The following is a 107,781-nucleotide window of genomic DNA, read 5'->3' as shown; positions in this document are numbered from 1 at the left end:
GGGTGAGGGCACCCACGGCTGCGGGTGAGGGGGCCCGCGGCGTCCGTACAGCGAGACGGTGTCGTCCGCACCGTAGATCAGACCCGCGAGCCGGGCGGCCGGAAGCCGTGCGGCGGTAGTCCTGACGGCTTCTCGATCCCACATTCCGGACGATCGCGTCTCAGAATACGACACGCCGGTGACACGCCCGCCTGTCGCTCCCTACGATCGAGGCCATGAAGCGACAGGCGGATCTCACGAAGCGGCGGGCAGTAGACCTCTGCCGCGTTGCCGCCATGCTCTGTCGCCCCTTCTGAGCGGAAGCTCCGACTTCCGCGTTTCCCCCCGCCCTGACCAGGGCACAGGTGCGCCGTCTCGGCATGAGCCCGCGCACCCCCTCGCACTCGCACGCCCCGCCGCAACTGCCCCGGAGGAGAAAGAGCATGAGCCGCAGCGACGTCCTCGTCGACGCCGACTGGGTCCAGGAGAACCTGGACAACCCCGCGATCGCGATCGTGGAGGTGGACGAAGACACGTCCGCCTACGAGAAGAACCACATCAAGAACGCGATCCGCATCGACTGGACCAAGGACCTGCAGGACCCGGTCCGCCGCGACTTCATCGACCAGGAGGGCTTCGAGAAGCTCCTGTCGGCGAAGGGCATCGCCAACGACACGCTGGTGATCCTCTACGGCGGCAACAACAACTGGTTCGCGTCCTACGCCTACTGGTACTTCAAGCTCTACGGCCACGAGAACGTCAAGCTTCTCGACGGCGGCCGCAAGAAGTGGGAGCTGGACGCCCGCGAGCTGGTCGAGGAGGTCCCGGAGCGCGCCGAGACCGTCTACAAGGCCAAGCCGCAGAACACCGCCATCCGCGCCTTCCGCGACGACGTCGTGGCGGCCATCGGTTCGCAGAACCTCGTCGACGTCCGCTCGCCCGACGAGTTCTCCGGCAAGCTGCTCGCCCCGGCCCACCTGCCGCAGGAGCAGTCGCAGCGCCCGGGCCACGTCCCGAGCGCCCGCAACATCCCGTGGTCCAAGAACGCCAACGACGACGGCACCTTCAAGTCGGACGACGAGCTCAAGGAGCTCTACGCCGAGGAGCAGGTCGACCTGGCGAAGGACACCATCGCCTACTGCCGTATCGGTGAGCGCTCCGCGCTGACCTGGTTCGTGCTGCACGAGCTGCTCGGCGTGGAGAACGTCAAGAACTACGACGGCTCCTGGACCGAGTACGGCTCCCTGGTCGGCGTGCCGATCGAGCTCGGCGCCAACAAGTAACCCACCCCCTCGCAAGCCAACCCGACCGGCCTTCCTTCCGGTCAGACCCCCATCTGGAGAAAGACATGTGTGGAGCGAAGGCCGGCGGCCCCGACGCCTCGACGATCAAGCCCGGTGAGACCACCATCCAGGGTCAGGTGACCAAGGACGGCGAGCCCGTCGTCGGCTACGTCCGACTGCTGGACTCGACCGGCGAGTTCACCGCGGAGGTCCCCACCTCCGCCACGGGCCAGTTCCGCTTCTACGCGGCGGAGGGCACCTGGACCGTCCGCGCCCTGGTCCCCGGTGCCACCGCCGACCGCACGGTCGTCGCGCAGCACGGTGGCCTCGCGGAGGTCGCGATCGCGGTCTGACGCGACTCGGTTCCTGAAGGGCCGCATCCCGTGGGTTGGACGCCGGGGATGCGGCCCTTCGGCATGCCCGCGCCCTGCCGTTTCCGGGCCTACCCTGGACGTATGTACGCACGGCGGCGTCATCTCTACTTCGCCATGATGGGGACGTGCATCGCGCTCTTCGTCCTGGCGTGGGGTGTCGTACGCCTGTGGTCGATTCCGGTGGCCGTGGGCATGTGCGTGGTCGCCATGGTCATCCCGCCGCTCGCCGCGATGGTCGCCAACCGGCGGGGGCCGGAGGACCGCTGGTGGGACGACCCCTCCGGCGACCCGAAGTCCGACGAGTGGTGGGACGAACTCGACGGCAAGAAGCGCCCCCACACGTAGGCCCTCACACGTAGGCCCCCACCCGTGGCGGCCGTCTCGGCAGACCAGTCCGTCTCAGTAGACGAGAGCCTGCGTCTCGTCCGCCAGCGCCTCCTGCACGAAGACCTGGGCGCCCGCGATGCGTACGCCCTCGATGACGTCCTTCTCCGTGATGTCCCGGCGGGCCGCGCACTGGGTGCACAGGGTGAGCCGGCCGGCCGCGAGGACGGAGTCGATGAGGTCGGGCAGCGGGGCCGCGTGCGGCAGTTCGAACTCGGCGGCCCGGCCCGGGAGGGCGAACCAGGCGGACTCGCCGGTCAGCCACACGGAGACGTCCACGCCACTGGCCACGGCCACCGCCGCGACCGTGAACGCCTGTGAGCACCGTTCGGGGGCGTCGGCCCCCGCCGTCACCTTGATCACCAGCTTCTTGGCCATGGCCGAATCGTAATCAACCCCCTTACAACCTGGTGCATGGGCCATGGGTCTCCTGTGCGCGCATATGGAATGCGCACTTCACGTTCCGTGGGGGGACGTTTTGGATGAATCTCAAGAAATAGGCGAGGCCATGCCCCGGCCCCGCCGGCGCGGGCGTACGGCGCTGCTGCTCGCCGCGGCCGCCGTGCTGGGGCTCGTCGGCGGGACCTGTGGCGGCTACCTCGTGCAGGCCGACCGTGCGCCCACGAAGCTGCCGCCGCTGTCCCAGCCCGTGGTCAAGCAGGCCGAGGGCGAGGCCGAACCGCTGTCGGCCGCGGTGGACCGGCGGCTGAGGACCGACGGCGACCTGCGCAAGCTGCTGCTCCCGCGGCCCAAGGGAACGCGGGACGCCGTGTTCGAGGTCGGCTCGGACGGCTGGATGGACCTCGCCGATCTCGCGGGCACCTACGAGGATCCGAACGAGGTCTTCGGGAACCTCATCAGCGACGAGTTCCGGCGCGGCGCCGTCGCCAACTGGCGCACGGGCAGCACGTACAGCGTCGCGATCCATCTCGTGCAGTTCCGCCAGGAGCAGACCCTGGCCGCCTCCGCCCACGCCGACTCCGGCCACTACTGGGCCGAGAACGAGCCCGACACCCGCAGCTGGGCCATCCCCGGCACGGGCGACGGCATGGCGTACGTGCACGGCAGCCCCGAGCGGGAGGCCGGCTTTCTCCCCGTGTACACGGCCGAGGCCCATGCCTGGCGCGGTGACATCGCCATGGATATCTGGGTCTTCGACACCAAGCCGATCTCCAAGGAGAAGATCATGGATCTCGCCGAGCGGCAGGTGGGACGGCTGTGAACGGGAACGAGAACGAGACCGGGACCGAGACCGGGACCGGGATCGAGAACGAGACCGGGACATCTGAGAGCCCCGAGGTCGTCCCGGTCCCCGCCCGCAGGCGTCCGCGCGCCGGGCGTATCGCCGCGGTCGCCGGGACCGTCCTGCTGCTCGGTGCCGTCGTCGCCGGAGCCGGCTACACCGTGGTGACCGTCCAGGACGCCGAACGGGATCCCGGCCTGCCGACGTGGAAGTTCCCCGAGCCGGCCGCGGCCGGCAAGAAGGCGGACGGCAAGGCCGACGGGGCGGCCTCCGGGCTGCGCGGGCTGCTGCTGCCGTACGACGAGAAGGGCTACACACGCGGCCCCGACCTCGGAGAGTTCGGTTCCGACGCCGAGCTCAGCGGCCGTCAGGCCTCCGAGCTGCGCAAGGAGTCCCTCAAGGGCCTGCCCCGCAGCGAGCGCCGGCAGCTGGAGAAGGAGCTCGACAAGAAGCCCATCGAGGGCATGGTGATGCGCAGCTACTACAACGCGGACAGCTACTCGATCTACCACGAGCAGGCCTTCTTCGTCAGCGTCGTACTGGCCCGCATGGAGAGCCGGGACGCCGCCAAGGACGTCGCGACGTCCCAGAACGAGTTCGTCTCCGCCCTCGGCCTCTTCCGCAAGGGCCCGAAGCTGGGCGACCACAAGAACGCCAAGTGCTTCCTGACCCCCAAGGAAGTCGACGAGGACTTCGACCGTGTGTACTGCACGGCCTACTCCGGAGACGTGCTGATCAGCGTGACGGCGTCCGGTGTCAGGCCGGTCGACAAGAACAGCATCGGGATGTTCGTCACCGCCCAGCTCGACCGCATCGACGACCCGGGGAAGGCCGTATGACCGAGCAACCGCCCATCGCGACGGCCCCCGCGGCCGAGGTGCCGCCGATGCCCGAGGCACCCCCCGCCCTGCCACCCGCGGCGGACGCCGTACCCCCGGTGCAGAAGGACCGGCGCGTCCTGCGTGCCGTCCTGCGCTGGACCTCGGCCGCTGTCGTCCTCGCCGCCGTCGGCGCCTCCACGGCGTACGGCATCACACGGATGGAGCGCACCGACGTCCCCGGTCTCGCGACCGAGACGGACGGCCGCTGGGCGTACCCGGAGATCACCAAGCCGCCGCTGCCCTCCGGCCGCCCCGCCCCGTTCGCCGCGGACAACGCGGCCTCCGCGCACTACGCCGACCTCCGCGCACTGCTGCTGCCGGCGCCCGAGGGGGCCAAGGCCGACAAGGCGCTCGCCGGACGTGACGGCTGGCTCGCGACGAAGGACTTCCTGTCGGTGTACGGGTCCAAGGAGGACCGCGACGACCTCCGCCAGGTGCTCACGGACCACGGGCTGCGGCACATCGCCGCACGCGGCTGGACCACCCCGGACGGTACCCACACCCGGATCTACCTGCTCCGTTTCGGCTCCGGCCAGGTCGCCGACGTGCTCCAGCAGGACCACCTGACCAGCTACGCCTCGCCCAACCACGCCCTGCGCGACGCCGCCGAGGTGAACACGGACGAGGAGTTCCCCGCCAAGGCGCTGGTCATGAACGTGCGGCACTACGCCTACACCGAGACCAAGCCGTACGGCGCCGAGCAGGTCCGGCAGGCCTACCTGGTGGCGGGCGACGTGGTGGGCCTGGTGGTGCAGTCCCGCAAGGGCACTGCCGCGGCCGTACCGTTCCAGCAGACGGTGATCCTGCAGAGCCAGCTGCTGGACTGACCTCGCGAGGGCGTACCTCACAAGGAGGGCCGGTCCCCGGCCGCGTAAGCTGGGGCCCGGCCCTGTACGTACCGCACAACCTCCGCTCAATCGAGGAGCACCCCGTGGAGATCTTCTTCGAAGCCCTGCTGGTCCTGGTCTGCGTCGGCGTTCTCGCCTTCGCCGGACTGACCGTGAAGAAGCTGTACCAGGGCCAGCGCTGACCCACGTCTAGGAAACGCCGCTCATGATCGAGATTCCGTCCGACCTCCACAAGGACCTCGTCCCGCTCGCCTTCCTGCTCGGCAACTGGGCCGGCGCGGGCGTGCACGACTTCCCGGGCTCCGAGAAGTGCAACTTCGGGCAGGAGGTCGGCTTCACGCACGACGGCCGTGACTTCCTTGAGTACCAGTCCCACACCTGGGTCCTGGACAACGACGGGAACAAGGTCCGTCCCCTGGAGTCCGAGCACGGCTTCTGGCGCATCGACGCCGACCGCAAGGTCGAGGTGACGATGGTCCGCGACGACGGCGTCGTCGAGATCTGGTACGGCGAGATGGCCGACAAGAAGCCCCAGATCGACCTGGTCACGGACGCCGTGGCCCGCACCGCCGCCTCCGGCCCCTACTCCGGCGGCAAGCGGCTGTACGGCTACGTCAAGAGCGACCTGATGTGGGTCGGCGAGAAGCAGACCCCCGAGGTCGAGCTGCGCCCCTACATGTCGGCCCACCTGAAGAAGGTCGTCACCCCGGAGGACGTCGAGCGCTGGGCCAAGGCCCTCCCCGACGACATGCCGGACGACGGCATCGCCTTCTTCAAGTAGTTCTAGACTCGTCGGTGTGGTGAGCACCGACTGGAAGAGCGACCTCAGGCAGCGCGGCTACCGGCTGACGCCTCAGCGTCAGCTTGTCCTGGAAGCCGTGGACACCCTTGAGCATGCGACCCCCGACGACATCCTCGTGGAAGTGAGGAAGACGGCGTCGGGGGTCAACATTTCCACCGTGTACCGGACCCTGGAGCTCCTGGAGGAGCTCGGTCTGGTCAGCCACGCCCACCTCGGGCACGGCGCGCCGACGTACCACCTGGCGGACCGCCACCATCACATCCACCTGGTCTGCCGCGACTGCACCAACGTGATCGAGGCCGATGTGTCGGTGGCCGCCGAGTTCACGGCGAAGCTGCGTCGCGAGTTCGGTTTCGACACCGACATGAAGCACTTCGCGATCTTCGGCCGGTGCAAGGACTGCGCGCACAAGGGCGCGAACGGCAAGAGTTCAACTACCGAGTCGTAGGGTTGTCCCCATGAAGAGCCCCCTGCTGACCCTGCCCGGCGCCGTCCCCGCCGAGGGCGTGGACGAAGGCGTCGCCGCCCACTACGGCGATCTGTTCCGCGAGCAGCGCGCGCTCGCCGACGGCACCGGCTTCGTCGACCTCTCGCACCGCGGAGTCGTCGCCGTCACCGGCGACGACCGGCTGAGCTGGCTGCATCTGCTGCTCACCCAGCACGTCAGCGAGCTGCCCACGGGCGAGGCCACCGAGGCGCTGATCCTCTCCGCGCACGGCCACATCGAGCACGCGCTGTATCTGGTCGACGACGGCACGACCGTCTGGGCCCATGTCGAGCCCGGCACCCAGGAGGCGCTGATCGCCTACCTGGAGTCGATGAAGTTCTTCTACCGGGTCGAAGTCGCGGACCGTACGGACGACTTCGCGGTGGTGCATCTGCCCGCCGGGTCCATCGCCGAGGTGCCCGAGGGAGTCGTCGTACGCGAGACGGCGTACGGCCGTGATCTGTTCCTGCCCCGTGCCGACCTGGAGTCCTACGCCGAGAAGGCCGGCCCGGCGGCCGGGATCCTCGCCTACGAGGCCCTGCGCGTCGAGCAGCACCGCCCGCGGCTCGGCTTCGAGACCGACCACCGGACGATCCCGCACGAGCTGGGCTGGATCGGCACGGCGGTGCATCTGCAGAAGGGCTGCTACCGCGGTCAGGAGACGGTCGCCCGGGTCCAGAACCTCGGCAAGCCCCCGCGCCGCCTGGTCTTCCTGCACCTGGACGGCAGCGAGGTCCATCTGCCGGTCCCGGGCACCGAGATCCACCTCGCGGACGAGGGCCCCGACGGCCGCAAGATCGGCTTCATCACCACATCCGTACGGCACCACGAGCTCGGTCCGGTCGCGCTGGCGCTGGTGAAGCGGAACGTCGCGCCGGACGCCCGGCTGGTGGCGGGAGAGACGGCGGCGGCGCAGGAGCTCGTCGTCGAGCCGTAGCCGGCGCTCGGACTCCGGGGTCCTCAGATCTCCAGCAGCACCGTGAACGGACCGTCGTTCGTCAGGGAAACACGCATCTTGGCGCCGAACCGGCCCGTCGCCACCGTCGCGCCCTGGGCGCGCAGTTGGGCGACGACCTCGTCGACGAGCGGCTCGGCGACCTCGCCGGGGGCGGCGGCGTTCCAGGTGGGCCGGCGGCCCTTGCGGGCGTCACCGTAGAGGGTGAACTGGCTGATGACGAGGAGCGGGGCGTCGATGTCGCTGCACGACTTCTCGTCGCCGAGCATGCGGATCGACCAGAGTTTGCGGGCGAGTTGGGCCGCCTTCTCCTTGGTGTCCTCGTGGGTGACGCCGACGAGCACGCACAGCCCCTCGCCGGTGATCTCCCCGACCGTCTCCCCGTCCACGACGACACTCGCGCCGTCCACCCTCTGCACCACAGCTCGCATGGCGCCATCATGCCGCGTGCACGGACGTGCCTCATAAGGGGCTTCTTTTTTGCTCCTTAACCCCCCATCTGGGGCTGTTCGTGGGCACTCGGTCACATTGTGGCCACCAGTGATGGCACCATGCTCCTCACACGCCGGTCGAGGGGACGGTAGAGGCACATGAGCACACCGAGTACCGAGCAACCACCCGGGGCTGTCGTACTGACCCACGCGGCCCAGCTGGACGGTCTGCGGCCGCCCACACAACGCACCGCCGACGATCCGGGCCCCGGCCCGCACGCACGGCTGGCCGTGGAGCCGACCGAGCACGACCTGACCGCGCTCAGTCTGCCCGAACTGCGCACCCTGCGGCGCTACGCCCAGCGTGACGAGGCGGACCTGAGTTATGTACGGCGGCTGCTGCAGGGGCGGATCGACATCCTGCGGGCCGAGCTCGCGCGGCGCTCCCCGGCGGGCGCGGCGTCCGTCGTGGACCGCCTCCCGGAGATCCTCACCGACGCCCCGGCCCGCCAGCGCTCCTCCGCGCGCCATGTGACGCTGGGGACCCCGCAGAGCGAGGAGTTCCGGCGGCTGGCGGCCGAGATGCTGGCCGAGGTGGAGCTGTCCGACCTCCAGGCCCGCACGGACGCCGAGCTCAGCACCGCGATGGGGCGCTTGGTGGGCTACGAGCAGCAGGTGTCGGGCCGCCGCCAGCTCCTGCAGCGGACGGCGGACGAATGCAGCACGGAGATCACCCGCCGCTACCGCGACGGCGAGGCCCAGGTGGACGACCTGCTGACATAACCCACCACAGGTCGTCCGCTCCGGGGTAAGTCAGCCCCTCCGGCGTTTGAGGAGCGGGGTCCGGGGCGGAGCCCCAGAAGGATGGGACGGGCAGGGGCGGCGGGGGCGAGAAAAACTCGGCGACACCCCGCGCCCGCCGACCTACCGTGGCCCCATGAGCCGTCCCGCACCCCACATCGACGTCCGCTCGATCACCGAAGCCGACCTCCCCGACTGGAGCCGGGCACTGCACACCGGCTTTCTGCGTACACCCGACGTCACGGAGACGGAGGTCACGGACCGGGCGTCGTACATCGTGCCCGCCCGCACTCTCGGCGCCTTCGACTCCGGCCGCTGCGTCGCCACCTTCCGTTCCTTCGAGCAGGAGATCACCGCCGTCGGCGGCGCCACCGTCCCCGCCGACGCCATCTCGAACGTCGCCGTCACCGCCACCCACCGCCGCCGCGGCCTGCTCAGCCGGATGATGGACCACGACCTGACGGCCGCGAAGGACCGTGGGGACGTCGTGGCGACCCTGATCGCCGCCGAGTACCCGATCTACGGCCGCTACGGCTTCGGCCCCGCCACCTGGGCCGCCCAGTGGAACATCGACGTCCCCCGGGCCGGCCTCGACCCCCGTTGGGCCGGCCCCGAGAACGGCGGCCGTATCGACATCGTGGACGGCGCGGACGTACGCAAGCTCGGCCCGGAGCTGCACGAGCGGGTACGCAGGGCGCAGCCGGGCGCCGTCGACCGGGACGAGCGGTGGTGGCAGGTCGCCACCGGGGCGGTGCGCCTGGAGCAGGCCCCGTGGACGGAGCCGTTCTTCGGTGTGTACCGCTCGTCGGGCGGCGAGGTCGAGGGTCTGGTGTCGTACCTGGCGGACGACCACTGGGGCGACGGCAAGCAGCCGCTGAACACCGCGTCCGTGAAATGGCTGATCGCGGCGACGCCGGAGGCCGAGCGCAATCTGTGGCGCTATCTGTGCTCGATCGACTGGATCACCACGGTCAAGAGCGGCTGGCGGGCCCCCGACGACCTGCTGCCGTTCTTCCTCCCCGACCCGCGCGCGGCCAGGATCGAGACGCTGGCGGACTGGCTGTGGGTGCGGGTCCTGGATGTCGTACGGGCGCTGGAGGCGCGTACGTACGACGGGCAGGGCACGCTGGTGCTCGAGGTCGTGGACGGGGCCGGGTTCGCGGGCGGGCGCTTCCGGCTGGAGGCGGCGGCGGACGGCGCGTCCTGCACGCCGACCACGGCCGCGGCGGACCTCACCCTGGATGTCGCCGAGTTGGGCGCCCTGTGGCTGGGCGACGAGTCCGCCGTACGGCTCGCCGCGCTGGGGCGGGTCCGGGAAGAACGAGCGGGCGCCGCCAAGGTGGCCGACGCCCTGCTGCGTACGTCCAGGCGGCCTTGGTGCCCGGACATGTTCTGAGACTCCTCTCCATCGACGACAGGTCTGCTCATCCGTAGCGAGCTGTTCGGTTGTGGTTGTTGATCAGTGGTGCCTGTTCAGCTGTGCTTGTTCAGTTGTGGCTGTGCGAGGCGATGTTCAGTTGTCGGTGTTCAGTTGTGACTGTGCTGACCGTCCGGGCTCCCGGCTCCCCTCCGGAAGGGAGCCCGGCCGGCCGAACCCGGTCCCCGGGCCTTCTCGCGAAGGCCTAGTGGGCGAGCAGCATGACGAGGATCACCGCGCCGATGCCGCCGATCATGGTGTTCCTGGCCTTGATACCGATGGACAGGGCGAGAAAGGCAATGATGCCCATCGGCCCGTACTTCCACTGGATGAGTTGCTCGAATCCAATGACGAGCGCGGCGACGGCGAGGTAGACGAGCGGCATGCAGGTCTCCCTTCGAGGACGATGGTCGACAGAACCGACGCTTGTGGCCAACACACTTGAAGCTTGACCATGTTGCTTAAGTTGGCGACCAACTTCACTGTACTTATCACCGCTTGGAAGCGTCTTATAACCACCTTCCCAGGAACTGCCCAAAGATGGCGGGAAGTTGTAGTGTTTGGTCGTGGAGCCGAAACACGTCTCCGTCAATGGACGGAAGAGGTCACAGCGGCAACAGGGGCCACAGACATCGCATCGTGAGGTGGCCGACGCGCTGCGCGCCCGGATCACCTCGGGCGAGTTGCGGCCCGGCCAGCGCATGCCCACGCAGGCCAGGCTGGCCGACGAGTTCGGCGTCGAGCGCGGAGCGGTACGGCAGGCGCTGCGCATCCTGCAGTCGGAGCATCTGCTCACGAACGTCTCCAAAGGTGCCCCGGCCACCGTCGCCCCCGATCTGGGCAAGGCGCTGACCGGCCCCGGAGCTCCGCCGGCGTCCACCATGGTGGCCCTCGCCCCGCGCATCGCCTCCGCCTTCGCGGCCCCGCACGTGGAGATCGACGCCCTGTGCCTGACCGCGGTCTCCCTCACGCTCGCCATCGGCGAACCGCTGCGCCAGATCCACGCCGGACGGCTGAAACCGGCCAAGGTCGACTTCCGGGTGCTGCTGCCGAGCCGGGACATCCCGCTCGCCTTCCCGACGCCCGTGGACGACTCGGCCGACGACGTCGACGTACAACTGCGCCGCCGCTGGCTCGCCCAGCGCAACGCCCAGGGCCAGGTGCTCCGGCACAATCTGCTGGCGCTGCGCTCCACGCACGGCATCGACGTACAGGTCACCTTCCGGGCGCTGCCGTTCACGCCGCCGGTGAAGCTGTACCTGCTCAACGGCACGGAGGCGCTGTTCGCCTACTACACGCTGAGCCGCCGCGAGGTGGAGATCGGGCAGCAGCATCTGGAGATGTACGACGCTCCGGGCATCCAGTCGACGCTGTTCGCCTTCGAGCAGGACGCCGGGCTGCGGGACATGACGTTCGTGGAGCAGTCGCACGTGTGGTTCAACGCGCTGTGGGAGACGATCAGTTCGGAGCTGGTGCTCACGAGCTGATCGTCCCCTGTCGACGCGTCCGGATCATAGGGCGGGTCCCGAGACCAGGATCGCGAGGACGACGGCCCCTATGGAACTGACGGCCGGGTTCTTGGCCTTGATGCCTATGGTGAGCAACAGCAGGCCGATGATGCCGGTGGCGCCGTACTTCCACTGGAGGGTCTGCTCGACGCCTACGACGAAGACGGCGGAGAGGAGTGCGAGGACGGGCATCGGTGTTTCCCCCTTCGGGCTCCTGGGAATGGAAGGATTACTTCCGCCAACTCAACCAACTTGACGCCAACTCTGACTAAGTTGTCCCCACTTGGCCCCTACTTTGAAACAAGCTACAAACAACTCCCACTAGATAGGTGCGAGTTGTAGCGTTTTGGTCGTGACCCAGGAGAACGTGGCAGTGAACGGCAGCAGGAGACTCTCGCCCCAGGAGATCGCCGACGTCCTGCGGGAGCGGATCCGCGTCGGAGAGCTCAAGGCCGGTGACCGCCTGCCCACGCAGGCCGAGCTGGCCGAGGAGTTCGGCGTGGAACGGGGCACCGTACGCCAGGCCCTGCGCGCGCTCCAGGAGGACGGCCTGCTCACCAACGTCAGCAAGGGCAGCCCGCCCCGGATCGCCTTGCCCACCCCCACGCGGGGCGCGCCCCAGCCGACGATGGTCAGCCTGGCGCCCCGCCTGACGGAGGCGTTCGGCGTGCCGCACGTGCGCGTGGACGTCGTCTGCCACACCTCAGAGACCCTGATGCTGGCCCTCGGCGAACCGCTGCGCCTCATCCACGAGGGCTCGATCCGCCCCGAGTCCATCGACGTCCGCATCCTGCTGCCGTCACGGGACATCAACCTCGCCTTCCCGGTACTGGTGGAGGGCGGGGAGGGCGACGACCCGGTCCACAAGCGGTGGCTGGAGATGCGGAACGCTCAGGCGCAGGTGTTGCGGCACAACCTCCAGGCCATCCGCTCCACGCACGGCATCGATGTCCACGTCGCCTTCCGCGCGTTGCCCTTCACCCCGCCGGTCAAGCTGTACCTGCTGAACGGGACAGAGGCGCTGATCGGGTACTACGTCCTGACCGAGCGGCAGGAGGAGTACGAGAGCCGGACCCTGGACATGTACGACGCCCTCGGCTCCAAGTCACTGCTCTTCTCCTTCGTCGAGCAGGCCGGTCAGCGCGACGCCGCGTTCGTAGCGGAATCCCAGAAGTGGTTCGACGCCCTCTGGGAAACCATCACGACTGACCTGACACTCTCCTAGTGACTTCTGATACGGCGCAGACTGAATCCGTGACCGCAGAGACCGAGAACGACACCGCACAGCTCCGGGAACTGATCACACGCGCTCGCGTCGTGCTCTGGGACTTCGACGGACCGATCTGCCGGCTGTTCGCCGGGCACAAGGCCGAGCGGGTGGCCATCGAACTGGTGGAGTGGCTGGAGGGGCGCGGGCTGCACGGGCTGCTGACGGAGGACGAACGGCAGTCGCTGGATCCGCACGTCGTGCTGCGCGCCGTCGACCGCCGGCATCCCGGCAGCGACCTGGTCGCGGAACTGGAGGAACGTCTCACCAAGGAGGAACTGCGGGCGACCTCCTCCGCGATGCCCACCGCGTACGCCGACCCGCTGATCCGCACCTGGACCGCGGTCGGGTCCCGATTGGCCATAGCCACCAACAACTCCCCCCGAGTGGTCCGCACCTACCTGGACAGCCGCGGGCTGCTGTCCTGCTTCAGCCCCCACATCTACGGCCGCACCCAGGACCTGCACCAACTCAAGCCGGACCCGCACTGCCTCAACCGCGGCCTGCGGGCCATGGGCGCGGCCCCCTCGTCCGCCCTGATGATCGGCGACACCCCCTCCGACCTCATCGCCGCCAACAGCGCCGGCGTCCCCTTCCTGGGCTACGCGCGTAACGCCCGCAAGGAAAAGCTGCTGCGCGAGGCCGGGGCGACGTCCGTCGTGGATTCACTGTGGGCGGTGCTGCGGTTGGTACGGGCCGCTCAGGCCTGAATCATCAGCAGCGCGAACATCACGGCGGCGCCGACCGCCAGGCCGACCCGCCGCGCCCGGACGCCCACCCCCACCGCGAGCAGGAGCACCACACCCACCGCACCAAGCCGAGTCTGTGCCTGTATGCCCAGGAGCAGTTCGAAGAGCGCCTTGGAGACTTGAAGCAGGAGCATCCCGCCACCTCCCTTCCGGTTGCCTGCAACACCTCAACTAGCCGTCCAATTGGACTGCTTGGTCTGTGAGTGGTCTGCCCGGCCGAAGAGATCTCTTAACCAACGGGCCTATGTGGTGGGCTGGTTGACTGAATTTCTGGTTTGTGAGTGGACTGAAAGCGGTACGGTCAACATGTGGATGCGCAGCAGGGTGGCGGCAGTGGCGGCAAGGAGTTCCAGCGGGTCGCCGACGAGTTGCGTGCCCGGATGGCCGACGGGGAGTACCCGTTGCACTCCCACCTGCCCTCTCAGCGATACCTGACCAAGGAGTTCGGAGTTTCCCGGGACACCGTGCAGCGGGCGCTGCGGGCACTGGTCGCCGAGGGCTGGATCGAATCGAAGCAGGGCAGCGGTTCCCGGGTGATCAAGACGCAGCGAATACAGTCGTCGACGCCCAAGGCCACCAGGTCGCGCCGGGGCATCACGCTCGAGTCGCTCATCGGCGAGGCCTTCGAGCAGCCCGAAGTCACCCTGGACGTCTACACATTGACATCCGAATCCCTGTACTGGCGCATCCAGCAACAGGCCGCCCGGATCCAAGGCCGCTCCATCAGCCCCCGGCGCATCACCTTGCGCATGCTGCTTCCCGCCGAGGACCAGCCGTTGCCCTATCCCCGCGTCAAGGACGACAAGGACGACACACGTCTGAGCGCCCGCCTGCACGAGATCACGGAGCGGCACACGAAGTCGCTGCGGGAGTCGCTCGCGGCCCTCAAGGCAGAGGGGTGGGTGCCGTCGGTCGACGTGGAGATCCGGCGGGCTCCGTTGACGCCGGCCTTCAAGCTCTACCTCTTCAACGGCGCCGAAGCGCTGCACGGTCCCTACGAGGTGATCGAACGGAAGATCGAGCTGGAACCCGGCGAGGAGATCACCGCGCTCGATGTGCTCGGAATCGGCGCCACCCTCACGCACCACGTCAAGGACGACGACCCGAACTCGTCGGGGACCGTCTTCGTGGAGAGCATGCAGAACTGGTTCGACTCGGTCTGGGATCTGCTGTCCGAGTAGCCGGGGCAGCCCCCGTGGTGCGCGTGTGGCGTACGGGTTATTGCGGGGACCTGGAGGCAGCTGTTGCCGGGGTGCTGTAGCATGCCCGCACCGATTGAGCAACCGTTCCCGTTCGTGCGTAAGTGATGGCGAACAAGCCAAACTTCGAACGGCCTCGCGAAGACTTCGTGCAAGAGAGTGACAGGCCACCCGTAGTGGTCACTCAGGTCTCACCATGTCGGTCGTGCGGGGCAGAACACCACGTGTTTACCGTTTGGCATACCGTCCTCATCTCACCCGGAGCGGCCAGTGGGCGCACCTCCCCTTTCCCGTCCCGTGCACGGGGGGCGCTCCACGCACGAGGCCGCCATTCGGGAGTTCGTGGGGCAGGCCGCAGAGCTGGGCCTGGCGAGCAGCGGCCATCACAACCGGAACTACGTCTTGCCGGTCACCGGGTCCGTGGCCTGGATGACGGGCCTCGACGTCGGTACGTCCGTCACCGTGCGGATGCGGCGCCACGACGTGCTGCCCGTGGTGATCAGGACCTGGAGCGACGAAGCGCAGATCCTCGAGGCCATCAGGGGAGTGCTGCCGCACGCGCCGCGTTGCCTGGTCAAAGGGAACGGCTTCGCCATCCACAGCTATGTGGAAGGCATGCCGCTGTCCAGCGTCTGCGGGGACGGCAAACCCGTCGACACCTTGCTGGTGAAAGCACTGGCCGGCCTGCTCGCCCAGATGGCGCAGGTACGAAGGGGCGCGCTCCCTCCGTTGCCGGCCGTCTGGCCGCGCAACGACGACACAGACAGCCAGGGTTTTCTGCAGACGCTGGCCCGGCTCGCCGACCGCCAGATCCGGCAGCCCAATTGGCAGGTGTTCGGTGGGCTGTTCGCGGCTCTCGGCATCCCCGAGGACGCCTTGATCCGGTTCGCCGAGCGGGTGCCCGCCATGGCGCGGCGGCCGTACAGCCTGCTCCATGCCGACCTGCACCGGGACAACCTCATCGTCACATACAGCGGTGCCCCGCCCCTCATCTGCGTCGACTGGGAACTGGCCACCTACGGCGATCCTCTGCACGACCTGGCGACCCACCTGGTGCGCATGCAGTACCCGGCCCATCAATGGACCGAGGTCGTCGACGCGTGGGTGGAGGCCATGCAGGACGTGCGCCCCGCGGCGGTCAACGGCGTGGCCAAGGACCTGCGCCACTATCTCGCCTTCGAACGGGCCCAGTCGGTGTACCCGGACGTGATGCGGGCCGCGCGATCGCTGGACGAGTCGTTCACCCAGAAGAGGCTCGACGAAGCGACCGCCGCGGTGCTCCGGGCGTTGGAGGCGGCTCAGGAGCCGCTGCGGCTCGGCCGCGTACCGAGTGAGAGGGAGATCGAGCGGGCCCTGTTCCGCTGGCTGGCATCGCGCAGCGACGGTGACATCAGCGGCCGGGACTTGATCGGGAAGGCCTTCGACTGGAGTCCGGACCGCCGGTTCCCGGAGCGATGCGACTTCCCCGACTCCGCCGTGCGGGAGGCCCTGCTCGCGGAGGGTGCCGCTCCGGCGGAACGTGTCTTCAAGGGAACCGCGCACCTCAACTCGGTCGTTTCCGTGCCCGGGGTCGAATTGCCCGTGGTCGTGCGACGCGCGCTGCCGGGCGTCTGCCGCCGGGAGCCCAGCTTCCTCAGCGAGCACGCTGTGCTCCGTGCGATCGAGGAGGCGCCCGTAAAGGTGGCGGCGCCGAGGATCCTCGCGCTGGGCGAGAGCTACCCGAGCGATCACTTCGCCATTCACACCTACGTCGGGTCGGGGGACAGGCCGCCGAGCCACCCCGTGCACGGCCTGCTGCCACACGAGGCGGACGGGCTGGTCGACCAGCTGTGCGCGTTGACGAGGGTGGACTTCAAGCAGGTCGATCCTGCGGCTGGCGAAGGAAGGTTCTTCCAGTGGCTCAAGGAGCAACTCGTCTCATTGGTGGGAGAGCTGCCGAGAGAGTCGCAGCAACTGGCCCGATACCTCGGGCTCCCAGGCGCCGAACGGCTGCGGGAGATACTGCTCCGCTTCGAGGTGAGCGACCGCGCGCCGGCTCTGCTGCACGGCGACCTGAATCCCTGGAATCTCGTACGCCGTGACGACCGTCTGGCGCTGACCATCATCGACTGGGAGATGGCGCTGGTCGGCGATCCCCTCTACGACCTGGTCCGGCACATGCACCTCACCCCGACCCGGACGGAGATCCGGAAGCGGATGTTCCATCGCTGGGAGCGCACATTGCCGATCGAGCGCACCCGTGACTGGGAACGTGACTGGCGGGTCTACCGGGGCATCGAGACCGTACGCTCCGCCTACGTGGACCTGGACCGCCTGGTCACCGGCGAGAGCCTGGATGCGCCCAACGTGCGCCGGGCGGTGGACTCGTACCCGATGACCCTGGCCGCGGCCACCGCGTTCCTGGGCCTGCCCGTCCGCCCGACGGCCAACCCGTATCTTGCCCGAGCCCTGGCTTAGGGGCACCATGACTGGACCCAAAAGCGGTTCGTTCACGGGCATATGACGACCCGTCGGGCGACATGGCCAGAGGGCGGGTCGACGATGTCCAACGGGGGGAACGGTTCGGCCGAGGACGGGATGGACCGACGGCTGAGGGCATCCCGCGCGACAAGATATGCATCTTCAACCGGGTCCAGGTGCTGCACGGCCTGTATGACGTCTCGGCCCGGATGCGGCTGCACGAGATGGGCCCGGAGTTCTACGACCCCAAGGGCTACAGAACCGATCTCAACGTGTGGTCGCGGGAGGGCACCGCTGCCGCAGAGGCGGCCGTCACCACCTGGATCAAGCACTTCGACGACCTCTGGTCGCCGGCGAAGAGGCCGGACCGGCCGCCGCGGGCGGCTGCCTGAGGCCATGGGGCGAGGTGCGGCCACGCGTAGGCTCGCGGCCATGAGCGACAACGGCACCACCGAGCCCGGGCTGCGGGAGCGCAAGAAGCGGCGGATGTACGAGACCGTGTCCGAGACGGCCATCCGGCTCTTCGTCGAGAAGGGCTTCGACGCCGTCTCCGTCGCCGAGGTGGCCGCCGCCGCCGAGATCTCCAAGCCGACGTTGTTCCGGTACTTCCCGGCGAAGGAGGACCTCGTCCTGTACCGGATCGCCGATCACGAGGACGAGGCCGCGCGGGTCGTACGGGAGGGGCCCACGCCCGTGGCGGCGCTGCGCCGGCACTTTCTCGACGGGATCGAGCGGTGCGATCCGATCACCGGGCTCAATGATCACCCGGCGGTGCTCGCCTTCCACTCGCTGGTGTATGGGACTCCGGCCCTCGTCGCCCGTATGTACGCCTACCTGGAGCGTTCGGAGGCCGCGCTGGCCGAGGCCCTCGGCGGGGGGCTCGACGCGCGGCTGGCGGCCGGGCAGATCGTGGCCGTGCAGCGGATCCTCGCGGAGGAGAACTGGCGGCGGATCTCGGCCGGGGAGCCGGTGGCCGAGGTCAAGCGGGACGCGGTGACGGCTGCGGAGCGGGCTTTCGCGCTGCTGGAGGCGGGCTTTCCCGCCTCGGTCGGCCCGGCGAGCCAGAGTGAGTCGGAGTAAATAATTTAACTCGGTTGCTTTATTTCGGTACGCTTCCTGGAATGACGCCAACCGACCCTGCCCTCCGGCACACCCTCATCCGCGAACGCGCCCACCACGACCGCTGCCGCACCGCCCTCGCCGGCATGGTCGAGGGCGCCGACGAACAGGTTGTCATCGGGGAGAACGCCTCCGCGTCCGGCGCCGACGCCGAGGTCCTCGGCTACCGGCTGCGCAGCCAGGCCAAGGCGCTGCACGAGCTGCCCGAAGGGCCGCTGTTCTTCGGCCGGCTGGACTTCACCGGGGGCGAGGAGCAGGCGCTGCACATCGGGCGGCTGCGGATCAGCGAGCACCCCGCCGAGCCGCCCCTCGTCGTCGACTGGCGCGCCCCCGTCTCCCGCGCCTTCTACCAGGCCTCGGCCCGCGACCCGCAGGGCGTCGCCGTGCGGCGACGGTTCGGCTGGGCGCCCGGGAGCCGCGGGGAGTCCGCCGACCTGACCGGTCTGGAGGACGAGCACCTCGACCGGGGCGAGTCCCGGGCGAGCGAGATCGTCGCCCGGGAGATCGAACGCCCCCGCGTCGGGCCCATGCGCGACATCGCCGCCACCATCCAGCCCGACCAGGACGATCTCGTACGGGGCGACCTCGCCGTCTCCCTGTGTGTGCAGGGCGCCCCGGGCACCGGCAAGACCGCCGTCGGCCTGCACCGTGCCGCCTATCTGCTCTACACCCACCCGCAGCGCATCCGGCGCGGCGGACTGCTGATCCTCGGACCCAACCGGACCTTCCTGTCGTACATCTCCGAGGTGCTGCCCGCGCTCGGCGAGACCGGCGTGCGCCAGTCCACGTTGCGGGAGGAGATCTCCCGGCATCCGGTCAAGGGCACCGACAGCAGGGACGCGGCCGTCGTGAAGCACGACGGGCGGATGGCGGAGGTGCTGCGGCGGGCCCTGTACGCCAGGGTGGGCGCGGGGCACGCCGGTGCCGTGGAGGTTCCCGACGGGTCGTACCGGTGGCGGGTCTCGGAGGGCCGGCTGGCGCGGATCCTGGCCGGGGTGCGGGACGAGGAGCCGCCGTACGCCGTGGGGCGGGAGCGGGTCCGGACGCGGATCGTGCGGGTCATCCAGGAGCAGGCCGAGCGGCGCGGCGGGCCGCCGGGGGCCGCGTGGGTGCAGAGGATCTCGCGGGCGCGGGCGGTCGGGGCGTACGTCGACGCCGTATGGCCACGGGTGCGGCCCGAGGAGATCGTGGCTCAACTCTTCATGGAACCGGCGGTGTTGGAGGCGGCCGCCGACGGGGTGCTCGACGGGGACGAGCAGAAGGCGCTGCTGTGGGCCGGGCCGCCGCGGTCGTGGAAGTCGGCCCGCTGGTCGGCCGCGGACCTGGTGCTCCTCGACGAGGTGGCCGGGCTCATCGAACATCCGCAGGGGTACGGCCATGTCGTCGTCGACGAGGCGCAGGATCTGTCGCCGATGGAGTGCCGGGCGATCGCACGGCGGGCCGCGTTCGGGTCGGTGACCGTACTGGGAGATCTGGCGCAGGGGACCACTCCGTGGGCCGCCCGGTCGTGGCGGACGGTGCTCGGGCATCTGGGCAAGCCGGACGCGGCGGTCGTACCGCTCACGACCGGGTTCCGGGTGCCCGGGGTGGTGCTGGAGCTGGCCAATCGGCTGCTGGAGCGGGTGGACGTGGAGGTGCCGGCGGCCCGTTCGCTGCGCGCGGACGGGGAGCTGCGGTTCCGGGAGGCCGACGGCGATCTGCCGGGCGCGGTCGTGGCGGCCGTACGGGACGCGCTGGGCCGGGAGGGGTCCGTCGGGGTCGTCGCCGCCGACGCGGATGTGGCCCGGGTGCGGGAGGCGCTGGCGGCTGCCGGGATCGAGGCCGGGGGAGCGCAGGAGGTGGGGGCGCGGGTGGCCGTCGTACCGGCGAGTGTGGTGAAGGGGCTGGAGTACGACCATGTCGTCGCCGTGGAGCCGGCGGCGATCGTGGAGGCGGAGGAACGGGGGCTGCATCGGCTGTATGTGGTGGTCACGCGGGCGGTCGCGGGGTTGGAGGTGGTGCACGGGAGGCCGTTGCCGTTCTGAGCGGGCCTCCCGTGCACCGTCGTCGCTATGCGGCAGCGGCGTCCAGCACCGGGATCAACTGCTCCTCCTCGTAGGTGAGATGCGCCTCGAGGTCCGTCGTGAGGCGCTCCACCTCACGGCGGGCCGTCGCGGGATCGGCGTTCTCGTCGCCCACGACCCGGCGCAGGTCCTCGACCAGCTCGGCGATCCGGTCGTGCTCGTCCCGCAGCCGGGCCAGCGTGGGCGCGAGCCCGGGGTGGCGGTCCTCCAGGAACGGGAACATGGCGAGGCCCTCGCCGGTGTGGTGGTTGTGGAGGCCGGCACAGAAGGTGAGGCAGTTGACGCGGAGTTGGGCACCGAGGGTGCCCTTGGCGCTCCCCGTGCCTCCCGAGTCGTTCATCTCCGCCCGGATCAGCGCGAGTTCCCGGCGGAACGCGTCGTGGACGACCTTGAGCGCCTCGCCCATGGAGGACGCGTTGATCTGCCCGGGGCCGCCCTCGGCCAGGCTGTGCAGGGCGATCACCGGGATCACCCGGTCCGTCTTCTCCTGGTACGCCGCCCAGCCCGGGTCCGCCTCAACGGCCCGTGCGAAGGCCCGGTCCCGCTCCTCGCCGTCGAGGACGACCGCCCGCGCCTCGTAGGTGAACGCGCCGCTCTCGACGGTCACCCGCGGCTCGGCGACGAGGTTGTGGAACCACGCCGGATGCCGGGGCGCGCCCGCGGCCGAGGCGATGATCAGGACACGGTCGTCGCTGTCGGGGAGGTAGCCGACGGGGGTGGTGTGGGGGCGGCCGGTGCGGGCGCCGGTGGTGGTGAGCAACAGGAGCCGGGCGCCTTCGAAGTAGCCGCCGACGCGGCCCTTGTTGGCGCGGAATTCCTCGATGACCTGCTGATTGAAGTCGTTGGGCATGCTCAGGTTTCTCAGTCTCTTTCTCTTCGGTGGGTCCCGTTCGATGGATTCCGTTCGGTGGGTTCCGTACGGAAGGGGGAGGTGAAGAGAAAAGAGAGGCGGACTCCTGGCCCGCCGCCACGACCTCACTCAGAGGCCGGGCAACACCCAACTCGCTCACGGCACAAGGCCGACCCGGCAGTCATACCGGTGACAGTAGCGCAGTCGCCCCGCATGGGGTGATCCTGTTTTTCGATGCTCCTCTTCCTTGACGTCGACGGGACGCTCATCCCCTTCGGGGCCGAGCGGCCGTATCCGCTGTACGAGCCGCCCCGCACCCTGCCCGGCCCGCCCGCGCACCCCCTGCTCACCCGAGTCGACCCCGCCCTCGGCGCCCGTCTGGAACGGCTCGCCGCGCTCGGCTGCGAGCTCGTGTGGGCCACGACCTGGCTGGACGACGCGAACGCCGCCCTCGCGCCCTGGCTCGGGCTGTCCCCGCTGAGGCTGGTGGACTGGCCGGACGAGGACGCGGAACCGTGGCTCGGGCCCCGCGCCCCGCACTGGAAGACCCGGCCGCTGGTGGCCTGGGCGGCGGGCAGCCCCTTCGTCTGGGTCGATGACGAGATCACCGACGTCGACCGGGACTATGTGGCCGCCCACCACCCCTCGCCCGCCCTGCTCCACCACGTCGACCACCGCTACGGACTCACCGACCACGACTTCGCGGCGCTGGAGGAGTGGATCACCGCCTGAGAGATCACCCCCGAGGGATCACCCCGAGGGATCACCGCCGAGGGATCACCGCCGGAGGGATCACCGCCGGGAACGGCCCAGCAGCTCGGTGACCCGCATGAAGCCGTCCGTCCCGTGACCGAGCCCGATGACCCGGCGGGCCTGCCCCTCGGCGGCGCGGATCACGGTCGCCTCGATGCCGTGCGACTCGGAGGCCCCCGCGATATGGGCCATGGAGGAGACGGCCGAGGTGATCGGGTTGAGCTCGCCGGAGTACCTGCCGTCGTCGACGTCCGCCGCGAACTCCTCGAACAGCGGCGGCAGGATCGCACCGATGCCCTGCGCGAAGGGGGCCAGTTCACGGGCGGTGATGCCCTCGGCCCGGGCCACGGCCAGGGCGTGCGCGTAGCCGGACATCGCCGTCCAGAAGATGTCGAGCAGAGCGATGTCGTAGGCGGCGGCCCGGCCGATGTCCGTACCGAGGTGGCTGTGCGTGCCGCCGACCGCGTCCAGAACGGGACGGTGTTCGCCGTACAGTTCCTCGGGGCCGCTGAGCAGGAACACCGCCTCGGGCGTGCCGATGGTGGTGGCCGGGGTCATGATCGCGCCGTCCAGGTAGCGGATGCCGTGCGCGGCGGCCCACTCGGCCGTGTTCCGGGCACGGGCCGGGGTGTCGGCGGTCAGGTTCACGACGGTGCGGCCCTTCAGCGCGGCGGTGACGGCGTCCTGGCGCAGGATCGTGTCGGAGGCGTCGTAGTTCACCACGCACACGACGGTCAGGGCACTGGCGGCGACCGCCTCCGCCGGGGACGCGGCCGCCGTCGCACCACGGGCGACGAGCTCCCCGTCCCGTCCCGGGGTGCGGTTCCAGACGGTCACCCGCAGCCCCGCGTTCAGAAACACACCGGCGAGCGCCCGGCCCATCGGCCCCAGCCCGAGAACGGTGACAGTGTCGGTGGATCCGGATCCGGTGTCGGTGTCGGTGTCGGTTGCATCGTGGTCGTAGGTGGGCATGGCTCAACTCCCGGTAAGGTGAAGATAGTTGGCGAATTGATGACAAAAGGGGTGGAGTATGACGCGTCGACGCCAGGATCCGAACGTCTGCGGGGTGACCGCCGCGATCGCGGTGATCGACGGCAAGTGGAAGACGCTGCTGCTGTGGCTGCTGGAGTCCGGCCCGCACCGCCCTGCGGAACTGCGCCGCCGGGCACCCGGCCTCAGCGAGAAGGTGCTGACCCAGGCGCTGCGCGAGATGGAGACGGACGGGCTGGTGCACCGTGAGGTGTACGACGTACTGCCGCTGAAGACGGTCTACTCCCTGACCGACTTCGGCCGCGACCTGGCCGAGGCGCTCGGCCCGCTCGCCGACTGGGGCCACCGCCGCCTGGAGCGGCTGACCGAGGCCCAGCCGGCCTCCTGACCTGCACGCCACCTCCGTCCGCCACCGCGCCGACCACCCACATCAAGGGTCGGACGGCGGTGGCGCGCTGCCAAGTAGGCACAAATAAGTGGGTACGGCGGTCGTCGCTGTCGTCCGGCGCCATGGGCACGACGGCGCCCGCGCCACGGCTACGACCGAGCCAGCTCCTCCCGGAACCCCTGGCGCCAGGACGGATAGCGCGGCTCCCAGCCGAGTTCGCGCCTGGCCTTGGCGTTGGAGAAGCCGCGGCCCTCGGTCATCATCGTCACCGCCACGTCCCCGGCGAGCAGCCGGGCGAGCCACTTGGGCACCCGCAGCGGAGGCTTCGCGCCCGCGCACTCGGCGAGATACGGCAGCCACTCACTCGCCGGGGCCGGCTCGTCGTCGACGATGTTGAACACGCCCCGCGCACGCTGCTCCACCGCGAGGAGCGTGGCGCCAGCCGCGTCGTCCAGATGCACCCAGGAGCAGTAGCCGGTACCGCCCCCGACCAGCGGGAACTGTCGCTTGCGGATGAGTTCGACCTGGTCGTCGGTGGCGCCGGGACCGTAGAAGCCGCCGTAGCGCAGGACCGTCCCGTCGGCCTTCAGGACGACTTCCTGGATGTGCCGGACCGCCTCGCCCAGCTCGCGCAGCTTCCCGGTCTCCACCGGCAGCGGGTCCTCCTCGGTCTTCACCCAGCCGCCCTCGCGGACGCCGTTCCAGATGGCGGCGCTCTGCGCGACGACGTGCGGGACGCCGGTCGCCTCCGCCGCGGCCAGCAGATGGTCGGTGCCCTCGGTGCGCAGCCGGTTGGTGGTGGCGAACCAGCGGTCGAAGTGCCGGATGTCCGGCTTGCCGGAGTGCGGCGCGGAGATCGCCGTCATCTGGTGCACGATCACGTCCGGCCGCGCCGCGGCCACCGCCTCGGCGACCGACGCCGCGTCGAGCCCGTCCATCACCACGCCCCGCGCGCCCATCCCCTCCACCAGGCCGAGCTTGGCCGCGCTCGTCGTCGTGGCCGTCACCTGATGCCCCCGCTCCACGAGCCGCGGCACCAGCCGCCGCCCGATGACGCCGGTACCGCCCGCCACGAACACCCGCATGACTCTCACCGTCCCGATCGCGGTACATCTCTACGAAACCTTGGACGAACGGGCCCGCCCGTTCTGTGACACGCCGATGAGTTCCGCGCCCCGAGCCGGTCTCCCCGCATGAGGCTCCTCGCGAAGAAATCCGGAAGGATCTGATGACCATGCCGACCAGCTCCGCATACGCCAAGGTCAACGGCGTGGAGATGTACTACGAGATCCACGGCGCCGCGCGTGACAGCGGTAGGGCCGGCGCCGCCGCGGATGCCTCCGCCCGGCGTCCGCTGGTGCTGCTGCACGGGGGCGTCAGCACCATCGGCATGTCCTTCGGGGGCGTGCTCCCCGCCCTCGCGGCCGACCGGCACATCGTGGCGCCCGAGCTCCAGGGACACGGACACACCGCCGACATCGACCGAGCCCTGACGGTGCCGGACCTTGCCTCCGACGTGGTGGCACTGCTCGACGAGCTCGGCATCGAGCAGGCCGACTTCCTCGGATACAGCCTCGGCGGGCTGACCGCGCTGGAGATCGGCATCCGGCACCCCGGCCGGGTGGGACGACTCGCGCTCGCCGCGACCCAGTACCACCAGGACGGCGTCCACGAAGAGGTCCACGCCGGCGACTTCGACTCGCCCCGGCTGCCCAGCCAGGCCGACTTCCAGGAGATGGCCGAGGCGTACGCCGCGTGCGCGCCGCACCCCGAGCACTTCCAGGACTTCCTCGGCAAGATCTCGGTCGGCGCGAACGCACCGCTGCCGTGGACCGCCGACGACCTGCGCACGGTGGAGGCGCCCACGCTGCTGGTCATCGGCGACTACGACTTCGTACGTATCGAGCACGCGGCGGAGATGCAGCGCCTGATTCCCCGGGCCCGGCTGGCCGTGCTCCCCGCGACGACACACATGACCCTGATGCGGCGGACGAACGTGCTGCTGCCGCTGCTGGACGAGTTCCTCGACTGAGCGGCGTCCGGCCGAAGACACCGCCTACAGCACGCGGAGGTTGGCGAGCGGGATGTTCCACTCGTTCCGCTCGATGTTCCCGGTGCCGTCCCAGTCCGCGGCGGGCACCGCGAACAGCGCCGGCCCGGCGACGACAGCGGCCATTACGGCGACGACAGTGGCCATTACGGCGACGACACGACGCTTCACGATGCCTCCTCGACGACGGCGGTACGGCCCACCCTGCGCCGCCCCGACGACCCCACCCACCCGGACACGCCGCCCGGCCACCGGGTTCAGCCGCTCGGTCCCGACACCACCACCACGCTGGACGCCGACCGGGTCCACGACGACCTCAGGGCGGCCGCGAGTGGCGTGGCGCACTTTTGCAAGCGGGTGCTTGCAATAGTTAGCGGGGGTGCGGCAAGGTGGAGGCATGGCATCGCTCAACGTCGGCAATCTCGGTGAGTACCTGCGCGAGCAGCGGCGCAACGCGCAGCTGTCGTTGCGGCAACTCGCCGACGCCGCCGGGGTGTCCAATCCGTATCTGAGCCAGATCGAGCGCGGGCTGCGCAAGCCGAGCGCGGAGGTGTTGCAGCAGGTCGCCAAGGCGCTGCGGATCTCCGCCGAGACGCTGTACGTCCGGGCCGGCATCCTCGACGCCGAGCGGGACCGGGACGAGGTGGAGACGCGCGCCGTCATCCTCGCCGATCCCACGCTCAACGAGCGGCAGAAGCAGGTGCTGCTCCAGATCTACGAATCCTTCCGCAAGGAGAACGGGTTCGGGATATCCGTCGAGGGGGATGGGCACTCGGACACGGACCGGGACGCCGAGCGGACCGTGGTCGACGCCGTCCGGACCGCCGGCTCGGAACCGGGCTCCTACGGGTCCCCGGCCGCCCCCGTCCCCGGCGACAGCGATGCCCGGTCCGACGGCACGGCGGACGCGCAGGGCGATGACGCCGGCGTACGACGCAGCCGTACGACCCGCAAGAACGGCACGGCCGACGGCGGCCGCGAGTCCGCCGCGCGCCGTAACCGCACCACTCGCACAACCCGCAGCACCGGCACCACCGGCACCACCCGTACGTCCGACGGCAGCGACGCCGACCCGGAGAACCCGACCGACCCGCAGCAGTCGGCCGGCTGACCATGAACCGCCGTACGCGCGACGCGCACCGGCGAGCAGCAGCTGTCAGCCGTCCGTCCGCGGGACCGAAAACCCTCATCTCGTAACAACCCGGGAGGACCAGCAAAATGGCCATCACCGACGACCTGCGCAAGACCTTCAGCGACCCGACCCCGCTCTACTTCGCCGCCGGCACCGCCGACCTGGCCCTTCAGCAGGCCAGGAAGGTGCCCGCCCTGGTGGAGCAGCTGCGCGCCGAGGCGCCGGCGCGGTTCGAGGCCGTTCGCAGCACGGACCCGAAGGCCGTCCAGGAGAAGGCCACCACCCGCGCCAGGGAGGCGGGCGCCAAGGCCAAGGAGGCGCAGGAGACCCTCCAGGCCAAGGTCAACGAGTTCGTCAGCAGCCTGGACGCCGACGTCAAGAAGTTCGGCAGCAGCCTCGACGCGGACTTCAAGAAGTTCGGCAGCAGCCTCGACGCCGATCTGAAGAAGTTCGGCGAGAGCGCCCAGGACCTCGCGCTGCGCACCCTCGGTGTCGCCGCCGAGTACGCGGTCAAGGCCCGTGAGACCTACGAGAAGGTCGCCGAGCACGGCGAGCAGACCGTGAAGACCTGGCGCGGCGAGGCGGCCGAGGAGATCGAGGACCTCGCCATCGCCGTCGAGCCCAAGGCCGAGCCGGTCGAGGTCAAGGACGACAAGGCCGAGGCCAGGCCCGCCGAGGCCAAGCCCGCCGCCGAGGCCGCCCCGGCCAAGAAGGCGCCGGCCAAGAAGGCCCCGGCGCGCAAGGCCACCGCCAAGAAGACGACGCCGCCCGCCAAGTAACACGGACGGGTGAAAAGCGACTGCGGATCACGGGCCGGGCACTTCGCGAGTGCTCGGCCCGTTGTTCGGGTAGCGGTCCTGCGGTTGCGGGTACGGTGACCGCGTAGACACGAGCCGAACCAGGTGGTGGACGTTGTGCTGATGCAGGGCTTCGCGGGATTCATGTGGCTGCTGAGCATGGCCCTGATCCTTTTCAGCGGCTTCGCGCTGATCGACGCGGCCGTCCGCCGCGAGGACGCCTACCGCGCCGCGGACAAGCAGTCCAAGGCGTTCTGGCTGATCATCCTCGGCCTCGCCTTCGTGGTGAACCTGATCTTCAACATTCTGTCGTTCCTGCCGATCATCGGCCTCATCGCGACGATCGTGTACATGGTCGACGTCCGCCCCGCGATCAAGGGCCTCCCGGGCGGCGGCCGCAACCGGCGGGGCTCCAGCAGCGACGGCCCGTACGGCCCCTACAACGGCGGCCGCTGATCAACGCCTGACCGGACACTGGCCGGCACAACCCCGGCGTCCCCCTCCGCTCACACCGTCCGGTCGAGCAACAGCACAGCCACATCGTCCGTCAGCTCACCGCCATTGAGGTCCCGGACCTCACTGACGGCCGCCCGCAGCAGCGCCTCCCCGCGCAGCCCTTCCGCCAGCTGACGCCGGACCATGGACACCATCCCGTCCTGCCCCAGCCGCTCCCGGCCCGTACCGATGCGGCCCTCGATCAGGCCGTCGGTGTAGAGCATCAGGCTCCACTCGGCGCCCAGCTCCACCTGCATCCGGGGCCAGCGGGCCCCGGACAGCAGCCCGAGCGCGGGCCCGTTGTTGTCGTACGGCAGCAGCTGTGCCGGCCGCCCCGGCCGGGCGAGCAGCGGTGACGGATGCCCCGCGAGGCACAGCCCGGCCCGTCGGCCGTCAGGCGCGATATCGACCGTGCACAGCGTCGCGAAGATCTCCTCGTCGGACCGCTCGTGCTCCAGCACCTGCTGCAGGGTGCCCAGCAGCTCGTCCCCGCACAGCCCGGCAAGGGTCAGCGCCCGCCAGGCGATCCGCAGCTCCACACCGAGGGCGGCCTCGTCCGGCCCATGCCCGCACACATCGCCGATCATGGCGTGCACGGTGCCGTCGGCGGTGCGGACGACGTCGTAGAAGTCACCGCCGAGCAGCGCACGCGAACGCCCCGGGCGGTACCGCGCGGCGAACCGCAGCGATGATCCCTCCAGCAGTGGCGTAGGAAGGAGCCCCCGTTCCAGACGCCGGTTCTCCTGCGCCCGCAGCCGGCCCTCGGCGAGCCTCCGCTCGGCCGTGTCGGAACGTTTCCTCTCCACGGCGTAGCGGATCGCACGGCTCAGCAGCCGCCCGTCCAGTTCGTCGCGGAAGAGGTAGTCCTGCGCGCCCACGCGCACGGCTTCGGCGCCGCGCTCGGCGTCACCGGAGGCGGTGAGCGCGAGAACGGCGTGGCGGGGTGCGAGCTCCAGCACATGCCGGAGCACGGCCAGCTCGTCGTCGTTCGTGCCGCGACCGGGCGCCGCCAGGGCGAGGTCCAGCAGGATGCAGTGGACGTCGTCGGTGAGCAGCCGCTCGGCCTCGGTGAGGTTGCGGGCGGTCCGCACACGGATCGGCCGGCCGGCCGAGTCGTGCAGCTCGGGCACCATCGCGGAGCCGCCGGGATCGTCCTCGATCAGCAGCAGCGTCAGCGTGGTAGGGGTGCTGTTCTCGACCGTTTCTTCCTTACGCGGGGCCACCTCGCGGGTGGTGCCGCCTGGGGACGCGGCCGGCGCCTGACCAGTCTCCACGGCCGGGATCGCTCTCTGCCGCGGTACGGGTACGGGCATCGTCTTGAGTTCCTTCCCTCCCCCCGAGGGTGGTGGGAACGAGGGACCTCGATCCACCGACGGGGACCATAGCGGGTGTCGGCGCCGCAGCGGAATGGTGTGGAGCACGTCGTATGGTCGCTGGCCGCTGTCATATGCCGCGTTCCGTACCGCAGTTGGACAGGGCGGCGCCCGGGTGGGGATGACGAACGTCACGTCAGGGTGGCGTTTGTCAGGAAAGTGACGTGGGTTGGGTCACGTGGCCCGGGTCACGGTCCCTACATCCCAAGATGCCCTGAATCCTCACGCATCGGGCCGAACCACCCCGAGGATCCGCATCGACCCGGCCCCCGCGATCGTCACCGTCCGCCCCGGTCGCGGAGCGTGGATGATGGCGCCGTCGCCGATGTACATGGCGACATGGCTGGCGTCGGCGTTGTAGATGATGAGGTCGCCAGGGCGCATGTCCTCGATGTCGACGCGCTCCAACTGCTTCCACTGCTCCTGCGAGGTCCGCGGAATACCACTCCCGGCGCTCGCCCAGGCCTGCGACGTCAGCCCTGAACAGTCGTACGTCTTGGGCCCTTCCGCGCCCCATTCATACGGTTTGCCCAACTGTGCGGTGGCGTACTCGACCGCCTTACGGCCCTGCTCGGACGCCTTGCCCTTGATGTCGTCGAGGACACCGGAGTCCAGCCAGGCGGTCTGCGCCTTGCGGGCCGCCTCCTCCTCCAGCTCGGCGAGGCGCTTCTTCTCCTCCTTCTCCAGCTGGGACTCCAGCTGTTCGGCCGCCTTGATCTGCTTCTCGATCTTCTTCTGGGCGGCGGCCTTGGCCTTGCGGCCGGCCTCCAGCTTCTGCCACTGGGCGGAGGCATCCCGGGCGTACTGCTCCAAGTCCTGCTGGACGCGGGTCATTTCGCCGAGCAGTCCCTTGGTGGCGCGCTGCCCCTGAAGCACCCGCCCGGCCCCGTCGAGAAAGTCCCGCGGATCATTGCTGAGCATCAGCTTCGCCTCGTCGGGCAACCCGCCCGACCGATACTGCGCGGCGGCCGCGGAACCGGCCCGCTTCTTCAACTCGGCAAGCTCGTCCTGGCCTTTGACGATCTTCTTGGCCAGCGAGACGATCTCGGCCGACTGCTTCTCGGCCGCCTCCTCGGCGGCGTTGTACGCGTCGGTGGCGACGGCCGCCTCGTGGTACAGCTTCTCCAACTGCTTGCGGACGTCCTCGAGCTCCTTGTTCGACACAGGGGCCGAGGAGGGTGAGCTGCTGGGGGAAGGAGAGGGTGCCGCGAAGGCGGTGCCCGGTGCCGCCAGTACGGTGACCGCGCAGACGACGGTCACGGCCGTAGCGATCAGGCCGCGCTTACCCGTACCCATACCTGTGCCCCCAAACTGATGTCCCGTCAGTAACATACGAGCGTCCGGGGGATCGTGCCACGGCGGCGCGCAAAGTGACAGAGGTCTGCTTCCCCCCTTTCCCGCCCCGCTATGACGGTCTCCCCGCCTTTGTGACGAACGACTCGCGGAGATCGTTCCGTGATCCACGGTCCACCGGGCAACCGGGGCAGGGAAACGACACAAGGCCGGCCTACCTCCGAGGCGCCAACGCCTCCCACCGCACGGTCACTTCCCCCTGCCGCCACCGCCCGGCCCCGTCCACCACCGGCCAGTCGACCGCGAGATCCCGCACCGCGCGGATCCACCGCTGCCGGGCGCCGTACGACGCATAGGGCGCCGCGGCGGCCCAGGCCCGGTCGAAGTCCCGTAGGAACGCATGCACCGGCTCGCCGGCCACATTGCGGTGAATCAGCGCCTTGGGCAGCCGCTCGGCAAGATCCGACGGCCGCTCCAGCGACCCCAGCCGCGCGGCAAAGGTCACCGTCCGCGGCCCCTCCGGCCCCAGCGCGACCCACACATGCCGCCGCCCGATCTCGTCACAGGTCCCCTCCACGAGCAGCCCGCCCCGCGACCCCGAACCGGCAGGCGCCAGCCGCGCACACAGTCGCTCCCAGACCCCGGCGACCTCCCCCTCCTCGTACTGCCGCAGCACATTGGCGGCACGCACGAGCACCGGCCGCTGCGGAATCGGCACCTCGAACCCACCGTGCCGAAACACCAGCCCCTCACGCTCATAGGGCTTGGCAGCGGCAACCCGAGCCGGCTCGATCTCCAAACCCACCACCCGCGCACGAGGCGCCACCCCACGCAGCCGCCCCAGCAACTCGACCGCGGTCCAGGGAGCAGCGCCGTACCCGAGATCGACAGCAACCGGATCATCGACCCGCCGCAGCTCGCTCCCCTGCACATGGGTGATCCACCGATCCATACGGCGCAGCCGATTGGGATTGGTGGTCCCGCGTGTCACCGTTCCCACGGGGCGGGCGACGCGGGCACTCATGCATATGAGGGTAAGGCCGTGTCGCATGGTGCGGGTTCGTCGTGGCTGCTCGCGCAGTTCCCCGCGCCCCTGAAAGACGGGGGTTGCAGCCCAGCCGCCCTCCGGCGTGAGGGGACGTGCCGGGGGGTGTCCGCCCGCAGCGGCGGGCGTCAGGAAACAGCACCCTCCTGAGAAGGGCAACCGCCCGACCGAGGACGGACACCCCCCGGCACGGCCCCGACCCACCAAACCACCGCAGGCGCTACCCGCACCCCCACTCACACCAGCGGGCCGCCGCAGGCATCATGGCCGCACCCCCCACGCACCGAGGCCCCGAACAGTTGAGCGACCCCCGGTAATCCCCAGGCAAAAACCACCCCACCAGGAATGGGAACCCCTCCCTCCGGCGTTGCACCGCCTTGGAGGGCGCTCAACCCTCCGTCCGGCATGCCCGCAGCCAAGGAGGACCGCCACGTGAGCCAGTACGTCAGCAGGCTCGGGCGACGCTCCCCGTCGGCCCCCTCCCGACTCCGGCTCCACCGCCGCCCCCGCCGCGTAGCCATGCTCAGCGTGCACACCTCCCCGCTGCACCAGCCCGGCACAGGCGACGCCGGCGGCATGAACGTCTACATCGTGGAGCTCGCGCAGCGCCTCGCCGCGATCAACATCGAGGTCGAGATCTTCACGCGCACCACCGCCACGGACCTCCCCCCCACCGTCGAACTGGCCCCCGGCGTACTCGTCCGCCACGTGGACGCAGGCCCCTACGAGGGCCTCAACAAGGAAGACCTCCCCGCCCAGCTCTGCGCCTTCACCCACGGCGTCATGCAGGCATGGGCAGGTCACCGCCCCGGCCACTACGACCTCGTCCACTCCCACTACTGGCTCTCCGGCCACGTCGGCTGGCTCGCTGCCCAGCGCTGGGGCGCCCCTCTGGTGCACGCCATGCACACCATGGCCAAGGTCAAGAATGCCAACCTCGCCGACGGCGACACCCCCGAACCCGCGGCCCGCGTGATCGGCGAGACCCAGATCGTCGCGGCGGCGGACCGCCTGATCGCCAACACCTCCGAAGAGGCCGACGAACTGGTACGCCACTACGCCGCGGCCCGAGACAAGGTCGCCGTCGTCCATCCCGGCGTCAACCTCACCCGCTTCGCGCCAGCCGACGGCCGAGCCGCGGCCCGCGCCCGCCTCGGCCTCCCGCAGGACGCCCTGATCCCCCTCTTCGCAGGCCGCATCCAGCCCCTGAAGGCCCCGGACATCCTCCTCCGAGCGGTGGCGGTCCTCCTCGACGAGCACCCCGAGCTCCGCTCCCGCATCCTCGTCCCGATCGTCGGCGGCCCCAGCGGCAGCGGCCTCGCCAAGCCTGAGGGCCTGCAGAAGCTCGCCGCCCGCCTGGGCATCGCGGACGTCGTACGGTTTCGCCCGCCCGTCGGCCAGGAGCAGCTAGCCGACTGGTTCCGGGCGGCATCGGTGCTGGTCATGCCGTCGTACAGCGAGTCCTTCGGCCTGGTGGCCATCGAGGCGCAGGCGGCCGGCACCCCGGTACTGGCCGCGGCGGTCGGCGGCCTGCCCGTCGCGGTCCGGGACGGGCGGACCGGATTCCTGGTGCAGGGCCACAACCCGGCCGAGTACGCGCGCGTGCTGCGTGCTTTCGCCGACGAACCGCACCTGACCTCGCGCATGGGAGAGGCAGCGTCCCGGCACGCCCAGTCCTTCGGCTGGGACACCGCGGCGGCGGCCACGGCGGACGTCTACATGGCAGCGGCCCAGGCCCATCGCCGTCGCGTACGCTCCCACCATGGGTGACGCACGGGACGGACAGGACGCGCAGGACGCACCACAGGACGCGCAGAAGACGACGCAGGTCGTCGAGGGAGCCCTGAAGGACGCCGAGCTGGAGTGGGAGAGCCCCGCCCCCGGCAACTACGTCGTCAAGCTCCCCGGCACCCGCAAGCTCTCCACGACGGTGTCCCTGCTCGTCGGCCGCCACTCCCTGTCGCTGAACGCCTTCGTCATCCGTCACCCCGACGAGAACGAACCCGGCGTCCACCGCTGGCTCCTTGAGCGCAACCTCAAGCTGTACGGCGTCAGTTACGCGGTCGACCGCCTGGGCGACATCTACGTCACCGCCAAACTGCCGCTGACCGCCATCACCCCCGACGAACTGGACCGACTCCTCGGCCAGGTCCTGGAAGCGGCGGACGGCGCCTTCAACACCCTCCTGGAACTCGGCTTCGCCTCCGCGATCCGCAAGGAGTACGAGTGGCGCGTGGCACGCGGCGAGTCGACGCGCAACCTGGACGCGTTCACCCATCTGACCCAGCGCCCTTCCGAGTGACGTAGGGACCGGAGAAAGGCCCTCCGGGATCCCGCACACACCGCACCAACTCACTCCACCACCTCACTACCAACTCACTCCGCACGACCCCTTCCGTACGCCGAAGGGGCCGTGGCATGCTCACGGCCATCGCACTTCTGAACGACGTTCACATCCATGAAAGCCGCATGAAAGCCGCATGGAGGGCGTACGGACATGGGCAATCCGCATCTCAGCAGACGGGTCCTGCTCGGCGGAGCCACCTCGGTGGCACTCGCGGCGGCGACCGGCATGTCGGCAGGCAGGGCACAGGCGGCCGCCGCGCCGGCGGAAGTCCCCGCTCTCTGGCGAGAGTTCACCCGCACCCCGTACACCCACCCCCAGATCCCCTACATAGGTCGGGCAGGCCACCGCGGCGGAGCGCGCCGTCTCCCTCGCCCCCGAGTCGTGGCCGACGTACGCGACTTCGGCGCGGTGGCCGACGGAACGACCGACTCCGCCCCCGCGATCAACCGTGCCATCGCCGCCGCCGGAAAGGCCGGCGGTGGCACGGTCACCATCCCGCCCGGCACGTTCCGCATCGACGACGTCATCCGCATCGGCCACTCGAACGTGGTCCTCCGCGGCGCCGGCAGCACTCGCACCAAGCTGTACGCCACCCGCAACCTCACCGAACTGATCGGCCCCTACGGCTCCCGCTACGGCGGCGACAAGTCGTCCTGGTCCTGGGCCGGCGGCCTCATCTGGCTGGCGCCGACGGCCCGTTGGGACTCCCTCGTCGCCGCGATCAAAGCCAAGGCATGGCCTTTCGAGGGCTGGACGGGCAACCGGCGCGACGAGTGGCGCACGCTCACCACCCTCGCCCCGGCCCGCCAGGGCTCCTGGACGGTGACGGTCACGGACCCCACCGCACTCCGCCCCGGCACCCTGGTCCTCCTCCGCCTCTCCGACGATCCCGCCCACACCCTCCTGGAGCACATGAGCGGCGGCGGGCCGGGCCCCGAGGCGTACACCTGGGACGACAAGACGAAGCTGACGTCGTACGTCCCCTATGAGTGGCCGGTGCGCATCACCCGCGTGAAGGGCCGCACGGTCACCCTCGAACGGCCGCTTCCACTCGACGTACGCCCCGAATGGAACCCGCAACTGACCACCCACGTCGACGAGTTGACCGGGTCGGGTGTGGAGGGCCTGACGCTGGAGGCCGTGGAGACCCCGCAGCAGCCGCACCTCCTGGACAAGGGGCACAACGGCGTCGTCTTCCAGTGCGCGTACGACTGCTGGGCCGACGACGTGACGGTCCGCCACGTCGACAACGGCTTCGGCCTGGTCGCCGCCTCCGCCTGCACACTCCGCCGCACGCGCGTGGCGGGCCGCGGCAGCCACCACCCCTACTTCTGTCGCGAGGGTTCGCACGACAACCTGATCGAGGACTTCACCATCGAGGCCCGCACCACCCCGGCGCCCTCCGGCACCCAGCTGCACGGCATCAACGTCGAGGGCCTGTCCTCCCACAACGTCTGGTCACGTGGCGACATGCGGATGGGCACCTTCGACAGCCACCGCGGCCTGCCCTTCGCCAACGTCCGCACCGACATCACCGTCGAGAACAACGGCCGCCACGGCGGCGACGCCAGCGCAGGACCGCTGTTCGGCGCCCGCTTCACCCACTGGAACGTCCGGGTGACCAACGCCCGCGCCGGCATGATCCGCCTCGACGGCCTCGCCCCCTACTCCGCCACCGTCGGCCTCAACGAGGTCAGGGAGTTCGACCAGATCGACGTCCCCGACTTCACGGGCGACCTCCACTCCCGCCTGGAGCTGTACGGCACGACGGACGCCGTGCACCCGCGCAACCTGTACGACGCTCAGCGCGAGCTGCCGCGATAGCGCCCCGGAGGCACACCCACCATCCTCCGGAAGTGCCGGCTGAGATGGGACTGGTCGTAGAACCCGGTCGCCACGGCCACCTCGGCCGGCGACCGGCCCGCCAGCAGCAGCCGCCGGGCACGGTCGACGCGCCGCGACATCAGGTACTGGTGCGGGGCGATGCCGTACGCGGTGCTGAACGCCCGTACGAGATGGGCGGGATGGGCCTGCACGAGCGCCGCCGCCTCGTCGAGGGCGATGCCGCGCACGACCCGCTCATCGAGGAGTTCCCGCAGCCGCCGGGCGAGGACGGGATCGCGACGCGGACTGTCGGTGACCGAGGTGACCGATCTGGGCCGCAGATGGGCTCGCAGCCGATCCCCGATGAGCGTGAGCCGGCTGTCCGCCTCCAGTTCGTCCCCGGGCTGCGCGAGAGCGGCGTGCACCTGTCCGACGCGCAGCCGGAGTACGGGGTCGCGCAGGTCGGGGGCGTCGACGGCCGGGCCGATCAGGTCGTCCCCCAGCCGGGTGCTGTCCAGATACAGAACCCGCTTGCGGAAGCCGTGCGGGGTGGCGGGGGAGCCGTTGTGCGGAACGTGCGGCGGCAGCAGCGACACCGTGTCGAGTGGGGTGCCGTGCTCGTGCCGGTCGAGGTCGTAGCGCACGGCGCCGTCGTCCACGATGAGCAGCGTCCAGGCCTCGTGGACATGCATCGGATACGCGTACTCGGTGAAGTGGGCGTGGAAGACCTCGGTGACGCCCGGGACGGAGGGGCGCCACGCGGAGACTTCCTGGCGATCCCGGGCGGCGGCCATGCAAAGAACGTACAAGACCAAGCCTTACGGCGGCCGTCAGTCTCGGTCCATGAGCACTGAAGCACCCGTTCGATTCGACACGAAGATCGCCGTCCTGCTGCGTGCGGACCTGGAGCCCTGGCAGCGCCTGAACGTCACCGCGTTCCTGGTCAGCGGCCTGGGAACGCAGCTCCCGGAGGTCATCGGCGACCCCTACGAGGACGCGGACGGCGTCCCCTACCTCCCGATGTTCCGCCAGCCGGTCCTGGTCTTCGAGGCCACGAAGGAGACGCTGACGACGGCCCACGCGCGCGTGCTGTTCCGCTCGCTGCCGCGCGCGATCTTCACGTCCGACCTGTTCTCGACGGGCAACGACCGGGACAACCGGGCGGCGGTGCGGGCGGTGCCGACCGGGGAGCTGGATCTGGTGGGGCTGGCGGTGTACGGGCCGCGGAATGCGGTCGACAAGGTGATCAAGGGGGCGCGGATGCATCCGTGAGGCCGGCCGGGCGGTCGGCGGGCTGCGCTTCCGTGAGGCGGACCGGGCGGTTCGCCGACGAGTCCGATCGGCTGTGGGCCGCGTGTCCGTCAGGCTGCCCGTCCGTGAGGCCGCGTGTCCGTCAGGCTGCCCGTCCGTCAGGCCGCGTGTCCGTCAGGCTGCCCGTCCGTCAGGCGGCGCTGACCTCGGGCTTCGTGTCGGCCGGGGTGCCGACGGCGGCCGGAGCCTCCGTCGGAACGCGGCGGATCAGGGCGCCGTACCCGATCGCCGCCGCCGTCCCGATGACCGCGCACAGGCCCCACAGCCACTCGGCGCCGAGACGGTCGATGACGAAGCCGGACATCAGCGGGGCGACCAGGGCGGCGACCGACCAGGACAGGGTGTACATGCCCTGGTAGCGGCCGCGCCCGTGGGCGGGGGAGAGGCGGACGACGAGGCCGGTCTGGGTAGGGGCGTTCAGCATCTCGCCGAGCGTCCACACGCAGACCGTCAGCGCGAAGACGCCGACCGACCCGGCGAACGCGGTGAGGCCGAAGCCGTAGCCGGCGAGCAGGGACGACACGATGAGGATCCGCCCCGCGTCCCGGCGCTCGATGAAGCGAGTGACCGGGATCTGGAGCGCGACGATCAGGACGCCGTTGACGGCGATGGCGAGGCCGTAGTCGGCGGGCGAGAACCCGGCGTCGCCCATGGCGACCGGCAGACCCACCGAGCCCTGCTGGAAGACGAGGGCGACGAGGAAGGACAGCCCGACGACGGTCATGAAGCGCCCGTCGCGCAGCACGGTCCCGAGCCCCACCTTGTCCTCGGCCGACTGGCCGTCCTGGACGACGGGCCTGGACTCGGGCAGCTTCACGAAGATCACGACCGCGCAGACGGCCGTCATGCCGGCCTCGATCAGGAACCCGGCGAGGTAGCTGACCTCGGCGATGAACCCGGCGGCGGCGGAGGAGAGGGCGAAGCCGAGGTTGATGGCCCAGTAGTTGAGCGAGAAGGCGCGCACCCGGTCCTCGGGCCGCACGATGTCGGCCATCATCGCCTGCACGGCCGGCCGGGAGGCGTTGGAGGCGGCGCCGACGACGAAGGCCACGGCGGCGATGGCGACGGGGTGGTGCATGAACCCGAGCACCGCGACGGACACGGCGGTGGAGGACTGGGCGATCAGCAGCGTGGGCCGCCTCCCGAGCCGGTCGGTCATGACGCCGCCCCCGAGGGACGAGACGACCCCGCCGAGGCCGTGCAGCGCGGCGACCAGGCCGGCGTAGGAGGCGGAGTAGCCGCGGTCGAGGGTGAGGTACAGCGCCATGAAGGTGGCGACGAAGGCGCCGAGCCGGTTGACCAGGGTGCTGGTCCACAGCCACCAGAACTCGCGGGGCAGCCCGGCGACGGTCTCTCGGGTGGCGCGTCGCAAGGCGGCGAGTGACATGGGGGTCCCTACGGAGGTGGCCGGAAGCCGACAGCGGATGTAAGTAGCCAAGAAGGCATCCGCAACTTACAAACGAGGGGCTCGGCCAAGCCACTCAATTAACAGATCCCGTCAACTGTCCGCAGGGCTACGGGCCGGGCTGTCCGCCTGCTGGGCGGGCCGTCTGGGGGCCGAATGCGTGGATTACGCTCTGGGGCATGGCCGACGCACCGTACAAGCTGATCCTCCTCCGCCACGGCGAGAGCGAGTGGAACGCGAAGAACCTGTTCACCGGCTGGGTGGACGTCAACCTGAACGAGAAGGGCGAGAAGGAGGCAGTCCGCGGTGGCGAGCTCCTGAAGGACGCCGACCTCCTGCCCGACGTGGTCCACACGTCCCTCCAGAAGCGGGCGATCCGCACCGCGCAGCTCGCGCTGGAGTCCGCGGACCGCCACTGGATCCCGGTCCACCGCAGCTGGCGCCTGAACGAGCGCCACTACGGCGCCCTCCAGGGCAAGGACAAGGCGCAGACCCTCGCCGAGTTCGGCGAGGAGCAGTTCATGCTGTGGCGCCGCTCCTACGACACCCCGCCCCCGCCGCTCGAGGACGGCACGGAGTTCTCCCAGTCGGACGACCCGCGCTACGCGACGATCCCGCCGGAGCTCCGCCCCCGCACGGAGTGCCTGAAGGACGTCGTCGTCCGCATGCTCCCGTACTGGTACGACGGCATCGTCCCGGACCTCCTCTCCGGCCGCACGGTCCTGGTCGCGGCCCACGGCAACAGCCTCCGCGCCCTGGTCAAGCACCTGGACGGCATCTCCGACGCCGACATCGCGGGCCTGAACATCCCGACCGGCATCCCCCTCTACTACGAGCTCGACGCCGACTTCAACCCGATCACCCCGGGCGGCAAGTACCTCGACCCGGAGGCGGCCGCGGCCGCGATCGAGGCGGTCAAGAACCAGGGCAAGAAGAAGTAGCCCAAGACCGATCATCAAGCCCCTCACCAGCACTTTCTCCGCTGGCGAGGGGCTTTTTGTCGGACCTGGGCCCTGGTGGCGGGATCGTCACCCGCTACGGTCACTGCGGCAGCACTGTGCAACAGGGGCAGCACTGTGCATCAGGGGGACTACGCATGATGGGGGCGGAATGACCGGGCGGGTGAAGGTGTGGCTGGCCGGTGGCTGGCTCGTCCTGGTGGTGGCCGGCTGGTCGTTCACCGAGTCGATCAACGACGGGATCGAGCCGACGTCGGGCCCGCGTCCGGAGCCGTCCTCCTCGAGTTCCCCGAAGTGCCCCGCGCCGACCTCGCCGACGCCGGAGCCCACGGCCACGTCAACGGCGATGCCGTCGCCGACGCCGTCGATCGGTACGGGGCGCGAAATCACCGACTACCACGTCGCGACGGACCCCGACCTCACCGTCACGGCCGTCGCCTGCATCGTCGCGGACTAGCCCTGGAAGGGGCGGCGGGCGGCCGTGCGCGGCGAAGGGCCCCGGCGCGGGACGGGCCGCGGCGAGGCCCTCACCGTCGTACGAGATCTACGGCAGCCGAGGCGTGAGACGGCACCCACGGCGTCGTACGCCACAGACCTCCGCGTTCTGCACCCTCACCTTCACCCGCACTGGCAAGGGTTCCCCGACTGGCACCCGCACCCGCAGCCCGAGCCGCAGCCGCAGGCGCCGAAGAGCGGGAGGCTCCTGATGTCGGCGGGCTGCTCGGTCGGGAGCTCCTGGGTGGGGTCGGGCGTGGTGCCGGGAGTGCTGGGGGATTCGGCCATGGTCCCTCCTCGAGGCTGGTGCCTGTGCCCATTCCATGCCCGCCCTGCTGGGCGCATCAACGGCGCACAGAGGCTCGCCCGCGCCGAACCCGCCGATCCTCCAGGACCCGAAGGCCCCGAGGACCCGAAGGCCCTCCAGAACCCGAAGATCCCCCAGAACCCGAAGGAACTGGGGGACCAGGAGGGCCGAGAGGGCCGAGAGGGCCTACGCCCCGTCCACCCCCGAAACCGGCTGGATGTCGGGCTTGATGTCCTGCTGGAGCTCATCCGCGTGCTCACCCGTCACCAGGTAGACCACCCGCTTCGCCACCGCCACCGCATGGTCGGCGTACCGCTCGTAGTAGCGGCCGAGCAGCGTCACATCGACCGCCGTCTCGATGCCGTGCTTCCAGCGCTCGTCCATCAGGTGCTGGAAGAGCGTGCGGTGGAGGAGGTCCATCGCGTCGTCGTCCTGCTCCAGCTGGAGCGCGAGGTCGACGTCCTTGGTGACGATCACCTCGGCCGCCTTCGCCATCAGGCGCTGCGCGAGCTGGCCCATCTCCAGGATGGTGGCGTGCAGGTCCTGCGGAATCGCCCGCTCCGGGTAGCGCAGCCGCGTGAGCTTCGCCACGTGCTGGGCCAGGTCGCCCGAGCGCTCCAGGTCCGCCGACATGCGCAGCGAGGTGACCACTATCCGCAGGTCCGTGGCCACCGGCTGCTGGCGCGCCAGCAGGGCTATGGCCCGGCCCTCCAGGTCGTGCTGAAGATCGTCGACCTTCTGGTCGCCCTCGATCACACTCTCGGCCAGCTTCAGGTCGGAGTCGAGGATCGCCGTCGTGGCGCGCCCGATCGCCGACCCGACCAGCCGGGCCATCTCCACCAGACTGTCGCCGATCGAGTCCAGTTCCTCGTGGTACGCGTCCCGCATCAGGGTCCCTCTCTTACGTATGCCTCGGGGGTTCCGGGCGCCAGGAGACTGTCGTCCGACCGGCAGTCCTGTGGTCGTGTGATCGTGCGGTTGTGTGCCGTCGTACGTACGACGGCTGACCACCGGTCTGTCGTCGGACAGGAAGTCTTCAGGAAGTCTTACCGTCATGACTTCCGACAGTAAGACCGTCGCGAAAACGACAGTCGGACTGTCGTGAAACCGCCAGTACGATCTCGCGACCTCTACGCTAAACCGACTGTCTGATCCACGCGCTGAACTGGCCGTGCGAACCCCACACCCCCACGATCCGGTGTCTACGCGTCCGTTTGCGCCACCCCAAATGAACCAATACTGGCTCCAAGGTGAACTCTGGGCGACGAGTGTTCGAGCTCGCACTCCGACGGCTGTGGGCACAGCCCGGGCCATGCCTAACCTGGATGCATGGACGTGAACGCGGCGGTCGCCGCAGCGGCAGCGATCGCCGGGGTTCTTACCGGTGTCATCGCCATGCTGGCGTTCCGCTGGAGCGAACGCGACCTGAAACGACCCACCCGAACCTCCCTGCACACCGACCCGGTCCTGCCCCCCGGCGTGGACACGGTCCTGTCGGTGCTGCGCTCCTCGGCGGTCGTCCTCGACGAAGGGGACGCCGTCGTCAAGGCCAGCTCGGCGGCGTACGCCCTCGGTCTGGTGCGCGGAGGCAAGCTCTCCGTCGAACCCATGCTCCAGATGGCCCGGGACACCCGGCGCGACGGCGAGATAAGGCAGGTCGAGCTGGACCTGCCCCGGCGCGGCACCGGCCGCGGCGAGGCCCTCGCCGTCTCCGCCCGCGTCGCGCCGCTGGGCTCCCGGCTCGTCCTCCTCCTCGTCGAGGACCTCACCGAGGCCCGGCGGATAGAGGCGGTCCGGCGTGACTTCGTCGCCAATGTGAGCCATGAGCTGAAGACCCCGGTCGGCGCGCTCTCCCTGCTGTCCGAGGCGGTCATGGACGCCTCCGACGACCCGGAGGCCGTCGAGCGCTTCGCCGGGCGCATGCAGATCGAGGCGACCCGGCTCACCAACCTGGTGCAGGAGCTGATCGACCTCTCCCGGGTGCAGAACGACGACCCGCTGGAGGACGCCGAGCCCGTCCGTGTCGACGAGCTCGTCGCCGAAGCGATCGACCGCTGCCGGCACGCCGCCGGCACGAAGCAGATCACCATGGCCGCCGGCGGCACCGAGGACCTCAGCATCTGGGGCAACCGCGGCCAGCTGGCCGCGGCGCTCGGCAACCTCGTCGAGAACGCCGTCAACTACTCACCCGCCCGTACCCGCGTCGGCATCGCCGCACGCCGGCTCACCGCACCGGGCGGGGACCATATCGAGATCGCCGTGACCGACCAGGGCATCGGCATCTCGGAAAAGGACAAGGAGCGCATCTTCGAGCGCTTCTACCGCGTCGACCCGGCCCGTTCCCGTGCCACGGGTGGCACCGGCCTCGGTCTCGCGATCGTCAAGCACGTGGCCGCCTCGCACGGCGGGGAGGTCACGGTGTGGAGCTCCGAGGGACAGGGCTCCACGTTCACCCTGCGGCTGCCGGAGGCGGGTGCGGCCCGCGACCGTGCTCAGCAGCACCCCGATCTCGACGACGAGGCCGGGCAGTCCGCACTATCGAATTCCCCCACTTCCCCCGACTCACCTGCGTACGAAACGCTTTCCGCCCCGGAGGTCCTTCCGTGACCCGTGTGCTCGTCGTCGAGGACGAGGAGTCCTTCTCCGACGCCCTGTCGTACATGCTCCGCAAGGAGGGCTTCGAGGTCGCCGTCGCGACCACCGGGCCCGACGGACTCGACGAGTTCGAGCGCAACGGCGCCGACCTCGTCCTCCTCGACCTGATGCTGCCCGGCCTGCCGGGCACCGAGGTCTGCCGTCAGCTGCGCGGTCGCTCCAACGTTCCGGTGATCATGGTCACCGCCAAGGACAGCGAGATCGACAAGGTTGTCGGCCTGGAAATAGGAGCCGATGACTACGTCACCAAGCCGTTCTCCTCGCGCGAGCTGGTCGCCCGTATCCGGGCCGTCCTGCGCCGCCGCGGCGAGCCCGAGGAGGTCACCCCGGCCGCCCTGGAGGCCGGCCCGGTCCGCATGGACGTGGACCGCCATGTGGTCACGGTCTCCGGCTCCAAGGTCGACCTCCCGCTCAAGGAGTTCGACCTGCTGGAGATGCTGCTGCGCAACGCCGGTCGTGTGCTGACCCGTATGCAGCTCATCGACCGGGTGTGGGGTGCCGACTACGTCGGTGACACCAAGACCCTCGACGTCCACGTCAAGCGCCTGCGCGCCAAGATCGAGCCGGACCCGGGCGCGCCGCGCTACCTGGTGACGGTCCGCGGCCTCGGCTACAAGTTCGAGCCGTAAACCGCGGCGCGGACGGCAGACGAAAGGCGGGGCCCCGGATTTCCGGGGCCCCGCCTTTTCCACAGCTGTGGACGCCGTCTCTACGGCGGTGCAGCGCCGTGGGCCGGTCAGTGACCGGCGGCCGACTGCGAGGTGGCGTCGGTCGGGGTCGCCGAGCCGGCCCCGTGGCCGCCCTCGGTCCCGGCACCGGCACCGGCCGTCTCGGACGAGCTCGCGGAGGCGCCGCCGGTCGGCGTGGCCCCGCTCTCGCCGCCCGGGGCCCCGGTCGGGGTACCCGTCGGCGAGGACGTCGTGCCCGGCGCGGCCGGGACCTCGCTCGGGCCCCAGCTCTCGAAGTAGTGCTCGGCGGGCACGACGAACGCGCGCAGGCTCACGTCACCGGTCTTGCTGAACGTGAAGGTGATCTTCTGCGCGTCGCCGTCCTGGATGGACTCGCGGCTGCTCGGCAGCACCGCGGAGGCGTTGTCCTTGCCGCCGATGATCAGCGAGCCGCCGGCCGGGATGGTCAGGCTGCCGCCCTTGGCGGGCTTCAGCTCGGCGGTCTTGCCGGCGTCGTCCACCTTGATCGCGTCCAGCGTCTGGGCCGTCTTGCCGGAGTTGAACAGGGTCGCGGAGATCGCGGCCGGTCCGGTCGACTCCAGGTCCGGCTGGGTGATGACGAGGGCGTTCTGGATCTTGATGGCGCCGACGCTGGTGGCCGCGTTGTCCGGCTTGATCTCCAGCGTCTGGGCGTTGTTGCCTGCGGCGCACGCGGCGAGCGAGGTGATCGAGAACGCGAGGGCGGCGGCAGCGAGTGCGCCGCGTCGAAGGCTGCTGCTCACGGCGGCGGCAACTCCTTGACTCGAACGGGGGGCGCGTGAAGCCGCCCTAAGTGTCTGTCAGCGGCCTTAGGTTACCGAGCCGTTCCCGCGCGACCGCACCCGACCCTCCCCTCGGGGACCCAAGTGCCGTCGAAGTCCCTCTTCCACCCCGTCTCTTCACCCGCAAGTGACCCGGGAGTCACATTGCCCGGCCGCTCGTCCGTCATTCACATAAGCCCCTCGCAAGCGGTCGCGCAAAATTTCCGTGAAGGAATGCGCGACCCTCCCGGAATTGATCACCGGCCCTGTCGTCCGACCTGCCGTGATCAATTCCTGGATTCGTCCGGTACCCGACTCCGGACGCCGAACGGAGTAGCGGAAGTCGCACACTTGGAACCGGACATTTGTGTACGTTCGACCACTCGGGGGCACCGCCGGATGTGTGTAACGTGCGCGTTTCTGTGCGTCCGCAGAGCCGCTCCCACCTGCGAATACCTTCTTCCGGTCGGCCCGCGAAGCACGTTCCTGTTGGAGTTGTCAAGCCCCGAGATATGCCCTGACCTGCGAAAACGCCATTCAGAACCCGCCGTTTCCGTGTTACCCTGGATAGCCACGGAAGGGGTACCTGTCACATGACGTTCAAGGTTGGCGACACCGTGGTCTATCCCCATCACGGGGCCGCGCTGATCGAGGCCATCGAAACTCGCCAGATCAAAGGCGTGGACAAGACCTACTTGGTGCTGAAGGTCGCCCAGGGTGACCTGACGGTACGTGTGCCAGCGGACAATGCGGAGTTCGTCGGCGTGCGTGATGTGGTCGGTCAGGACGGGCTGGACCGGGTCTTCGAGGTGCTGCGCGCGCCGTACGCCGAGGAGCCCACGAACTGGTCGCGTCGTTACAAGGCAAATCTGGAGAAGCTCGCCTCCGGCGATGTCATCAAGGTCGCGGAAGTCGTACGTGACCTGTGGCGTCGTGAGCGCGAGCGCGGACTCTCCGCCGGTGAGAAGCGCATGCTCGCCAAGGCCCGCCAGATTCTGGTGAGCGAGCTCGCCCTCGCGGAGAACACCAACGAGGACAAGGCCGAGGCCCTGCTCGACGAGGTTCTCGCGTCCTGACGCGGTTCATCCGCCTCAGTTCATTCAGCACAAGTGCTGTGTGGCTTTAAAAGTGCCGCGGTGCCCGATGACGTCATTTCTGTCGCCGGGCGCTGCGGCATGTTCGCGCGCGGACGCTGTTCGACCCGCCCCGCGCGCCGTGCTTCGGGGGTGCCCCCGATACTTTGGTGTGCCGGGCCCGGGCGGCAGGCTCGACCGACTGTCACGGAAGGGTCCGGTCAAGGCGTCGCGCCCGGTGGCACGCTGTGGCCATACCCAACTAGGCCGAGCACACAAACCTGACAGGAACCGATGTCTGACGATTCGCGCCCTTCGCCCTCGGAAGCCCGCAGCGGAGCCCGTACGGCCGTGGTGATTCCGGCCGCAGGAAGGGGCGTACGCCTCGGTCCTGGCGCCCCCAAGGCGCTTCGCGCGCTGAACGGCACGCCCATGCTCATCCACGCGGTCCGCGCGATGGCCGCGTCCCGTGCCGTCTCCCTGGTGGTCGTCGTCGCCCCGCCCGACGGCGCCCCCGAGGTCAAGAGCATGCTCGACGCGCACGCGCTGCCCGAGCGCACCGACTTCCTGGTGGTCCCCGGCGGCGAAACCCGCCAGGAGTCCGTCAGGCTCGGCCTGGACGCGCTGCCGCCGGACTTCGACATCGTCCTGGTGCACGACGCGGCGCGCCCGCTGGTGCCGGTGGACACCGTGGACGCGGTGATCGAGGCCGTACGCGACGGAGCGCCGGCCGTGGTGCCCGCGCTGCCGCTCGCGGACACGGTCAAGGAGGTCGAGCCCGCGCAGACGCCCGGCGCATCCGAACCGGTCGTGGCCACCCCGCAGCGCGCGCGCCTGCGTGCCGTACAGACCCCGCAGGGCTTCGACCGCGCCACGCTGGTCCGTGCGCACGAGACGGTGACCGACGACGTCACCGACGACGCGAGCATGATCGAGCAGCTGGGCCTCGGGGTCGTGGTCGTACCCGGCCACGAGGAGGCCTTCAAGGTGACGCGCCCGCTGGACCTGGTCCTGGCGGAGGCGGTCCTGGCCCGTCGGAGGCTGAACGATGGCTTCTGAGCAGCCGGCGCCGCTGCCCCAGGTCGGCATCGGCACCGACATCCACGCCTTCGAGGAGGGCCGCGAGCTGTGGTGCGCGGGCCTGAGGTGGGAGGGCGAGGGCCCCGGACTCGCCGGCCACTCCGACGCGGACGTCGTCGCGCACGCCGCGTGCAACGCGCTGTTCTCGGCGGCCGGCCTGGGTGACCTGGGGCAGCACTTCGGCACCGGGCGCCCCGAGTGGTCGGGCGCCTCCGGCGTCGTACTCCTCACCGAGGCGGCCCGGATCGTGCGCGAGGCGGGCTTCCGCATCGGCAACATCGCCGTCCAGGTCGTCGGCCCCCGCCCGAAGATCGGCAAACGGCGCGACGAGGCGCAGAAGATCCTCTCGGACGCGGCCGGCGCGCCGGTGTCGGTGTCGGGCGCGACGACGGACGGGCTGGGGTTCCCCGGCAGGGGTGAAGGGCTGATGGCCGTGGCCACGGCGCTCGTGGTGCGGACCACGGCCTGACCGCTGTCCACAACCGTCCTGTTATCCACAAGCGTCCAAGGCACCGGGCATCGCCGACTACCCTGGACCCGTGACTATTCGCCTGTACGACACCAGCGCCCGGCAGATCCGTGACTTCACCCCGCTCAAGCCGGGTTGCGTCTCGATCTACCTCTGTGGTGCCACCGTGCAGGCCGCCCCGCACATCGGGCACATCCGCTCCGGCCTGAACTTCGACATCATGCGCCGCTGGTTCGAGTACCGCGGCTACGACGTCACGTTCATCCGCAATGTCACGGACATCGACGACAAGATCATCTGGAAGGCGGCCGACCAGGGCCGCCCCTGGTGGTCCATCGGCTACGAGAACGAGCGCGCCTTCAACGACGGTTACACCGCGCTCGGCTGCCTCCCGCCGACGTACGAGCCCCGCGCCACCGGCCATGTCACCGAGATGGTCGAGATGATGCGCACGCTCATCGAGCGCGGGCACGCGTACGAGGCCGACGGCAGCGTCTACTTCGACGTGCGCTCGTGGCCGTCGTACCTGGAGCTGTCCAAGCAGGACCTCGAGGAGATGCGGCAGCCCGCGGAGGAGGGCATCTCCGGCAAGCGCGACCCGCGTGACTTCGCGATGTGGAAGGCGACCAAGCCGGGCGAGCCCGACTGGGAGACCCCGTGGGGCCGCGGGCGCCCCGGCTGGCACCTGGAGTGCTCGACCATGGCGCACAAGTACCTGGGCAGCGCCTTCGACATCCACGGCGGCGGCCTCGACCTGATCTTCCCGCACCACGAGAACGAGATCGCCCAGGCCAAGGCTTTCGGCGACGAGTTCGCGAAGTACTGGGTGCACAACGCCTGGGTCACCATGAGCGGCGAGAAGATGTCGAAGTCGCTGGGGAACAGCGTGCTGGTCGCCGAGATGGTCAAGACCTGGCGCCCGATCGTCCTGCGCTACTACCTGGGCACCCCGCACTACCGCTCGACCATCGAGTACAGCGAGGAGGCCCTGCGCGAGGCCGAGTCGGCGTTCGCGCGGATCGAGGGCTTCGTGCAGCGCGTGGTCGAGAAGGCAGGCGAGGTCGAGCCGTCCGCCGAGGTCCCGCCCGCCTTCGCCGAGGCCATGGACGACGACCTGGGCGTCCCGCAGGCCCTCGCCGTCATCCACACCACGGTCCGCCAGGGCAACAGCGCGCTGGCCGCCGACGACAAGGAAGCGGCCGTGGCCCGCCTCGCCGAGGTCCGCGCCATGCTCGGCGTCCTCGGCCTGGACCCGCTGGACCCGCACTGGGCGGGCGAGTCCGACCGCGGCGAGGATCTGCACGGCGTGGTCGACAGCCTCGTACGACTGGTCCTCGACCAGCGCGAGGCCGCCCGCGCCCGCAAGGACTGGACGACCGCGGACGCCATCCGCGACCAGCTCAAGCAGTCCGGCCTGGCCATCGAGGACGGCCCCGACGGACCTCGCTGGACCCTCGGGCCCCGCTAGGTCCGAGCGGTCCCCGCACGGGCTGTTTCCTTGATCAATTGTGCCGCCCGGCCCCCCGGGCGGCACACTTCATAGACGTACGTACGACACACCCACGACAGACAGGTAGGTCATGGCCGCGAACAACCGCCGCATGTCCGGCAAGAAGGGCGCGCAGGTCGGCAGTGGCGGCCAGCGGCGCAAGGGGCTCGAGGGCAAGGGCCCGACGCCGCCCGCCGAGATGCGCAAGGGCCACAAGAAGAACCGCATCGCCACCGCCAAGGCGAAGCAGACCGCCCGCCGTCCCGCGCCGCGCGGCCGCGGCGGCAAGAGCACGTCCGAACTGGTCGTCGGCCGCAACCCGGTCGTCGAGGCGCTGCGCGAGGGCGTCCCCGCCTCCACGCTCTACGTCCAGCAGTTCATCGACAACGACGAGCGTGTCCGCGAGGCCCTCCAGCTCGCCGCGGACCGCGGCGGCATCAACCTCATGGAGGCCCCGCGCCCCGAGCTGGACCGCATGACGAACGGCCTCAACCACCAGGGCCTCGTCCTGCAGGTCCCGCCCTACGAGTACGCCCACCCCGAGGACCTCGCCAGTGCCGCCTACGACGACGGCGAGGACCCGCTCATCGTCGCCCTCGACGGCGTGACGGACCCGCGCAACCTGGGCGCGGTCGTCCGCTCGGTCTCGGCCTTCGGCGGCCACGGAGTCGTCGTACCCGAGCGCCGCGCGGCGGGCATGACCGCCGGCGCCTGGAAGACGTCCGCCGGCACCGCGGCCCGTACGCCGGTCGCCCGCGCCACGAACCTGACCCGCGCCCTGGAGGCGTACAAGAAGGCGGGCATCGTGGTCGTCGGTCTCGCGGCCGACGGCGACGCGGAACTCGGTGACCTGGAGGCCCTCGACGGCCCGGTGGTCATCGTGGTCGGCAGCGAGGGCAAGGGCCTGTCCCGGCTGGTCGGCGAGACGTGCGACTTCCGCGTCCGCATCCCGATGCCGGGCGGCGCGGAGTCCCTCAATGCCGGTGTCGCCGCAGGCATCGTCCTGTACGAGGCGGCCCGCCGACGGGTCTGAACAGGCTTCCGTGGCGTCACCCGTGCGGGTTAATTCTGGTGACAGTGGTGCGACCTGCGCATCCTTGACGCGGTCCGGACAGATCGGACCGGTCAAAGCAGTGTCCTAACCACATGTCACTCGGTTAGTTGAGTGTGGACACCAGAACACCCCGCACACCCACGGGGGACCGCTCGTCGGGATACGACGACGCTCCCGCGCTGAGCATGGTGAAGGTGCCGAGCGATCCGGCGCAGATCATCGTCAATCACGCGAGTTTCCGCGTGCTGTTGGGCTCGTCGACCCGGCGCACCAAATCTCCGCGGATCGCACGGCACTTGAGCGCCACCGAGGACACCTCCCTCATGCCCCTCGTCAACGGGGCCGGCAGAGCGGGCGCGGCCCCGGGCGCCCGTCGCCGGGTCGCCGTCTGGAACGGCACGTCCGCGCCCGACGACACCGGCGCCCACCGGCTCCTCCAGGCCGTGCGGGACGGCAGCGTCCGCCACGGCGACGAAGCGATTCCCGCCGGGGGCGGCACCCAGGTCATCCCGCGCGTCGACGTCGGCTACGACGGCGGCTACGAGGACGAGATGGCGCGGACCGTCGAGACCCCGATCGTGGGCGCGCAGCGCACGCACGAATCCCTCGAGACCCGGCTGCTACCCCATATGCGCACGGTCGAGAGCGCCTACGACGAGGAATTCGCGTACGTCGCGGAGGACTTCGTGGACGAGGAGCCGGACGGCCCGGACGACGAAGCCGACGCCTCGTCCCGCCGCCCGGGCGCCGACGACCCCGCGCGGCACGCGTACTACCCCGGCCGCCGCATGAACCTCGGCGTCGTCCTGCTCCCCCTCCGGGTCTTCCTCGGCTTCATCTCCATCTATGCCGGCATGGGCAAGCTTTGCGACCCCGTCTACTTCGACGGCGGCAAGCGCGGCTCGATGGTGAAGTGGCTCAACACCCTGCACCCCTGGGAAGTGGCCGAGCCGCTCCGCCAGTTCGCCCTCGAACACCCCGTCGGCTCCGGCCTGGTCATCGCCTTCTTCCAGGTCATCGTGGGCGTACTGACGGTCCTGGGTTGCTGGCAGCGCGTGGCCGCGGTGGTCGGCGCCCTGCTGTCCGCCGCGCTCCTGGTCACCGTCAGCTGGAAGAGCGTCCCGGTCTACGACGCCCCCGACATCATCTACCTCGCCGCCTGGTCCCCGCTGATCATCGCCGGCGCTCCCGTCTACTCCATCGACGGCCGCCTCGCGGGCATGGCCTGGCGCCGCCTCGGCCCCCGCTCGGACATCTGGGAACTTCGCCGCTACGTCCTTCGCCGCGGCGCCCTGGTCACGGCGATCGTCACCGGCCTGACCCTTCTGATCGGCTCCCTGCTCGGCGGCGCGGTCCGCGACGCCGACCGTGTCGTGGTCCCGGGCCCGGGCGAGGCCCCGCGCAACGAACTGCCCGGCTCGCCCCTGCCGGAGGAGTCCGACAGGCAGCACGACAAGTCGCCGTCGGCCTCCAACTCGCCCACCCAGGGCGCGACGTCGGGAACGGCCACCCCGTCCGGCGCGGCGACCACGCCGGGTGCCACCAGCGACACGGGCGCGACGGGCGCCGGCACGCCCAGCCAGACACAGGGCACGGCGGGCCAGGCCCCACCCCAGCAGTCGGCCCCCGCCGACGAGGCCCCCAGCACCACCACGGGCCCCACGTCCGGCGGCCCCACGTCCGGCGGCAACTCATCAGGCGGCTCCACCGAAGACGAACCGGGTCTGGTAGGCGGCCTACTGGGCTGACCAGCACCACCCCAATGGGCCCCGGCCGCACCCAGCGCCCGGGGCCCATCGCCATACACACACAACTCCGAGCCGAGAGCGAGGGGCTGCGGGCGTGGCCAGCTGCCCCTATGGCCCAGTCGGCGCACCCCCACACACACCCGCAGTCGCGTACGGCGGCAAGGGGCCGTGCCGGGAGGTGTCCGCCCGCAGCGGCCGGCGTCAAGATGCAGCACCCCTCTGATGCCGGGCAGCCGCCGGACCGAGGACGGACACCCCCCGGCGCGGCCCCGACCCACAACACACCCGCAGGCGCTAGGCGCACCCCCACCGCACCCGCAGGCGCTAGGCGCACCCCCACCGAACCCGCACAGGCGCCGCAGGCATCAGCGCCCCAACGCGGCCAGCTCCTTCGCAGCCTCCGTCAGATCCTTGGCCGTATCGATGGCACGCCAATACGCACCCTGCGGAATCGGGAACCCGGCCAGGCGATGCTCCCGAGCAAGGTGAGGAAACGTCGTACGTTCATGGTCCCCACGCTCAGGCAGCAGGGAAGCAAAGGCGGGCGAAAAAACGTAAACACCCGCGTTGATCTCGAACGTGGACGGCGGCGCCTCGATGAAGTCCGTGATGTGCCCGAAGCCGTCCGTCTGCACGGCCCCCCACGGAAGCCGAGGCCGGGCGAGCGCCAGCGTCGCCACCGCGTCCCGCTCGGCATGGAAGTCCGCCATGTCCCGCAGCGAGAACCGCGTCCAGATGTCACCGTTCGTCGCGTACCAGGGCTTGTCCGGATGCGGCAGATGCGCCGCCGCGTACTTCAGACCGCCGCCCCGCCCCAGCGGCTCCGTCTCGACGACGGTCGTGACCCGCACCGGAAGATCCGCCGACTTCAGCCAGTCCTGAAGCACCTCGGCGAGATGCCCACAACTGATCACCACATCCGTCACACCCTCCTCGGCCAGCCAGACAAGCTGATGGCCGATGATCGGAGTCCCCGTACCGGGGATCTCGACCATCGGCTTGGGCCGATCGTCGGTGTACGGACGCAGCCGGGACCCCTGGCCCCCGGCCAGGACGACGGCTTGAACGGGGCGGGTCGCGGCGTTCGGATCAGTCATGCCCGAACTGTACGCGGCGCCCCGCTCACGGCATTCGTCGGCAACGATTCCTCAATCAGCCGTTACCGTCCGGAAGCGGAGTGTTCCTCGAATGGCAGCCCGAACAGGGCGCCGGCGCCACCGCTAGCTGTGCGCCGCGGCGACACCCGAAGCGAACGCGGTGTCGCAGACCGGCCGCGAATAGGACTGCGCCCGCGTCGGCCCGTACATACGAACCGCCGCACGCCCGAGCGCACGGGCGATCGAGGCACAGTGCCGGGCGAGCGACGGCCGCTCGTCGACGGCCTGCTGGAGGTGGGTGAGCGCGACGCCCGGGTTCTTCTCCTGGAGCTCGGTCAGCAACTGGTCGCGCAGCACGTCCTGCGGGGCGCGCGGCGCGGTGTTCTTCGCGGCACCGGCGCTCGAGACGTCGGTCGCGGTGAGCACCGAGTCCGAGGGGTTCCCCGACCAGTTGACCCGGGTGACCGCGAGGGTCCCGGAGAGCACCAGGACGACGGGCAGGACAAAGGCGATGGTGCGGCCGAGCTGGCGGGCGGGGCCCCGGTGGCCGCGTCGTGTCTGTTGGGTGGTGGAGTGCTTCACGCGAGTGAGGGTAGCGTTCGGTGCTGATATGGCGACATTTAGTCACCGGTTCGAGGGACGAAGAGGCGCTGAAACACAGGCGGCGCATTGACGCACAGCGCTCGAAATGACCGGTATGCCGGGGTATTTGTCGACAGCGAAAAGGGCCCCGCAGCGCTCTGCGGGGCCCTCTTCGTCAACCTGGGTGAATTACCCGGGGTTGTGCTGCTCAGTCGGAGAGCCGCTCACCCGTGGAGGTGGAGAACACGTGGGTCTCACCGGAACGCGGGACGATGTGCAGCGTGCTGCCCTTCTCCGGCACGTCACGGCCGCTGACGCGGACCACGAGGTCCTTGGAGTCGTCGCCGCCCACCTTGGCAGTGCCGTAGACGTACGCGTCGGCGCCCAGCTCCTCCACCACGTTGACCGTGACGGCGAGACCCTGGTCCGACTCGGAGCCGGCCACGTCGAAGTGCTCGGGACGGACACCCACGGTGACGGTCTTGTCGGTGGTGGCGGAGAGCGCCTCACGGTCCACCGGCACGACCGAGTTGCCGAACTTCACGCCGCCGTCGGTGATCGGGACCTCGACCAGGTTCATGGCCGGGGAGCCGATGAAGCCGGCGACGAAGAGGTTGGCCGGACGGTCGTACATGTTGCGCGGGGTGTCGACCTGCTGGAGCAGACCGTCCTTGAGGACCGCCACACGGTCGCCCATCGTCATGGCCTCGACCTGGTCGTGGGTGACGTAGACGGTGGTGATGCCGAGACGGCGCTGGAGCGAGGCGATCTGCGTACGGGTCGACACGCGGAGCTTGGCGTCCAGGTTGGACAGCGGCTCGTCCATGAGGAAGACCTGGGGCTCACGCACGATGGCGCGGCCCATGGCGACACGCTGACGCTGACCACCGGAGAGCGCCTTCGGCTTGCGGTCCAGGTACTCGGTGAGGTCGAGGATCTTCGCGGCCTCTTCGACCTTCTTGCGGATCTCCGCCTTGTTGACGCCGGCGATCTTGAGCGCGAAGCCCATGTTGTCGGCGACGGACATGTGCGGGTACAGCGCGTAGTTCTGGAACACCATGGCGATGTCCCGGTCCTTGGGCGGCAGGTGCGTGACGTCGCGGTCGCCGATGCGGATGGCGCCGCCGTTGACGTCCTCGAGCCCCGCCAGCATGCGGAGCGAGGTGGACTTGCCGCAGCCGGACGGGCCGACCAGGACGAGGAACTCCCCGTCCTCGATGTGGATGTCGAGCGCGTCCACGGCGGGCTTCTCGGTGCCCGGGTAGATCCGGGTCGCCTTGTCGAACGAGACAGTGGCCATGGTGAATGGGCCCCCTTCTACCGGCAGGAACGTGCCGGACGATCCGTTGTAGGAAGGTGGTTGTTTAGTCCACATGTGCGGACTGGCTCTGGACGGTACCTGGCGTTCGCCTGATCTGTCAGTACCTGGGGGCATGTGAACTTCGCGGAAATTTTCGACGGGGCCCACTCGGAACCTGGGTACACTGCACGGGCGCGTGCGTGACAGCGCGTGCAGGCCTCCTTAGCTCAGCTGGTCCAGAGCGGCTGTCTTGTAAACAGCAGGTCGTCGGTTCGAATCCGACAGGGGGCTCAATCCGCGGGGCGGTTGTCGACGACAACCGCCCCGCTTGTCTTTTCCGCTTGCCCTCGCCGGGTGAATTCCTTCGCTTCATGTCCCCATAGGGACACGGGACATGCGCCTGCGTGGAATAGGATCCCGGACCGCTACTGCTAGTGTTCGTTCAGTCACAGTAGGCAATCAGCCTCAATGTACATGTAATGAAATCCGAGGGTTCCATGCGCAAGCTTCACCAGGTCATGATCGCCGCAGCTGCTGCCGGCGGCCTGTCCGCCATCGGCGCCGGTACGAGTGTCGCCTACGACGCCGCGCCGTCCGTGTCGGACCTTTACCGTCCGTACCAGGAGTGCAGCCCGCAGACGGTTGCCGCGACCGATGTCCCGGTCTCCGTGCTCGGTCTCTCCGAGACCTTCGACACCACCTGCGGTCAGTTCAACAACGCCTTCACCGGCTGACGTCGGCGGCGTAGTCGTGCGCGACGCCTTCCGCGGGCCCCTTCGGGGTCGTCCCCGAGGGGGCCCGCACATGTGCGGATGTCCATGAACTCCGGTGCGGCGATGCGCGGTTGGTCGGACGCGGATCGGTCGTCCTCAGGTCAGTCCTTCGTTTCGTAAGCGAAACGGCCCCGAGTGTCCCGGATGTGTCGGGCGTCGGGCCCGTCTCTGCTACACCCCCAGGGCCCGGCGCGGCCGTTCGCGGTGTACGGCGTTCGGGCACACCCCACAAAGGAGACGCAACACATGTTCAACGGCAAGAAGTTCGTGGCTGTCTCGGGGCTTCTCGGCGGCCTCGCCATGACCTGTCTCGGCGCCACCCAGGCTCACGCTGCGGGCCCGGGCGTCTGCACCCTCGACCCCGGGGGCAACATCATCTGCACCCAGCAGGTCACGGGACAGACGCCGGAGGGCGACGGCTTCACCCTGCGCAGGACCGTGAACTGCCAGCCCACGAAGCCCTTGACCCTGCCGACTCCCGGTCTGCTGTCCAACGGGCAGACGCGGATCGGCCCGGACATCACCTGCGCCAAGGCCGACATGGCCGCCCCCGAGCCCGTGGCCGCCCCCGCTGCCAACGACACCGCCGACCGGGACGAGAGCAGCCCGTTGCTGGCACGCCTGTTGGGCTGAGCGTCTTCTTCGGCGGATGGCCGGACCGGGAAACCGGGTCCGGCCATCCGCCGTTTTCACGCGCCCACGGCCCGCTTCCCGGCAAATGGGTGACCGATCCCCAACGCCCGTGACCCGACGGCGGGGACGAGTCGTTTTCCGTTCAGGGAAATCGGTGTGCGCACCGGTGCCTTGTCATGGCCCGACACGACACGAAAGGGACAGAGGTCCCAAATTGCTACGGTTTGCGTGTATATGCTCACATTAAGTAGTCAAGCCAGGGCTTCGCGCCCCGGGAAGAAAGGGTCAAACTATGCGCAGGTTTCAGCGCGTTGCAGTCGTAGCAGCTGTGGTCGCCGGGCTGTCCTCCTTCGGTGTCGGGGCGGGTAGCGCCTTCGCCAACGACGGGGACTCCGGCGATCAGGTTGTCACCGCGGTCGCCACCTCGACGGCCAACGCCGTCGCCACGTGGGGCGCCCCGCACGACAAGGCTGCCGCTGCTCCGCAGGCCGCCCCCCAGGCCGCGCCGGAGGTGGCTCCGCAGGCGGCTCCGCAGGCGGCGCCCGAGGCTGCCCCGCAGGTCGCGCCGGAGGCCGCTCCGCAGGTCGCGCCGGAGGCTGCCCCCAAGGCCGCCCCCGACTACGGCTACGGCGAGTACGCCGCCCAGTAAGCAGATCCCGAGGGTCGATGCGCGATTCTCAGGGCACAGCCGCATCGACTTCCGTCGGAACACCGTATGCACGGCGCACGATCTGAATACTCCCGCTCCTGGATCAGGGATCAGGTCGGGCTGTTCGACGGTGTGCTGGACAACACCCTTAGCAACGCAGCCCGGTTCGCGCGGCAGACCCCTCAGGGAAAGCGCGGCCGGGCTGTGTCATTTCCGGGCTTCTCCAAGGAAATCCGAGCATCTCCAAGGCAAAAGGAAAGCAGCACATGATCGCTCGACAGAAGATCGCCACCGTCTCGGGGCTCCTTGGGGCTCTCGCCGCGCTCTACGGCACCGCGGCGCCGGCGCACGCCGATGATCCCAAGGGCGCCTGCACGATCACCGCCCAGGGCGACATCGTCTGCGTCAAGAAGAGCGAGGTCGTCCACAAGGACAAGCGGGGCGGGTACGTCCTGCAGCAGAAGCAGGACTGCTCCACCGTCGAGCGGCCGCGTGTCATCGGGCCCGAGGAGGGCATGGCGAACGGCGGTTCCGTGAAGAGCGGGCCGGTCGTGGAGTGCAACAACCGGGCGGAGCTGCCGAAGGGCATGAAGCTCCCCAAATTCCATTTCTGAACGCTACGGCGCACAATGCCGGATCGGGAGAAATCCCGATCCGGCATTTTTTCTGATTTATACGGCCGTGGTGGCGGGCCGGGAAAAGCCGGTGCCCCGGCCGCATGGCCGGGGCACCGGGGGAAGGCTCTGTTCTACGTCACTTGCCGAAGGCGCTGTTGCTGCAGCCCATGTCCGAACCGAGGTGCGTGTCCTGCGCGCCCGGGCTGCCTTCGCCGTTGAGCAGGTTGCCGCCCAGGCCGTTGGCGATGCCGACCTGGCCGAGGATGTCGACGTTGGCGTCGTGCGAGCGACAGGTGCTGCTCTGCATGATGTTCAGGCTGCTGCCCTTGCCCTTGCTGCCGTGGTCGCCTCCGTCGGCGTGGGCGACGCCGGACCCCAGAAGTCCGACGCTCCCGAGGGCGGCGACCAGGACGGCGGCCTTGCGGAGCTTGTGCATGTTCATCTCCGGTGGAGTGGAGTGGGTCGATCTGATCCAGACCGACTTCGTACAATTACGGAGGCTAATAGGAAGTATTCCAACGTAATCGGAGGCACGCCGAATTCAAAAAGTAACACTATCTCGGCCGCATAAAGCCGTGGCAGTGCAGAAAAGAGTCCCGGTACCGAGCGAGAGGCTCGGTACCGGGACTCTGTTTCCCGCTTGCCTTAGAAGGCGCTGTTGTTGCAGCCCATCGAGGAGCCGATGTGCGTGTCCTGCGCGCCCGGGTCGCCCTCGCCGTTCAGCGCGCTGCCCAGCAGGCCGTTGAGGACGCCGACCTGGCCGAGGACGTCGACGTTCAGGTCGTGCGACTTGCAGTTGGAGCTCTGCAGGACGCTGAACTTGTCGCCGCCGCCCTTGCCGCCGTGGCCGCCGTGGCCGTCGGCGGTGGCGGTGCCGGCGCCGAGGAGTCCGACGGTGCCGAGGGCGGCGACCACGACGGCAGCCTTGCGAAGCTTGTGCATGTCATCTCCGGTGGAGTGAGGTGGGTGCGATCCGTGAGAGATCGACTTCGTACAGTTACCGGAGATTAATACGAAGTATCCGGACATATAAGAACGACGCGCCGAGCCTCGTGATCTCATGCCGGAAGCACCCGGAAGTCGCATTACAGGTGAGCGGGCCCCGGACGCCGGCCGTCGCACCGGACGCCCGGGGACCCGTGATCCAACAGCGCGTCAGTGCGTGTAGCGGGCGTGCGCCAGGGAGTTGGCCTGGCTGTTGGCCTGGTCGCAGTCGACGCCCTCGGTCTCCGCGGCGCCCAGCACGGCGACCGGGACGGCCGCGTTGAGCAGCGACTGCGGGCTGCACTCCTGGTACGGGCGGAAGAGGTTGGCCTGCTCGATCGGTCCGGACGGCGCGGCGGCCGGCTGCGGATTGACCTGCGGGCTGATCTTGGGGCTGAGTTGCGGGTTGACCTGCGGGGTGACCTCGGCGCCATGGTGGGGCAGAGTCGCCGGCCGGGGCGCGTTCGGCAGGTTGGAGCGCTGCGCGCTCGCCTGCGAGTTGGTCCACGTGGTGGCCTGGAGATCCTGCTGCGGAGCGGTTGGCGGAACGGAGCCGTAACCGATGGGGGCGTCGGCGACGCTGGGGCCGACGCCGATGGCCGACAGACCACTGGCTGCTGCTACGACGAGCGCGACCTGGTGAAGCTTGCGCATGGAACCTCGGCCCTTCATTGACCTGTGCTGTGCATGAACGTACGGAAATGCGACTGCGATGGACCATCGCTCTCTCTCCTTGTGCGGAACGAGGCAACTGTGAAGCCAGTCACGTGAGTCGGGGCGGGGTCACCCAATTGCCAGAGGGTGTGTAAATCCGATGGATGGCAATGGGGTGACGGAATTACGGATGCCGTGACCCGGCCGAAGAAATGTCGTTGCCAGCTGAGAGAGGGCAGCGGCAGGAATCAGTAGAGAGGCAACGGGTTCCGCTGCCTGCTCCGGCGTGAAGTCCACATGACAGCTCAGGCATTACCCCTGTAAGGGCGCAGTACGAATATCAGACTGAGCACACGCAAGACTGCACTGAATACAACGGATTTCCCTGTACAGGTAATGAAGGGCCGAGGGTTCCATGCGCAAGCTTCACAAGGCCGCGCTCGTCGTCGCAGCGGCCGGCGGTCTGACCGCGATCGGCGCCGGCGTCAGCGAGGCGGCCGACTATCCCGTGTACACGGGTGCCGCTCCCGAGTACCCGGCACCTCAGTACGCTCCCGCTCCCCAGTACGCCCCAGCGCCTCAGTACGCTCCCGCTCCGCAGTACGCCCCGGCGCCCCAGTACGCTCCGGCACCTCAGTACGCTCCGGCACCTCAGTACGCCCCCGCTCCCCAGTACGCGCCGCCGCAGGTCACCGCGTCGGCCCGGTCGGCCGGTTCCGCCCAGGCCGCCACCCGGCCCCACTACCAGCCGCAACCGGCTCCCCAGTACGCGGCTCCGGCGCCCGCCCCGCGTGAGCAGACCGGATACGCCACCGCCTCGGCCTCGTCCGGCGGCTTCGCGGAGGCCGGCGTTCCGCGGCACTCCGCCCCGGCGCAGTCGGCTCCGCAGGTCACGCCGCAGGCGGCCCCGCAGGTCATGCCGCAGGTCGCTCCGCAGGTGTCCGCTCCGCAGGTCTTCAACCCGGAGCCCCCGCCGCGGGTCGCGCCGCAGGTCAACCCGCAGGTGAACCCCGAGGTGAACCCGCTCATCGCCCCGCTGAACCCCAGCACTCCGCAGGTGCCCGGGCTCGGCCTCGGACAGGTCGCGGCGCCGCCCGTGGGCCAGCTGGGTCTGCCCCGCCTCGGCTGACGGCCCTTCCGCAACCGGCCGCCGTTCCCGCTTCATTCGCTGCACACCCCTTCCACGCTCGATCCAACGGAGAAGAAATGCGCAAGCTCCAGAAGGCCGCCCTGGTGGGCGCCGTCCTCGGCAGTGTCGGCTCGCTCGGAATGGGCACGGCCTTCGCCCACGGTGAGGCGATGGCCCACGACGTGGACATCACGCAGGGCATCGAGTGCCGCTCGCACGACATGAACATCGACATCCTCGGCAGCGTCGGCGCGCTCAACGGCGCGTTGGCCAACGCGCTCAACGGCGAGGGCTCCCCGGCCGCGCAGCCCAGCCACCTCGGTTCGGACATGGGCTGCAACAGCTCGGCGCTCAAGTAGGCGTACGAAGCGTCCGGTTCGACGCCCGCTCCGTCACGGGGCGGGCGTCGGACTTGCGAGCCGTGGACACGGCGGAGAGCCGGCGAGGGCCGGGGCCGTGCCGTGCACGCCGAGTGAAAGGGCGACCTGTCCCATGAGACTGTCCTGTGCCGACGAGATGCTGCTGCTCAACGGGTGTCCGGGAGTCATCGGCCTGGCGGTGGTTCTCTCCGGCGAGCGGCCCGATGTGGAGCGGGTGCGGGCGCGTGTCGTCGAGCGGTGGGCGGGCCTGGAGCGGATGAGCTGTGTGCTCGATCGGGCCTGCGGACGGCGTGGGTGTGCGCGGTGGGCCCTGCCGGGGCCTTTCGATCCCCACGTGCAGGTCGCCGAAGAGCGGGCCTCGCTGGACGAACTGTGGGCCCGCAGCGTCGACCGGCCGCTCGCCGACGGGGCGCCGCCCTGGCGGCTGTTCGTGCTCCCCGACGCCGGGCACGGCGGTGACTTCGCGCTGGCGCTGGTGGCCCAGCACGCGCTGCTGGACGGGCGGTCCCTCGCGACGCTGATGCGTTCGCTGATGGACGACCCCGGGCCGGCCGGCCGGCGGGAGAGGCCGGTGCCGTTGCCGCGCGGCGGGCTGCGCGCGGCCGGCCGGGAGCTCAAGGTGATGTCGGCCCCCGGACAGGCCCTTCCGACGTGGCCGCCGGGGCAGACGTACACCTCGGTCGCGGTGAGTGAACTGCCCGCGCAGATCGTCCGGGCCGCGCGCCGGCAGCCCGCCGGCGGCCGTGGCGCGACGCTGAACGAGTTGCTGGTGGGCGCGGTGGCCGGGGCGCTGCGGGACCAGTTCGGGCCGGTGCGGCGGTGGCGGGAGCGGGACGTGCCCGTGTACACGGCCGTCCCGTGCGATCTGCGCGGCCGGAGGAATCCGGGCGAACTCGGCAATGCCCTCACGGTGGTCCGGGTTCCGCTGCCCGTCGACGTGGACGGCTCCCTGGCGCGGCTGCGGGCGTGCCAGGACGCGCTGGCCCGCGTCCCCGACCGGGCCGCCGTACACGCCACCTTGTTGTTCCCGGCGGCGGAGGCCGCGCGGCGCACCGGCCCCTGGGTGACCCGGCTGCTGACCAGCCGGGGGCGCCACTCCTGTTTCGCGGCGACCGCGACCACGGCCATGAAGTGGCCCGGCGGGCCGAGCACCTTCCAGGGCCGCCGGCTCGTGCGCACGGTCGGGCTGCCGCCGCTGCAGTACCCGGGCACCGTCAGCTTCGCCCTGGCACAGGCAGGGGACGCGTTCACGCTCACCGCGGTGGGCAACGCGGGCCCGGACGACGCCAGTCGGCTCGCCGGCGCGGTCGTCACGGAGTTCGAGACATGGGCTCGGACGGCGACGCCGTCAGTGCTCTGACGGCACCAGGAGAGGGAGGCAGTTGCATGGAAGCCGAATGCCGGGACACGGGCGGCGTATGGGAAGCGCTGCGGCCGCTGTGCGCGCAGGTGATGTCGGTGCCGCAGGAGGCGGTCGTGCCGCAGGCCCGGCTGGTCGCCGATCTGGGAGCCGACAGCCTGGACATCACGGAACTGGAGGCGGCGTCCGAGGAGCTCTTCGGGGTGACCCTGCGCGGGACGGACAAGTCCGCCGTGGCCACCGTGGGTGATGTCGCCGAGCTCATCGTGCGGCTGCGCGCCGGTACGCCCGACGCCCACAGCACCCTGGCCCGATGACCGGCCGGCACGCCGTCGCCGTCACGGGCCTGGGCGTCCGCTGCGGCGCCGGGGCGACGCCCGAGGAGCTGTGGGAGAGCCTCGTCCGGTGCCGTTCCGCGAGCTCGCTGCACGTCTTCGACGACGAGGGCACCGTCGTGCACCCCGCGTGTCCGATGCCCGGTTTCGACCCGGCCGGGTATCTGACCGTCAAGGAGACGCGGCGGGCGGACCGTTCGGTGCAGCTGGCGCTGTGCGCGGCCGCGGACGCCGTCCAGGACGCCGGGGGGCTCCATGTGCCCTCCCGCAGGCGGGCGGTGGTCACCGGTACCGGCTACGGCGGCGTGATCAGCCAGGAGGACGGCATCGGGCATCCCGACGTGCTCTACGCGCCGCGGCTGATGCACAACGCGGGGGCGTACTGGATCAGCGCCCGGTTCGGGGTGACCGGTCCGAGTCTGACGATCTCCACCGCCTGCGCCTCCGGGACGCACGCCGTGGGTGAGGCGATGCAGATGATCCGGGCCGGGTCCGCGGACGTCGTCGTGGCGGGCGGGCACGACAGCCCGCTGACCCCCACGACCGCGCTCGCCTTCGGGCGGGCCGGGGCGATGGTCACCGAGTGCGAGGACCCGACCGCCGCGTCACGGCCGTTCGACGCCGGGCGGCAGGGGTTCGTCCTCGCCGAAGGGGCGGCGTTCCTGGTGCTGGAGCGGCTGGACCTGGCCCGTGCCCGCGGCGCCCGGATCCACGCCACGCTCACCGGCTACGGACGTACCTCCGACGCCCACCACCTCACCGCGCCGCATCCCGACGGGCTCGGTGCCGTCGCGTGCATGGAGCAGGCGCTCGCCGACGCCGGGGCGACGGCCGACGCGGTCACCCACGTCAACGCGCACGGCACCGGAACCGAGTTGAACGACCTCGCCGAGGCACGGGCCATCACGGCCGTGTTCGGGTCGCGCAAGGTGCCCGTGACCGCGCCGAAGGCGGTGACCGGGCACGGGCTGGGACTTGCGGGAGCGCTGGAGGCGGTGATCACGGTCCTGTCGGTGCGCGAGGGGCTCGCGCCGCCGACCGCGCATCTCACGCGCCTGGACCCCCGGTGCGAGCTGGACCTGGTCACCGGCGAACCGCGCAAGATCCCGGACGGGCCGGTGATCAGCAACAGCTTCGCCTTCGGCGGCCACAACGCCTGTGTCGTCTTCGACTCACCCCACGTCTGAGCGGCGAGGCGGGGCCCTGAGGGGACTTGGGAACGGGAGGCTGTGGAAGATGAGGCTGACGGCCATCGAGGAAGGCCATCTGCGCAACGGGATGCCGGGGACCATCGGCATCGCCGCGGTGTTTCCCGGAGAACCGTTCGACCTGGCGCGGGTACGGGACCGGGTCCGGGACAGATGGGGCGCGCTGCAGCGGATGAGTCTGGTCCCGGTGCCCCCCGCCGGGCCGTCGGCGGTGTGCGGTCACCGGTGGTTGTCCGGCCGGCCGTTCGAACCCGCCGACCACATCGCCGCCACCGACCAGGACGTGGACTCCCTCCTCGCCGACGGCGTCACGCGCGCCCTGCCGGCCGGACGGCCCCCGTGGGAGCTGCTGGTGACGCGGCACCCCACCGCGGCGGGCGAACAGGCCGTGGTGCTGTTCGCCCATCACGCCCTGCTCGACGGCAGGTCCCTGGAGACCCTCTTCCGGCTGCTGATGGACGACGCCGCGCCGCCGCGCCCGCCGGCACCGGCCGAGGCAACGCGGCAGCGGCCGTCCGTGCGGCTCGCCGCCGTGGGCCGGGAGCTGCGGCGCATCGGGGTCCCGGGCCAGCCCGTTCCGCCGTCGTCCGGCGGGGGACCGGGACCGTCGGTGGCCGTGCTGCGGCTCGACCCGCAGGTGATGCGCGCGGCGCGGCGGCAGCCGGCCGGCGGGCGCGGGGCGACGCTCAACGAACTTCTGCTGAGTACGTACGCCGGTGCCCTGCGCGCCTGCCACGGGCCCCTGCGTTCCTGGCCGCGGGGACCGACCCCGCTCTACGCCACGGTGCCGGTCGACCTGCGGACCCGGTACGACGCGCAGCGGCTCGGCAACGGCGTCACCGCGTTGCGTGTCGCGCTGCCCGTCGACCTCGACTCGCCCGTGGCCCGGCTGCGCGACTGCCAGGACCAGGTCGCCGCGTTCGAGCACCGCTGCGAGGCGCATCGCGCGATCCTGCCCGCGCTCCAGGGCGCCGCGCGCAGCGTGCCGTGGCTGGCCGGGGTGATGGCCAGGCGCCTGGCCCGCCCCGAGCTGACCACGAGCCTGTGCACCGCTTTCAAGTGGCGGGACATCCCCAGCCACTTGCACGGGCGCTCCCTCGCCCGTGTCGTCCCGCTGCCCCAGCTGTCCCCGCCGGGCACGGCGAACCTGTGCCTCGTGCATACCGCCGACGCCTACACCCTCACCGTCGTCAGCCATCTGCGGACCGGTGACGCCGAGTTGATCGGTGCCGCGGTGGTACGGGAGCTGGAGGCGGTCGCGGAGGGCGGGGCGCCTGCCGCGTCGGCCGTTCGGGGGCTTCGGCTGTCCTGAGACCCTCGCGCGTCCGAGAGCCCGGGGTGCGCTACGGCTTTCGCGCGTCGTGGCTGAGGGCGCGGGCCAGTTGGGGGCGGGTCAGGGCGTCCGTGCTGTCGATGAACTGGTCCACCGCGCCGACGGGCGGCAGGTCCTTCAGGGCGGGGTCGCCGATCCGGGCGAGCAGGGCCGCGGTGAAGCGGTCGGCGCGCAGGACCTCGAACGGGCGGGAGTGGTACGGGCGGGTGGCGGGGTCGACCCGGTCGGTCAGACGCAGGTCGTTGTGCTGGTGGGCGACTATCTCGTAGGCGTGCGCGAGATGGCGTTCGCGGGTGTGCCAGTCCGTCGCGGCGAGCGCGGCCGTCAGGACGGGGGACAGCCGGGGTCCGGCGGCGGTGCGGGCGAAGGCGCTGCCGAGCCACTTGCCGTACGGCGGGTAGCGGCGGTCCATCAGCAGGCACAGCCGCATCAGGTCGCGGGCCAGGCGGGCGGCGACGACGGCGGAGCCCAGCTCGTCGCCGACCTCGCCGGCGCGGCCCACGAAGGCCTCCTCCTGCGCGATGCGCTGCCACTGGCAGGCCAGGACGTACAGCCAGACGTCATGGGGGTACCAGCGCAGCGCCCGGCGTAACGGCGTGAGCGTGTGCAGTCCGTCGTGGAAGACGGCGCCCGCGGTGACCTCGGCGAGCAGCTGGGTGGGCGTGGCCAGCCAGTCGGCCGGGGTGATGTCCTGCGCCGGGTCGAAGCCGAGGGTGTCGGTGAACCAGATGGCGGTGGCGGTCACTTCGACCCGGTGGTGGACGGGGCCGTCGGTGGCCCGCATGACGCGGATGTCCCGGTCGGCCTCCCCGGCGGGCGCGAAGTTCGTCGGGTGGCCGAGGAACGTCTTCGGCAGATGCTCGGCGAGGAGGTGTCTGATGCGGGCGGCGTGCCGGGGCACGTCATGGCGGTGCAGGAAGACCTGCAGACGCGGGCCCCACTCATGGTCGGCGGAGCGCGGGGTGTCGTGGCCGAGGACCTCCGAGCCGCTGCCGATGCGGGCCGCCGAATGGGGGACGCCCGGGGCGGCCTCCTCCAGCAGGGGGCGTACGGCGTCGGTGTAGAAGCGGCGGGAGAGTTCGAGGCCGGGGACGAACTCGGCCTCGGATGTGGGGGAGTTGGAGGAGCGGTGCATATTCGTGGGGCTCATGCCAGCAAGCCGTGCCCATTCGGTGGAGGCTCATGCGGGGCCCGTTCGCACTGTTGCGGGTTGGGGACATTCACGCCGCGGAGTGCGAGCCGCCGCCCAGCTTCGTCAGCGCCTCGTCCGTCAGCCGGTACACCGTCCACTCGTCCTGGGGGCGGGCGCCGAGGGACTCGTAGAAGGCGATGGACGGGGTGTTCCAGTTCAGCACGGACCACTCCAGACGCTGATAGCCGCGCTCCACGCAGAGCCGGGCCAGTTCGGCGAGCAGGGCCTTGCCGTGGCCGGCGCCGCGGGCGGTGGGGCGGACGTAGAGGTCCTCCAGGTAGATGCCGTGGACGCCGCGCCAGGTGGAGAAGTTCAGGAACCAGATCGCGCAGCCGACGGTCTCGCCCGTGGTGTCGTCGGCCGCGATGTGGGCGTGGGCGGCGGGGTGGTCGCCGAAAAGGGCCTCGTGCAGCTGCTCCTCGGTGGCCTTGGCCTCCTCCAGTGCCTTCTCGTACTCGGCGAGCTCACGGATCAGGGTGTGGATGGCGGGGATGTCGGCGGGTGTCGCGGGTCGGATCATGGGACCGAGGCTAGCCGGGGTGGTTCCGCAGGCGCCCGGCGATTTCCAGGTGGGCGGGGAGCGGGGCGTGGCCCTCCTCGATCTGCCACAGGGAGTTCTGCAGGACGCGGGCCAGCGTCCAGGCGCGGGCCCGGGCCCGGTCGAGGCCGAGGACGTCCGTCATGGCGTCGAAGCGCCACACCACCTCGTCCGCATCGAAGCGGTTCCACAGGGCAGGGAAGAGGTCGAACCCGGGGTCGCCCGCGAGTGGTTTGGGGTCGATGGCGAGCCACGGGGCGCGGTCGGCGGCGAGGACGTTCTCGAAGTGCAGGTCCCAGTGCAGGAGCCGGTCGCCGGATTCGGCGGCCACCTCGCGCACCGCCGCCGCGCAGTCGGCGATGAGGCGGCGGACGTCCGGGTCCGGGAGGAGTTCCAGGGCCGCGGGCGTGCGGGCCGTCATGGCGTCGGCGATGTCACCGAGGCGGCGCAGGCCCGGCGGGGCCGGGGTGGCGGTGAGGTGGGCCAGCAGCCCGGCGACGACCAGGGTCGCCTCGCGGGAGTCCGGCAGGTCGTCCAGGAGGCGGTCCGGGTCGAGGCGCTCCAGGAGCAGGGTGCCGGTGGCGTCGTCGCACTGAAGGAGCCGGACCGCTCCGTCGCCGTGCCACGCCCGCAGCGCGACCGGCTCGCCGACGGTCTCCTCGTCGACGTCCTGGAGCTTGAGTACGGCCCGTGTCCCGTCGGCTCGGAGCACCGGCAGCACCAGCGCGCAGCGGCCGTACATCGTCGGCCCGTCCGGGCGCAGCCCCCAGTGCTCCAGGAAGCGGGTGCCGCGTTCCGCGAGCGAGGCGACGTAGGCGCGGCCCGCCTCTCCGTCGTGGCGCACGTGCTGGGCGATGAGCTCGTCCGGAATGTCGATCACTTGGCGACCCTACTGGGGTGCCGGAATCGGCTCACGCCAATTACCGTCCTCGCCATGAGCAGCTCGGTCAGTGACGCCGTTAACGGCGGGATCTCCTTCTGGTACGCGGACGACGGTCTCCCTGCGGCGCGCGAGCCGCTCGCCGGGGACGCCTCCGCGGACGTGGTGATCGTGGGCGGTGGATACACGGGACTGTGGACGGCCTATTACCTGAAGCAGGCCGTTCCCTTCCTCCGGATCACCGTCCTTGAGCAGAAGTTCTGCGGGTACGGCGCCTCCGGGCGCAACGGCGGCTGGCTGTACAACGGCATCGCGGGCCGCGACCGGTACGCGAAACTGCACGGCCACGAGGCGGCCGTACGGCTTCAGCAGGCCATGAACGACACCGTGGACGAGGTCATCCGGGTGGTGGAGGCGGAGGGGTTCGACGCCGGGATCCACAAGGGCGGGGTGCTCGAAGTCGCCCGTACGCCCGCCCAGTTGGCGCGGCTGAAGGAGTTCCACGCGCGGGAGCTGGCGTACGGCGAGAAGGACCGTGAGCTGTACGACGCCCGGCAGACCGCCGAGCGGATCCGGGTGGCCGACGCGGTCGGCTCGACATGGACGCCGCACGGGGCGCGGGTGCACCCGGTGAAGCTGGTGAAGGGGCTCGCGGCGGCCGTCGAGGCGCTCGGCGTGACCATCCACGAGCTGACGCCGGTCACCGAGATCCGGCCCAAGCACGCGGTCACCCCGTACGGCACCGTCCGCGCGCCCTATGTCCTGCGCTGCACCGAGGGGTTCACGGCGAACCTCAAGGGCCAGCACCGGACCTGGCTGCCCATGAACTCCTCGATGATCGCCACCGAGCCGCTGACCGACGAGCAGTGGGAGTCGGTCGGCTGGGACGGGCGCGAGACCCTCGGCGACATGGCGCACGCCTACATGTACGCCCAGCGCACCGCCGACGGCCGGATCGCGCTGGGCGGGCGCGGGGTGCCGTACCGCTTCGGGTCGCGCACGGACAACGACGGGCGCACGCAGCCCGAGACCATCGAGGCGCTGCGGGATATCCTCGTCGGCTTCTTCCCTTCGCTGGCCGGGGTGCGGGTCGAGCACGCGTGGTCGGGGGTGCTGGGCGTGCCGCGCGACTGGTGCGCGACCGTCACGCTTGACCGGACGAGCGGGCTGGGCTGGGCCGGGGGTTACGTCGGTTCCGGCGTCGCCACCGCGAACCTCGCGGCGCGGACCCTGCGGGACCTGGTGCAGATCGACTCGGGGCAGGGCGTGCGCACCGAGCTGACCGAACTGCCCTGGGTCGGGCACAAGGTGCGCAAGTGGGAGCCGGAGCCGCTGCGCTGGCTGGGCGTGCACGGGCTGTACGCCGCGTACCGGGCGGCGGACCGGCGGGAGTCCGCCACGCCGAGCGCCGAGTCGTCACGGGCGGCACGGGTGGCGGACCGGATCGCCGGGCGGCACTGACGGCACGGGGAGGACGGGGGAGGAACCGCGGTCCGAGGGGCCCCTCCCCCCGTCTGTTGGGCCGGTCAGGCCACCGGCTCCGGTGTCGCGGTCTGCTGCCGGGCCCCCTGTTTCGGGGCCTTCGCCGTCACCATCAGGGTCGCGATCAGGCCGGCCAGGAGCATGATGGCGGCGGCCCACCAGATGGCGACCGTGTAGCCGTGCACGATGCCCTCCCGGGTGACCAGGTCCCGCTGGGCGGGGTCGGTCAGGTGCGCCGTGATGTAGGCGGCGCTGCTGCTGGTGGCGATCGTGTTCAGCAGGGCCGTGCCGATCGAGCCGCCCACCTGCTGCGAGGTGTTGACGGTCGCCGAGGTCACGCCGGAGTCCTGCGGGGCCACGCCCGCCGTCGCCGTGGCGAACACCGGCATGAAGATCAGGCCCATGCCGAGGCCCATCAGGATCAGCGCGGGCAGGATGTCCGTCGCGTACGAGGAGTGCACCGTCAGCCGGGTCAGCAGCACCATGCCGATGGCCGCGAGCAGGGCGCCCGGGCCCATGAGCAGGCGGGGTGCCACATGGTCCAGGAGCCGGGCGGCGATCTGGGTCGAGCCGATGATGATCGCCGCGGTCAGGGGGAGGAAGGCGAGGCCGGTCATCACCGGCGAGTAGTCGAGGATGACCTGGAGGTAGTAGGTCATGAACAGGAACAGCCCGAACATGCCGATCACGGCCAGCGCCATGGTGAGGAAGCAGCCGGCGCGGTTGCGTTCCTTGATGATGTGCAGCGGCAGCAGGGGCACCGGCGCCCTGGTCTGCCACCAGACGAACACCGCGAGCAGGGCGACGCCGCCCGCGAACAGGGCGAGCACCAGCGGGTCGGTCCAGCCGCGCGGCTCCGCCTCGGCGAAGCCGTAGACGATGGCGACCAGGCCGCCGCAGCCGAGCAGTACACCGGGCACGTCCAGGCGGGCGCCCGGGTGGCCGGGGCTGTCGTGCAGCAGGGCGAGGGCGCCGATGACGGCGATCACGGCGATGGGCACGTTGACGTACAGACACCAGCGCCAGTCCAGGTACTCGGTGAGCAGTCCGCCGACGATGAACCCGATCGCGCTGCCGCTGCCGGCCAGGGCGCCGTAGATGCCGAACGCCTTGCCGCGCTCCTTGGGGTCGGTGAACGTCGTGGTCAGCAGGGACAGGGCCGACGGGGCGAGGACGGCGGCGAAGACGCCCTGGAGGGCGCGGGCGCCGAAGAGCATGCCCGCCGTGGTGGCGGCACCGCCCAGCGCGGAGGCGGCGGCGAAGCCGACGAGGCCGATGACGAAGGTGCGTTTACGGCCCACCAGGTCGGCGATACGCCCGCCGAGCAGGAGCAGTCCGCCGAACGCGAGCGTGTAGGCGGTGATCACCCATTGCCGGTTGCCGTCGGTCATGCCGAGGTCGCTCTGCGCGGACGGGAGCGCGATGTTCACGATGGTCGCGTCCAGGACGACCATGAGCTGCGCGAGAGCGATGATCACCAGTCCCCACCAGCGGCGGGGATCGGCGTCTCGGGCTGATTCACCCGTTCGGGTGACGGTCACCTGGCCAGAAGACCATGGTTCGGGACGGGTCGCATCTGGGGAGGGGCCCGGTATCCGGCCGGGCCGGGCCTTGTGGCTGGTCATGGCTCCAGTACCACCTTTCCGGTGGTCGCGCGGTTCTCCAGGGCGCGATGGGCGGCCGCCGCCTCGGCGAGCGGGAAGCGCTGCACGGCCGGGGTGAGCCGGCCCGCGGCGGCCTCGGCGAGCGCGCGCAGTTCGAGGGTCTGTACGGGATTGGGGCCGCCGGCCCTGCGCATCATCGCGGGGCCGAGGACGTTCTCGGAGACGCCGTCGACGAGGTAGGGCTCGCCGTCGTGCAGTCCCTGGCCCGACCAGCCGAAGACGAGGTGCCGGCCGCCGGGCGAGAGCAGGGCGACGCACGCGCGGGCCACGTCGCCGCCGACACCGTCGAGGACGACGGTCGCGCCGCGCCCGCCGAGGAAGGCGCGCACCTTCCCGGGCCACGCCGGGTCGGTGTAGTCGACGGCGAGATCGGCGCCGTTCTCCCGCACCCGGGCGGCCTTCTCGGGCCCTCCGGCCAGCCCCACGACGAGCGCGCCCGTGTTCTTGGCGTACTGCACGAGCAGGGTGCCGATGCCGCCGGCCGCCGCCGGGATCACGGCCACCGCGTCCGGGCCGAGCTCGGCGAACTGGAGGATCCCCATCGCCGTACGGCCCGTGCCGATCATGGCGACGGCCTGGGCGAAGTCGAGGCCCGCCGGGATCTCGTGGACGCGGTCGACATCGGTGACGGCGAGCTCGGCGTAGCCTCCCGGCGCGAAGCCCAGGTGGGCGACGACGCGCCTGCCGAGCCAGAGTTCCGCCACGCCCTCGCCGAGGGACTCGACGACTCCGGCGACCTCACGGCCGGGGATCGTGGGCAGGACGGGCGGCTCGGGTGCCGGGCCCTGGATGCCCTCGCGCAGGGCCGTGTCGAGGAGATGGACACCGGCCGCCGCGACGGCGATCCGGACCTGGCCGGGTCCTGGTACCGGGTTGTCGGTCGGTTCGTAGGCCAGGTTCTCGGCCGGGCCGAAGGTGTGCAGGCGGATGGCGTGCATCGAGGGTCCCCCATCACTTGGAACTCGGTTCTGTCCGGGCCGCCCGCCGGGTCACCGTAGGCGGCTGAACGATGCTCCGACCTCAAGCTCGCTTGAGGTCAAGGGCGGGCCGGCCGAGGGCCAGGGACACGGCCGTCAGCGCGCTGTTGAAGGACACCTCGGACAGCACGCCCGGGGCCGCGACCTGATCGCCCGCCAGATAGACCCCGTCGCCGCGGTCGACGGCCGGGCGGTCGCGCCAGCTGGTGCCGGGCAGGTCGACCGCGCCGGTACGGCCGTTCGCCACGGCCTCGCCGCGCCAGGTGACGCGCTCGCGCCAGCCGGGGAAGCCGAGGTCGAGGAGCTCCTCGGCGCGGGCGATGCCGTCGGCCTTGGACTCGTGCGGGGCGAGCGGAATCTGCCCCTGGATCAGCTGCTCGCCGGCCGGTGCCAGGGAGCGGTCCTGCGCGGTGAACCGCTCCAGCCACCCGGTCCGGTCGAGGTCGGAGACGATGAAGGAGTCCCCGCGCCGGGTGCGTACGGCGAGGTCGATCAGTGCCGTACGGCCGCTCGTCCAGGCCAGGGAGTCGTCCCCGAGGAGGTGGCGGGCCGCGGCGAGCGAGGTGGCGACGACGACCGGCGTGTCGGTCGGGACGGCGTCGATCCGGGACAGGGTCTCCATCCGCACCCCGAGGTTCCACGCGCGGGCCGCCATCCGGTCGATGAGGCTCGCCCAGCCGCCCTTCGGATAGTGCGCCTCCGGCGGCAGCTTGGTCGCCCGGCGCAGCCGCTCCTGCACGAACGCGGCGGACAGGGCGCCGGGGTCGTGGTGGAACAGCGCGACGGCGGAGTAGTGGGCGGCGGCACGCGCGCCCTCCTCGCCCGCGATGCCGGTCGCCCACGTCATGAAGTCGACGTCGACGGGCGCCTGCGGCAGGGCGGGCCGCAGCAGCTTGAGCATGGCGAACGGCGGGGTGCGGCGCAGGACGCCGCGGTGCCGCAGCCTGAGCCGGGCGGCCTCAAGGGGCGGGATCGGCGCGAGCGGGCCGATGAGGTCCCGCTGCTTGAGCCAGGTCCAGTGCGGGCCGCCGCTGTAGAGGGCGTGCGGTCCCTCGTTGGTCCGGTACGGCCCCTCGGCGGTCCGCGCCCGCCCACCGAGGGTGTGGTGGGCCTCGTACACGGTGACCTTGGCGCCCGCCTCGGCGGCGGTGATGGCCGCGGTGAGTCCGGCGAAGCCGCCGCCGACGACGGTGATGCGGTGCATGGCTGGGGGTCTCCCTCTCGCTCGGTTCGCCTTCCTTGGCTTCCTCTGTGAGTACGACGGTCCGCGGCCACCGGAATGTGACATCACCGGTGTCGGTGCTGGTCAGGGGGATTGTCAGTGGCGGGGTGCAGCATGGGGGCATGGCGAGGAGAGCGACGGGTGCGAGCGGCGGGCCGGGCAGGGGTGCGGTGAAGGGGGCGCGGCGGCCGGAGCTGCGGCTGCCGGCACTGGAGCCGTTCCGGGGCGGGGAGTTGGAGCCGGACGGGGACTACGACAGCCTGGAGTTCCGCGAGGAGGACCTCACCGGGCACGACGGCGGCGGGGCCCGCTTCATGGACTGCGCGCTGAAGGGCTGCGTCCTGGACGAGACGCGGCTGCAGCACGCGCGGATCCTCGACTCGGTCCTCACCGGGCCGCGCGGGGTCGGCACCGACCTCGCCGAGGCGACCCTGCGCGATGTGGAGCTGGTCGACGCCCGGCTGGGCGGGGTGCAGCTGCACGGCTCCGTGCTGGAGCGGGTGGTGATCCGCGGCGGCAAGATCGACTACCTGAACATGCGCAAGGCCCGGCTCAGAGACGTCGTCTTCGAGGGCTGCGTCCTGGTCGAGCCGGACTTCGGGGGAGCCCGGCTCGAGCGGGTGGAGTTCGTGGACTGCGCCGTGAAGGGGGTGGACTTCACCGGGGCCACACTGACGGACGTGGACCTGCGCGGGGCGGCGGAGCTGGAGATCGCCCGGGGGGTGGACCGGCTGGCCGGGGCGGTGATCAGTTCGGGTCAACTGCTGGACCTGGCACCGGTGTTGGCGGCTCAGCTGGGGGTCCGGGTGGAGGGCTGACGACTGCTGAGACACCGCGCGCCGGTCCGATGTCCGGCCATGGGCCTCGGCATCGCCCCGGGTGGGTCACCCCACCCGGGGAAAGCGCGCCTGGAGCGTCCAGATCGCCGGGTTCTCGCCCAGGTCCTCGTGCAGGTCGATCAGATCGGCGAGCAGGTCGTGCAGGAAGTCGCGGGCCTCGCGGCGCAGTTCCGCATGGGCGAAGGACAGCGGGGGCTCCTCGGCCGGCATCCAGTCCGCCTCGATGTCCACCCAGCCGAAGCGGCGCTCGAAGAGCATGCGGTCGGTCGACTCGGTGAAGTCGAGTTCCGCGTGCTGGGGGCGGGAGGCACGGGAGCCCGCCGGGTCGCGGTCCAGATGCTCGGCGATGTCGCACAGGGCCCAGGCGAAGTCGAGCACCGGCACCCATCCCCAGGCTGTGGACAGCTCCCGGTCCGCCTTGGTGTCGGCGAGATAGACGTCCCCGCAGAACAGGTCGTGGCGCAGGGCGCGGACGTCCGCGCGGCGGTAGTCCGTCTGCGGGGGATCCGGGAAGCGGTTGGAGAGGGCGTAGCCGATGTCGAGCACGGAGGTGATGGTGTCACGGGCGGGCTCATAGGATCACTGACGTGTCCCGTTACGCACCCGTTGTCCCGGCCCGTCCGAACGCACGGGTCCCGTCGGCCGCCCGGCCGCCTTCCGCCCCACGGCCCCTTGCCGAAGCTCGGCCGGTTCTCGCCGTCCGGCCGCTCACGGTCGCCCGGGTCTCCCGGGCCGGCGTCTGCGGCCTGCTCGCCCTCGCCCTGACGGCGTGCGGTGGAGTGGACGGCACTCCCGGCGGTTCCGGCGCGCGCGACCCGTACTTCCCCAAGGCCGGCAACGGCGGCTACGACGTCACCCACTACGGCCTCGACCTCGCCTACGAACCCGGCGACCGCCGGCTCACCGGCACCGCCCTGATCACCGCACGCGCCGAGAAGGACCTGTCCGCCTTCGACCTCGATCTGAAGGGGATGGACGTCGAGCAGGTGTCGGTGGACGGCAAGCGGGCCCGGTGGAGCCGTAACGGCCAGGAGCTGGTCGTCCGGCCGCACGACGACGTCGACCGGGGCGAGACCTTCGAGGTCACCGTCCGCTACTCCGGAACCCCGCAGACGATCACCGACCCCGACGGGTCGGAGGAGGGCTGGCTGCCGACCGACACCGGCGCGCTCGCCCTCGGGGAGCCGACCGGGTCCATGGCGTGGTTCCCCGGCAACCACCACCCCTCGGACAAGGCGGCGTACGACCTCTCGGTCACCGTGCCCAAGGGGCTGGAGGCCGTGTCGAACGGCGAGTTGGCGGGGCGGACCACCCGCGAGGGCCGCACGACCTTCCACTGGCGCACCGCCGAACCCATGGCCGGCTATGTCGTGACCCTCGCCATCGGCGACTACGACATCGCCCGCTCCACCCTCACCACGACCGAGGACGACCTGCCCGTCTACACCGCCGTGGCCCCCGACCAGGCCGGGCCCGCGCGCAAGGTGCTGGCGCGGATCCCCGAGATCATGGAGTGGGCGGAGTACAACTTCGGCCCGTACCCCTTCTCCTCCACCGGCGCGATCGTCGCCGGTGAGGACGACGCCGAGTACGCCCTGGAGACCCAGAACCGGCCGGTCTTCCCGGGCGCCCCGAGCACCGAACTTCTCGTCCACGAGCTCGTCCACCAGTGGTTCGGCAACTCCGTGACGCCGAAGAGCTGGCGGGACATGTGGCTGAACGAGGGCTTCGCGACCTACGCCGAGTGGCTGTGGGAGGAGGACAACGACGGCGACTCCGCCCAGGAGACCTTCGATGCCCTCTACGACCACGGGGAGGACGACCACGAGGGACTCTGGGACTTCCCGCCCGCCGATCCCCCGAGCGCCGCCCGTGTCTCCGACTCGCCCGTCTACGAACGCGGCGCCATGGTCCTCCACAAGATCCGCCGGAAGGTCGGCGACGACACCTTCTACGACATCGTCCAGGGCTGGACCACCACCCACCGCCACGACAACGCGGACACCGCCGACTTCACGTCCTACGTGGAGAAGAAGGCCCCGGACGAGGACTTCACGACCATCTGGAAGGACTGGCTGTACGGGGACGGGCGCCCCGAACACCCGTGACGACGGCTACGACGGCCAGGACCGTGACCGTCGGCTACGCGGGCTGCTCGGCGTCCGTGCCCGAGGGGCCGGTGAGCTGCTTCTGCAGGACCGTGCAGGGGCGGTCGAGCCGGCGGTCACGGCCGTGGGCGAGGGTGTCGTAGCCGAGGGCCGTCCAGAAGGCGACGGCCTCGGGGTTGTTGTCGAGGACGGCCAGGCGTACGGCGGTGCGGCCCGCCGTGCGGAAGCGGTCCTCGACGAGGGTGGCCAGCCGGCGGCCGTATCCCTGCCCGTGGACCGTCGCGTCCACCATCAGCAGCCCGATCCACGGGTCCGGGTCGACCGGGTCCGGGTGCCGGGCCAGGGTGACGGCGATGCCGACCAGTCTGCCCTCGCTGCGGGCGAGCAGCACCTCCGCCCCGGGAACCGCCAACTCGTCGGCCAGCGCGGCGGCCACCTGCTCCGGGCGGACGTCGTCCGGGTCCGGGAACTCGCCGCTGAGCGCGTGGAAGTCGCGGTTGGAGGCGTACAGGGCGGTGAGTTCGGTGAGGACCGGAGCGGGGATGTCGTGGTCGGGGGTGAGGGGCAGGGGATCGAGGATCATTCGGGCAACTTATCGAAGACCTGTGCCCGCCCGACGAAGACCTGTGCCCGTGTAACGCCGGAACCCCCGGCCGGAGCCGGGGGTTCCGGGGTGGTGCGGGGTGCTCAGACGTTCACGCCGAAGTCCTGGGCGATGCCGACCAGGCCCGAGGCGTAGCCCTGGCCGACCGCGCGGAACTTCCACTCGGCGCCGTTGCGGTAGAGCTCGCCGAAGACCATCGCGGTCTCGGTGGCCGCGTCCTCGGAGAGGTCGTAGCGGGCGATCTCGGTGCCGCCGGCCTGGTTGACGATGCGGATGTAGGCGTTGCGGACCTGGCCGAAGTTCTGCGAGCGGTTCTCCGCGTCGTAGATCGAGACCGGGAAGACGATCTTGTCGACGTCGGCCGGGAGGCCGGCGAGGTTGACGTTGATCGCCTCGTCGTCGCCGGCGCCCTCGCCGGTGCGGTTGTCACCGGTGTGGACGATGGTGCTGTCCGGCGTCTGCTTGTTGTTGAAGAAGACGAAGTGGGCGTCCGAGTAGACCTTGCCCGTGGGGTTGACCGCGATCGCCGAGGCGTCGAGGTCGAAGTCCGTGCCGGTGGTGGTGCGGACGTCCCAGCCGAGGCCCACGGTGACGGCGGTCAGGCCCGGAGCCTCCTTGGTGAGCGAGACGTTGCCACCCTTGGACAGGCTTACAGCCATTGTTGGGAGTCCCTTCCCTCGTTGCGGTACGGCTAGAAGCTACAGCTACCCCTATGAACGCGGAGAGGGGTACCTCAGGTTCCAGGTGTCTTTACTTTCTTTGCCAAAGAGCACCCGTTGGGGAGACAACGGGCGGCACGGGATATTCGGGTGACGTGGACCGGACAGACGCGGGACCATGGACGGCATGTCCGGTCCCTACGTCATCCGCGGCTCCGTCTCGCTTCCCGAGGCCGAGCTCATGTGGCGTTTCTCCAGGTCGAGCGGGCCGGGTGGCCAGCACGTCAACACCAGCGACTCCAGGGTGGAGCTGAGCTTCGACCTCGCGAAGACCGAGGCGCTGCCCGAGGTGTGGAAGCGGCGGGCGCTGGAGCGGCTGGCCGGAAAGCTCGTCGACGGCGTCCTCACCGTGCGCGCCTCCGAGCACCGCTCCCAGTGGCGCAACCGCGAGACCGCCGCCGTACGCCTCGCCGCGCTCCTCGCCGAGGCGTCGGCCCCACCGCCCAAGCCGCGCAGGCCGACCCGTATCCCCCGCGGCATCAACGAGCGCCGGCTGCGGGAGAAGAAGCAGCGCTCCGACACCAAGCGCGGGCGGTCCGGGCGGGACTGGGGGTAGCCGCCGGGGCCTGAGGTCACATTCGCGCGGCGCGATCCGTCAAGGCAGTGACGACGGACGGATCGCGACGAGAGGCTGTGACCGATGAGCGCCGATGGCACTGGCACCGACGACACCGACTTCCTCGCCCGGCGCTTCGAGGCGCACCGCGGCCATCTGCGGGCCGTGGCGCACCGCATGCTCGGGTCGACGGCCGAGGCCGAGGACGCGGTGCAGGAGGCGTGGTTCCGGATGAGCCGCTCCGACACCAGCCGGGTCGACAACCTCGGCGGCTGGCTGACGACCGTCGTCGGCCGGGTCTGTCTCGACATGCTCCGCTCCCGCAAGTCGCGCGCGGAGGAGCCCCTGGACACCACCGCGGCACCGACCGCCGCCTCCGCATCCGCCGCCGTCTCGCCGCCCGTCGACCCCGAGCAGGATGCGCTCCTCGCCGACTCGGTGGGCGTCGCCCTGCTCGTCGTACTGGACACCCTGACCCCCTCCGAGCGGCTCGCGTTCGTGCTGCACGACCTGTTCGGGGTGCCGTACGAGGAGGTCGCGGCCGTCGTGGACCGTACGCCGGCCGCCGCGCGGCAGCTCGCCAGCCGGGCGCGGCGCCGGGTGCAGGGCGCCGAGGTGCCCGAGCACGACCGGGCCCTGCGGCGCCGGCAGTGGGAGGTGGTCGACGCCTTCCTCGCCGCTGCGCGCCAGGGCGACTTCGAGGGGCTGCTCGATGTCCTCGACCCGGATGTCATCGCACGCTCCGAGGCCGGCGTGACGACCGGCGCGGCGGCGGTGGCGCGGGGCGCCTCGACGTTCGGGCCGGCCGCCCTGGGCGCGCGGCCCGCCCTCGTCGCCCGGCACGCGCTGGTCGACGGCGCGCCCGGCTGCGTGGTGCTGTCCGGCGGACGGGTGGAACGGGCGCTGCGGTTTGCGTTCGTACGGGATCGGATCGCCGTGATCGACATCGTGACGGATGCGGAGCGCGTGGCCCGGCTGGACATCGAGCCGGTCTAGAGCCGGCGGGCGGGGCGGGACGTCCGACAGGGGGCGGCTGCCGTCCCGCCTACAGCTCCAGCACGCCCACCGTCTGGCCGCCGGAGGTCTCCCCGGTGGGCCGGAAGCCCAGACCCGCGTAGAAGCCCTCCGGGCCGTCGGGGCCGGGGTGCCAGGTGACGTAGAGCTCGCCGGTGCCCCGGCGGCGCAGCTCCGTGGCCACGGACTCCACGGCGAAACGGCCGTAGCCCCGGCCCTGCTCCCCGGCGGCGATGTTCAGCCGCCACAGGCCGGAGCGGCGCAGGCTGCCGTCGCCGCGCCAGTCGATGTCGAGGAAGGCCATCAGGAAGCCGACGGGGCGGTCGCCGTCGACGATGAGACGGGGCCAGGCGACGCCCTCGGGATGCACGTAAGCCTCCGCGAGGGACTCCACAACGGGGGAGACCGCGTGTTCCTGGTCGGGCCGGACCCGTATGCCGGTGGCGGCTTCGAAATTTCCAGGTGTGATCTTTTCGAGACGGAGTGCGGAAGTCGGCGGCGTCATCCCGACAAGGTATGCCGCATGATCATTCGTCGGCCACGGGAATTCGACTGCCGTATCCGACTCGCGCATCCGCCGCGGAGATCATCCCAACTGCCGGTAACGGCCCCGGAAATAGGTCAGCGGGCCTCCGTCCGCACTCGGCAGTGAGGCCGACAGGACGCGGCCGATCACCAGGGTGTGGTCGCCGGCCGTCACCCGCTGCTCGGTGCGGCACTCCAGGGTGGCGAGGGCGCCGCCCACCAGAGGGGCGCCGGTCTCCTTGCCGCGGACGTAGGGGATGTCGGCGAACAGCAGGCGGTCGCTGACCCGGCCCTTCATCGCGAAGCGCCCGGCGATATGGCGCTGGCTCTCGGCGAGGACCGAGACCGCCCACAGCGGCTGCTCGTCGAGCAGCTCGTCCATACGGGCTCCCGTACGTAGGCTGACCAGCACCAATGGCGGATCCAGGGACACCGACATGAACGCCGTCGCCGTCATGCCGACGTCCTCGCCGGGCGGCGCGTGCGGGTCGTCCGGGTCCAGCGGCGGCTCCAGCGCGGTCACCAGGACCACACCCGCGGCCAACCGCGACATCGCGGCACGGAACTTCTCGTCGCTCACTCCCTCAGCATGCCCAAGGGGGCCGCGGGAAGCGGGGAGGACGGCGGTCAGGGGCTGCGCGGGGAGAGAAGTGTTCGGCACGCCGGAAACGCTAATGTCGGTCCCGCGCACGCCGCATCGGGCCTGCGCCCGAGAACGGACCTAGGACTCCCGACGGAGTCGCACGGAACTGTTCGCGGCCGTTTCGTGCCATCTCCACGCGTGCAACAACTTTGCGTTCAGTAAACACACAGGAAAAACGCAGAAACACCGCTCAATTGTTCACGTTTAGCTGTGACTTGAGTCACAAGAGCCATTAATTGTTGACCCTGTGTACCGAGTGGGCAGCGCGCTGTGATTCAGTGGCGGGGACTAGCAAGGGAAGTTACGCCGAAGTAGAACCCTTGATTCGCTGCGAGGTCTCGGGGGGAGGGCGAGCATGGAGACCGAGTCGGAGCCGTACGTCCGTCTTGCGACCCTGCGACAACTGCACCAGGTCATGGCCGATATGAACACGGCACGCAGCCTGGCGGACACCCTGCAGACCGTTGCCGACGGCGTGGTCAACGGTCTCGGCTACGAGCTGGCGTGCGTCAACCTCGTGCGCCACGACGGCGATCTCGTCGTCGCCGCCTTCTCCGGCAACCCCGCCGCCGAGGCCCTCATCACCGGCCGGGTCGGCTCGCGCGAGTCGTGGGAGCGCCGGCTGGGCATGGGGCAGCACTGGGGCGACCTGGTGTTCATCCCGCACACCGAGGGCTGGATCCTCGACGACGACGACGTCCCGCAGTGGTACACCGACGGGCCCGCGCCCCGCTTCGAGGACGAGTGGCACCCCTCGGACCGTCTGTTCGCGCCGATGTACACGCCCGGCGTGCAGGGCGGCGCGTGCGGCGAGCTGATCGGCGTCCTGTCCGTGGACCGGCCGCGCAACGGCCGGCTGCCGGGCGCGTGGGGGCGCGAGGCGCTCCAGATGTACGCCTTCCAGGCAGCCATCGCGATCAGCAACGCACGTCTACGCGCGAATATGCAGCGGGCATTGGTCAGGCTGGAGCGCGAGCAGCAGGCGTTGCGTGCCAGCGAGGAAAGCTTCAGGCAGGCCTTCGAGTACGCCCCCTCCGGCATGGCCATCGCCGAAATGGGCGGCGACCAGCACGGACGTATCCTCCGGACCAACGACGCGCTCTGCCGCCTCCTCGGCCGCCCCGCCTCCGCGATGCGCCGGTACTCCTTCTCCGACCTCGTCCACCCCGAGGACATCGGCACGCTGCTGCGGACCTCGGCGGAGGGCGGCCGGGCGGAGCTCAGGCTGGGCCGCCGCGACGGCACGTACGTCTGGGTCTCGCTCCGCAACTCCGTCGTGGCGGACGCGGCCGACGGCCCCCGCTTCCTCCTCACCCACGTCGAGGACATCGAGGAACGCAAGCGCCGCGAGCTCCAGCTCGCCCACCGCGCCTCGCACGACTCGCTCACCGGCCTGCCGAACTCCGCCGAGCTGCGCGCGCGCCTGGCCGCGCGGCTGTGCCGGCGCCCCTCCCACGCGGGCGCCCTGGAGTCCATGGACGCCGCCTACGGCCACCCCGCCGTCTTCGACGCCAACGGCCACGGCTTCGACTTCCCGGGTGCGGCGGCACTGGACGCCTACGACCACCACGTCCACATCGTCTCCCCGGACGAGGCCGAGCGGGACGACGGCACCAAGGGGCTCGCGGTGCTCTTCTGCGACCTCGACGGCTTCAAGTCGATCAACGACCGGTTCGGGCACAACGCGGGTGACGCGGTTCTCATCGAGGTCGCCCGGCGGCTGACCCGCCAGGTCCGCGACGGCGACACCGTCGCCCGGCTCGGCGGCGACGAGTTCGTGATCCTCGCCGACGGGCTCGGCCGCGCGGACGCCCAGGATCTGGCCGTACGCCTGCGCAACGAGATCATCCAGCCGATCCGGGCCGAGGGCCGTGCGGTCCGCGTGGGTGCCAGCTTCGGCATCGGCTGGGCGCACTGCGGCATGACTGCGGACGAAGTGTTGAAGTCTGCCGACGAGCGGATGTACGTAGAGAAACGATCTCGTCCCAAACAACACAGACGCGCCGGATGAATCCCAGGTCAGCGAGCTGATGCGGTCTGAGTCACCCGTTTGGGCCAGCAGGAGCGGGTAGGCTCCCCTTTCTGACCGTCCTATCGCAACGCCCGCACCTGGTGAGGAGTACCACAGGGATGACGTCCGGCAACAACGGCGCGAACACGCCGCCCGAGGACGACGACCCGTTCGGCTACCTCTACGCCGACGGCCAGGCCAACGGGGCCCAGCCGCCGTCCGGTGGCGGGGGTTACGGGTACCCGGGCTCGGTCAACCGTGTGCGCGCGGTCGGCCAGCGCCAGTACGGCCAGCAGGCGGCGCCGGCGGCGCCCGCCCCGGTGCCGCAGCAGCAGGGCACCTACGGCCAGCCGAACGCGCACTACGCGGCGCCGGAGACCCTGCCCGGCGGGGCGACCACGGTCCAGCAACAGCAGCCGTCGTACGGCGGCGGCCGAGGCCGCGGCCCCAACACCAAGGGCCTCCTCATCGGCGCGATCGCCGTCGTCGCGGCGGTCGTCATCGGCATCAGCGTGGCCATGCTGGGCGGCGACGACGACCCGGACGACAAGAACAACGACGCCGCGTCGACACCGACCCAGTCCCAGAGCGCGGATTCCAAGCCGTCGGCGAGCAGCAGCGCCGGGGCGAGCGAGGAGGATCTGCCGAAGATCGACGCCAAGGCGCTCCGCCTGGACGGTGGTGCCGCCACGGCCTCCGACTTCAAGGGCGCCGAGGCGGACGGTGGCGTCTACGTCACCAACTTCAACCAGGTCGGCGCCAAGGTCACCTGGTCCGTCAGCGACATCGAGAAGGCCGGCACCTACCGGCTGTACGTGCGCTACGGCGTCCCCGGGAAGGACGCCAACGCGACGCTTGTCGTCAACGGCACCGCCAACAACCAGCCGCTGAACATGGAGAACTTCGGCAAAACGCCCGAGGGTGACTGGGAAAAGGGCTGGAAGACCACCTGGGCCAACGTGAACCTGAACAAGGGCACGAACACGATCGAGATCGCCTGCAACGACGGGAACCAGTGCGAGGCCGTCCTGGACCAGCTGTCGCTGACCACGGAGAGCGGAAACTGAGTCGTACGACGGCGGCCGTCCTTCGGAGTGATGCAGCGGTCAGGTCACTCGACGCGACCCCACTCGAGGCACCGGGTCGCGGCGTATGCCTTCTTGCCGTTCCAGCGCACCTCGTGCCAGCGCTTCTCGGTCGGCGAGGTGCTCGTGCACTTGTAGCTGCCGCCGTCGACCGCGCTACAGCCTGCGACCCAGCACTTGACGATCTTCCCCTTCTTCAGGGTGCCGACCTTGCGGGAGGTGGTGCTGGGCTTCTCCCGGATGCTGACGTCCCGGTCGTTGTTCCAGCCGCCGCCCCACTCCTGTGCGGCCGCGCTGATGGTCAGGGCGTCCGCCGCGCGGGCGGTGGTCCCCGGGGCCGCTGTTGCCGCGCCGTTCATGGTCGCGACGAGTCCGACTGAGGCCAGGCCGACTGCGGCGAGGCGCGCGAACTTCCTTGTGTTGTACATGACTTCCCCCAATGGAAGAGGATCCCTGGTCAGGTGGATCCGTGATCGCCGTTGATCATATAAGGCGACATGAGCAGGCGGGGGGAATTGTCAGGCCGCGGTGACCTCGCCCGTCACCGTCACCCGCCCCAGCAGCTCCTCGTACGTCCCCCGGTCGAACTCGCCGGCCACCGGTGACGCCACGGTCGCCGTGCTCAGGGCTGTCGCTCGGGTAAGGCGTTCCGGCCAGGGGAGTTTCTCCACCAGGGCCGACAGCAGGCCCGCCACCGCTGCGTCGCCCGCGCCTGTGGGGTTGCCGTGGAGGCGGCTGGGTGGGGTGGACCGCCAGCGGCCCTCGGGGGTCACAGCCAGCAGGCCCTGCGAGCCCAGGGAGGCGACCACGGACCGGGCGCCGCGCCTTCGGGCGTCCTGCGTGGCGCGCAACGGCTCGTGGGAGCCGGTCAGTTCGGCCAGCTCCTCGGCGTTGGGCTTGATGATGTCCGGGCGGGCGGCGACACCCCGGCGCAGCGCTTCCCCGCTGGTGTCGAGCAGGACGGGGACCTCGGCCGCCTTCGCCGCCCGGACCAGGACCGCGTACGCGCCCACCGGCACCCCCGGCGGCAGGCTGCCGCACAGGGCCACCGCGGTAGATGACGGCAACAGGTCCTCGTACGCCTCCTGGAAGGCGGACCACTCCGTGGGCGTGACCGTCGGGCCGGGCTCGTTGAGCTGGGTCGTGTCGCCGGTCTGTTCGTCGACCACGGCGATCGTGCGGCGGGTAGGGCCCGTCACCGGGACCAGCGCGTCCACCACTCCGGGGGCGCCCGTGAGCAGTTCCTGGACCACCTGGCCCGTCGCGCCGCCCGTGAAGCCCGTGACCGTCACCTCGTGGCCGAGGGCCGCCAGCACCCGGGCCACGTTCAGCCCCTTGCCGCCGGGACGCTCGGTCACCTCGGAGACGCGGTGGGAGGTGTGCGGCCGTAGTGCCGGTACGCGATAGGTGATGTCGAGAGCGGTGTTCAGCGTGACCGTGAGGATCACCTGTACTCGACCTCCCCCGAAGAGTTCAGCATGCGTGTGCCGTCCGTCCGCCGGTCGTTCCCTCCGGCAGATGCCGATCATGCCAAACGGGCGGCAGTCGTCCCAGTCTCGCAGGACAACCACCGCCCTCAACAGGCGGACAGATCACCCCAGTTGCGGTTCAACCACCCATTCACCCCGGCGCATCACGCCCTTCAGATCGAAGTCGGAGTCCAGTACGACCAGGTCGGCGTCCTTGCCGGGCTCCAGCGAGCCGATGCGGTCGTAGCGGCCGAGGAGCTTGGCGGGGTTCGAGGACAGCGCCGCCACCGCGTCCTCCACCGGCAGCCGGTCGACCGTCACCGCCCGCTTGAAGGCGCGGTCCAGCGTGAGGGTCGAGCCCGCGATCGAGCCGCCCTCGACCAGTCGGGCCACCCCGTCGGCGACCTCGACCTCCAGCGGGCCGAGCATGTAGCGGCCGTCGCCGAAGCCGGCCGCGTCCATCGCGTCCGTGATGAACGCGACCCGGTCCGCACCCGCGTGATGGAACGCCAGCTGGAGGGATGCCGGGTGCAGGTGGGTGCCGTCGTTGATCAGCTCGACCGTGATCCGCTCGTCCTCCAGCAGGGCCGCGATCGGACCCGGCTCACGGTGGCCGAGCGGCGGCATCGCGTTGAAGAGGTGGGTGGCGACCGTCGCGCCCGCCTCGATCGCCTCCACCGTCTGCTCGTACGTGGCGTCGGTGTGCCCGATCGCCGCGATGACGCCGTGCTCGGCCAGGAGGCGTACGGAGTCGATGCCGCCCGGCAGTTCGGTGGCGAGGGTCACCATCGTCGCGTGGCCGCGCGCGGCGTCGATCAGCTTGCGCACGTCCGCCGGGTCCGGGTCGCGCAGCAGCTCCTCGGAGTGCGCACCCTTGCGGCACGGGGAGATGAACGGGCCCTCGAAGTGGATGCCCGCGATGTCCCCCTGCTCGGCGAGCTCGCTGAGCAGGCCCGCGCGCCGGGTGAGGAAGTCCATGTCGCCGGTGACGGTGGAGGCGACGAGGGTGGTGGTGCCGTGCAGGCGGTGGGTGTGGATGCCCCGCAGGACGTCCTCGGGCGTGCCCGAGGTGAAGGAGGCTCCGCCGCCGCCGTGGTTGTGGATGTCGACGAAGCCGGGCACGACGTAGTGGCCGTGGAGGTCGGTCACCTGAGCGTTCTCCGGGGCCGTGGCGGAGATCCGGGTGCCGTCGACGATCACTTGGCTGTCTTTGACGGTTCCTGTGGGCATGACCACGTTGGCGCCGGAGAGGACGAGGGGCACATGGCTCGTCGCGGTCTGCGGGTGCGTTGTGGCTGTTCGCGCAGTTCCCCGCGCCCCTGGGTGGGCTGCCATCAGGGAGATACCTCCGTACGGTCGGTTGTGTCGAGGAGATCCCACGCCAGGAGCCCGGCGCCCAGGCATCCCGCCGTGTCGCCCAGGGCCGCGGGGACGATGGACGGCAGCTTCTGGAAAGTGACCCGCTGCCGGACCGCGTCCCGCAGTGGTGTGAACAAGGTTTCCCCCGCCTCGGCGAGGCCGCCACCGATGATCAGGGTGCGGGGGTCCAGCAGGGTGAGGGCGGTGACCAGGCCGTCGGCGAGGGCGTCCACGGCCTGCTGCCAGATTCGTACGGCGTTCGGGTCGCCGGACGCGACGGCCTTGGCGCAGTCCGCGGCGTCCGCCTCCGCGTCCCCGCAGGTGGCGGCCCATGCCTCGCTCACCGCCGCGGCGGACGCGAACCGCTCCAGACAGCCGCGCTGTCCGCACGGACAGGCGGTACCGCCCGGCCGCACGACGATGTGGCCGATCTCGCCCGCGAAGCCGTGCGCACCCGCCTCCACCCGGCCGTCGATGCCGATGGCGCCCGCGATCCCGGTGCCGAGCGGCACGAACAGGAAGCGGTCGGCGCCCCGGCCCGCGCCGATCCGGCCCTCGGCGAGACCGCCGGCGCGCACGTCGTGGCCGAGGGCGACGGGGACGCCGCCGAGCCGTTCGGACAGCAGCCGGCGCAGGGGTACGTCCCGCCAGCCCAGGTTGGCCGAGTAGGCGGCGACGCCCTGCTCCTCGTCGACGATGCCGGGGACGGCGATGCCGACGGCGGCGGCGGGCTCGCCGAAGCGCTCCTCGCCGTGCGCGCGCAGCTCCGCGGCGAAGTCGATGATGCCCTCGACGACCGCGTCCGGCCCGCGCTCGCGCCCGGTCGGGCGGCGGGCCTGGTGCAGCAACTCGCCGCCGGCCCCGGCCAGCGCGGCTTTCATCCCGGTTCCGCCCACATCGAGGGCGATGACATGTCTCACGGGGGACAGTGTCTCTTGCATACCCGCGAGAGGTCTAGTCCACTTACGTGGTGTAGACCTTAGGGGGCAATATGTATGACGTTTCGAAATTTTCGAACTTGGGTGTGGGGCGGTACCGCGTGCAGCGGCGTAGTCGTAGTCGTATTCGTGATCGTGGTCGTGGATTGACGGGAGTGATCGCGGCCGCGTCCGCGCTGGGCCTGACCGCCGCGCTGGGCGGCTGCGGGCTGACCGGTGACTCGGGCGAGGTGACCCTGCGGCTGGTCGCCGCGGACTACGGGGACAGCGAGTCCAACGGCTCCCAGAAGTACTGGGACAAGCTCGTCACGGCCTACGAGGCCGAGCACCCCGGCGTGAAAGTCGACGTCACCGTGTACTCCTGGAACGACGTCGACGCCAAGGTCAAGGAGATGGTCGACGCCGGCAAGGCACCGGACATGGCGCAGATCGGCGCGTACGCCGACTATGCCGCCAAGGGGCTGCTCTACCAGGCCGACGATCTGCTCTCCATCCCCGTCCAGGCCGACTTCGTCGCCCAGTTCGCGGACGCGGGCCGGGTGCGGGACGTGCAGTACGGCATCCCGTTCGCGTCCTCCACGCGGCTGCTCTTCTACAACAAGACGCTCTTCGAGAAGGCCGGCATCTCCGCGCCGACCACCTGGAAGGAACTGGCCACCGACGCCGAGGCGCTCAAGGCCGAGGGCGTGAAGACGCCGTACGCGCTGCCGCTCGGCGCCGAGGAAGCGCAGGCCGAGACGATGCAGTGGCTGCTCAGCGGCGGGGGCGGCTACACCGACAGCGACCTCGGCACCTACAACATCGACTCCGCCGAGAACATCGCCACCTTCGACTGGCTGCGGGACAACCTGGTCGGCAAGGGCCTCACCGGCCCGGTCGCACCCGGTGAGCTCAACCGGGCCGACGCGTTCTCCGCCTTCGCGGCCGGTGACGTCGGCATGCTCAACGGCCACCCGTCCCTGATGCAGATGGCCAAGAAGAAGGGCGTGAAGTTCGGCATGGTGCCGATGCCCGGCCTGGAGGGACCGAGCAAGTTCTCCATGGGCGTGGCGGACTGGATGATGGCCTTCAAGAAGAACGGCCACGCCGACGAGGTGGGCGAGTTCCTGGACTTCGTCTACGACAAGCAGAACGTCCTGGACTTCTCCCGCGAGTACGACCTGCTGCCGGTGACGAACTCCGCGTCCACGGTGATGACCGCGGCAAAGCAGGACGCCGACCTCAAGCCCTTCCTGGAGCGGCTCCCGCTCTCCGAGCTCTACCCGGTCGGCCGGACGTCCTGGGCCGAGGTCAGCGTGGAGATCAAGAAGCGGATCGGCAGGACAGTCACCTCCGGCGGCAACCCCTCGGCGGTGCTGAGCCAGCTCCAGTCGACGGCGACCCGGGCGGAGAACGCCGAGTAGCGGCCGTTGTCGGTGGCGGGGGTTACGGTGCGAGGCATGGACCAGCACCAGGAACCGCCCGAGGGCGCCCTCGCCGACCGCGAGCGGGCGATCCTCGCTCTGGAACGCCGGGGCTTTGCGGGCCCCGGCGTCAAGGAGCGCGCGATACGCGAGGAACTGGGCCTGGCCCCCGTCCGCTACTACCAGCTGCTGAACGCGCTGCTGGACGACCCGAGGGCCCTGGCCCACGACCCGGTGACGGTGAACCGGCTGCGGCGGGTGCGGGAGGCACGGCGGGCGGAGAGATGAGCGAGGGGTGCGCGGGGCGCTCGCTGGATAGGGTCGCCCTATGGCCAGTGACATGGAAAAGGATCTGACCGACCCCGACCCGGCCGACCCCGCGGCCGCCCTGCCCACGCCGGCGACGGCGCCCGGTCGTGACGGGCTCGCCGCCCTCCTCGCGCGGCCCGCGCGAGCCCTCGTCGCCCTGGACTTCGACGGCACGCTCGCGCCGATCGTGCCGGACCCGGAGAAGGCGCGGGCCCACCCCGACGCCCTGCCGGCGCTCACGGCGCTCGCCCCCAAGGTCGCCGCCGTCGCGGTGATCACCGGCCGCCCGGCGGACGTCGCCGTGCGGTACGGCGGATTCGCCGGTGTCCCCGGACTGGAACACCTCGTGGTGCTCGGGCACTACGGCGCCGAGCGCTGGGACGCCGTCAGCGGTGAGGTCACCGCGCCCGACCCGCACCCCGGCGTCGCGGCCGTGCGCGCCGAACTGCCCGCCGTCCTCGACGCCAACGGCGCCGGGACCGGCACCTGGACCGAGGACAAGGGACACGCCGTCGCCGTGCACACACGCCGTGCGGCCGACCCCCAGGGCACCTTCGAGGCCCTGCGCACCCCCCTCGCCGAACTGGCCGCGCGCAACGGCCTGATCGTCGAACCCGGCCGCCTGGTCCTGGAACTGCGCCCGCCCGGCATGGACAAGGGCGTCGCACTCGGCGAGTACGTCCGTGAACTCGGCGCCGAGAGCGTCCTCTACGCCGGCGACGACCTCGGCGACCTGCCCGCCTACGCCGCCGTCGACCAACTCCGCACCGACGGTACCCCCGGCCTGCTGGTGTGCAGCGGCAGCGAGGAGGTCACCGAACTGTCGGAGCGGGCGGACCTCGTGGTGGACGGCCCGGCAGGGGTCGTACGGCTGCTGCGAGCGATCGCCGACCGGGCCGGCTGACCCCTGGACCCCTGACCCCGCCTCCGTTCAGGCGGCCGGGCCGGGCTGTTCCTCCAGTGCGTGCAGCTGGTCCAGGAACCACTGGGCGGGCGGTAGTGCGGTCGCGGCGGCCGCCAGGCGCTTCGAGCGCTCCGCCCGTTCCTCCGGCGGCACGGACAGCGCCTCGTGCAGCGCGCGTGCCGTGCCGATCACGTCGTACGGGTTGACGGCGATCGCGTCCTCGGCCAGCTCCTCGTAGGCCCCGGCCTCCCGCGACAGCACCAGCGCGCAGCCCTCGTCGGAGACGACCGGCACCTCCTTCGCGACCAGGTTCATGCCGTCCCGGATGGGGTTGACCAGCGCCACGTCCGCGAGCCGGTAGGCGGCCAGCGAACGCGCGAAGTCGTCCTTGACGTGGAGCACGACCGGGGTCCAACCCGGCGTTCCGTACCGCGAGTTGAGCTCGTCCGCCAGCCGCTGCACCTCGGCCGTGTAGTCCCGGTACACCGCCAGGTCCTGCCGGGAGGGGTAGGCGAAGGCCACGTGCACCACCCGCTCGCGCCACTCGGGGTGGTCGTCGAGCAGTTGCCGGTAGGAGAGCAGTCCGCGGACGATGTTCTTGGACAGCTCGGTCCGGTCGACCCGCACGATCGTCCGGCGGGCGGTGCCGTCCGGGGCCGAGCCGATCTCCTCGCGCAGCGCTGCCATCCGCTCCGCCACGTCCGCCCGGTGCGAGCGCTCGCGCAGGAAGTCCGCGTCCGGGCCCAGCCCGTGCACCCCGATCCTCGTGCCCCCGAGCCCGTCGGCGAACCGGGCGGAGCAGCACGCCTCGAACGCGTCCGCCCACCGCCGGGTGAGGAACCCCAGCCGGTCCGCGCCCAGCATCCCGCGCAGCACCTGCTCGGCGATGTCGTCGGGCAGCATCCGGAAGTACTCCGGCGGCGCCCACGGCGTGTGTGAGAAGTGGCCGATCCTCAGGTCGGGGCGCAGCTCACGCAGCATCCCCGGCACCAGCGTCAGGTGATAGTCCTGCACCAGCACCGCCGCCCCCGGCGCCGCCTGCCCGGCCAGCGCCTCGGCGAAGGCGCGGTTGTACGCCTCGTAGGACGCCCACCGCCGGCGGAACTCCGCGTCGAAGACCGGCTCCAGCGGCGTCTGGTAGAGCATGTGGTGGACGAACCACAGCACGGAGTTCGCGATGCCGTTGTACGCGTCCGCGTGCACATCGGCCGGGATGGGCAGCATGCGCACACCCTCCTCGCCGACCCCGCGCCGTACCGCCTCGCGGTCGCCGTCGGACAGCGCCGAGCACACCCACAGGGCGCCCGCGTCCGGCCCGATCGCCGACAGCCCGGAGACCACTCCGCCGCCGCCGCGCTTGGAGTTCAGCGAGCCGTCGTCGCCCACCTCGTACGAGACCGGGCCGCGGTTCGACGCGACCAGCACCTTGGCAGCACCGTGCGCACCCGGCGCATCCTGCGTGGAAGCCATAAGCCTCAACCTAGCCCTCCCCGGAAACGCTCAAACGTACGGTTCCGCTCAGTGGGGGCCTGTTGTACGCCCTGTATACGGCCGGTTTCCGGCGTTTACGCGACCTTCCGCGTCGCGTACTCGGCGATCTCCACCATCGGCGGCCGTTCCTCGGTGTCCACGGAGTACGTACGCGGCTCGAAACCGTCCTCGCCGCGCTCGAACTGGGTCAGCGAAGGCCGCACCAGATGCCCGCGGGCCAGCCGCAGCTGTGCCGTGCGGTAGATCGCGGCGGACATCCGGCCGAGCGCCTGCCCGTCCTGGTGCCGGTGCTTGCGCACGCCGACGTCCACCTGGGCCAGCGCGTCCAGCCCCACCAGATGCAGCGCGTCGACCAGCATGCCCAGCTCGACGCCGTAGCCGACGGGGAACGGGAGCTGTTCCAGCAAACCGCGGCGGGCCGCGTACTCGCCGCCCAGCGGCTGCACGAAGCCGGCCAGCTGCGGCCAGTGCATGTTCAGCAGCGGGCGCGCCATCAGCTCGGTGACCCGGCCGCCCTGTCCGGCGGTCCTGCCGGAGGCGGGCGAATCCAGCTCGGTGCCCAGCGGGCGGTCGTACATCGCCTTGACCAGGTCCACGCCGGGGTCGGTGAGCAGCGGGCCGACGATCCCGGAGACGAAGTCGGAGGAGAACTCCCGCAGGTCGGCGTCGATGAAGCAGACGATGTCGCCGGAGGTCACGAGCAGGGAGCGCCACAGGACCTCGCCCTTGCCGGGCACGGCCGGGATGCGCGGCAGGATCGCGTCCCGGTGCACCACCCGGGCGCCCGCCGCGGCGGCCACCTCGGAGGTGCGGTCGGTGGAGCCGGAGTCGACGACGACGATCTCGTCGACCAGCGGGACCTGCCGGACGAGGTCATGGGCGATGACGGAGACGATCTCGCCGACCGTCTCCTCCTCGTTGAGCGCGGGCAGCACGACGGACACCGACTGGCCCGTGCGCTGTTTGGCGGCCAGGATGTGATGCAGCGGGCGGTCGGCAACGGACCAGGAGCGGCTGCTCAGCCAGCGCTCGACTTCTTCCAGCACGGTCGGCGGCTCCTCACTGTCGGGACGCTGTGATCCATCTCGCGGTTCGGACGGCTATCTCAACTGTCCTGGCGTTCGGTTACAGTCTTGAACAACGCGGATGACCATCGCATGTCCGGGGTCAACCGTCGTCCACAACCGCACAACAACCGCATACCGCTCATCCAGAGGGGCAGAGGGATACGGCCCGATGAAGCCCCGGCAACCCTCCAGCCGGTCTCGTAGATCAGTGTTGATCGTTCCGCGAGGCTCCCGGCTAGGGAAGGTGCCAAATCCGTCTCACGGCGAGATGCGTCGTGAGGAAGATGAGGAGAAAGGGCCTCGCCTCACATGGCTGCGCAGACTGTTGCAAGCACCACTGAATCCACCGTAGACCTCGGCCCCGCCGCGGCGCTCTCCTGCCGCGAGTGCGGTCACCGGGTACCGCTCGGCCCGGTCTTCGCGTGCGAGGAGTGTTTCGGCCCGCTGGAGATCGCCTACGACTTCTCGGCCTACGACGCCGAGGAGCTCCGCAAGCGGATCGAAGCGGGCCCCGCGAACATCTGGCGCTACGCGCCGCTCCTGCCCGTCCCCGCCGACGTGGCCACCAAGCCGAACATCAACCCCGGCTGGACCCAGCTCGTCAAGGCCGACAACCTCGCGCGTGAGCTGGGCGTCGACGCCGGCAAGCTGTTCATCAAGGACGACTCCGGCAACCCGACGCACTCCTTCAAGGACCGTGTCGTCGCCCAGGCCCTGGAGGCCGCCCGCGCCTTCGGCTTCACCACGCTCTCCTGCTCCTCCACCGGCAACCTGGCCGGCGCTGTGGGTGCCGCGGCCGCCCGTGCCGGCTTCCGCTCGTGCGTGTTCATCCCGCACGACCTGGAGCAGGGCAAGATCGTCATGGCCGCGATCTACGGCGGCGAGCTGGTCGGCATCGAGGGCAACTACGACGACGTGAACCGCTTCTGCTCCGAGCTGATCGGCGACCCGGCCGGCGAGGGCTGGGGCTTCGTCAACGTCAACCTGCGGCCCTACTACGCCGAGGGCTCCAAGACCCTGGCGTACGAGATCTGCGAGCAGCTCGGCTGGCAGCTCCCCGACCAGCTGGTCGTCCCGATCGCGTCCGGCTCGCAGCTCACGAAGATCGACAAGGGGCTCCAGGAGCTGATCAAGCTCGGGCTCGTCGAGGACAAGCCGTACAAGATCTTCGGTGCGCAGGCCGAGGGCTGCTCGCCGGTGTCGACGGCCTTCAAGGCCGGGCACGACGTGGTCCGCCCGCAGAAGCCGAACACCATCGCCAAGTCGCTGGCCATCGGCAACCCGGCCGACGGGCCGTACGTCCTCGACATCGCGCGCCGCACCGGTGGGTTCGTGGAGGATGTGACGGACGAGCAGGTCGTCGACGCCATCAAGATCCTCGCCCGGACCGAGGGCATCTTCGCGGAGACCGCCGGCGGTGTGACCGTGGGCGTGGCGAAGAAGCTGATCGAGAACGGCGTGCTGGACCCCGCCAAGACCACGGTCGTACTGAACACCGGAGACGGCCTCAAGACGCTGGATGCGGTGGCCGGCACCGGGCTCACTGCGACGATTCGTCCCAACCTGGACTCGTTCCGCGAGGCCGGTCTCGCATAGCCGTTTTTCGTCTGCGGGCCGGTGGGGGCTGGTCGCGCAGTTCCCCGCGCCCCTAGGTTCGTTCCCCTACCGGAGGTTTCATCGTGAGCGTGACCGTTCGCATCCCCACCATCCTGCGCACCTACACGGGTGGCCAGGCCGAAGTGAGTGCCGAGGGTGGCACCCTCGCCGAGGTCATCTCCGATCTGGAGAAGAACCACACCGGGATCGCCGCCCGGGTGCTGGACGACCAGGGCAAGCTGCGTCGGTTCGTCAATGTCTACGTCAATGACGACGACGTGCGTTTCGAGCAGGGCCTGGAGACCGCGACCCCGGACGGCGCGGGTGTTTCCATCATCCCGGCCGTCGCCGGCGGCTGACCGAATGACCGATCATTACCTTCGGTAACCCGAGTTACTGAGAGTTCACCGAATTGCCCCCTCCGTGAGAGAAGCGGAGGGGGCAATTCTGTGTGGTTGAGCGAGGTACAGTTGGGGAACGTGCCGCCGATCTCCGAGTCGGTTGCCCTTGATTTCTGCCGTACGCCCGACAAGAAGTAGCCAAAGTGTGCGGGTTTTTTGCGGCTTTTGTTCCGTATGCCGGGTCCGACTTGACCTGAAGTCAGCGGAATTGTCCCCACATTCCCGACCGGTCGTGCCCGGATTTCTCGTCCGATTGACCTGTTGCAGACGGCAGTTGGGCAGATACATTCAGCCGCGGTCGACGCGTTCCGGCGCACGCCCCCGACCGATGGGGGGTGAGGTCTGACCCGGATCCGCGAAGTGTGGATCTGTGCAAGGGCCAGTAATAGGGGAGTTAGGCATGGCTCAGGGCACCGTCAAGTGGTTCAACGCGGAGAAGGGGTACGGCTTCATCGCGGTCGACGGTGGTGCGGATGTTTTCGTCCACTACAGCGCGATCCAGATGGACGGGTACCGCACCCTGGAAGAGGGCCAGCGGGTCGATTTCGAGATCTCGCAGGGTCAGAAGGGGCCGCAGGCGGACATGGTCCGTCTGGCGACCGGCTGAAGCAACGCGTCGACTAACAGCAGCGACGTACTTCTTCGAAGGGCCCGCACCTCCTCGGGGTGCGGGTCCTTCGCCGTGTTCGGACGCTGTTCGGGGCCTGTTCGCCCACTGCTGACCCGGAGCCCCGATCCCCGAGAGCCGCTTGCTCCCACCCGCCACCCGCCACCCGACCACCACCCCTCAACGAGCGCCCGCTTCGCGAGGGCGCCTTGCACTCTCATGGGTCGAGTGCTAATCATTGCGTTAGCACTCTGAAGGTGAGAGTGACAACGAAGGACCGGGTCGGTGAGGCCCGCAAGCCGAGTGGGGCAAGGAACCGCAAGGCATGCGAGCCGTCCGTCGCGGGCGCGGGCGCGGTCCGAAGGAATCACCCCCAGTCCTGGAGGGACCACTTCACATGGCCAAGATCATCGCGTTCGACGAGGAGGCGCGGCGCGGCCTCGAGCGCGGCATGAACCAGCTCGCGGACGCCGTGAAGGTCACGCTCGGCCCCAAGGGCCGCAACGTCGTCCTCGAGAAGAAGTGGGGCGCCCCCACGATCACCAACGATGGTGTCTCCATCGCCAAGGAGATCGAGCTCGAGGACCCGTACGAGAAGATCGGCGCCGAGCTGGTCAAGGAAGTCGCCAAGAAGACGGACGACGTCGCCGGTGACGGTACGACCACCGCGACCGTTCTCGCCCAGGCCCTGGTCAAGGAGGGCCTGCGCAACGTAGCCGCCGGCGCCAACCCGATGGCCCTCAAGCGCGGTATCGAGCGTGCCGTCGAGGCCGTCTCCGCCGCCCTCCTTGAGCAGGCGAAGGACGTCGAGACCAAGGAGCAGATCGCCTCCACGGCCTCCATCTCCGCCGCCGACACCCAGATCGGCGAGCTCATCGCCGAGGCGATGGACAAGGTCGGCAAGGAAGGCGTCATCACCGTCGAGGAGTCCCAGACCTTCGGTCTGGAGCTGGAGCTCACCGAGGGTATGCGCTTCGACAAGGGCTACATCTCGGCGTACTTCGCCACCGACATGGAGCGGATGGAGGCGTCGCTCGACGACCCGTACATCCTGATCGCCAACTCCAAGATCGGCTCCGTCAAGGACCTGCTCCCGCTCCTGGAGAAGGTCATGCAGTCGGGCAAGCCGCTGCTGATCATCGCCGAGGACGTCGAGGGCGAGGCCCTGTCGACCCTGGTCGTCAACAAGATCCGCGGCACCTTCAAGTCCGTCGCCGTCAAGGCCCCGGGCTTCGGTGACCGTCGCAAGGCGATGCTGAACGACATCGCCATCCTCACCGGCGGCGAGGTCATCTCCGAGGAGGTCGGTCTCAAGCTGGAGAACACCTCCCTGGACCTCCTGGGCAAGGCCCGCAAGGTCGTCATCACCAAGGACGAGACCACCATCGTCGACGGTGCCGGCTCCTCCGAGCAGGTCGCGGGCCGGGTCAACCAGATCCGCGCCGAGATCGAGAACAGCGACTCGGACTACGACCGCGAGAAGCTCCAGGAGCGCCTGGCGAAGCTCGCGGGCGGCGTGGCCGTCATCAAGGCCGGTGCCGCCACCGAGGTGGAGCTCAAGGAGCGCAAGCACCGCATCGAGGACGCCGTGCGCAACGCCAAGGCGGCCGTCGAGGAGGGCATCGTCGCCGGTGGTGGCGTGGCCCTGCTCCAGGCCTCCGGTGTCTTCGAGAAGCTGGAGCTGGAGGGTGACGAGGCGACCGGCGCTGCCGCCGTCAAGCTCGCCCTTGAGGCCCCGCTGAAGCAGATCGCCGTCAACGCCGGCCTCGAGGGCGGCGTCGTGGTGGAGAAGGTCCGCAACCTCACCCCGGGTCACGGCCTGAACGCCGCGACCGGTGAGTACGTCGACCTGGTCGCCGAGGGCATCATCGACCCGGCGAAGGTGACGCGGTCCGCGCTGCAGAACGCCGCGTCGATCGCCGCGCTGTTCCTCACGACCGAGGCTGTCATCGCCGACAAGCCGGAGAAGGCCGCTGCGGCCGCTCCGGGTGGTATGCCGGGCGGTGACATGGACTTCTGATCGGCTTCGGGGGCCTCGGCCTCCGGTTGATCAACGTCCTTACCGAGGGCGGTACCTGCTGTTGCGACATTCGCGACAGGGGGTGCCGCCCTCGGTGCGTTGGCGGGTGCGGGTCGGTTGTGGCTGGTCGCGCAGTTCCCCGCGCCCCTGAAGGGGCGCCCAGCGCACGCCCTGCTTTTAGGAGCGCGGGGAACTGCGCGAGCAACCACGAATCACCCGCACCCGCCCCCACATCCGATCCCCCTCCTGGGAATGCGCGACCTCACACCCATCGTTGCTTCATGAGGTGCAATAATGCGTGCGCACATACTGCTCGGTATAAACAGCCCCCGTTCCCAGGAGCCCTCCACATGACCGTCACCCAGCCCGCCGCCTCCCGCGCGGCCCGGATTCTGTCCCGGCCGACCGCGATCAATGGCCTCACCGTTCCGAACCGCATCGTGATGGCGCCGATGACGCGCATGTTCTCCCCGGGCGGCATCCCCGGAGAGGACGTCCTGTCGTACTACTCGCGTCGTGCCGCCGCCGGTGTCGGCCTGATCGTGACCGAGGGGACGTACGTCGGGCACGAGTCGGCCGGGCAGAGCGACCGCGTGCCGCGGTTCCACGGTGAGGAGCAGCTCGCCGGCTGGGCGAAGGTCGCGGACGCGGTGCACGCGGCGGGCGGGACCATCGTGCCGCAGCTGTGGCACATCGGCATGGTGCGGCAGCAGGGACAGCCGCCCTACGCCGAGGCCCCGGCCGTCGGCCCCTCCGGCCTGCGGATCGGCGCGGACGAGGCCACCGGCAAGGCCATGACCCGGGGTGACCTGGACGACGTCATCGGCGCCTTCGCCGAGGCCGCCGCGGACGCCGAGCGCATCGGGTTCGACGGTGTGGAGATCCACGGTGCGCACGGGTATCTCGTGGACCAGTTCCTGTGGGAGGGGACCAACCGGCGTACGGACGCGTACGGCGGTGACCCGGTCGCCCGTACCAAGTTCGGCGCCGAGATCGTGGCCGCCGTACGCGAGCGGGTCTCCCCGGACTTCCCCGTCATCTTCCGCTACTCGCAGTGGAAGCAGGAGGCCTACGACGCGCGTCTCGCCGAGACCCCGGAGGAGCTGGAGGCCATCCTCGCCCCGCTCGCCGCGGCCGGCGTCGACGCCTTCCACGCCTCCACCCGCCGCTACTGGATCCCGGAGTTCGACGGCTCCGACCTCAACCTCGCGGGCTGGACGAAGAAGCTGACCGGCAAGCCCACCATCACCGTCGGCTCGGTCGGCCTGGACGGGGAGTTCCTCGGCGCGTTCGTCGGCCAGGGCTCCGCGCTCAAGGGCATCGACGACCTGCTGGACCGGCTGGAGTCCGACGAGTTCGACTTCGTCGCCGTCGGCCGGGCGCTGCTGCAGGACCCGGAGTGGGCCGCGAAGGTGCTGGACGGCCGCTTCGGCGAGCTGGCGGCGTATGACGCGGCGTCGCTGAAGACGCTGAGCTGACGTCCGTAGGGTCACCTCCTCCCCGGGGGTGACCTGCGTCGCTTGAGTAAGTCAATCAACTGACTTAAGGTTGCCTCGGTCAATCAGCTCTCATGCTGTTCGTACGCCGACGGAGGCAACCCCATGTCCCACCCCCCATCGCCGAGAACGAATGCCGTGGTGGCGGTGCTGGCCTTCGCCGGGATCGTCGTCTCGCTGATGCAGACCCTGGTCATCCCGATCGTCCCGGAGCTGCCGAAGCTGCTGGACGCGCCGGCCTCCGACACGGCCTGGGCGGTGACCGCGACCCTGCTGGCCGCCGCCGTCGCGACGCCCGTGATGGGCCGGCTCGGTGACATGTACGGCAAGCGGCGGATGCTGCTCGTGAGTGTGGTGCTGCTGGTGGGCGGCTCGGTGGTGTGTGCCCTGAGCGACTCGCTGGTGCCGATGATCGTCGGGCGGGTGCTCCAGGGTCTGGCCTCCGGCGTCATCCCGCTCGGCATCAGCATCATGCGCGACGAGCTTCCCGCCGAGCGCCTCGGCTCCGCCACCGCCCTGATGAGCGCCTCCCTCGGCATCGGCGGCGCGCTCGGCCTGCCCGCCGCCGCGCTCATCGCGGACAACTTCGACTGGCACGTCCTGTTCTGGACGTCGGCCGGCATGGGTGTCGTGGCCCTGGGATGCGTCCTGCTGTTCGTGCCCGAGTCGAAGGTGCGCACCGGCGGGCGCTTCGACCTCGTCGGCGGGATCGGCATGGCGGTCGGGCTCGTGTGTCTGCTGCTGGGTATCTCCAAGGGCGCCGACTGGGGCTGGACCAGCGGCACGACGCTCGGTCTGTTCGCGGCGGCCGTGCTGATCCTGCTCGCCTGGGGCTGGTGGGAGCTGCGCACCGAGCAGCCGCTGGTCGACCTCCGTACGACCGCCCGCCGTCAGGTCCTGGTCACCAACCTGGCCTCGATCGCGGTCGGCTTCGCGATGTTCGCGATGAGCCTGGTCATCCCGCAGCTCCTCCAGCTCCCCGCCCAGACCGGCTACGGCCTCGGCAAGTCGATGCTGGTCGCGGGCCTGTGCATGGCCCCGTCGGGCCTGGTGATGATGGCGACGGCCCCGGTCTCGGCGGCGATCTCGCGCGCGAAGGGCCCGAAGGTGACGTTGATGATCGGCGTCCTGATCGTGGCCGCGGGCTACGGCCTCAACATCGTCCTGATGTCCGAGGTCTGGCACTTCATCCTCGTCGCCTGCATCATCGGCGCCGGTGTCGGCTTCGGCTACGGCTCGATGCCCGCCCTCATCATGAGCGCCGTACCCGCGTCGGAGACGGCCGCCGCGAACAGCCTCAACACGCTGATGCGCTCCCTCGGTACGTCCACCGCGAGCGCCGTCGCCGGTGTGATCCTCGCCCAGATGACGACGAACCTCGGCGGCTACGCCCTCCCGTCCGAGAACGGCTTCAAGGTGGTCCTGGCGGTGGGCGCGGGGGCGGCACTGCTGGCGTTCGTCGTGGCGTCGTTCATTCCGCGCCACGGTTCGGCCGCCGACGAGGAGCCCGTGGCGCGGCCGGCGTCGGAGCCGGCACGAGCGACGGCCAAGTAGCGGCTACGGATTGCCCAGCGGCTCGATGTCGACCTTCACCGGAGTGCCCCACACCCGCAGCACCTCGTAGTCGGTGAACTCGTGCACCAGCCGGTAGGCCATGGCGGGACGCGGCCCGCGACGCTGGGCGGCGAGATACAGCTCGGCCTCCCGCCGATCACGCCGTGGCGTCCCGCACAGCTGCCACTCCTGCCCGTTCCACAGCTCCGGCAGCCAGCGCTGCTGGGGCTGTGGACGGTCACCGCGCACGCCGTAGCGGGAGGGCACCGGGTGCTCGGGGGACTGCGGGACCGCCGGGCCCGAGCCGTTGTACTCGGAGCGGCGGGCCGACCTGCGCCGTGTCTCGCACAGCAGGCAGAGGTCCGGGGCCGCGGGGTCCACCGGGCCGCCCGGGTGCTCGGCACACCGGGTCGTCCGGGCGGCCGTCGAGACACTCTCGTCCAGCAGATCGATGGCGCGGCGCAGATCCGCCTTGACCTCGTGCAGCCTGGCGTCCGGCGTGTCGGCGGTCAGGGCCTCGCCGTGCTCGCCGAGGAGGCGGAGGGCTCGGCCCAGTGCCGTCAGTTGGGCGTGGTTCATGCAAACCAGTGTGCAGTGCCAGGCCCTGTACGCCAGCTCTCAGCCCATGCTCTTCGCGCCGTCCAGGGACTCCCGGATGATGTCGGCGTGGCCGGCGTGCTGGGCCGTCTCGGCGATGATGTGCAGCAGCACCCTGCGGGCCGACCAACGGGCGCCCGGCTCGAACCACGGGGCCTCCGGCAGCGGGTGGGAGACGCCCAGGTCGGGCAGGTCCGCGACCAACTTGTCGGTTCGCCCGGCCACTTCCTCGTACGCCGCCAGGATGCCGTCCAGCGTCTCGCCGGGCAGCATCCGGAAGTCGTCCGCCCGCTTCGCGAAGTCCGCCTCGGTCATCTCCTTGAAGTTGCCCATGGCCGAGGGGCCGCGCTGGATGAATTCCGCCCAGCTCCGCTCCGTCGACGTGACGTGCTTGATCAGGCCGCCGAGACACAGCTCACTGGCCGTGCTCCGCTTCCCCGCCTGCTCGTCGGTGAGGTCCCGGGTGGTGAACCGCAGGAAGTGCCGGTGCTTGGCCAGCGTCTCCAGGAGGTCGGCGCGCTCGTCGGTGACGGTTTCGTTCTTCGAGGTCTCGTTCATGAGGCCTACGGTAGGAGCCGTTTAGGTCAGATCCTGACCGCATTGACGAACGCGGACCATGCGGATTCTCGGAATATGAGCTTCGGGCCGTGGGGGCCTGTCTTGGAGTCGCGGACGGGGACGACGGTGGGGATGTCGTGGGTGACTTCGAGGCAGTTGTCGCCACCGCCGCCGCTGTACGTCGACTTGCGCCAGGTGACCGCGCTCAGGTCGTAGTCAGGGATGCTCGTCATGGGAGTAATCCTGCGCCAACGCCTCGATCATGGCCAGGGACTTCTCGGGCGAGAGCGCGCAGGCCGTGAGGAGTTCGTAGGTGAACTTCATTTGGGCGACGGTGGCCGGGGCGTCCTCAAGCCGTCCGGTGCCGACCCCCTCGAAGTACGCCAGCGGAGGCGCGTCCTCGAACTCCATCAGCTTCAGGGAGCCCTTCATCGCAGAGTGCGCACCCGCGCTGAACGGCAGCACCTGCGCGATGACCCGGTTCCGGCGCGCCAGACCCGCTACGTGGCGCAGGGCTTCCGCCATCACCGCTCGACCGCCCGTCACCCGGCACAGCGCCGCCTCGTCAAGTACCGCCCACAACAAGGGCTTTGTTGGATGATCGAGGAGACGGGTCCGAGCCACCCGGCCCTCCACCCAGTCGTCGATGGTCTCCTTCGGCGCTGTCGGGTCGTACGCCCGGTTCACGGCCCGTGCGTACGCGGGCGTCTGGAGGAGCCCGGGGATCAGCAGAGGCGCGTACTCCCGGATGGTCGTCGCTTCGGCCTCTGCCTCCGCCGCCTCGGCGAAGTGCTCCGGATACCTGGACTTGTTGGACGCCTTGCAGTTCCGCTCGAAGAACCCGTCCGTCTCCAGCACCTCGTCGATCAGCGGGGCCATGTCGGGCCGCAAGCGCCGAGTGCCGGACTCCAGTTGGCCGACGAACGTGCCGCTCACGAACAGCTTCAGCCCCAGGGCCGCTTGGCTGAGGCCCTTCCTCTCGCGCGCATGACGTAATTCCGCCCCCAACAGCGCGCGTGGCGACGACGACGGATCGAGGTCCTTCGGTCCCGGCATGGCGGCTCCCGGTTGAACATCGCAGATGTTGGTGCTCCCCGTCTGGCCAGGTTAGAGCCGTGGCGGCCACGCTGTGTTGTGAATCGCAAACTATGCGTAGAGAGGTGAGGTGAGCGTGCGGTCGACTCAGGAAGTCGTGGCGTCCTTGCGAGAGGCGCTCGGAGGCGTGGGCGTCGTACTGCCGTCCCTGTGCGTGGATCCGGTCACCGGCGCCGGCAAGGAGCCGTACGCCTTGGTCCAGTTGGGGCGCTGCAATGTGCGGACGGCCGAGCGGCTGGTGGCGGCGTTGCGCGGGGAGCCGATGGAGCCGGTGCCGACGAACGAGGAGCTGATGGCGAGGGTCCGCAGGGCCAACAGGGAGGGGAGACTACCGCGTTAGGCGGTCGTACTGGTCCTGGGTGAGGTGTACGGCGTCCGCGCCCAGGTTCTCCTCCAGGTGCGCCACGCTCGACGTCCCCGGGATCGGGAGGATCACCGGGGAGTGGGCGAGGAGCCAGGCGAGGGCGACCTGGGTCGGTGTGGCGTCGAGTTCCTTCGCGACGGCGGCGATCTGCGCCGACTGGGCCCCCGAGGCGCCGGCCGCCACCGGCCGCCACGGCAGGAAGGCGACGCCCGCCTCCTCGCACGCGGTGAGTACGGGCTCGTGCTCGCGGTCGAGGAGGTTGTACCGGTTCTGGACACTGGCGATGTCCACGACGGCGCGGGCGGCGGCGAGTTCGTCGACGGTCACCTCGGAGAGGCCGATGTGCCCGATCTTGCCCTCGGCGCGCAGGTCGCGGAGGGCGCCGAGCTGGTCCGGGAGGGGCACGCCCGGGTCGAGGCGGTGCAGCTGGAGCAGTTCGATGCGGTCGAGGCGGAGGCGGCGCAGGGCCTCGTCGACCTGGGCGCGCAGCTCGGCCGGCGCGCCCGCGTGCCGCCAGCCCTCGCCGGTGGTGGTCCGACGGATCCCGACCTTGGTGGCGATGACGAGGTTGGCCGGGTAGGGGTGCAGGGCCTCGGCGAGCAGATCCTCGTTGATGCCCCAGCCGTACATATGGGCCGTGTCGATCAGGGTGACGCCGAGTGCGACGGCCCGCCGGGCGACCGCGACGCACGCGGCACGGTCCTCGGCGGATCGCGGCCGCAGATGCATCGCCCCGAAGCCGAGTCGTCGTACGTCGAGATCGCCGCCGAGGCGGAAGGTCGCCGATGCCGTCATGCGGCCACGCTAACAGGGGAGTTGCCTACTTTCCCGCCGATTCGATGGCCGCTCGGAGGTGGCCGTCGGCGTCGGTCAGGAGCCGGGTCGCGGTGGGTCCGTCCACGTCGGCCAGCAGGATCAGGATCGCCGTCTTCACCTCGCCGCCCGCCTCGGTCAGGGCGCGTTCGACCTCGGTGTCGTCCGCACCCGTGGCGAGGGCGACGATACGGCGGGAGCGGGCGCGCAGTTTGTCGTTGGAGGCGCGGACGTCGACCATGAGGTTTCCGTAGGTCTTGCCGAGCCGGATCATCGTGATCGTCGACAGCATGTTGAGCACGAGCTTCTGGGCGGTGCCGGCCTTCAGCCGGGTCGAGCCGGTCAGCAGCTCGGGGCCCACGACGATCTCAATGCCGTGCTCGGCCGCCGCGGCGAGGGCGCTGTCCGGGTTGCAGGACAGTCCGATGGTCAACGCGCCCTGGCGGCGGGCGTGTTCGACGGCGCCGACGGCGTACGGGGTGCGGCCGGAGGCCGAGATGCCGACCACCGTGTCCTCGGGCGTGAGCACGAGGGCGTCGAGGTCGGTGCGGGCCAGGTCCTCGGAGTCCTCGGCGCCCTCGATCGAGGTGACCATCGCTTCCGGGCCGCCCGCGATGAGGCCGACGACCTCGGTGGGGTCGGTGTTGAAGGTGGGCGGGCACTCGGAGGCGTCGAGGACGCCGAGCCGGCCGGCGGTGCCGGCACCGGCGTAGACCAGGCGCCCGCCGCGGGCCATGCGCTCCGCCACGGCGTCGATGGCGGCGGCGATCTGGGGCAGGCGGGAGGCGACGGCGGCCGGTACGGAGGCGTCCTCGCCGTTCATGAGCCGGGCGATGTCGAGGGTGGGGAGCTGATCGATCTCGGCGAGCTCGGGGCGAAAGGCCTCGGTGGTCAGGGTGTCCAACTCGGCGCGGAGGTCGCGGGGGGTGGATGCAGAGGTCATGACGGAGACGTCTCTCTTCAACTTCGGTGTTCTGACGTACCTGAGGGGCGCGGGGAACTGCGCGACCAGCCACGACGGACCTGCAGAAGACCCACGACCGAAGGTTCCACGGTCTAACGACGATGCCTGTGCGCCAGCGCCTCATAGGACGCGGCCAACGCGGGCGCCGCCGTCTCATAAGTCCGCTGAGCCACCCCCACGAACAAGCAGTCCACCACCAGCAACTGACTGGTACGGGACGACATCGCGGCGGGCCGCAACTCGCTCTCCCGAGCCGTCGACGTCGTAAGAATGTGATCGGCGTACTGAGTGACCGCCCCGTCCGGCCGCCCCGTGATCGCGACGGTGGTCGCCCCGTGCTCGAACGCCACCCGCAACGGCTCGATGACGTCACCGGTCGACCCGGAGTGAGTGATGGCGATGGCCACGTCCCCCGCCCGCAGCTGCACGGCGTTCGTCACGGCGAGATGCGGATCGCTGTGGGCGTGGGCTATGAGCCCGATCCGGAGCAGCTTCTGGGCCAGGTCCTGCGCGACGAGCCCCGACGCCCCGATGCCGTACACATCGATGCGGCGGGCCACGGCGGCAGCCGACACCGCCGCGCCGAGCTGCACCGTGTCGAGGCCGGCGGCGGTGTCGGCGAGGGTCTGCTGCTCGTCGTACGCGAGTTTCGCCACGACGTCCGCGATGGGGTCGTCCACGGCGATGTCGGTGGTGATGGCCGGGGCGCGGCCCGACTGCTGCTGGGCGGCGAGGCCGGCCAGGGCCAGGCGCAGGTCGCGGTAGCCGGGGTAGCCGAGCAGGCGGGCGGTGCGCACGACCGTGGCCTCGCTGGTGCCGGTGAGTTCGGCGAGGCCGGTGACCGTGAGGGCCGCGCAGCCCGCGGGGTCGTTCGCGACCGCTTCGGCGACGCGCTGCATGGAGCGGGTCATCGACGGGGCGAGGGTGCGCACCTTGGCGGCGAGGGCGGCGGGCGCGGGAGCCCGGTCGAAAGTTTCCTTCAGTTCGTTGGGCACAAATGAAAGGTATTTTCAGACCGGGTCGTGGTCAAGAGTGCGCACAATAGGAGCATGGAACCCGTCACTCCGCTGGAACAGGCGCTGCACACCGCCCGCGCCCTCGTGCTAGCCGACCTGGTCGCGGGCGAGGTCGCCGAGGCGGACGTCGTGTCGCTGGTCGAGGAGTCGGTCGTCCAGCGGCGCTGGTGGGTGGAGCAGTGGCCGGACGGCGTGGAGTTCGTGGCGGGCCTGGTCGCCCAGGACGTACAGGACGCGCTCCTCGACCGATACGGCCGCTGGCCGTTGTGCCCGGTGTGCGGCGGCGGTGACCCGCACGCACTGGAGGTCGAGCCGGAACTGGGGCCCGATCCGCACTGGGTGTGCCACCAGGCGGGCGTGAAGGTTGCGGCGGTGGGCTCGCTGGGGTCGGCCGGCACGGGCGGGACACCGCCCTCGTGATCTACATCGACCCGCCGACCTGGCCGGGCCACGGCCGGATGTGGTCCCACCTCGTCAGCGATGTCTCGTACGACGAACTGCACACGTTCGCCGAGGAGTTGGGCGTGCCCCGGCGGGCGTTCGAGCGGGACCACTACGACATCCCCTCGCACCGGTACGCCGACGCGGTGCGCGCCGGCGCGGTGGAGGTCAGCAGTCGTGAGGTGGTGCGGTTGTTGCAGGGGGCGGGGTTGCGTCGGCCGAAGGGGCGGGCCTGGGGCTGATGCCCCCTCGGCCTCGGGCGCACGCTCCCGCTAGGCGAACTGGCCGGGCTGGTAGGAGCCGGCCGGCTGCTGGACGATGACGTTCATCCGGTTGAAGGCGTTGATCAGCGCGATCAGGGACACCAGCGCGCCGAGCTGCTCCTCGTCGTAGTGCTTGGCGGCGTTCTCCCAGACGTCGTCCGGTACGCCGCCGGCCGCGTCGGCGATACGGGTGCCCGCCTCCGTCAGCTCCAGCGCGGCGCGCTCGGCCTCGGTGAAGACGGTGGCCTCCCGCCAGGCGGCGACCATATTGAGCCGGACGGTGTCCTCGCCTGCGGCGACGGCGTCCTTGAAGTGCATGTCGGTGCAGAAGCCGCAGCCGTTGATCTGGCTGGCGCGCAGGGTCACCATGTTCTGCGTCGCGACGGGCAGCGACGAGTCATGGATCACCTTGCCCGCCGAGGCGATGTACTTCACGAACTTGCCGACGGTCGGGATCTCAAGGGCGTTCAGACGGGCGCTCATGGTGAACTCCTCAGCCGTTGCTGGTAGCTGTCGTGGGTGGTTACACAGCTATGACGGAGGGGTCCGCCCCGATGTGACGGGACTGAATGTGGTGTGAGTCACATGCCCACAGGCTCACATGCCGGCCGCGTCGGGAGAGTGCTCGGCCCGTCGCATGGGGTACCAGGCGTCACCCGCCGGCTCCGGCGGGTCGGACAGGTTCCAGCTCCATGACAGCGTGGGCGTGATGCGCAGATAGTGGCCGGGGCCCACCATGCCGACCCGCTCGAGGGGGCCGTCCGCCACACCGTAGACCCGGATGCCGCGAGCGATGAACGGCTCGATGGAGATCAGGTCGTCCACGACGAAGGCCACCTTGTCGCGGCCATGGCCGACATTGCGGAACTTGCGGGTGTCGAGGACCTCCGCGCGGGGGCCGCCCACCCAGAAGCGGGTGCCGTCGAACTCCAGGGCCACCGGGACCACGTCGGGCTGACCGCCCGCGCAGAGACTGGCGAAACGGGCGAGGGGACGGGAGGCCAGGTAGGCGGCCTCCTCGTCGGTGAACGACATGACGGCTCCCTCGGCGGCGCGGGTCGGTGCGCGGGTCGGATGCGCCCCAGGCTAGGCCGTGGCGGACCGCCGCCTGCGGACATAGAGCCTCAGTTCCCGGTCCATGTCGTGCTTCTCGTACGCCGCGCGCTCCTCCTCGACGGTCGCCCGCGCATAGCCCGCACGGGCGGCGACGCCCTGCGAGGGGGCGTTGTCCTCGTGGATGGCGGCGATGAGCGCCTGCGCCTCGTCGTGCGACAGCGAGTGGGCCGAGAGGGCGCGCAGGGCCTCGGTGGCGTAGCCCTGGCCGCGGGCGGCCTCGGTGAGGTCGTAGCCGACCTCGGCGAGGCCCTCGTCGTCCGGTACGCCGTGGAAGCCTATGCCGCCGATCGCGCGGCCGTCCTCCCGCCGTACGAGAACGAACAGCCCCCACTCGGGCCGGTGCACTCCCTCGCCGTACGCCTTCACCATCATGCCCGCGGCGTCCCGTGTGCCCTGGAAGGGGCCGCCGTCGACCCACTCGAAGCCGCCGTCGCCGCCGGTGTGCAGGTCGGTGGCGGCGGCGGGGGTGACGCCCTGGAGCGTGAGCCGGTCGGTGGGGAGGACGAGGTTGTTGTGCCAGCGCCACTCGGTGAGGGGCGCACGGCCCGGGAGCTCGCCCCGCCCGGTGGCCCACAGCAGGGTGCGCCAGTGGTCGGGGCCGGGGCGGACGCACGGGAAGATCGTCGTGAGGACGAACTCGGCCAGTTCGGCGGGCGCTTCGTACGCCAGCCCCAGCCCCTCGGCGATGTCGTGCGTGTGCAGCAGCACCTCGGCGATCCCCATCGCGGCGAAGCCGTCGCGGTTCGCGCTGCGGAAGGGGTACGGGTGGAAGGCGCGGACCTCGCGGGGCGTGGTGCGGAGGGTGGCGGAGAAGAGGGCGCCGGTCGTCTCGACGACCTGGATCAGGCCTTCGTGGTCCGTGCCCTCGTCGAGGGTGATCTCGAAGGGGACGTACGTGTCCTGGGCGCGGCCCGCCAACTGGCCGGCGTAGGCGATGAGGTCCTCGGCGATGTGGAACGCCGTCTGGTGACAGCTCCACTCCAGCCGCCCCGCCCGTACGGTCTCCCAGTCCCGGTCCGCCGCGGAGCGCAGCAGTGCCACGCAGCTCGCCACGGCCTCGGTCACGCGTTCCCCGCCCATGTGTCGCATGTGCGGCAGGCTACGGGCCCGGGGCGGTCAGGGCGACAGCATTTCCAGCTCGGCCGCGAGGTTGTAGCGGGCGGTGGCCTCCCACTCCTTCCTGCCGTGCGGGGTGCGGAACAGGCTCGGCAGATCGAGGAGTTGGCGCAGGATCGCGGAGCGGCCCTCGCGGAAGGCGTCGTTGGGGACGAAGTGGTACTCCTCGCGGACGGCGGCCGTGTAGGCGGCGTACACGGAGGGCGGGGCGGCGAGGATCGCGAGGTCGGCGTCGCAGAGGACCTGGCCGTCGCGGTCGTCCGGGGTGGGGTCGTGGGTGACGGTGAGACGGACGAGCCGGGCGACCTCGGCGGTTCGCTCCGCGGGGAGGCCGGCTTCTGAGAGGGCGCGTTCGGCGAGGCGGGCGGAGCGTTCCTCGTTCTCCGAGCGGTCGGGCTGGTAGACGGCGTCGTGGAACCAGGCGGCGAGGCGCACGACATCCGGGTCGTCGGCGTGCCCGGCCAGCCCCGGCTCGTCGATCCGGTCCAGGACCGCGGTGAGGTGGGTGAGGGTGTGGTACCGGCGCTGGGGTTCTTGCCAGCGGGTGAGGAGGCTGTCGGCGTAGGGGGTGGGGTCGGGGGTGGTGAGGGGGGAGCGGGCGGCGTTCAGAGCGCGGGCGAAGCGGGTGCGG

The 107,781-nt window shown here is 70.5% G+C and carries 119 protein-coding genes, 1 tRNA gene and 1 riboswitch; of the genes, 70 read left to right on the top strand and 50 right to left on the bottom strand.

All coding sequences use genetic code 11. From position 1 onward, the window contains the following. The first annotated feature begins 215 nt into the window (after positions 1–215). The 4 genes from ACFPQ9_RS29360 (at position 216) to ACFPQ9_RS29345 (ending at position 1,981) form a co-directional block, all read left to right on the top strand. Positions 216–296, top strand: a complete 81-nt coding sequence (locus ACFPQ9_RS29360; protein ID WP_350751515.1) for an Ms5788A family Cys-rich leader peptide — start codon at positions 216–218, stop codon at positions 294–296. 126 nt (positions 297–422) lie between these two features. Continuing rightward, positions 423–1,262, top strand: a complete 840-nt coding sequence (locus ACFPQ9_RS29355) for a sulfurtransferase (RefSeq protein ID WP_030957142.1) — start codon at positions 423–425, stop codon at positions 1,260–1,262. Positions 1,263–1,327: 65 nt separating this feature from the next. Continuing rightward, positions 1,328–1,615, top strand: coding sequence for a DUF1416 domain-containing protein (locus tag ACFPQ9_RS29350; RefSeq protein WP_030957144.1), 288 nt, complete (start codon positions 1,328–1,330; stop codon positions 1,613–1,615). Positions 1,616–1,717: 102 nt separating this feature from the next. Next, positions 1,718–1,981 carry a DUF3099 domain-containing protein gene (locus ACFPQ9_RS29345; RefSeq protein WP_380859798.1) on the top strand — a complete coding sequence of 88 codons (264 nt, stop codon included), beginning with the start codon at positions 1,718–1,720 and terminating at the stop codon, positions 1,979–1,981. A gap of 54 nt (positions 1,982–2,035) precedes the next feature. Here the strand turns inward: ACFPQ9_RS29345 and ACFPQ9_RS29340 are convergent, their stop codons facing one another. Continuing rightward, complete coding sequence (locus ACFPQ9_RS29340; protein ID WP_380859795.1) at positions 2,036–2,398, bottom strand: DsrE family protein; 363 nt, start codon at positions 2,396–2,398, stop codon at positions 2,036–2,038. Between the two features lie 130 nt (positions 2,399–2,528). On the opposite strand from ACFPQ9_RS29340, the gene ACFPQ9_RS29335 reads away from it, so the two are divergent. The 6 genes from ACFPQ9_RS29335 (at position 2,529) to ygfZ (ending at position 7,218) form a co-directional block, all read left to right on the top strand. Next, on the top strand, positions 2,529–3,242 hold the full coding sequence (locus tag ACFPQ9_RS29335) for a hypothetical protein (protein ID WP_380859792.1): 714 nt from the start codon (positions 2,529–2,531) through the stop codon (positions 3,240–3,242). Further along, a complete protein-coding gene (locus tag ACFPQ9_RS29330) occupies positions 3,239–4,102 on the top strand; it encodes a hypothetical protein (protein ID WP_380859789.1) in 864 nt (287 codons plus the stop codon). The genes ACFPQ9_RS29335 and ACFPQ9_RS29330 overlap by 4 nt, the downstream gene beginning before the upstream one ends. Then, positions 4,099–4,971, top strand: coding sequence for a hypothetical protein (locus ACFPQ9_RS29325; RefSeq protein WP_380859786.1), 873 nt, complete (start codon positions 4,099–4,101; stop codon positions 4,969–4,971). The genes ACFPQ9_RS29330 and ACFPQ9_RS29325 overlap by 4 nt, the downstream gene beginning before the upstream one ends. Before the next feature lie 226 nt (positions 4,972–5,197). After that, complete coding sequence (locus ACFPQ9_RS29320; RefSeq protein ID WP_380859783.1) at positions 5,198–5,773, top strand: heme-binding beta-barrel domain-containing protein; 576 nt, start codon at positions 5,198–5,200, stop codon at positions 5,771–5,773. Between the two features lie 16 nt (positions 5,774–5,789). Continuing rightward, positions 5,790–6,242, top strand: a complete 453-nt coding sequence (locus tag ACFPQ9_RS29315; RefSeq protein ID WP_380859781.1) for a Fur family transcriptional regulator — start codon at positions 5,790–5,792, stop codon at positions 6,240–6,242. A 10-nt stretch (positions 6,243–6,252) separates the two neighbouring features. Next, positions 6,253–7,218 carry a CAF17-like 4Fe-4S cluster assembly/insertion protein YgfZ gene (ygfZ, locus tag ACFPQ9_RS29310; RefSeq protein ID WP_380859778.1) on the top strand — a complete coding sequence of 322 codons (966 nt, stop codon included), beginning with the start codon at positions 6,253–6,255 and terminating at the stop codon, positions 7,216–7,218. A gap of 23 nt (positions 7,219–7,241) precedes the next feature. On the opposite strand, the gene dtd is transcribed toward ygfZ, so the two are convergent. Next, the gene (dtd, locus tag ACFPQ9_RS29305) at positions 7,242–7,667 is read right to left on the bottom strand and encodes a D-aminoacyl-tRNA deacylase (RefSeq protein WP_380859775.1); all 426 of its coding nucleotides are present in this window, start codon (positions 7,665–7,667) and stop codon (positions 7,242–7,244) included. 159 nt (positions 7,668–7,826) lie between these two features. On the opposite strand from dtd, the gene ACFPQ9_RS29300 reads away from it, so the two are divergent. Both ACFPQ9_RS29300 and ACFPQ9_RS29295 read left to right on the top strand, forming a co-directional pair. Then, entirely contained in the window at positions 7,827–8,450 is a 624-nt protein-coding gene (locus tag ACFPQ9_RS29300) for an RsiG family protein (RefSeq protein ID WP_380859772.1), read from the top strand. Between the two features lie 154 nt (positions 8,451–8,604). After that, complete coding sequence (locus ACFPQ9_RS29295) at positions 8,605–9,864, top strand: GNAT family N-acetyltransferase (protein ID WP_380859769.1); 1,260 nt, start codon at positions 8,605–8,607, stop codon at positions 9,862–9,864. A 226-nt stretch (positions 9,865–10,090) separates the two neighbouring features. Here ACFPQ9_RS29295 and ACFPQ9_RS29290 read toward each other — a convergent pair whose 3' ends face one another. Further along, positions 10,091–10,270 carry a hypothetical protein gene (locus tag ACFPQ9_RS29290; protein ID WP_380859766.1) on the bottom strand — a complete coding sequence of 60 codons (180 nt, stop codon included), beginning with the start codon at positions 10,268–10,270 and terminating at the stop codon, positions 10,091–10,093. A 259-nt stretch (positions 10,271–10,529) separates the two neighbouring features. On the opposite strand from ACFPQ9_RS29290, the gene ACFPQ9_RS29285 reads away from it, so the two are divergent. Further along, the gene (locus tag ACFPQ9_RS29285; RefSeq protein WP_380859763.1) at positions 10,530–11,372 is read left to right on the top strand and encodes a winged helix-turn-helix domain-containing protein; all 843 of its coding nucleotides are present in this window, start codon (positions 10,530–10,532) and stop codon (positions 11,370–11,372) included. Positions 11,373–11,396: 24 nt separating this feature from the next. Here ACFPQ9_RS29285 and ACFPQ9_RS29280 read toward each other — a convergent pair whose 3' ends face one another. Next, positions 11,397–11,585 carry a hypothetical protein gene (locus ACFPQ9_RS29280; protein ID WP_030948652.1) on the bottom strand — a complete coding sequence of 63 codons (189 nt, stop codon included), beginning with the start codon at positions 11,583–11,585 and terminating at the stop codon, positions 11,397–11,399. A 154-nt stretch (positions 11,586–11,739) separates the two neighbouring features. Between ACFPQ9_RS29280 and ACFPQ9_RS29275 the strand changes: the two genes are divergently transcribed. Together ACFPQ9_RS29275 and ACFPQ9_RS29270 are read left to right on the top strand one after the other, a co-directional pair. Further along, on the top strand, positions 11,740–12,618 hold the full coding sequence (locus ACFPQ9_RS29275) for a winged helix-turn-helix domain-containing protein (RefSeq protein WP_380859760.1): 879 nt from the start codon (positions 11,740–11,742) through the stop codon (positions 12,616–12,618). A 29-nt stretch (positions 12,619–12,647) separates the two neighbouring features. Further along, positions 12,648–13,370, top strand: coding sequence for an HAD family hydrolase (locus ACFPQ9_RS29270; RefSeq protein ID WP_380859757.1), 723 nt, complete (start codon positions 12,648–12,650; stop codon positions 13,368–13,370). On the opposite strand, the gene ACFPQ9_RS29265 is transcribed toward ACFPQ9_RS29270, so the two are convergent. Next, positions 13,361–13,543, bottom strand: a complete 183-nt coding sequence (locus ACFPQ9_RS29265; RefSeq protein WP_380859754.1) for a hypothetical protein — start codon at positions 13,541–13,543, stop codon at positions 13,361–13,363. The two genes, ACFPQ9_RS29270 and ACFPQ9_RS29265, sit on opposite strands and share 10 nt — an antisense overlap. Before the next feature lie 174 nt (positions 13,544–13,717). Here ACFPQ9_RS29265 and ACFPQ9_RS29260 point away from each other — a divergent pair, with 174 nt between their 5' ends. The 5 genes from ACFPQ9_RS29260 to ACFPQ9_RS29240 all read left to right on the top strand — a co-directional run bounded on the left by ACFPQ9_RS29260 (position 13,718) and on the right by ACFPQ9_RS29240 (position 20,211). Next, positions 13,718–14,590, top strand: a complete 873-nt coding sequence (locus ACFPQ9_RS29260) for a winged helix-turn-helix domain-containing protein (protein WP_380859751.1) — start codon at positions 13,718–13,720, stop codon at positions 14,588–14,590. A gap of 288 nt (positions 14,591–14,878) precedes the next feature. Beyond that, a complete protein-coding gene (locus ACFPQ9_RS29255) occupies positions 14,879–17,065 on the top strand; it encodes a phosphotransferase (RefSeq protein ID WP_380859748.1) in 2,187 nt (728 codons plus the stop codon). A 179-nt stretch (positions 17,066–17,244) separates the two neighbouring features. Beyond that, entirely contained in the window at positions 17,245–17,460 is a 216-nt protein-coding gene (locus ACFPQ9_RS29250; RefSeq protein WP_380859745.1) for a hypothetical protein, read from the top strand. Between the two features lie 40 nt (positions 17,461–17,500). Continuing rightward, on the top strand, positions 17,501–18,148 hold the full coding sequence (locus ACFPQ9_RS29245; protein ID WP_380859742.1) for a TetR/AcrR family transcriptional regulator: 648 nt from the start codon (positions 17,501–17,503) through the stop codon (positions 18,146–18,148). A 41-nt stretch (positions 18,149–18,189) separates the two neighbouring features. Then, positions 18,190–20,211, top strand: coding sequence for a HelD family protein (locus tag ACFPQ9_RS29240; protein ID WP_380859739.1), 2,022 nt, complete (start codon positions 18,190–18,192; stop codon positions 20,209–20,211). Between the two features lie 25 nt (positions 20,212–20,236). Here the strand turns inward: ACFPQ9_RS29240 and ACFPQ9_RS29235 are convergent, their stop codons facing one another. After that, positions 20,237–21,100 (bottom strand): nitroreductase/quinone reductase family protein, encoded by an 864-nt coding sequence (locus ACFPQ9_RS29235; RefSeq protein ID WP_380859736.1) that lies wholly within the window; start codon positions 21,098–21,100, stop codon positions 20,237–20,239. A 234-nt stretch (positions 21,101–21,334) separates the two neighbouring features. On the opposite strand from ACFPQ9_RS29235, the gene ACFPQ9_RS29230 reads away from it, so the two are divergent. Further along, positions 21,335–21,832, top strand: a complete 498-nt coding sequence (locus ACFPQ9_RS29230; RefSeq protein WP_380859733.1) for an HAD domain-containing protein — start codon at positions 21,335–21,337, stop codon at positions 21,830–21,832. Positions 21,833–21,892: 60 nt separating this feature from the next. Here ACFPQ9_RS29230 and ACFPQ9_RS29225 read toward each other — a convergent pair whose 3' ends face one another. Then, positions 21,893–22,825, bottom strand: coding sequence for an NAD(P)-dependent oxidoreductase (locus ACFPQ9_RS29225; RefSeq protein WP_380859730.1), 933 nt, complete (start codon positions 22,823–22,825; stop codon positions 21,893–21,895). 58 nt (positions 22,826–22,883) lie between these two features. Here ACFPQ9_RS29225 and ACFPQ9_RS29220 point away from each other — a divergent pair, with 58 nt between their 5' ends. Continuing rightward, positions 22,884–23,231, top strand: coding sequence for a winged helix-turn-helix transcriptional regulator (locus tag ACFPQ9_RS29220; protein ID WP_380859727.1), 348 nt, complete (start codon positions 22,884–22,886; stop codon positions 23,229–23,231). 149 nt (positions 23,232–23,380) lie between these two features. On the opposite strand, the gene ACFPQ9_RS29215 is transcribed toward ACFPQ9_RS29220, so the two are convergent. Beyond that, positions 23,381–24,316 (bottom strand): NAD-dependent epimerase/dehydratase family protein, encoded by a 936-nt coding sequence (locus ACFPQ9_RS29215; protein ID WP_380859724.1) that lies wholly within the window; start codon positions 24,314–24,316, stop codon positions 23,381–23,383. A gap of 149 nt (positions 24,317–24,465) precedes the next feature. On the opposite strand from ACFPQ9_RS29215, the gene ACFPQ9_RS29210 reads away from it, so the two are divergent. After that, positions 24,466–25,263 (top strand): alpha/beta fold hydrolase, encoded by a 798-nt coding sequence (locus ACFPQ9_RS29210; protein WP_380859721.1) that lies wholly within the window; start codon positions 24,466–24,468, stop codon positions 25,261–25,263. Positions 25,264–25,287: 24 nt separating this feature from the next. On the opposite strand, the gene ACFPQ9_RS29205 is transcribed toward ACFPQ9_RS29210, so the two are convergent. Beyond that, positions 25,288–25,452: a hypothetical protein gene (locus tag ACFPQ9_RS29205; protein WP_380859718.1), complete on the bottom strand. Its 165-nt coding sequence runs from the start codon at positions 25,450–25,452 to the stop codon at positions 25,288–25,290. Positions 25,453–25,678: 226 nt separating this feature from the next. Between ACFPQ9_RS29205 and ACFPQ9_RS29200 the strand changes: the two genes are divergently transcribed. The 3 genes from ACFPQ9_RS29200 (at position 25,679) to ACFPQ9_RS29190 (ending at position 27,666) form a co-directional block, all read left to right on the top strand. After that, positions 25,679–26,392, top strand: coding sequence for a helix-turn-helix domain-containing protein (locus tag ACFPQ9_RS29200; protein ID WP_380859715.1), 714 nt, complete (start codon positions 25,679–25,681; stop codon positions 26,390–26,392). Between the two features lie 107 nt (positions 26,393–26,499). Beyond that, on the top strand, positions 26,500–27,192 hold the full coding sequence (locus ACFPQ9_RS29195) for a hypothetical protein (RefSeq protein WP_380859712.1): 693 nt from the start codon (positions 26,500–26,502) through the stop codon (positions 27,190–27,192). Between the two features lie 141 nt (positions 27,193–27,333). After that, on the top strand, positions 27,334–27,666 hold the full coding sequence (locus ACFPQ9_RS29190) for a DUF2516 family protein (RefSeq protein ID WP_380859865.1): 333 nt from the start codon (positions 27,334–27,336) through the stop codon (positions 27,664–27,666). A 50-nt stretch (positions 27,667–27,716) separates the two neighbouring features. On the opposite strand, the gene ACFPQ9_RS29185 is transcribed toward ACFPQ9_RS29190, so the two are convergent. From ACFPQ9_RS29185 to ACFPQ9_RS29175, 3 genes are all read right to left on the bottom strand, one after another. After that, positions 27,717–29,018, bottom strand: a complete 1,302-nt coding sequence (locus tag ACFPQ9_RS29185) for a PP2C family protein-serine/threonine phosphatase (RefSeq protein WP_380859709.1) — start codon at positions 29,016–29,018, stop codon at positions 27,717–27,719. A gap of 282 nt (positions 29,019–29,300) precedes the next feature. Beyond that, positions 29,301–30,374, bottom strand: coding sequence for a C40 family peptidase (locus ACFPQ9_RS29180; RefSeq protein WP_380859706.1), 1,074 nt, complete (start codon positions 30,372–30,374; stop codon positions 29,301–29,303). A 211-nt stretch (positions 30,375–30,585) separates the two neighbouring features. Beyond that, the gene (locus tag ACFPQ9_RS29175) at positions 30,586–31,395 is read right to left on the bottom strand and encodes a class I SAM-dependent methyltransferase (protein WP_380859703.1); all 810 of its coding nucleotides are present in this window, start codon (positions 31,393–31,395) and stop codon (positions 30,586–30,588) included. A gap of 453 nt (positions 31,396–31,848) precedes the next feature. On the opposite strand from ACFPQ9_RS29175, the gene mshA reads away from it, so the two are divergent. The 3 genes from mshA (at position 31,849) to ACFPQ9_RS29160 (ending at position 35,587) form a co-directional block, all read left to right on the top strand. Next, positions 31,849–33,186 (top strand): D-inositol-3-phosphate glycosyltransferase, encoded by a 1,338-nt coding sequence (gene mshA / locus ACFPQ9_RS29170; protein ID WP_380859700.1) that lies wholly within the window; start codon positions 31,849–31,851, stop codon positions 33,184–33,186. Further along, positions 33,179–33,718, top strand: a complete 540-nt coding sequence (locus ACFPQ9_RS29165) for a type III secretion system chaperone family protein (RefSeq protein ID WP_380859697.1) — start codon at positions 33,179–33,181, stop codon at positions 33,716–33,718. Before mshA ends, ACFPQ9_RS29165 begins: the two co-directional genes overlap by 8 nt. Positions 33,719–33,913: 195 nt before the next feature. After that, the gene (locus ACFPQ9_RS29160) at positions 33,914–35,587 is read left to right on the top strand and encodes a glycosyl hydrolase family 28-related protein (protein WP_380859694.1); all 1,674 of its coding nucleotides are present in this window, start codon (positions 33,914–33,916) and stop codon (positions 35,585–35,587) included. On the opposite strand, the gene ACFPQ9_RS29155 is transcribed toward ACFPQ9_RS29160, so the two are convergent. Next, positions 35,566–36,381, bottom strand: a complete 816-nt coding sequence (locus tag ACFPQ9_RS29155) for a helix-turn-helix domain-containing protein (protein WP_380859691.1) — start codon at positions 36,379–36,381, stop codon at positions 35,566–35,568. The two genes, ACFPQ9_RS29160 and ACFPQ9_RS29155, sit on opposite strands and share 22 nt — an antisense overlap. Before the next feature lie 49 nt (positions 36,382–36,430). On the opposite strand from ACFPQ9_RS29155, the gene ACFPQ9_RS29150 reads away from it, so the two are divergent. After that, positions 36,431–36,859, top strand: a complete 429-nt coding sequence (locus ACFPQ9_RS29150) for a DUF2000 family protein (RefSeq protein ID WP_380859688.1) — start codon at positions 36,431–36,433, stop codon at positions 36,857–36,859. Positions 36,860–37,028: 169 nt separating this feature from the next. On the opposite strand, the gene ACFPQ9_RS29145 is transcribed toward ACFPQ9_RS29150, so the two are convergent. Beyond that, positions 37,029–38,285: an MDR family MFS transporter gene (locus ACFPQ9_RS29145; protein WP_380859685.1), complete on the bottom strand. Its 1,257-nt coding sequence runs from the start codon at positions 38,283–38,285 to the stop codon at positions 37,029–37,031. 197 nt (positions 38,286–38,482) lie between these two features. Here ACFPQ9_RS29145 and ACFPQ9_RS29140 point away from each other — a divergent pair, with 197 nt between their 5' ends. After that, on the top strand, positions 38,483–39,244 hold the full coding sequence (locus ACFPQ9_RS29140) for a phosphoglyceromutase (RefSeq protein WP_380859682.1): 762 nt from the start codon (positions 38,483–38,485) through the stop codon (positions 39,242–39,244). A 169-nt stretch (positions 39,245–39,413) separates the two neighbouring features. Further along, positions 39,414–39,719 (top strand): hypothetical protein, encoded by a 306-nt coding sequence (locus ACFPQ9_RS29135; RefSeq protein ID WP_380859679.1) that lies wholly within the window; start codon positions 39,414–39,416, stop codon positions 39,717–39,719. 531 nt (positions 39,720–40,250) lie between these two features. Here the strand turns inward: ACFPQ9_RS29135 and phoU are convergent. Then, on the bottom strand, positions 40,251–40,952 hold the full coding sequence (phoU, locus tag ACFPQ9_RS29130; RefSeq protein ID WP_380859676.1) for a phosphate signaling complex protein PhoU: 702 nt from the start codon (positions 40,950–40,952) through the stop codon (positions 40,251–40,253). A gap of 441 nt (positions 40,953–41,393) precedes the next feature. On the opposite strand from phoU, the gene phoR reads away from it, so the two are divergent. Both phoR and phoP read left to right on the top strand, forming a co-directional pair. Beyond that, a complete protein-coding gene (gene phoR, locus ACFPQ9_RS29125) occupies positions 41,394–42,671 on the top strand; it encodes a two-component system sensor histidine kinase PhoR (RefSeq protein ID WP_380859673.1) in 1,278 nt (425 codons plus the stop codon). 5 nt (positions 42,672–42,676) lie between these two features. Continuing rightward, complete coding sequence (phoP, locus tag ACFPQ9_RS29120; RefSeq protein ID WP_004000192.1) at positions 42,677–43,348, top strand: two-component system response regulator PhoP; 672 nt, start codon at positions 42,677–42,679, stop codon at positions 43,346–43,348. A gap of 107 nt (positions 43,349–43,455) precedes the next feature. Here the strand turns inward: phoP and ACFPQ9_RS29115 are convergent, their stop codons facing one another. Continuing rightward, entirely contained in the window at positions 43,456–44,169 is a 714-nt protein-coding gene (locus ACFPQ9_RS29115) for a copper chaperone PCu(A)C domain-containing protein (protein WP_380859670.1), read from the bottom strand. A gap of 611 nt (positions 44,170–44,780) precedes the next feature. On the opposite strand from ACFPQ9_RS29115, the gene ACFPQ9_RS29110 reads away from it, so the two are divergent. The 6 genes from ACFPQ9_RS29110 to ACFPQ9_RS29085 all read left to right on the top strand — a co-directional run bounded on the left by ACFPQ9_RS29110 (position 44,781) and on the right by ACFPQ9_RS29085 (position 51,100). Then, positions 44,781–45,263: a CarD family transcriptional regulator gene (locus ACFPQ9_RS29110; protein WP_003953493.1), complete on the top strand. Its 483-nt coding sequence runs from the start codon at positions 44,781–44,783 to the stop codon at positions 45,261–45,263. Between the two features lie 291 nt (positions 45,264–45,554). Next, positions 45,555–46,319 carry a 2-C-methyl-D-erythritol 4-phosphate cytidylyltransferase gene (gene ispD, locus ACFPQ9_RS29105; protein WP_380859667.1) on the top strand — a complete coding sequence of 255 codons (765 nt, stop codon included), beginning with the start codon at positions 45,555–45,557 and terminating at the stop codon, positions 46,317–46,319. Further along, complete coding sequence (gene ispF, locus ACFPQ9_RS29100) at positions 46,309–46,809, top strand: 2-C-methyl-D-erythritol 2,4-cyclodiphosphate synthase (RefSeq protein ID WP_380859664.1); 501 nt, start codon at positions 46,309–46,311, stop codon at positions 46,807–46,809. The genes ispD and ispF overlap by 11 nt, the downstream gene beginning before the upstream one ends. Positions 46,810–46,879: 70 nt before the next feature. After that, entirely contained in the window at positions 46,880–48,277 is a 1,398-nt protein-coding gene (gene cysS / locus ACFPQ9_RS29095; RefSeq protein ID WP_380859661.1) for a cysteine--tRNA ligase, read from the top strand. Between the two features lie 112 nt (positions 48,278–48,389). Further along, positions 48,390–49,331, top strand: coding sequence for a 23S rRNA (guanosine(2251)-2'-O)-methyltransferase RlmB (gene rlmB / locus ACFPQ9_RS29090; RefSeq protein ID WP_380859658.1), 942 nt, complete (start codon positions 48,390–48,392; stop codon positions 49,329–49,331). A 134-nt stretch (positions 49,332–49,465) separates the two neighbouring features. Beyond that, entirely contained in the window at positions 49,466–51,100 is a 1,635-nt protein-coding gene (locus ACFPQ9_RS29085; RefSeq protein WP_380859862.1) for a DoxX family protein, read from the top strand. A gap of 365 nt (positions 51,101–51,465) precedes the next feature. On the opposite strand, the gene ACFPQ9_RS29080 is transcribed toward ACFPQ9_RS29085, so the two are convergent. From ACFPQ9_RS29080 to ACFPQ9_RS29070, 3 genes are all read right to left on the bottom strand, one after another. Further along, the gene (locus tag ACFPQ9_RS29080) at positions 51,466–52,197 is read right to left on the bottom strand and encodes a nucleotidyltransferase family protein (RefSeq protein ID WP_380859656.1); all 732 of its coding nucleotides are present in this window, start codon (positions 52,195–52,197) and stop codon (positions 51,466–51,468) included. A 123-nt stretch (positions 52,198–52,320) separates the two neighbouring features. After that, positions 52,321–52,779, bottom strand: coding sequence for a hypothetical protein (locus ACFPQ9_RS29075; RefSeq protein WP_380859653.1), 459 nt, complete (start codon positions 52,777–52,779; stop codon positions 52,321–52,323). Between the two features lie 208 nt (positions 52,780–52,987). Next, positions 52,988–54,079 carry an ABC transporter ATP-binding protein gene (locus ACFPQ9_RS29070; RefSeq protein WP_380859650.1) on the bottom strand — a complete coding sequence of 364 codons (1,092 nt, stop codon included), beginning with the start codon at positions 54,077–54,079 and terminating at the stop codon, positions 52,988–52,990. A 216-nt stretch (positions 54,080–54,295) separates the two neighbouring features. On the opposite strand from ACFPQ9_RS29070, the gene ACFPQ9_RS29065 reads away from it, so the two are divergent. From ACFPQ9_RS29065 to ACFPQ9_RS29045, 5 genes are all read left to right on the top strand, one after another. Beyond that, positions 54,296–54,370 (top strand) — tRNA-Thr (locus ACFPQ9_RS29065). A gap of 206 nt (positions 54,371–54,576) precedes the next feature. Beyond that, entirely contained in the window at positions 54,577–54,813 is a 237-nt protein-coding gene (locus ACFPQ9_RS29060) for a hypothetical protein (protein ID WP_380859647.1), read from the top strand. A 285-nt stretch (positions 54,814–55,098) separates the two neighbouring features. Continuing rightward, positions 55,099–55,485, top strand: a complete 387-nt coding sequence (locus tag ACFPQ9_RS29055) for a hypothetical protein (protein WP_380859644.1) — start codon at positions 55,099–55,101, stop codon at positions 55,483–55,485. A gap of 292 nt (positions 55,486–55,777) precedes the next feature. Beyond that, positions 55,778–56,134 (top strand): hypothetical protein, encoded by a 357-nt coding sequence (locus tag ACFPQ9_RS29050; protein ID WP_380859641.1) that lies wholly within the window; start codon positions 55,778–55,780, stop codon positions 56,132–56,134. Positions 56,135–56,400: 266 nt separating this feature from the next. Continuing rightward, positions 56,401–56,748, top strand: coding sequence for a hypothetical protein (locus tag ACFPQ9_RS29045; protein WP_380859638.1), 348 nt, complete (start codon positions 56,401–56,403; stop codon positions 56,746–56,748). A 139-nt stretch (positions 56,749–56,887) separates the two neighbouring features. Here ACFPQ9_RS29045 and ACFPQ9_RS29040 read toward each other — a convergent pair whose 3' ends face one another. The 3 genes from ACFPQ9_RS29040 to ACFPQ9_RS29030 all read right to left on the bottom strand — a co-directional run bounded on the left by ACFPQ9_RS29040 (position 56,888) and on the right by ACFPQ9_RS29030 (position 58,389). Continuing rightward, positions 56,888–57,187 (bottom strand): hypothetical protein, encoded by a 300-nt coding sequence (locus ACFPQ9_RS29040; protein WP_380859635.1) that lies wholly within the window; start codon positions 57,185–57,187, stop codon positions 56,888–56,890. Positions 57,188–57,396: 209 nt separating this feature from the next. Beyond that, positions 57,397–57,693 (bottom strand): hypothetical protein, encoded by a 297-nt coding sequence (locus ACFPQ9_RS29035; protein ID WP_380859632.1) that lies wholly within the window; start codon positions 57,691–57,693, stop codon positions 57,397–57,399. Positions 57,694–57,906: 213 nt separating this feature from the next. Next, a complete protein-coding gene (locus ACFPQ9_RS29030; RefSeq protein ID WP_380859629.1) occupies positions 57,907–58,389 on the bottom strand; it encodes a hypothetical protein in 483 nt (160 codons plus the stop codon). 415 nt (positions 58,390–58,804) lie between these two features. On the opposite strand from ACFPQ9_RS29030, the gene ACFPQ9_RS29025 reads away from it, so the two are divergent. The 6 genes from ACFPQ9_RS29025 (at position 58,805) to ACFPQ9_RS29000 (ending at position 64,113) form a co-directional block, all read left to right on the top strand. Next, complete coding sequence (locus ACFPQ9_RS29025; protein ID WP_380859626.1) at positions 58,805–59,518, top strand: superantigen-like protein SSL4; 714 nt, start codon at positions 58,805–58,807, stop codon at positions 59,516–59,518. A 77-nt stretch (positions 59,519–59,595) separates the two neighbouring features. Further along, positions 59,596–59,877, top strand: coding sequence for a hypothetical protein (locus tag ACFPQ9_RS29020; RefSeq protein ID WP_380859623.1), 282 nt, complete (start codon positions 59,596–59,598; stop codon positions 59,875–59,877). A 133-nt stretch (positions 59,878–60,010) separates the two neighbouring features. Next, complete coding sequence (locus ACFPQ9_RS29015; protein ID WP_380859620.1) at positions 60,011–61,258, top strand: wax ester/triacylglycerol synthase domain-containing protein; 1,248 nt, start codon at positions 60,011–60,013, stop codon at positions 61,256–61,258. 26 nt (positions 61,259–61,284) lie between these two features. Beyond that, positions 61,285–61,575: a phosphopantetheine-binding protein gene (locus tag ACFPQ9_RS29010; protein ID WP_107906110.1), complete on the top strand. Its 291-nt coding sequence runs from the start codon at positions 61,285–61,287 to the stop codon at positions 61,573–61,575. Beyond that, entirely contained in the window at positions 61,572–62,780 is a 1,209-nt protein-coding gene (locus ACFPQ9_RS29005; protein ID WP_380859617.1) for a beta-ketoacyl-[acyl-carrier-protein] synthase family protein, read from the top strand. The genes ACFPQ9_RS29010 and ACFPQ9_RS29005 overlap by 4 nt, the downstream gene beginning before the upstream one ends. Positions 62,781–62,829: 49 nt before the next feature. Beyond that, entirely contained in the window at positions 62,830–64,113 is a 1,284-nt protein-coding gene (locus ACFPQ9_RS29000) for a wax ester/triacylglycerol synthase domain-containing protein (RefSeq protein WP_380859614.1), read from the top strand. Between the two features lie 31 nt (positions 64,114–64,144). Here the strand turns inward: ACFPQ9_RS29000 and ACFPQ9_RS28995 are convergent, their stop codons facing one another. The 3 genes from ACFPQ9_RS28995 to ACFPQ9_RS28985 all read right to left on the bottom strand — a co-directional run bounded on the left by ACFPQ9_RS28995 (position 64,145) and on the right by ACFPQ9_RS28985 (position 66,744). Next, positions 64,145–65,284, bottom strand: coding sequence for a DUF4037 domain-containing protein (locus ACFPQ9_RS28995; protein WP_380859611.1), 1,140 nt, complete (start codon positions 65,282–65,284; stop codon positions 64,145–64,147). Between the two features lie 70 nt (positions 65,285–65,354). After that, positions 65,355–65,846, bottom strand: coding sequence for a GNAT family N-acetyltransferase (locus tag ACFPQ9_RS28990; protein ID WP_380859609.1), 492 nt, complete (start codon positions 65,844–65,846; stop codon positions 65,355–65,357). Positions 65,847–65,856: 10 nt separating this feature from the next. Next, positions 65,857–66,744 carry an aminoglycoside phosphotransferase family protein gene (locus ACFPQ9_RS28985; protein ID WP_380859607.1) on the bottom strand — a complete coding sequence of 296 codons (888 nt, stop codon included), beginning with the start codon at positions 66,742–66,744 and terminating at the stop codon, positions 65,857–65,859. 54 nt (positions 66,745–66,798) lie between these two features. On the opposite strand from ACFPQ9_RS28985, the gene ACFPQ9_RS28980 reads away from it, so the two are divergent. Further along, positions 66,799–68,205, top strand: a complete 1,407-nt coding sequence (locus tag ACFPQ9_RS28980; protein ID WP_380859605.1) for an NAD(P)/FAD-dependent oxidoreductase — start codon at positions 66,799–66,801, stop codon at positions 68,203–68,205. Between the two features lie 65 nt (positions 68,206–68,270). Here the strand turns inward: ACFPQ9_RS28980 and ACFPQ9_RS28975 are convergent, their stop codons facing one another. The 3 genes from ACFPQ9_RS28975 to ACFPQ9_RS28965 all read right to left on the bottom strand — a co-directional run bounded on the left by ACFPQ9_RS28975 (position 68,271) and on the right by ACFPQ9_RS28965 (position 72,071). Beyond that, a complete protein-coding gene (locus tag ACFPQ9_RS28975) occupies positions 68,271–69,704 on the bottom strand; it encodes an MFS transporter (RefSeq protein ID WP_380859859.1) in 1,434 nt (477 codons plus the stop codon). 143 nt (positions 69,705–69,847) lie between these two features. Further along, the gene (locus ACFPQ9_RS28970; protein WP_380859604.1) at positions 69,848–70,828 is read right to left on the bottom strand and encodes a zinc-binding dehydrogenase; all 981 of its coding nucleotides are present in this window, start codon (positions 70,826–70,828) and stop codon (positions 69,848–69,850) included. Positions 70,829–70,910: 82 nt separating this feature from the next. After that, positions 70,911–72,071, bottom strand: coding sequence for an NAD(P)-binding protein (locus ACFPQ9_RS28965; RefSeq protein ID WP_380859601.1), 1,161 nt, complete (start codon positions 72,069–72,071; stop codon positions 70,911–70,913). A 140-nt stretch (positions 72,072–72,211) separates the two neighbouring features. On the opposite strand from ACFPQ9_RS28965, the gene ACFPQ9_RS28960 reads away from it, so the two are divergent. Next, positions 72,212–72,907, top strand: a complete 696-nt coding sequence (locus ACFPQ9_RS28960) for a pentapeptide repeat-containing protein (protein WP_380859598.1) — start codon at positions 72,212–72,214, stop codon at positions 72,905–72,907. Positions 72,908–72,973: 66 nt separating this feature from the next. On the opposite strand, the gene ACFPQ9_RS28955 is transcribed toward ACFPQ9_RS28960, so the two are convergent. Beyond that, positions 72,974–73,474, bottom strand: a complete 501-nt coding sequence (locus ACFPQ9_RS28955; protein ID WP_380859595.1) for a hypothetical protein — start codon at positions 73,472–73,474, stop codon at positions 72,974–72,976. Positions 73,475–73,674: 200 nt separating this feature from the next. Here ACFPQ9_RS28955 and ACFPQ9_RS28950 point away from each other — a divergent pair, with 200 nt between their 5' ends. Then, on the top strand, positions 73,675–75,036 hold the full coding sequence (locus ACFPQ9_RS28950) for a M1 family metallopeptidase (protein WP_380859856.1): 1,362 nt from the start codon (positions 73,675–73,677) through the stop codon (positions 75,034–75,036). A 34-nt stretch (positions 75,037–75,070) separates the two neighbouring features. On the opposite strand, the gene ACFPQ9_RS28945 is transcribed toward ACFPQ9_RS28950, so the two are convergent. Then, positions 75,071–75,619: a GNAT family N-acetyltransferase gene (locus ACFPQ9_RS28945; RefSeq protein ID WP_380859592.1), complete on the bottom strand. Its 549-nt coding sequence runs from the start codon at positions 75,617–75,619 to the stop codon at positions 75,071–75,073. 104 nt (positions 75,620–75,723) lie between these two features. Then, positions 75,724–76,299, bottom strand: a complete 576-nt coding sequence (locus ACFPQ9_RS28940; protein ID WP_380859589.1) for a TerD family protein — start codon at positions 76,297–76,299, stop codon at positions 75,724–75,726. Between the two features lie 178 nt (positions 76,300–76,477). Here ACFPQ9_RS28940 and arfB point away from each other — a divergent pair, with 178 nt between their 5' ends. Together arfB and ACFPQ9_RS28930 are read left to right on the top strand one after the other, a co-directional pair. Further along, positions 76,478–76,915, top strand: a complete 438-nt coding sequence (gene arfB / locus ACFPQ9_RS28935; protein WP_380859586.1) for an alternative ribosome rescue aminoacyl-tRNA hydrolase ArfB — start codon at positions 76,478–76,480, stop codon at positions 76,913–76,915. 84 nt (positions 76,916–76,999) lie between these two features. Beyond that, positions 77,000–77,911: a sigma-70 family RNA polymerase sigma factor gene (locus ACFPQ9_RS28930; protein ID WP_380859584.1), complete on the top strand. Its 912-nt coding sequence runs from the start codon at positions 77,000–77,002 to the stop codon at positions 77,909–77,911. A gap of 49 nt (positions 77,912–77,960) precedes the next feature. Here ACFPQ9_RS28930 and ACFPQ9_RS28925 read toward each other — a convergent pair whose 3' ends face one another. After that, positions 77,961–78,434, bottom strand: coding sequence for a GNAT family N-acetyltransferase (locus ACFPQ9_RS28925; RefSeq protein ID WP_380859582.1), 474 nt, complete (start codon positions 78,432–78,434; stop codon positions 77,961–77,963). 81 nt (positions 78,435–78,515) lie between these two features. Then, positions 78,516–79,115 (bottom strand): flavin reductase family protein, encoded by a 600-nt coding sequence (locus ACFPQ9_RS28920; RefSeq protein WP_380859579.1) that lies wholly within the window; start codon positions 79,113–79,115, stop codon positions 78,516–78,518. 337 nt (positions 79,116–79,452) lie between these two features. On the opposite strand from ACFPQ9_RS28920, the gene cdgB reads away from it, so the two are divergent. Together cdgB and ACFPQ9_RS28910 are read left to right on the top strand one after the other, a co-directional pair. After that, on the top strand, positions 79,453–81,108 hold the full coding sequence (gene cdgB, locus ACFPQ9_RS28915) for a diguanylate cyclase CdgB (protein WP_380859576.1): 1,656 nt from the start codon (positions 79,453–79,455) through the stop codon (positions 81,106–81,108). Positions 81,109–81,227: 119 nt separating this feature from the next. Further along, positions 81,228–82,175, top strand: coding sequence for a CBM35 domain-containing protein (locus ACFPQ9_RS28910; RefSeq protein WP_380859573.1), 948 nt, complete (start codon positions 81,228–81,230; stop codon positions 82,173–82,175). 44 nt (positions 82,176–82,219) lie between these two features. Here the strand turns inward: ACFPQ9_RS28910 and ACFPQ9_RS28905 are convergent, their stop codons facing one another. From ACFPQ9_RS28905 to ACFPQ9_RS28890, 4 genes are all read right to left on the bottom strand, one after another. Then, positions 82,220–82,621 carry an SH3 domain-containing protein gene (locus ACFPQ9_RS28905; RefSeq protein ID WP_380859571.1) on the bottom strand — a complete coding sequence of 134 codons (402 nt, stop codon included), beginning with the start codon at positions 82,619–82,621 and terminating at the stop codon, positions 82,220–82,222. A gap of 90 nt (positions 82,622–82,711) precedes the next feature. Then, on the bottom strand, positions 82,712–83,641 hold the full coding sequence (locus ACFPQ9_RS28900; RefSeq protein WP_380859568.1) for a 1-phosphofructokinase family hexose kinase: 930 nt from the start codon (positions 83,639–83,641) through the stop codon (positions 82,712–82,714). Between the two features lie 144 nt (positions 83,642–83,785). Next, positions 83,786–84,997 carry an N-acetylglucosamine-6-phosphate deacetylase gene (nagA, locus tag ACFPQ9_RS28895; protein WP_380859565.1) on the bottom strand — a complete coding sequence of 404 codons (1,212 nt, stop codon included), beginning with the start codon at positions 84,995–84,997 and terminating at the stop codon, positions 83,786–83,788. Further along, the gene (locus ACFPQ9_RS28890; protein WP_380859562.1) at positions 84,997–85,941 is read right to left on the bottom strand and encodes an ROK family protein; all 945 of its coding nucleotides are present in this window, start codon (positions 85,939–85,941) and stop codon (positions 84,997–84,999) included. The genes nagA and ACFPQ9_RS28890 overlap by 1 nt, the downstream gene beginning before the upstream one ends. 119 nt (positions 85,942–86,060) lie before the next feature. On the opposite strand from ACFPQ9_RS28890, the gene ACFPQ9_RS28885 reads away from it, so the two are divergent. From ACFPQ9_RS28885 to otsB, 3 genes are read left to right on the top strand one after another with little or no spacing between them, the layout of a single operon-like run. Continuing rightward, entirely contained in the window at positions 86,061–87,362 is a 1,302-nt protein-coding gene (locus tag ACFPQ9_RS28885; protein WP_465269587.1) for an ABC transporter substrate-binding protein, read from the top strand. Positions 87,363–87,398: 36 nt separating this feature from the next. Further along, a complete protein-coding gene (locus tag ACFPQ9_RS28880; protein WP_380859559.1) occupies positions 87,399–87,650 on the top strand; it encodes a DUF3263 domain-containing protein in 252 nt (83 codons plus the stop codon). Between the two features lie 52 nt (positions 87,651–87,702). After that, positions 87,703–88,575 carry a trehalose-phosphatase gene (gene otsB, locus ACFPQ9_RS28875; protein WP_380859555.1) on the top strand — a complete coding sequence of 291 codons (873 nt, stop codon included), beginning with the start codon at positions 87,703–87,705 and terminating at the stop codon, positions 88,573–88,575. A gap of 27 nt (positions 88,576–88,602) precedes the next feature. Here otsB and ACFPQ9_RS28870 read toward each other — a convergent pair whose 3' ends face one another. After that, positions 88,603–90,045, bottom strand: a complete 1,443-nt coding sequence (locus ACFPQ9_RS28870) for an alpha,alpha-trehalose-phosphate synthase (UDP-forming) (RefSeq protein WP_380859553.1) — start codon at positions 90,043–90,045, stop codon at positions 88,603–88,605. 95 nt (positions 90,046–90,140) lie between these two features. Then, complete coding sequence (locus ACFPQ9_RS28865) at positions 90,141–91,112, bottom strand: glucosyl-3-phosphoglycerate synthase (RefSeq protein ID WP_380859551.1); 972 nt, start codon at positions 91,110–91,112, stop codon at positions 90,141–90,143. A 157-nt stretch (positions 91,113–91,269) separates the two neighbouring features. After that, a riboswitch (SAM riboswitch) is annotated at positions 91,270–91,424 on the top strand. Positions 91,425–91,442: 18 nt separating this feature from the next. Between ACFPQ9_RS28865 and thrC the strand changes: the two genes are divergently transcribed. From thrC to ACFPQ9_RS28835, 6 genes are all read left to right on the top strand, one after another. Further along, the gene (gene thrC, locus ACFPQ9_RS28860) at positions 91,443–92,729 is read left to right on the top strand and encodes a threonine synthase (protein ID WP_380859548.1); all 1,287 of its coding nucleotides are present in this window, start codon (positions 91,443–91,445) and stop codon (positions 92,727–92,729) included. 83 nt (positions 92,730–92,812) lie between these two features. Then, the gene (locus ACFPQ9_RS28855) at positions 92,813–93,088 is read left to right on the top strand and encodes a MoaD/ThiS family protein (protein WP_067020690.1); all 276 of its coding nucleotides are present in this window, start codon (positions 92,813–92,815) and stop codon (positions 93,086–93,088) included. Between the two features lie 442 nt (positions 93,089–93,530). After that, positions 93,531–93,737, top strand: a complete 207-nt coding sequence (locus ACFPQ9_RS28850; protein WP_007493268.1) for a cold-shock protein — start codon at positions 93,531–93,533, stop codon at positions 93,735–93,737. 397 nt (positions 93,738–94,134) lie between these two features. Continuing rightward, positions 94,135–95,757: a chaperonin GroEL gene (groL, locus tag ACFPQ9_RS28845; RefSeq protein WP_380859543.1), complete on the top strand. Its 1,623-nt coding sequence runs from the start codon at positions 94,135–94,137 to the stop codon at positions 95,755–95,757. A 350-nt stretch (positions 95,758–96,107) separates the two neighbouring features. Then, positions 96,108–97,235 (top strand): NADH:flavin oxidoreductase, encoded by a 1,128-nt coding sequence (locus ACFPQ9_RS28840; protein ID WP_380859540.1) that lies wholly within the window; start codon positions 96,108–96,110, stop codon positions 97,233–97,235. Between the two features lie 123 nt (positions 97,236–97,358). Then, positions 97,359–98,807, top strand: coding sequence for an MFS transporter (locus tag ACFPQ9_RS28835; protein WP_380859537.1), 1,449 nt, complete (start codon positions 97,359–97,361; stop codon positions 98,805–98,807). Between the two features lie 3 nt (positions 98,808–98,810). Here ACFPQ9_RS28835 and ACFPQ9_RS28830 read toward each other — a convergent pair whose 3' ends face one another. Genes ACFPQ9_RS28830 through ACFPQ9_RS28815 form a run of 4 tightly spaced genes read right to left on the bottom strand, consistent with a single transcriptional unit; the run spans position 98,811 to position 101,018 of the window. Beyond that, positions 98,811–99,386: a hypothetical protein gene (locus ACFPQ9_RS28830; RefSeq protein ID WP_380859534.1), complete on the bottom strand. Its 576-nt coding sequence runs from the start codon at positions 99,384–99,386 to the stop codon at positions 98,811–98,813. Positions 99,387–99,425: 39 nt separating this feature from the next. Next, positions 99,426–99,962 carry a DinB family protein gene (locus ACFPQ9_RS28825; protein ID WP_380859531.1) on the bottom strand — a complete coding sequence of 179 codons (537 nt, stop codon included), beginning with the start codon at positions 99,960–99,962 and terminating at the stop codon, positions 99,426–99,428. A 26-nt stretch (positions 99,963–99,988) separates the two neighbouring features. Beyond that, positions 99,989–100,195, bottom strand: coding sequence for a DUF397 domain-containing protein (locus ACFPQ9_RS28820; RefSeq protein ID WP_380859528.1), 207 nt, complete (start codon positions 100,193–100,195; stop codon positions 99,989–99,991). Next, positions 100,179–101,018 (bottom strand): helix-turn-helix domain-containing protein, encoded by an 840-nt coding sequence (locus ACFPQ9_RS28815; protein WP_380859526.1) that lies wholly within the window; start codon positions 101,016–101,018, stop codon positions 100,179–100,181. The genes ACFPQ9_RS28820 and ACFPQ9_RS28815 overlap by 17 nt, the downstream gene beginning before the upstream one ends. Before the next feature lie 136 nt (positions 101,019–101,154). Between ACFPQ9_RS28815 and ACFPQ9_RS28810 the strand changes: the two genes are divergently transcribed. Then, on the top strand, positions 101,155–101,397 hold the full coding sequence (locus tag ACFPQ9_RS28810; RefSeq protein WP_380859523.1) for a hypothetical protein: 243 nt from the start codon (positions 101,155–101,157) through the stop codon (positions 101,395–101,397). Here the strand turns inward: ACFPQ9_RS28810 and ACFPQ9_RS28805 are convergent. From ACFPQ9_RS28805 to ACFPQ9_RS28795, 3 genes are all read right to left on the bottom strand, one after another. Beyond that, a complete protein-coding gene (locus tag ACFPQ9_RS28805) occupies positions 101,386–102,216 on the bottom strand; it encodes an aldo/keto reductase (RefSeq protein ID WP_380859520.1) in 831 nt (276 codons plus the stop codon). The two genes, ACFPQ9_RS28810 and ACFPQ9_RS28805, sit on opposite strands and share 12 nt — an antisense overlap. A 25-nt stretch (positions 102,217–102,241) precedes the next feature. Next, positions 102,242–103,177, bottom strand: coding sequence for an N-acetylmuramic acid 6-phosphate etherase (murQ, locus tag ACFPQ9_RS28800; RefSeq protein ID WP_380859517.1), 936 nt, complete (start codon positions 103,175–103,177; stop codon positions 102,242–102,244). 113 nt (positions 103,178–103,290) lie between these two features. Next, positions 103,291–104,193: a MurR/RpiR family transcriptional regulator gene (locus ACFPQ9_RS28795; protein ID WP_380859514.1), complete on the bottom strand. Its 903-nt coding sequence runs from the start codon at positions 104,191–104,193 to the stop codon at positions 103,291–103,293. Between the two features lie 54 nt (positions 104,194–104,247). Between ACFPQ9_RS28795 and ACFPQ9_RS28790 the strand changes: the two genes are divergently transcribed. Continuing rightward, positions 104,248–104,634, top strand: a complete 387-nt coding sequence (locus ACFPQ9_RS28790; protein WP_380859511.1) for a hypothetical protein — start codon at positions 104,248–104,250, stop codon at positions 104,632–104,634. Then, a complete protein-coding gene (locus tag ACFPQ9_RS28785; RefSeq protein WP_380859508.1) occupies positions 104,631–104,897 on the top strand; it encodes a DUF4031 domain-containing protein in 267 nt (88 codons plus the stop codon). Before ACFPQ9_RS28790 ends, ACFPQ9_RS28785 begins: the two co-directional genes overlap by 4 nt. 30 nt (positions 104,898–104,927) lie before the next feature. Here ACFPQ9_RS28785 and ACFPQ9_RS28780 read toward each other — a convergent pair whose 3' ends face one another. The 4 genes from ACFPQ9_RS28780 to ACFPQ9_RS28765 all read right to left on the bottom strand — a co-directional run. Further along, positions 104,928–105,401 (bottom strand): carboxymuconolactone decarboxylase family protein, encoded by a 474-nt coding sequence (locus ACFPQ9_RS28780; RefSeq protein ID WP_380859505.1) that lies wholly within the window; start codon positions 105,399–105,401, stop codon positions 104,928–104,930. Between the two features lie 114 nt (positions 105,402–105,515). Next, positions 105,516–105,953, bottom strand: coding sequence for a PPOX class F420-dependent oxidoreductase (locus ACFPQ9_RS28775; RefSeq protein WP_380859503.1), 438 nt, complete (start codon positions 105,951–105,953; stop codon positions 105,516–105,518). Between the two features lie 51 nt (positions 105,954–106,004). Then, positions 106,005–107,123: a GNAT family N-acetyltransferase gene (locus ACFPQ9_RS28770; RefSeq protein ID WP_380859500.1), complete on the bottom strand. Its 1,119-nt coding sequence runs from the start codon at positions 107,121–107,123 to the stop codon at positions 106,005–106,007. 27 nt (positions 107,124–107,150) lie between these two features. Next, the coding region (locus ACFPQ9_RS28765; RefSeq protein WP_380859497.1) for an HD domain-containing protein at positions 107,151–107,781 on the bottom strand (631 nt) is incomplete at its 5' end.

The sequence above is a fragment of the Streptomyces coerulescens genome, assembly GCF_042657965.1.
Classification (GTDB): Bacteria; Actinomycetota; Actinomycetes; order Streptomycetales; family Streptomycetaceae; genus Streptomyces; species Streptomyces coerulescens.
Note: the sequence above shows the minus strand (reverse complement) of the source record. Positions and strands in the feature narration are given on the sequence as shown.

Bases quoted from the DNA above. Each gene is read 5' to 3' on its own strand.
- ACFPQ9_RS29360 (WP_350751515.1), top strand. From the start codon at position 216: ATGAAGCGACAGGCGGATCTCACGAAGCGGCGGGCAGTAGACCTCTGC.
- ACFPQ9_RS29355 (WP_030957142.1), top strand. From the start codon at position 423: ATGAGCCGCAGCGACGTCCTCGTCGACGCCGACTGGGTCCAGGAGAAC.
- ACFPQ9_RS29350 (WP_030957144.1), top strand. From the start codon at position 1,328: ATGTGTGGAGCGAAGGCCGGCGGCCCCGACGCCTCGACGATCAAGCCC.
- ACFPQ9_RS29345 (WP_380859798.1), top strand. From the start codon at position 1,718: ATGTACGCACGGCGGCGTCATCTCTACTTCGCCATGATGGGGACGTGC.
- ACFPQ9_RS29340 (WP_380859795.1), bottom strand. From the start codon at position 2,398: ATGGCCAAGAAGCTGGTGATCAAGGTGACGGCGGGGGCCGACGCCCCC.
- ACFPQ9_RS29335 (WP_380859792.1), top strand. From the start codon at position 2,529: ATGCCCCGGCCCCGCCGGCGCGGGCGTACGGCGCTGCTGCTCGCCGCG.
- ACFPQ9_RS29325 (WP_380859786.1), top strand. From the start codon at position 4,099: ATGACCGAGCAACCGCCCATCGCGACGGCCCCCGCGGCCGAGGTGCCG.
- ACFPQ9_RS29320 (WP_380859783.1), top strand. From the start codon at position 5,198: ATGATCGAGATTCCGTCCGACCTCCACAAGGACCTCGTCCCGCTCGCC.
- ygfZ (WP_380859778.1), top strand. From the start codon at position 6,253: ATGAAGAGCCCCCTGCTGACCCTGCCCGGCGCCGTCCCCGCCGAGGGC.
- dtd (WP_380859775.1), bottom strand. From the start codon at position 7,667: ATGCGAGCTGTGGTGCAGAGGGTGGACGGCGCGAGTGTCGTCGTGGAC.
- ACFPQ9_RS29300 (WP_380859772.1), top strand. From the start codon at position 7,827: ATGAGCACACCGAGTACCGAGCAACCACCCGGGGCTGTCGTACTGACC.
- ACFPQ9_RS29295 (WP_380859769.1), top strand. From the start codon at position 8,605: ATGAGCCGTCCCGCACCCCACATCGACGTCCGCTCGATCACCGAAGCC.
- ACFPQ9_RS29290 (WP_380859766.1), bottom strand. From the start codon at position 10,270: ATGCCGCTCGTCTACCTCGCCGTCGCCGCGCTCGTCATTGGATTCGAG.
- ACFPQ9_RS29280 (WP_030948652.1), bottom strand. From the start codon at position 11,585: ATGCCCGTCCTCGCACTCCTCTCCGCCGTCTTCGTCGTAGGCGTCGAG.
- ACFPQ9_RS29265 (WP_380859754.1), bottom strand. From the start codon at position 13,543: ATGCTCCTGCTTCAAGTCTCCAAGGCGCTCTTCGAACTGCTCCTGGGC.
- ACFPQ9_RS29245 (WP_380859742.1), top strand. From the start codon at position 17,501: ATGAGCGACAACGGCACCACCGAGCCCGGGCTGCGGGAGCGCAAGAAG.
- ACFPQ9_RS29240 (WP_380859739.1), top strand. From the start codon at position 18,190: ATGACGCCAACCGACCCTGCCCTCCGGCACACCCTCATCCGCGAACGC.
- ACFPQ9_RS29235 (WP_380859736.1), bottom strand. From the start codon at position 21,100: ATGCCCAACGACTTCAATCAGCAGGTCATCGAGGAATTCCGCGCCAAC.
- ACFPQ9_RS29230 (WP_380859733.1), top strand. From the start codon at position 21,335: ATGCTCCTCTTCCTTGACGTCGACGGGACGCTCATCCCCTTCGGGGCC.
- ACFPQ9_RS29225 (WP_380859730.1), bottom strand. From the start codon at position 22,825: ATGCCCACCTACGACCACGATGCAACCGACACCGACACCGACACCGGA.
- ACFPQ9_RS29220 (WP_380859727.1), top strand. From the start codon at position 22,884: ATGACGCGTCGACGCCAGGATCCGAACGTCTGCGGGGTGACCGCCGCG.
- ACFPQ9_RS29215 (WP_380859724.1), bottom strand. From the start codon at position 24,316: ATGCGGGTGTTCGTGGCGGGCGGTACCGGCGTCATCGGGCGGCGGCTG.
- ACFPQ9_RS29210 (WP_380859721.1), top strand. From the start codon at position 24,466: ATGCCGACCAGCTCCGCATACGCCAAGGTCAACGGCGTGGAGATGTAC.
- ACFPQ9_RS29200 (WP_380859715.1), top strand. From the start codon at position 25,679: ATGGCATCGCTCAACGTCGGCAATCTCGGTGAGTACCTGCGCGAGCAG.
- ACFPQ9_RS29195 (WP_380859712.1), top strand. From the start codon at position 26,500: ATGGCCATCACCGACGACCTGCGCAAGACCTTCAGCGACCCGACCCCG.
- ACFPQ9_RS29190 (WP_380859865.1), top strand. From the start codon at position 27,334: ATGCAGGGCTTCGCGGGATTCATGTGGCTGCTGAGCATGGCCCTGATC.
- ACFPQ9_RS29185 (WP_380859709.1), bottom strand. From the start codon at position 29,018: ATGCCCGTACCCGTACCGCGGCAGAGAGCGATCCCGGCCGTGGAGACT.
- ACFPQ9_RS29180 (WP_380859706.1), bottom strand. From the start codon at position 30,374: ATGGGTACGGGTAAGCGCGGCCTGATCGCTACGGCCGTGACCGTCGTC.
- ACFPQ9_RS29175 (WP_380859703.1), bottom strand. From the start codon at position 31,395: ATGAGTGCCCGCGTCGCCCGCCCCGTGGGAACGGTGACACGCGGGACC.
- ACFPQ9_RS29165 (WP_380859697.1), top strand. From the start codon at position 33,179: ATGGGTGACGCACGGGACGGACAGGACGCGCAGGACGCACCACAGGAC.
- ACFPQ9_RS29160 (WP_380859694.1), top strand. From the start codon at position 33,914: ATGGGCAATCCGCATCTCAGCAGACGGGTCCTGCTCGGCGGAGCCACC.
- ACFPQ9_RS29155 (WP_380859691.1), bottom strand. From the start codon at position 36,381: ATGGCCGCCGCCCGGGATCGCCAGGAAGTCTCCGCGTGGCGCCCCTCC.
- ACFPQ9_RS29150 (WP_380859688.1), top strand. From the start codon at position 36,431: ATGAGCACTGAAGCACCCGTTCGATTCGACACGAAGATCGCCGTCCTG.
- ACFPQ9_RS29145 (WP_380859685.1), bottom strand. From the start codon at position 38,285: ATGTCACTCGCCGCCTTGCGACGCGCCACCCGAGAGACCGTCGCCGGG.
- ACFPQ9_RS29140 (WP_380859682.1), top strand. From the start codon at position 38,483: ATGGCCGACGCACCGTACAAGCTGATCCTCCTCCGCCACGGCGAGAGC.
- ACFPQ9_RS29135 (WP_380859679.1), top strand. From the start codon at position 39,414: ATGACCGGGCGGGTGAAGGTGTGGCTGGCCGGTGGCTGGCTCGTCCTG.
- phoU (WP_380859676.1), bottom strand. From the start codon at position 40,952: ATGCGGGACGCGTACCACGAGGAACTGGACTCGATCGGCGACAGTCTG.
- phoR (WP_380859673.1), top strand. From the start codon at position 41,394: ATGGACGTGAACGCGGCGGTCGCCGCAGCGGCAGCGATCGCCGGGGTT.
- ACFPQ9_RS29110 (WP_003953493.1), top strand. From the start codon at position 44,781: ATGACGTTCAAGGTTGGCGACACCGTGGTCTATCCCCATCACGGGGCC.
- ispD (WP_380859667.1), top strand. From the start codon at position 45,555: ATGTCTGACGATTCGCGCCCTTCGCCCTCGGAAGCCCGCAGCGGAGCC.
- ispF (WP_380859664.1), top strand. From the start codon at position 46,309: ATGGCTTCTGAGCAGCCGGCGCCGCTGCCCCAGGTCGGCATCGGCACC.
- rlmB (WP_380859658.1), top strand. From the start codon at position 48,390: ATGGCCGCGAACAACCGCCGCATGTCCGGCAAGAAGGGCGCGCAGGTC.
- ACFPQ9_RS29080 (WP_380859656.1), bottom strand. From the start codon at position 52,197: ATGACTGATCCGAACGCCGCGACCCGCCCCGTTCAAGCCGTCGTCCTG.
- ACFPQ9_RS29070 (WP_380859650.1), bottom strand. From the start codon at position 54,079: ATGGCCACTGTCTCGTTCGACAAGGCGACCCGGATCTACCCGGGCACC.
- ACFPQ9_RS29060 (WP_380859647.1), top strand. From the start codon at position 54,577: ATGCGCAAGCTTCACCAGGTCATGATCGCCGCAGCTGCTGCCGGCGGC.
- ACFPQ9_RS29055 (WP_380859644.1), top strand. From the start codon at position 55,099: ATGTTCAACGGCAAGAAGTTCGTGGCTGTCTCGGGGCTTCTCGGCGGC.
- ACFPQ9_RS29050 (WP_380859641.1), top strand. From the start codon at position 55,778: ATGCGCAGGTTTCAGCGCGTTGCAGTCGTAGCAGCTGTGGTCGCCGGG.
- ACFPQ9_RS29045 (WP_380859638.1), top strand. From the start codon at position 56,401: ATGATCGCTCGACAGAAGATCGCCACCGTCTCGGGGCTCCTTGGGGCT.
- ACFPQ9_RS29040 (WP_380859635.1), bottom strand. From the start codon at position 57,187: ATGCACAAGCTCCGCAAGGCCGCCGTCCTGGTCGCCGCCCTCGGGAGC.
- ACFPQ9_RS29035 (WP_380859632.1), bottom strand. From the start codon at position 57,693: ATGCACAAGCTTCGCAAGGCTGCCGTCGTGGTCGCCGCCCTCGGCACC.
- ACFPQ9_RS29030 (WP_380859629.1), bottom strand. From the start codon at position 58,389: ATGCGCAAGCTTCACCAGGTCGCGCTCGTCGTAGCAGCAGCCAGTGGT.
- ACFPQ9_RS29025 (WP_380859626.1), top strand. From the start codon at position 58,805: ATGCGCAAGCTTCACAAGGCCGCGCTCGTCGTCGCAGCGGCCGGCGGT.
- ACFPQ9_RS29020 (WP_380859623.1), top strand. From the start codon at position 59,596: ATGCGCAAGCTCCAGAAGGCCGCCCTGGTGGGCGCCGTCCTCGGCAGT.
- ACFPQ9_RS29015 (WP_380859620.1), top strand. From the start codon at position 60,011: ATGAGACTGTCCTGTGCCGACGAGATGCTGCTGCTCAACGGGTGTCCG.
- ACFPQ9_RS29010 (WP_107906110.1), top strand. From the start codon at position 61,285: ATGGAAGCCGAATGCCGGGACACGGGCGGCGTATGGGAAGCGCTGCGG.
- ACFPQ9_RS29005 (WP_380859617.1), top strand. From the start codon at position 61,572: ATGACCGGCCGGCACGCCGTCGCCGTCACGGGCCTGGGCGTCCGCTGC.
- ACFPQ9_RS29000 (WP_380859614.1), top strand. From the start codon at position 62,830: ATGAGGCTGACGGCCATCGAGGAAGGCCATCTGCGCAACGGGATGCCG.
- ACFPQ9_RS28995 (WP_380859611.1), bottom strand. From the start codon at position 65,284: ATGAGCCCCACGAATATGCACCGCTCCTCCAACTCCCCCACATCCGAG.
- ACFPQ9_RS28990 (WP_380859609.1), bottom strand. From the start codon at position 65,846: ATGATCCGACCCGCGACACCCGCCGACATCCCCGCCATCCACACCCTG.
- ACFPQ9_RS28980 (WP_380859605.1), top strand. From the start codon at position 66,799: ATGAGCAGCTCGGTCAGTGACGCCGTTAACGGCGGGATCTCCTTCTGG.
- ACFPQ9_RS28970 (WP_380859604.1), bottom strand. From the start codon at position 70,828: ATGCACGCCATCCGCCTGCACACCTTCGGCCCGGCCGAGAACCTGGCC.
- ACFPQ9_RS28965 (WP_380859601.1), bottom strand. From the start codon at position 72,071: ATGCACCGCATCACCGTCGTCGGCGGCGGCTTCGCCGGACTCACCGCG.
- ACFPQ9_RS28960 (WP_380859598.1), top strand. From the start codon at position 72,212: ATGGCGAGGAGAGCGACGGGTGCGAGCGGCGGGCCGGGCAGGGGTGCG.
- ACFPQ9_RS28945 (WP_380859592.1), bottom strand. From the start codon at position 75,619: ATGATCCTCGATCCCCTGCCCCTCACCCCCGACCACGACATCCCCGCT.
- ACFPQ9_RS28940 (WP_380859589.1), bottom strand. From the start codon at position 76,299: ATGGCTGTAAGCCTGTCCAAGGGTGGCAACGTCTCGCTCACCAAGGAG.
- arfB (WP_380859586.1), top strand. From the start codon at position 76,478: ATGGACGGCATGTCCGGTCCCTACGTCATCCGCGGCTCCGTCTCGCTT.
- ACFPQ9_RS28930 (WP_380859584.1), top strand. From the start codon at position 77,000: ATGAGCGCCGATGGCACTGGCACCGACGACACCGACTTCCTCGCCCGG.
- ACFPQ9_RS28925 (WP_380859582.1), bottom strand. From the start codon at position 78,434: ATGACGCCGCCGACTTCCGCACTCCGTCTCGAAAAGATCACACCTGGA.
- cdgB (WP_380859576.1), top strand. From the start codon at position 79,453: ATGGAGACCGAGTCGGAGCCGTACGTCCGTCTTGCGACCCTGCGACAA.
- ACFPQ9_RS28910 (WP_380859573.1), top strand. From the start codon at position 81,228: ATGACGTCCGGCAACAACGGCGCGAACACGCCGCCCGAGGACGACGAC.
- ACFPQ9_RS28905 (WP_380859571.1), bottom strand. From the start codon at position 82,621: ATGTACAACACAAGGAAGTTCGCGCGCCTCGCCGCAGTCGGCCTGGCC.
- nagA (WP_380859565.1), bottom strand. From the start codon at position 84,997: ATGGCAGCCCACCCAGGGGCGCGGGGAACTGCGCGAACAGCCACAACG.
- ACFPQ9_RS28880 (WP_380859559.1), top strand. From the start codon at position 87,399: ATGGACCAGCACCAGGAACCGCCCGAGGGCGCCCTCGCCGACCGCGAG.
- otsB (WP_380859555.1), top strand. From the start codon at position 87,703: ATGGAAAAGGATCTGACCGACCCCGACCCGGCCGACCCCGCGGCCGCC.
- ACFPQ9_RS28870 (WP_380859553.1), bottom strand. From the start codon at position 90,045: ATGGCTTCCACGCAGGATGCGCCGGGTGCGCACGGTGCTGCCAAGGTG.
- thrC (WP_380859548.1), top strand. From the start codon at position 91,443: ATGGCTGCGCAGACTGTTGCAAGCACCACTGAATCCACCGTAGACCTC.
- ACFPQ9_RS28850 (WP_007493268.1), top strand. From the start codon at position 93,531: ATGGCTCAGGGCACCGTCAAGTGGTTCAACGCGGAGAAGGGGTACGGC.
- groL (WP_380859543.1), top strand. From the start codon at position 94,135: ATGGCCAAGATCATCGCGTTCGACGAGGAGGCGCGGCGCGGCCTCGAG.
- ACFPQ9_RS28840 (WP_380859540.1), top strand. From the start codon at position 96,108: ATGACCGTCACCCAGCCCGCCGCCTCCCGCGCGGCCCGGATTCTGTCC.
- ACFPQ9_RS28835 (WP_380859537.1), top strand. From the start codon at position 97,359: ATGTCCCACCCCCCATCGCCGAGAACGAATGCCGTGGTGGCGGTGCTG.
- ACFPQ9_RS28830 (WP_380859534.1), bottom strand. From the start codon at position 99,386: ATGAACCACGCCCAACTGACGGCACTGGGCCGAGCCCTCCGCCTCCTC.
- ACFPQ9_RS28825 (WP_380859531.1), bottom strand. From the start codon at position 99,962: ATGAACGAGACCTCGAAGAACGAAACCGTCACCGACGAGCGCGCCGAC.
- ACFPQ9_RS28820 (WP_380859528.1), bottom strand. From the start codon at position 100,195: ATGACGAGCATCCCTGACTACGACCTGAGCGCGGTCACCTGGCGCAAG.
- ACFPQ9_RS28815 (WP_380859526.1), bottom strand. From the start codon at position 101,018: ATGCCGGGACCGAAGGACCTCGATCCGTCGTCGTCGCCACGCGCGCTG.
- ACFPQ9_RS28805 (WP_380859520.1), bottom strand. From the start codon at position 102,216: ATGACGGCATCGGCGACCTTCCGCCTCGGCGGCGATCTCGACGTACGA.
- murQ (WP_380859517.1), bottom strand. From the start codon at position 103,177: ATGACCTCTGCATCCACCCCCCGCGACCTCCGCGCCGAGTTGGACACC.
- ACFPQ9_RS28790 (WP_380859511.1), top strand. From the start codon at position 104,248: ATGGAACCCGTCACTCCGCTGGAACAGGCGCTGCACACCGCCCGCGCC.
- ACFPQ9_RS28780 (WP_380859505.1), bottom strand. From the start codon at position 105,401: ATGAGCGCCCGTCTGAACGCCCTTGAGATCCCGACCGTCGGCAAGTTC.
- ACFPQ9_RS28775 (WP_380859503.1), bottom strand. From the start codon at position 105,953: ATGTCGTTCACCGACGAGGAGGCCGCCTACCTGGCCTCCCGTCCCCTC.
- ACFPQ9_RS28770 (WP_380859500.1), bottom strand. From the start codon at position 107,123: ATGCGACACATGGGCGGGGAACGCGTGACCGAGGCCGTGGCGAGCTGC.